Source organism: Rhodococcus sp. 5G237, assembly GCF_053764735.1.
On the sequence record NZ_JBSNCD010000001.1, the window covers coordinates 114794 to 230136 of the forward strand.

Consider the following 115343-nt stretch of genomic DNA (forward strand, 5'->3'; position numbering starts at 1 on the left):
CACGACGGGATGCCGTTCGTCTCCTCGGCCGCCTGCTTGCGGTACACGCTCGGGGGCACGCCGACGAGTTCCGTGAACCGGGTACTGAAGGTGCCGAGCGACGAACAGCCCACCTCGAAGCACACCTCGGTGACGGTGAGGTCGCCGCGTCGCAGCAACGTCATGGCCCGTTCGATGCGCCGGGTCATGAGATACGAGTAGGGCGACTCGCCGTACGCGAGCCGGAACTGGCGGCTGAGGTGGCCGGCCGACATGTTCACGCCGCGGGCGAGGGCCTCGACGTCGAGGGGCTGGGCGTACTCGCGGTCGATGCGGTCGCGGACGCGTCGCAGCAACGCGAGGTCGCGCAGGCGCTGATCGGTGACGGGTTTACCGGGCACGGGTCCGATCGTGCCACGATGCGCCGCCTCGATCCTGTCGTCGTGCGCTTCCACAGCACACCCGCCCCGCGAGGATCCCGGGACCACAAATCGGACCCGCCGGGACCGGAAAACTGACACTCTGTCGATACCTGCCCGCGTACGGACGAAAGGTCACCGATGGCTCGTGCGGTTCGCGTCGTCGTTCTCGGATCGGGATCGTGGGGAACCACGATCGCGTCGTTGGCCGCACGTAACACCCCGACGACGTTGTGGGCCCGCAACGACGACATCGCGCGCGAGATCGACACCGAGCACCGCAACCGTCGTTATCTCGGTGAACGTCCGCTACCGCAGGGTCTGCGCGCGACCTCCGATCTCGAGGAGGCCGCCCGTGAAGCCGACGTCCTGGTGGTCGGTGTGCCGTCGCACGCGGTCCGCAAGACACTCGAGCAGGTCGTCGACGAGATCCGCGCGTGGGTCCCGGTCGTCTCGCTCGTGAAGGGTCTCGAACCGGGCACCCGCCTCCGGCCCACCGAGGTGATCGCCGAATGCCTTCCGGGGCACCCCGTCGGGTTGCTCGCGGGGCCGAACATCGCCGGGGAGATCGCCGACGGCATGGCCGCCGCGTCGGTGGTCGCGATGCAGGACGAGGCGGTGAGTGCGGCGCTGCAACCACTGTTCGCCACGTCGCTGTTCCGCGTCTATCGCAACACCGACGTGCTCGGCTGCGAACTGGGCGGGATCCTCAAGAACATCGTGGCGATCGCGGCCGGCATGGCCGAGGGACTCAGCGTCGGCGACAACACCCGCGCGATGGTCCTCTCCCGCGGGCTGGCGGAGATGACGCGCCTCGGCGAGGCCATGGGCGCGGATCCGCGCACGTTCGCGGGGCTCACGGGGATGGGCGATCTCATCGCGACGTGCACGAGCCCGTCGTCGCGGAACCGCCGGGTCGGTGAGGCGCTGGCGCGCGGGCTCAGCATCGACGAGGCCGTCGAGGCACTGGGGCAGGTCGCCGAAGGGGTGAAGACCGCGCCGACGGTCATGGAACTCGCCCGCGAGTACGGGGTGGAGATGCCGATCGCCGCCGAGGTCGCGGCCGTGGTGACCGGGAAGAGCACCCCCACCGACGCCTATCGGGGACTGCGCCGCGTCACTCCCGGCGACGAGAAGGACATCGTCTGACCGTCTCTACAGCTTTCTCGGGAGATTGGTAGAAAGTCGAATATTGATCTGTCGTGTGCTCGCGACCGGCTGAACGAACGCTCGGTGAAGTGATGTGCCATCGTGGTGGCATGACTTCTGCCGCCGACACGCTGTCGTCCCTGCTCGACACCCGTTTCAGCTGCCGCGCGTTCCTGACCAAGCAGGTCCCGCGCGAGGACATCGAGCGCATGCTGCGGATGGGTCAGCGCACCGCGTCCTGGTGCAACTCGCAGCCCTGGCAGGTGCACATCGTCAGCGGCGACGCCATCGACCGCCTGCGCGACGCCGTCTACGCGCAGGCCACCTCGGGGAACATGGATCCCGACATCCCGGGACCGGCCGAATACCGCGGTGCCTACGCCGAACGTCGCCGCGGCGCCGGCTACGCCCTGTACAACGCGCTGAGCATCGCGCGCGACGACTACCAGCGCCGCACGGAGCAGATGCTCGAGAACTACCGCTTCTTCGGCGCACCGCACGTCGCGATCATCACCTCCGACAAGGCCCTCGGCGTGTACGGCGCCGTCGACTGCGGTGGTTACGTCTCGACGCTGCTGCTCGCCGCCGAGTCGCTCGGCATCGCCGCCGTCCCGCAGGCCGCCGTCGCGATGACGGCCACCGCGCTGCGACGCGAACTGAACATCGGCGACGACCGCGACATCGTCTGCGCCATCTCGTTCGGCTACGCCGACGAGGCGCACCCGGCCAATGCGTGTCGCACGGACCGCGCGTCGCTCGACGAGACCGTCGAGTGGGTCGACTGAACTTCCGGTTGCCCCGGCCGGGTCAGTCGTTCTGGGCGCGCAGATAGCGCCCGAAGTGCGGAACGGTGAACCCGATGAACCCGCGCTCGGCGGAGTAGATCAGGCCCTTCTTGATCAATCCGTCGCGCGCGGGTGACAGGGAAGCCGGTTTCCGTGCGAGTTCGACGGCGATCTTCGATGTCGCGACGGGCCCGTCGTCGCCCGACAGATCCGCCATGGCCCGCATGTATTCGCGTTCGGCGGGGGTCGCCCGTTCGTAGCGGGAGCCGAAGAAGCCGACGGCGAGTTCCTCTTCCGCCGTGGGTGCCGCGACCCGCACGTCGTCGGCGGTGATCGGCGAATCCGCCGCGACGTCCCAGGTCGCCTTGCCGTAGGCCTGCACGAAATACGGGTAGCCGTCGGCGGTTTCGTACAGCAGGTCGAGGGCGTCCTGCGTGAACTCGACGTCCTCTCGCGCCGCGGGCGCGATGAGAGCGAGATCCGCTGCCGCACGGTCGAGCCGGTCGATGCGGTGGTAGGTGAACAACCGCTCGGAGTAGGACTTCGACGCCGACAGCACGGCGGGCAGATGCGGCAGACCGGCCCCGACGACGATGAGCGGCGCGGCGTCCTGGCTCAGCTCGTGGCAGGCCCCGCAGATCGCCGAGACGTCGTCGGGTCCGAGATCCTGCATCTCGTCGATGAACAACGCGATGCCCACGCCGACGTCGCGTGCGAGTCCGGCTGCGTCGACGAGCAGTTCGACGAGGTCGATCTCGATGTCGCCCGAGTCGGCCCGCCCTTTCACGGCCGGGGCGTCGATGCCGGGTTGCCAGCGTTCGCGCATGCCCTTGTCGGCGGTGGCCCGCAGCGCGAACGACTTGAGTACGCCGAGGAAGTACTCCACCGATTCCGGATCCGGATGCGCGGCGGCGATCTCGCGGACCGCCATGTGCAGCGCCGACGACAGCGGGCGTCGCAGTCCTTGATCGGGACGGGCCTCGATCTTGCCGGTGCCCCAGCTCTTCGCGATGGCGGCGGAGCGCAGATGGTTGAGAAGGACGGTCTTGCCGACCCCGCGGAGGCCGGTGAGGACGACGCTGCGTTCGGGTCGTTCCCGGGCGATCCGTTCGAGGACCACCTCGAACGCGGTGAGTTGCTTCTCGCGGCCGGCGAGCTCGGGCGGGCGCTGTCCCGCGCCCGGGGCGTACGGGTTGCGGACAGGATCCATCCGTCGATGCTAACGGCGAGCTCATCGGATTCTGAGCTCATCTAGCGCGTGTCGTAGACGGCCGTATTCGCGTATATCCGAGCTCGAAACCGCAGTTGTTGTCGACATTTCGGCGAATTCTCGACAACAACTGCAACCTCGGCGGCCCGGAGCGGCATGCACGCATGCGCATTTCAGACTTTGACATTCATTTTCGTTTGGGGCTATTTCTTTCCCATGACAACGCTCTCCCGCTACGGCGGCGCCGTCCTCACCGTCATCGCTGCAACCTTCGCCGCCGCCTGCGGCGGCACCACCGAAGCCGAGACCACTGCGGCCGGCACCACCGAAACGACGACCACCGCCGCTGCTTCCGAGGTGGCGACGGCGCAGCCGCGCTTCGCCCTGACCTACGACGGCGGCGTCCTCGTCGTCGACGAAGAAGAACTCACCGTCGTCGACGACTTCGCACTCGACGGCTTCAACCGCCTCTCCCCCGCCGGAGACGGACGCCACGTGCTGATCTCCACCGAGGGCGGATTCCGCGTGCTCGACACCGGCAGCTGGACGGAAGCCCACGGCGACCACGGTCACCACTACGCCGGAGCACCCACCCTCACCGATCTGACGTTCGCCGCCGAGAAGCCCGGGCACGTCGTGCCGCACGCCGGGGTCACCGCACTGTTCGACGACGGCACCGGACGCATCGACGTGTTCGACCCCGCCGACCTCGCCTCGGCGACCGACCTGCCGCATCTCGACAGCCGCACACTCCCCGAGGCCCACCACGGCGTGGCCGTTCCGATGCCCGACGGCGGCATGCTCGTCACCCTCGGCGATTCCGAGAAGCGGACCGGTGTGGCGCTGCTCGACGAGAACGGCGCCGAGATCACGCGCACCGAACAGTGCCCGGGTGTGCACGGTGAGACGGTCGCTGCCGACGGGGTCGTCGCCTTCGGATGCGAGGACGGCATGGTGATCTTCCGCGACGGAACGTTCACGAAGGCGCCGGTGCCCGACCCCTACGGCCGGATCGGGAACCAGGCCGGCAGCGAGGACTCGCCCGTCGTCCTCGGCGACTACAAGACCGATCCCGACGCCGAACTCGAGCGCCCCGAGCGCGTCGCGCTCGTGGACACCCGCACCGCGTCGGTGCGCCTCGTCGACCTCGGTACGAGTTACACCTTCCGTTCCCTCGGTCGCGGACCGGCGGGTGAAGCACTCGTCCTCGGCACCGACGGCAACCTCCATGTGATCGATCCCGAGTCCGGCGAGATCGTCCGGCGGATCGAGGTGCTCGAGCCGTGGACCGAGCCCGACGAGTGGCAGGCACCTCGGCCCGCCCTCGAGGTGCGGGGCGATACGGCGTTCGTCACCGATCCCGCCACCGATTCCCTGCACGCGGTGGATGTGACCTCGGGTGAGATCCGTACGGCCGAACTGCCGCACACCCCGAACGAGATCAGCGGCGTCGCCTGACTCCGCTACCTAAGTATTCGGCTCTCTAGCGTCACTGCTAGAAAGCCGAATACTTTCCTCACCTCCGGCAGACCGAGACATTTGCGCAACGTGATCCGCCTCACTCCACAAGTGCGCGAAACGGAAACTTCCGTCAAAACGGTTGGGGAGACGATATTCTCGTCGCCTGATCCCGAAGACAACGATTGTGTAACGTGGCGACGCACCTGTTTCCTACCGGGAGGTACCGCCCGTGCTGTTGACCGAAGTCCGTACCCGACCTGTTCGATCCTTGCTGATCGCCATCGGTCTGACGGTCTCGGCCCTGGCAGTCGCGGGATATCTGCGCGACGCGGTGAACGAGTACCTCATGGATCTCGACGTCTTCCGCGACGCCGGCTGGGCCTTTCTGCACCACACCCCGCTGTACACGGAGGGGTTCTTCAGCCATTCCGGTTTCCGGTTCATCTACCCTCCCTTCGCGGCGTTCCTCTTCGCCCCGATGGCGCTGGTGGGCAGCACCGCCCTGCAGGTGTTGTGGACGATCGGACTCATTGCTCTCGTGTGGTGGGTGCTCAAGGTCGTCTATCAGCGACTCGACATGTCGCAGCCGAGTCTGATCGCGGCCGCGTCGCTCGGACCGGTGCTGTGGCTCGAGCCGTTCCGCTCCAACTTTACGTTCGGCCAGATCAACATCGTGCTCATGGCACTGGTGGTCGCCGACCTGCTCGGTGTGATCCCGAAGCGCTTCCGCGGTGTCGGCATCGCGCTGGCCGCCGCCATCAAGGTGACCCCGGCCGCCTTCGGCCTGATCTTCCTGCTGCGCCGCGACTGGCCGTCGGCTTTCCGCGCGCTGGGCGCCTTCGCCGCGACCGTCGCGTTCGGCTACTGGCTGCGCCCCGATTCGACCGTCTACTTCTGGACCACGGAGTTCTTCGCGACCGACCGCGCCGGCGACCCGTCGTTCTTCCGCAACCAGGCGCTCACCGGTCTCATCGCCCGCTTCGACTTCTCCGACGGCACCGCCAAGGCGCTGTGGCTGGCCGGTGCGCTGATCGTCGTGGCCGGTACCGCGTGGGCCGCCTACCGCTTCCTGCGTGCCGGCGAACCCGTGGTCGCGGTGGCCCTGGTGGGCCTGGCGTCGCTGCTCGCCGCCCCGATCGCCGTCACCCACCACTGGGTGTACGCGCTGTTCCTCGTGCCGCTGCTCGTCGCGCCCACCTACCGTCGCTGGTGGCCCGTGCTCGTGCCCGCGACCGTCGTCTTCCTCATCGGACCCAACCATCTGCTCCGTGAGGCGTCCTCCGGTGGCTGGGTCGAGCAGTTGCTCCTCGAGGTGCTCGGCACCTCGCAGTGCCTGGCCGCGATCGCGGTCTTCGTCGCCGCGATGATCGCCGCGCGCAGCCGTCGTCCCGGTGCCGAGGCCCCGGTGGAAGCCCGCCCGGTGGAGGCCCAGGAAGCCCCCGTGGAATCCGGCAAGAGCGCCACCGAGACCGTTCAGGTCCAGAACGCCGACGCGAACAGGTAGAGGCCCGTCCCGACGACGGTGCTCAGCGCGGCGTTGCGCCGCCACAGGTGCACGGCGATCGTGCCCGCGAGACCGACGGTCGCCGGGAGCCAGGTCGACTGCCCCACGTCGCGCAGCGTGTACATCACGAGGATCACCATGACCCCCGCGGGCATCGTGCAGCCGAGGAAGTCGACGAAGGCGGAGTTCTTCAGCGCCGACAACGCGAGGAACGGCGCCGCGCGCAGCGCGACCGTCACGACGAACATCACCGCCAGGGCACCGAGGACATATGCGGCGCCGGGCACCGACTCAGGCACGGGCCACCTTGTTCCGATAGACGAACCGCACGAACAGGCACACCACGAACAGACCGAGGCCGACGACGAGCATCTGCTCCTTCGCGACCAGCAATGCGACGAGACCGCAGACCAGCGCGATCACCGGCGCCGGCACGTCGCGGTTGGCGCGGAAGGCATCGATGGCGAGCACCGCGAACAACGCCGTGAGCGCGAACTCGAGCCCGGCGAGTCCCTCCGGGAGCACCGCCCCGATCAGCGCGCCGACCGTGCCCGACACCACCCACATCAGCTGGCACAGCACCTGGACCGTGAGGATGCGGGTGCCCGTCAGCTGCTCACGTGCCTTGGGCGCGACGATCGCGTACGACTCGTCGGTGAGCGCGTACACGCCGTAGAGACGCCCGAGCCTGCTGCGGATGCGGTGCAGCGGGAACGACAGCCCGTAGAAGACGTGCCGGAAGTTCACGAGCAACGTCGCCGCCGCGACCGACGCGAGCGGGGTGACCGCCGCGATGAGACCGATCGCGAGGAACTCCATCGACCCCGCGTAGATGACGGTGGAGAAGATCGGTGCCCACCACCAGTCGAACCCGCCCTGGGTGAGCACCACCCCGAACGCGAGGCCCAGCGGAATCAGTCCGAGACCGACGGCCCAGGAGTCCGCGACACCCGCGCGGATCTCGAGGGAGCGACGGTCGGGCATGCTCATCAGGCTATCGCCGGGGCAGTGGTCTCTACGCCCGGCCCTGCCGGGTTCGGGGCCACCCGTGTCCGGCCCGAAGGAAGGTGATCTGTGTCCACCTCGTTCACGGAGGTCGTGTCCTCCGCGTGGCAGGCCGTGTCGACCGTCGACGAGCCCGCACCGACGATGGTCGTCGTCGGCACGGCGATCGTCGCACTCGTGCTCGTGACCGTGCGTCCGCTGTGGTTGAAGACCCGCCACGTCATCACACAGGCGCACGAGGGATCGCACGCGCTGATCGCAGCGCTCGTGGGCCGCAAACTGTCGGGTATCCGCCTGCACAGCGACACCTCGGGGGTGATGGTGTCGTCCGGTAATCCGCGCGGTCCCGGCATGGTCGCGACGACCTTCGCGGGGTACACCGGCCCGGCCGTGCTCGGCTTCGCCGCGGCGACGCTGCTGACGCTCGATCGGCCCGCCGCGGTGCTGTGGTCGATCCTCGCCGCACTCGCCGTTCTGTTGCTGCTCATCCGCAATCTGTACGGCTTCGTCTCCGTGGTGATCGCGGGAGCGCTCGTCGGTGCGGCCGCCTATCTCGGTGATCCGGTCGTCCGGTACACCGCGGCGTACCTGATCACGTGGGTGCTGCTCCTCGGTGCGACCCGCCCGGTCCTCGAACTCGCCCGCACCCATTCGCGCGGTCGCGGCCGGGGTTCGGATGCCGATCAGTTGCGCTGGCTCACCCGGCTCCCGGCCGCGGTGTGGATCGCGCTGTTCGCGATCGTCACGGCGGGTACCGCCTTCTACGGCGTCACACGGATCGTGGTGACCCAGCTGTCCTGAACCGTCAGGGCGCCGGCGACACCTCGTCGTAGCGGGCGAGCAGGGCCCGGCGCAGGATCTTGCCGCTGGGCAGTCGCGGAACCTCGCCGAACTCCAGGGTGCGCGGCACCTTGAAGTGCGCGAGGTGCTCGCGGGTGTATTCGACGAGTCCGGCCGCGAGGGCGTCGTCCGCCCGCACTCCGTCCACGGGGGTGACGACGGCGTGGACGCGCTGCCCCATGTCCTCGTCGGGCAGGCCGACGACGGCGACGTCGAGGACGGCGGGGTGCATCGTCAGCACGTCCTCGACCTCGACCGGGTAGATGTTGACGCCGCCGGACAGGATCAGATCGGTGCGCCGCGCCGAGAGGTACAGGTAGCCGTCCTCGTCGACGTGCCCGAGATCGCCGAGGGTCGTCCAGCCCTTGTCGTTGTAGGCGGCGGCGGTCTTCGTCGGATCGCCGTGGTACTCGAAGTCCAGGCCGCCGCCGATCCACACCTGACCGATCTCGCCGGGGCCGAGTTCGCGGCCGGACTCGTCGCAGATGTGCACCTGCCCCAGGGTCGGTCGGCCGACGGAACCGCGATGTTCGAGCCATTCCGATGTGGTGATCATGAAGAATCCGTTGCCTTCGCTGCCCGCATAGAACTCGAGGATCTTCGGCCCGAACCACTCGATCATGCGTTCCTTGACCTCGACCGGGCACGGCGCCGCCGCGTGGACCACGACGCGCAGGCTCGACACGTCGTAGCGCGTGCGGGCCGATTCGGGGAGCTTGAGCATCCGCACGAACATCGTCGGGACGAACTGGGCATGGGTGACGCCGTACCGCTCGATGGCATCGAGTGTGCGTTCGGCGTCGAAGGTCTCCATCACCAGCGCCGTGCCCCCGTTGCGGACGGTTCCCATCGTCCAGCCGAGCGGTGCGGCGTGGTAGAGCGGTCCGGGGCTGAGATAGACGGAGTGCGGACCGAATCCGAAGGCGTCGCGCATCGTCGAATCGATGGCCAGACCCGTGCCGAACGGGGCTCCGGTGAGCGCGGGCAGGATCCCCTTCGGACGTCCGGTGGTGCCCGACGAGTACAGCATGTAGTACCCCTCGAGTTCGTCGTCGACGGGTGTACCGGGCAAGATAGCAACAGCGTCGGCGAGGATCTCGGCGCCGCTCGGCGAGCTGTCACCGGTGGTGAATCGTGCCTTGAGGACGGGGTTGCCGTCGGCGACGACCGCCCCGAGGCGATCGAGACGTTCCGAGTGCACGAGCACACGCGCTCCGCAGTTCTCGACCACGTAGGCGGCCTCGTCGTCGGACAGGTGCCAGTTGACGGGCGTGTAGAGCAGACCGGTGCGCTGTGCCGCCCACACCACGGGGAAGACGTCGAGGCAGTTCTCCATGAGGATCGCGATGTGATCGCCGGCCCGCAAGCCGCGCTGCCGGAACAGGTGGGCGATGCGGTTGGACGCGGATTCGAGTTCGCGGTAGATGAGCGTCGCGCCGTCCTCGACCATGACGATCGCGGGCTTGTCGCCGAAGGCGGCGGCGAGATCGGTCGGGTTCATCGACGGCATCGTCATCGGTCACTCCCTCGTGGACGTCGGCGACAAGTATTACCTGTATAACGATGTGAGGACCAGACTTCGTCGAAAACTCTTCCGATATCGCGAGCGGTTCCGAGGGGTCCACAAACGGCAGCACACATGGTTAACTACGTTGACGACCACATCGAAGGAGCGTCATGGACTTCGCGTTGAGCGACGAACAGGTGGCCCTCGGCGAGAGCGAGCGCGCGTGGCTCGCCAAGAACGACCCGATCGCTGCGCGCAGACCGGGCATCGACGACGGACCGGCACACCTCCCCAGCGACGGACTCCGCCACCTCGCGCACTCGGGCTCGATCGGACTGCTCACCACCGAGACGGGCGGCACCCACGTCGATCTGGCCGTACTCGTCGAGGAACACGGACGGACCGGCAGCGGGCTTCCCGTCGCCGAACTGGCAGTCGCGGCGAGTCTTCTCGAGACGATCGGTCATCCCGCGGCCGCAGCGGCGGAGAGTGGTGAGCGCGTCGTGCTGCCCGGCCTGCCGTCACCCGAGAAGTCCGGCCTACAGGCACGATTCGACGGGGACACACTGGTCCTGAGCGGTACGACGGCCCCGATCACCGGCCTGATCGATGCGCACGACCTCCTGCTGGTCGCGGTCACCGACACCGGCGCAGAGATCGCGGCGGTCGTGCCCGTGGAGACACTCACTGTGCGAGCGCTCGACACGCTCGACCTCACCCGTTCGTGGGCCGCCGCCGACCTCGACGCCACCCTTCCGCAGGATTCGTGGTTCTCCCTGCCGGCCGGCACCGTGGCCTTCACCCACGACCGTCTTGCGACCTTCCGCGCGGTCGATGCTCTCGGTGCCGCTGCGCGTCTCGTCGACCTGAGCGTCGACTATGCCAGCAGCAGAACACAGTTCGGCACGGTGATCGGCAGCTTCCAGGCCGTGAAACACCACTGCGCGAACATGGCGACGACGACCGAGGCCTCCCGCGCGACACTCTGGGCCGCCGCCGTCGCACTCGACGGGGACGATCCCGTAGCACGCGCCCGGGCGGTGTCGGCCGCGGTCGCGTTCGCATGCTCCGGAGCGTCCACCACCGCCCAGACGGCGCTGCAGGTCCACGGCGGGATCGGCTTCACGTGGGAGCACGACGTGCACCTGCTGCTCCGCCGCATCAAGGTCGACGAACTGCTCGACGGTTCGGTGTCGTACCACCGCCGCCGACTCGCCGTCGCCTGAGACACCGACAAAGGGGGCGGGATCCATCCGGATCCCGCCCCCTTTCCTGTGCGCTATCGGGCGCGGGACGATTCGATCTCGTCCACCATCTCCAGCAGCCGACGGCGATCGACCTTGAGCGACACGCTGCGGGGCAGGGCGTCGACCCTGTGGATCTCCACCGGGATCTCGTAGGCCGTCAACCGGGTACGCAGGAAGGTCTTCAGTTCGTCGACGTCGACATCCTCTGCACCCTCGACGGTTTCGATCACCGCGACCGGCACGTGTCCGAGACGCTCGTCGGGACGGCCGAAGACGGACGCGTCGAGCACCGACGGATGGGCCCGCAGTGCGTTGCAGACGGTTTCGGGCTGGATCTTGAAACCACCACGGACGATCGCGTCGTCGGCCCGGCCGTCGATGTAGAGGAAACCGTCCTCGTCGAGATGCGCGAGGTCGCTGGTGCGCACCCAGTCGCCGATACCCGTGCCGGTCTGGGGTGAACTCACTTCGAGGCGACCGGTGCTCCCCTCAGGCAGCACCGCGCCGTTCTCGTCGACCGTGCGCATCCGCACCCCCGGGAAGGGCCGGCCGACGCTGCCACGCTTGTGTTCCCACCACTGCTTGATGAGGGGCTTCGTCCACCCCGCGACGGCACCACCGAATTCCGTTGCCCCGTACATGATCATGATGGGAATGCCGTACCGGTCGGTGAACTCGTCGGCCAGTTCCGGGCTGACGAAGGTGGTGCCTGCGGTGATGGCCCGGAGGGTCGCGAGCTTCTCCTTCGGCACGTCGGCGTTGAGCACCGACCGCATGGCCGCCGGCGGGAGACCCGCGACGATCATCCGGTGCTCGTAGACCGCGTCGACCCAGCCCTCGACGGTGAAGCGGGGCATCAGCACGATCGGGCGTGCTTCCGACAGCGACTGGATCACGCCCCACAATCCGCCGATGTGCACCATCGACAAGGAGATCAACGCGACGGGGCCGGTGAAGGGTTCGTGATCGCCCCTCCCCTTGCCGGTGTGCCCGTGCACGGCCTCGAGGGCGGCCTCGAGTTGGCGCCAGGTCAGTGGAACCCGCTTCGGCGGGCCGGTTGTACCGGAGGTGAACATCTCGACGGCGACCGGGTCCTGCTCGTCCGGGCGGGGCGGGACGGGAGCGTCGCCGAACACGCGTGAGACGTCCGAACCGTCCACGGCGACACCGACGATGCCCGCTGCGGCGATGGGTGCGGCGAACTCCTCGTCGGCCCAGTACTCGCGCGGTGCGAGGATCACATCCGGGTGGGCCCCGACCGCGTCCTCGACGATCCGCCGCGACGGCTGGGCCGGGTTGAGGGTGAGCAGCACCCGGTCGTGTCGCAGAATCGCGATCAGGGACGCGATCGATTCGGTGCGGTTGATCAGCACGACGCCGATCCGGCTGCGTGGCCCGCACCCGAGTCGTTCGAGCTCCGCGTCGATTCGCTCGGCCGTGTCACGCACCTGCGCCCACGTGTGCCAGGTCTTGTCCTCCTGCACCATGTTCGCACTGTCGGGGGTCGACCACAGCAGGGTCAACGCCTCTCTGATGCCCGTCATCGCGGAGCCTCCTCTTCGGTCGACCCGAAGGTGTTCGTAGTGCCGGCCGGCGATCCGGCCGGGAGCGCGCCTCAGCGCGGAAGACCGAGCCCTCTCTCGGCGATCATGTTGCGCATGATCTCCGAGGTGCCGCCGGCGATGGTGTACGCGCGGGCGTACAGGAATTCGTCCTGCCACCGGCCCCCGTCGACGACCTGCGGGTCGCCCTCGACGAGGATGCCGTCCTCACCTGCGAGTTCCAGAGCGAATCGTGCGGTCTCGACGCCGATCTCGCTGAACATCAGCTTGGCCATGGCGGCGTCGTGGGGACGTTCGGTGCCCCGCGACCAGCGGCCGATGTTCGCGTACACCAGTGCCGACAATGCTTCGACGGACGCCTGGAGTTCGCCGATCCGTTCCTGCACCGCACCGTCCTCGATCGCGGGACGTCCGTACCGGATCGTCCTGCGTGCGAGTTCCTTCAGCGCGTCGACGTCCTGCTGCAGGCGCACTGCTGCCGACGCCACGGCGCTGCGTTCGTGGGCGAGACTCGAATTCGCGATCAGCCAGCCGTTGTCGAGGTCGCCGATGAGCGCGTCGGACCCGACGGGAACGTCGTCGAGGAAGATCTCGTTGAAATCCGAGGTTCCGGTCATCTCCCGCAGCGGCCGCACGTCGACGCCCGGCGACCGCATGTCGAGCAGGAACGCGCTGATACCACGGTGTTTCGGTGCGTCGGGATTCGTCCGGGCCAGGAGGTAACCGTAGTCGGCCCAGTGCCCGTTGGTCGTCCACACCTTCTGGCCGGTGACGGTGAACCCGCCGTCGGCCGGCACTGCCTTCGTGCGCAGGGACGCGAGGTCGCTGCCGGAACCCGGCTCGCTGAACAGCTGGCAGAAGACGAGTTCGCCCGATCGGATACCAGGCAGATACTTCTCCCGCTGTTCCTCCGTGCCGAAGTCGATCAGCGCATGTGCGACCAGCAGTCCGGCTCCTTGCACCGCGGCCGGAGCCCGGCCGCGTGCCAGCTCCTCCCCGACGACGACGTCCTTCTCCGGTGAGTGTGCTGCCCCGGCACCGCCGTAGCGCTCCGGCCAGTCGGCACCGATGTACCCGGCTTCGAAGAGTGTGCGGGTCCATTCCTTCAGCACCGCGAGTTCGTCGGCGTCGTCGGCGCTGCGCACACCCGCCTTCACCGGCACGTCGGGTTTGTGGGTCTCGACGAACTCGCGTACCTCTTTGCGGAACTGCTCGAGTTCGGGTGTCAGTCCGTAGTCCATGTCAGCGCACCTCGTAATCGCGCGTGGGGACCTGGGACCGATCGACCTGCGCCAGACCGATGGGATTGCCGAGATCGGTGTACATCATCCCGGCGGCGAGAGCGTGGGATCGTGTGCGGTCCTTGGACTCCCAGATCGCGCGAATGCTGCCCTGGATCGCGGCCGGCGGTTTGGCGGCGATCCGTTCGGCGAGCTGCTGCGCGCGATCCCACAGCGCGTCCCGGGCGACGATCTCGCTGACGAAGCCGATCTCGTAGGCCCTCTTCGCGGACATGCGTTCGTCGAGACCGAGCAGCACCATGCGCAGCACCTCACCGATGGGGATGCGGTGTGCGAGGCCGATCGGTTCGAGTGCGGCGACCATGCCGTAGGAGACGTGCGGATCGAAGAACTGGGCGTCCTCGCTCGCGACGATGATGTCGGCCTCGTTGAGCCAGTAGAGTGCCCCGCCGGCGACCATGCCGTGGACCGCGCACACGAGCGGTTTCCAGCAGTTGTTCTGTTTGGGCGACAGGTCGACACCGGGATCGCGGCGGCTGAAGACGTTGTCGGACAGGAAGGTCCCCTCGTGGACATCGACGCCGGTGCTGAACGCGCGTTCGCCGTTGGCCCGGAGGACGACGACGTGCACGTCGTCGGTCTCGGAGGCGTAGTGCCACAACTCCCGGAACTCGGCGCGCATCGTGTCGGTGAAGGAGTTGAGCTTGTCGGGGCGATCGAGCGTGATGGTCAGGACGTGGTCCTTCAGCTCGGCGATCACCGTGGTCGTACCGGTCAGATCCACAGGTCCTCCTCGAGCCGCTCGGTGCGCGTCGCCTCATCCTGCCCCGCTGCCGGCAGGGACGGGTGGCCTTTCACGACGCCGCCCCGTTTCCTGCCCGCCGCTCGCGGCGCAGCTCGGCGTCGCGTTCGAGCATCCGCGCTGCGAGCTGTTCGAACTCGGCGGGAGCGGCGGGCAGCGCGACCGCGCCGCCGACGCGCGACTGGAGTGCGATGGTGGCGGTGGCGGGGCAGGTGACCTCACCGCGCTGGCTGGTGCCACGCAACTCCACGTCGACGAGGTGACGCCCGCCCTCGGTGCGCTTGCCGACGACCTCACCGGTGAAGGTGTGGGTGTCGCCGAGGTAGTTGAACTTGCGCATCTGACTCGACATCGATTCGAGCCAGGCGTCGTCGCCCATCCAGTCGGTGAGATAGTGGCTCAGCCAGCAGTCGCGCATCATGCCGTAGTCGTAGGCGGCCGGCAGGCCGATGGAGCGGGCGTAGCCGCTGTCCCAGTGGATCCGCTGCGCGACGTCGGGCACGCCCTGCTCGTTCGGGATGTAGAACGGCGCGATGCGTTGGCGGTTCTTGTAGGCGAGGCGGCTCGCGCACGGGGTGTACGGGGCGAAACCGTATCCGCCGGAGTGGAAGACGACCATGTCGGTGGTGGTCAACGGCCCCTTGGCCATCGTGCCGAGACTCTCCCCGACCTCGACGTCCTCCCAGTAACGGGTGTTCGTGCCGCGCACCTGCTCCTGCGCGTAGATCTCGTCGATCCTCGCGATGTCGTCGGGGGTGTAGGAGGCCGGTTCGATCGAGTCGTACTTCTTGCGCTTCTTCGACTCGTGGCGCTCGGTGTGGATGGTGATGACCCGCTGGGTCTGGACCACCTCGGCGCGCTGGTTGAACTGCACCTGGAGGCCGGTGATGATGAGCGAACGCCCGGCGAACTCGGATTGCTTCTCCTCGACCTTCTCGGTGCCGTGGAAACCGTACAGGGTGTCGCCGTCGAGGACCGGCCGGTACCAGTGGGTCGTGGTGCCGGAGACGAACACGTGGATCCCTCGGAAGGAGGGTCGGCGCTGCTCTCGGGGCACGGGATCTGCCAGCAGTTCCTTGCGGACGGCGATGTTGACCATCGGGGGTGCGATCTGGCCTCCCCACCGGGTCGCGGCACCGTATTCCTCGTCGGTGAACAGCGGATTGTCGTCGCCGTAGCTACGCGCGAAGTTCCGCATGATGTCGGGTGAGGCGCGCGTGTACTGCTCCCGCTGCGTCATGGCGTGGTAGACGCCGACGAGATCTCTCGCCCGTGCAATGTCTTCATCGCGGAAGGTGTAGATCTCCGAAGGCTTCTCGGTCTTCTCCGACGTGGTCATCGACTACCTCCGTATAGGGGACGACGCTCGACGCGAGCGGCCCGTGTCACCCACAGTAGGGCAACCTAGTTATACATGTAAAGACCCGGCGAACCTCATGCCCGGCCGGACACTCCGTCGCCGGCCAGACGTTCGACGACATGCCGGCGCACCAGCTTTCCCGTCTCCGTGCGAGGCAGCTCGTCCCAATAGACGATGCGGTCGGGCGTCTTCGACCCGCGCAGCGTCTCGCGCACGAACGCGCGTAGCTCCTCCGCATCGACCGACTCGTCGGGGCGCAACACCACCACGGCCTCGATGCGTTGTCCCCATTCGTCGTCGGGTACCCCCACGACCGCGGTGTCGGTGACGGCGGGATGACGCAGGATCACGTCCTCGATCTCGGCCGGGGCGATGTTCTCGGCACCGCGGATGATGGTGTCGTCGCTGCGCCCACCGATGAACAGATAGCCGTCCTCGTCGACGAATCCGGTGTCGCGGGTGTCGAAGAATCCGCGGTCGTCGACGAGTTTGCCGATTCCCGCGTATTCGGCCGAGACCTGTTCTCCGCGAACCCAGATGCGTCCGGGCACACCGGCTTCGACGACGCGGTCGTCGGCGTCGCGGATCTCGAGGTCGATGCCGGGGACCGGCCGGCCCACCGATCCGAGCCGGGCACGGATCCGCTCGTCGGTGCCGGTCATCGCCGCCCGGTGGTCGTCGGGGCCGAGGACGGTGATCGTCGAGCTGGTCTCGGTGAGTCCGTAGGCGTTGACGAAGTCGACCTGCGGCCAGGTCTCGAGGGCTCGTTCGACCACTCGGCGGGGCATCGGCGCACCACCACTGGCCAGGGAGCGCAACGTCGGCACCGAGGTGTCGGCACCGGAATCGAGGATGCGCGCGAGCATCGTGGGGACGACGAGAGCATTGGTGATGCCCTCCCCACGAACGGTGTCGAGCCATTCGGCGGCGGTGAACTGCTCGAGCACCACCGTCCGGCGACCTGCGTAGAGATTCGTGAGGACGTTCGCCACCGCGGCAATGTGATAGGGCGGAACGCTCACCAGCGCGGCATCGGTGCCCTCGGCCGACGCGAACTCGACGGATCCGAGCACATACGACACGAGGTTGTGGTGATGCAGCAGAACACCTTTCGGCGCCGACGTGGTGCCGGAGGTGTAGATCACCACGGCGGGTGCGTCCGGGTCCGGATCCTCGGCTTCCAGGACCTCCGACCGTCCGAGCCGGTCGAGCCAGGTCGCGGGAGAGAGCACACCCGGTGCGTCGCCGGCGTCGTCCGCGATCACCAGGGCGTCGGGATGGTGGGACAGCAACGCCGCACCCTGCTCCGCGCCGAGCCGGTAGTTGATCGGTACGAGCGGGACGCCCGCGCGCGCCGCAGCGAACAGGGCCACAGGGAAGGCGGGGCCGTTGACCGCGCGGTAGACGAGGGCATCGGCGCCCGCCTCGCGGATCAGGGTGGCTCCGGCGACGGACAGATCGCGCAGGCGCCGGGCGGAGATGCCGCCGCCGCGGCGCCCCACCACGATGCGGTCCTCGAGCCCGTCCGCAGCCATATCGAGCAACATCGTGAGGTTCATGGAAGCCCCTGGTGCAGTTCTGATTCGGTGGTCGAGTCTCGGGTCAGTCGGAAGCCGGAAGCGGTTTCGCCGTCTTCAACGACAGCGAAACGCCGTCGACGGCGAGAGCGCCGGTGCCGGGTGTGGTGCACAGCAGTTCCACCGTGCCCTCGGCGTCGGTGTACCGCTTCCCCAGCGCGGTGGGGCCGTGATGCGCGTCGTCGATGGCCGCGCCGTCGCCGGTTCCCTTCTTTCCCGGCACCATCTCGGCGCCTCCGCAGGTGAGTGCGACCTCGTCGCCGGGCGCTCGGACGACGACCACCGCGGTGCCGTCGACGGTGCTGGCCCAGGATCGACCTACTTCGAGTTTCACGATTCCTCCGATCGAGCGGTACTGCGCTGTGACTTCCCAAAGTAGCGTGCGTCACATAGTTTAGATAGTGCTACAAGTGAACCGACCCGTGCACGGCCGAGGAGACCTCCCATGCCCCTTCCCCTGACCGACGATCACCGCGCCGTTGCAGAGGCCGTCCGATCGTTCCTCGGCGGCCACGACGCCGGCAGCCTCGCCCGGCAGGTCACCGACGACCCGACCGCCGATACCGGAAAGCTGTGGAAGCAACTCGCCGACCTCGGATGGCTCGGCCTGCACCTTCCCGGTGAATTCGGAGGATCGGACGCCGGCCTGCCCGAGGTGGCGGTGGTGGCCGAGGAACTCGGGCGGCTCGTCGTCCCCGTCCCCTACCTCGCGAGTGTCGCCGTCTCCGCCGCGCTCGCCGCGAAGGGCAACGACGAACTGCGCTCCACCTGGCTCCCGAAGTTCGCGGACGGCTCGGTGCTCCCCGGTCTCGGCCTGTCCGGATCCCTGACGAGCGGCGACACGATCAGCGGTGACGTCGACCTCGTCGTGGGTGGTGCGGGCGCCACGCTCCTCGCCCTCGTCGCAGGTGACGACCTCGTTCTCGTCGATCCCGGCCACGCCTCGGTGTCGGTGACGCCCACCGGCGACCTCGACCCCACCTCCAAGACGGCGAAGGTCGCCCTCCGCGAGACACCCGTCCTGGCCGTCGTCCCGGGCGCCGGTCCCCACGCGAACCACGTCGCCCGCACACTGGCCGCAGCGGAAGCATCCGGCGGCGCCCGCGCGACCCTCGAGGCCGCCCTGGCCTACGCGAAGGTGCGCGAACAGTTCGGCCGCCCGATCGGTTCGTTCCAGGCGATCAAGCACCATCTCGCCGACATGCTCGCAACGAGCGAACTCGCGACCGGCGTGGCCTGGGACGCAGCACGCGCCGGGGCCGACGGTGAGCAGGCGCGACTCGCACTCGACGTCGCACGGGTCATCGCGTTCGACTCGTACATCGCCAATGCCCAGAAGAGTATCCAGATCCACGGCGGTATCGGTTTCACGTGGGAGCACGACTGCCATCTGTTCCTGCGCCGTGCCCACGCTCTGCGGGTCCTGTTCGGCGAACCGACCGCCGCGCTCGACTCGCTCGCCGAATCGGGCACCTCCGGGCTGCGCCGTCACTATGCCGTCGACCTTCCTCCCGAGGCGGAGGACCACCGCGTCGCCGCCCGCGACTTCGTCGCGAAGTACACCGCGACCGCCGAATCCGAGCGACGTGCACTGCTCGTCGACTCCGGCTACCTCATGCCGCACTGGCCGCCGCCGTTCGGTCGTGGGGCATCCCCGGTGGAGCAGCTCGTGATCGACGAGGAGTTCACCGACGTCGAACCGCACGGTCTCGGTATCGGCGCGTGGATCCTGCTCACCCTCACCCAGCACGGCACGCCGGAGCAGATCGAACGGTGGATCCGTCCCGGTCTGCTCGGTGAGCAGGTCTGGTGCCAGTTGTTCTCCGAGCCCGGTGCCGGTTCCGACGCGGCTGCCGTGTCGACGCGCGGGGTGAAGGTCGACGGCGGGTGGCGCGTCACCGGCCAGAAGGTGTGGACGTCGAACGCGCAGAATTCGACGCGTGGTCTCGCGACCATCCGCACCAACCGCGACGTGCCGAAGCACAAGGGCATCACCACGATGGTCATCGACCTCACCGCGCCTGGCGTGACCGTCCGCCCGCTGCGCGAGATCAGCGGCGACTCCGCCTTCAACGAGGTGTTCTTCGAGGACGTCTTCGTCCCGGACGAGGACGTGGTGGGTGCCGTCGACAACGGCTGGACCGTGGCCCGCGCGACGCTCGGGAACGAACGCGTCTCGATCGGCGGTGGCAAGACCGACGAGACCTATTCGGCGTTCGCGCTGCTCGACCTCGCCGCGAAGCACGCGCCCGGCGACGTCTCGGTCACGCGCCGGATCGCGTCACTGATCGCCCGCGAACAGGCTTTCGCGGTCCTCAATCTGAGGCAGGTCGTGCGGGCCGTCGCCGGTGGCGATTTCGGTCCGGAGGGCAGCGTGACGAAGATGCTCATCGCCGAACACACCCAGCACGTGGGCGAACTCGCGATGCACATCGCCGGTCCCGCAGCGTTCCTCGGGGATGAACCGGTGTGGACCCACTACTACCTGCTGGGCCGTGCGATGACGATTGCCGGCGGCACGTCGGAGATCAACCGCAACGTCATCGCCGAGCGGTTGCTGGGCCTACCTCGCGAGCACATCGCCAACTAGATCGCCGAAAGCAGCGGACCCGGCATCCTGCACCGGGTCCGCTGCTTCGTCCGTCACCCCGTCGATCCGCCCGCTCGGCTCGACCGCGCCAGCACCTCTCCCACCGCGCGGTCCCGCAGCACCTCCGGGCGGGCGATACGCGCCTCGTCGGCGACCGCGCGACGGAGCAGCAAGTGGGCGGGATGTTCCCACGTGAAGCCGATTCCGCCGTGGATCTGGATGCAACCCTCGGCGTTGGATACAGCGGACCGCAGCGCCGCCGCGGTCGCCAGGTGCACCACCGCGGCCTCCTCGGGTTCCTGCGGTGAACGGTCGGCGGCCGCCAGCACCAGTCCCCGCGCGCCCTCGGCTGCGACGAGCATGTCGGCGCAGCGATGCGAGATCGCCTGATACGAACCGATGGGACGGCCGAACTGTTCACGTTGGCCCGCCCAGTCCACCGCCATCGCCAAAGCCCGGTTCGCGACACCCACCGCATCAGCAGCGACCAGCAGTTCCGCGACACGGAAGGACGATTCGAGTGCGGCATCGGCGTCCACCCCCGATACGAGCACGGTCGCCGCGGCGTCCTCGAAGGAGACGATCCCCACGGTCCCGGTCGGATCGAGCGACGTCTGCACGGTGACGGATGCATCGGCCCGGTCGAGGGTGAGCAGGACGTGTTCGCCCGTCGCATCGTCCGTCGCGAGGACGACGAGTACCTCGGCGACGGGTGCACCCGCGACCCGTTCCACGCGGCCGGTCAGCCTGCCGTCCCGGAGGACGGGGAGATCGGCGGTGTCCCACCCACGATCTCCGACGGGCACGACGAACGCTGCAGGTGAACCACCGATGATCCGTCGCGCGTCCTCCTCGGCGCCGGCCGCGACGAGGACCTCCAATGCGATCGCGGTGGGGACGAGGGCGACCGGTCCGAGATGGAAGGCCACCTCCTCGACCGCCGCACACAGCATCCGCAGCGACCTGCCGTCGCCACCGAGATGCTCGGGCGACGACAGACCCGGAAGACCGAATTCGACGAGCGTGGACCACAATCCGGCGTCGTGTTCACCCGCGGAGTCGACACCCTCGAGCAACGAGACGGTATCGACGCGGGCGGACAGGATGTCGCGCAGGGTCTCCCGAAGATTCGCCTCGTCCTCCGGCGGGGGTGTGAGGGGGCGCCCCGGCACCACGGCCGGTGCGCGGGTGCCCTCACCCCGGTGCGAGGGCAGACCGAGAACGTTCTCGGCAATCGTATTGCGTTGGATCTCGGAGGTTCCGGCACCGATGGTCGCGGCGCGGGACATGAGATATCCGTACGTCCAGCGCCCCTTCTCCACCACACCTTCCGAACGGGTGCCGAGAACGGCGGCCGACCCGGTCAATCGCAACGCGAGCCGGTGCATGTGCTGTTCGAACTCGGCCTTCACCAACCGGTTGACCGACGCCACCCCACCCGGATCACGTCCTGCGAGAACGGCATCCAGCGCGCGGGCACTGTTCGCGGCGATCTGACGCACACCGGTCTCGACGGTGGCGAGTTCCTGCCGGATCAGCGGATCGTGCGCGTGCCCCTGTCCGACGGCCAGGCGGAAGACCTTGTCGACGGTCGAGCGGTAACGGAACTCGTCGGCGAGGAAGGCGGTGGCACGTTCGTGTCCGAGCGAGGTCCGCATGATCGACCAGCCCTGCCCTTCCTCCCCCACCCGGTTCTCGACCGGCACCTCGACGTCGTCGAAGAAGACCTGGGCGAAGTGGTGTCCACCCGCGGCGTCGCGCAGGGGTCGTATCTCGATGCCGGGAGAATTCATCGGGATGAGCAGGTAGGTGATGCCCGACGTGCTCCGCCCGGGTGGGCCGGTGCGCACGAGGGTGAAGATCCAGTCGGCGTGGTCGGCCATCGTCGTCCAGATCTTGCTGCCCGACACCCGGTAGACGTCGCCGTCGCGGACGGCGCGCGTGGACAGCGACGCGAGATCGCTGCCGGCGCCGGGTTCGGAGAATCCTTGGCACCAGAACTCTTCCGCGCGCAGCAGCGGCTCGAGGAAGCGCTTCTTCTGGTCGGCGGTGCCGTGGACGATGATCGTCGGCGCGACGATGAACGACAAGGGGCACGGATGCTTGGGCGCACCGGCTTCGGTGATCGCACGGTAGTAGTCGAGCTGATCCTCGAGCGAGAGCGCCATACCGCCGACCTCTTCGGGCCAGCCCGGCGCAGCGAGGGAGTGGTCCACAAGCTCGGACTGCCACGCGATCGCGGCCTCGAACCGTGCGCGGGACGTCTCGGGACGGGGGCGCCCCCGGAAGTCGTCGAGCAGAGCGGACAGTCGGGGACGCCAGTCGCTGCGAGCGTCGGACTCGAGCGTCACCGTGGGCTTGCCTTCCTCCACGTCACCTCCCGGGGTGATGGTGCTGTAGGTGCCGGAACCCGACCGGTGCTCGGTCGGTGATCGGAAACCGACTGTTGCTCAGTCGGACTGCGCGCGGCGCTTCGCGTAGCGGGCACCGATGTCCGCGCCGTCCGCGCGGTAGGTAGCCGCCGCTTCGGATTCGAGGGCGAGGGCGTGCGCGAGCGATGTGCCGGCGCCCTCCTTGAGCAACCGGAGCATCCGCCGGATCGCACCGGGATGACCGCCGGCGATGCGTTGGGCGACGGCCACGCTGCGGTCCAGGAGTTCGTCGTGCGGGACGACCTCGTTCGCGAGGCCGATGCGCGCGGCGGTCGCGCCGTCGATCGGCTCCCCGGACAGGATGAACTGGATCGCGGCGGGCAGACCGATCATCCGCGGCAGTACGGCACTGCCGCCCCAGCCGTTGAGCAGACCGATCTGCGCGTGGGTGTCGGCGAACTCGGCGCGTTCGGACGCGATGATGAACGAACAGTTCACGGCGAGTTCGTAACCGCCCGTGTAGCAGGGGCCGTTGACCGCCGCGATGACGGGCTTCGAGATGCCGCGGAGCACGTGCGTGGGGGTGGGCCCTTCGGCGGCGGGAGGCGGACCCGACAACGCCTCGGGCAGATCCACACCCGCGCAGAAGGACGTGCCCGCGCCCGTGAGGACGACGACGTTCACCTCGTCGTCGGCATCGGCGCGCCACAGTTCCTTCTTCAGCGCCTTCCGCATGGCACGGTTGATCGCGTTGCGGCGGTCGGGACGGTTGAGGGTGAGGATCGTGACGGCACCGTCGCGCTCGATGAGCACCGGCGCGTCGTCCTCGCACACGTCCTCGACGGTGTCGGCCTGTCGTGTCATCGGTTTCTCCTCAGGGGACGGGAACGGAGTCGACGACGATGTCGGCGGTCAGGGAGCGCAGCTTCGCCTCGGCTTCGGCGGCGATCCGTTGCACGAGCTCACCGGCCGGTGGGATGTCGCGGATGAGGCCCTGCGACTGACCCACCGTCCAGATACCGGCCTCCGGGTTGCCGTCCTCGTAGACGGTGCGCCCCCGCGATCCGGCGACGAGATCCTTGACGTCCTTGAACCGCCCGCCCTTGCCGAGGATGTCCACGACCTCCTCGCTCACCGAGTTCCGCGCGGTCCGCATGGTGTTGCGCAGTTGCCGGAAGATGAGCTGGGTATCGAGTTCGCTCGCGTCGACGATCTGCTGCTTGATGCGTTCGTGGATGGGGCTCTCCTGCGTGCACATGAAGCGGGTGCCCATGTTGACGCCATCGGCACCGAGGGTGAGTGCAGCGGCGAGTCCGCGACCGTCGGCGAACCCGCCCGATGCGATGAACGGGATGTCGAGGGCGTCGGCGCACGCCGGGATCAGGACGAGCCCGGGGACGTCGTCCTCGCCGGGATGACCGGCCGCCTCGAAACCGTCGATGCTCACCGCGTCGGCACCGATCCGCTGGGCCTTGAGGGCGTGCCGCACGCTCGTGCACTTGTGAATGATCTTGATGCCGTGCTCTTTCAGATGCTCGACATGCTTGGTGGGGTCGGAGCCCGCGGTCTCGACGATCGTCACGCCGGAGTCGATGATCGCCTGCCGGTACTCGGCGTAGGGAGGCTGGTTGATCGACAGCGTGAGGGTGAGGTTGACGCCGAACGGCTTGTCGGTCAGCGCGCGGCACCGCTCGATCTCCGTGATCAGGTCCTCCGGGGTGGGCTGGGTCAGTGCGGTGATGATCCCGAGTCCGCCGCCTTCGGAGACGGCCGCGGCGAGTTCGGCGCGGCCGACCCACATCATGCCGCCCTGGACGATCGGGTGTTCGATTCCGAATTCCGCTGTGAACCGCGTGTTCAGCATGGATGCTCCTGTCCGAGGCCCGCCGGGCGATACATAGGTAACATAGTTCACTATGTAAGCATCAGCAATAGTCGTGGACTCGCCGCCTCGACCCACGGCGACCGGTTACCTGTGAGTACGATGAGGCCGGAACTTTCACCAAGTAGTCGAAGTGATCTCGGAGCAGGAGGCCGTTCCCGTGACCGACGAAGTGTTGGCGACCGGATTCGACGCGCGTTCGGGAGTCGGATTCGACACTCGCGCGGGCGGTGGCCGGGCCATTCGCACCCCCAAGACCGCAGAACTCGTCGCCCGGAAGCTCCGCCGCATGATCGTCGACGGTGAGCTGAAGGACGGCGACCACCTGCCCCACGAGGCGTCACTCATGGAGCACTTCTCGGTGAGCCGGCCGACGTTGCGCGAGGCGGTTCGCGTCCTCGAGGCCGAACGGCTCGTCGAGGTGCGACGCGGTTCGCGCTCGGGCGCACGGATCTGCGTGCCGGGCCCCGAGGTGGTAGCGCGACCGGCGTCCCTGCTGCTCGAACTCGCCGGCGCGACCGTCGCGGATGTCTACGTCGCACGTGAGGCCGTCGAGCCCGCCGCTGCGCGACTGCTCGCGGAGAACGGCAGCGAAGAGGCCTTCGACGAACTCGAACGTCTGGTGGACGAGACGATTCCGTCGTCCTTCGCCGACGGCACCTTCGGCCAGGCCGCGGCGATGTTCCATCTGCGGATGGTCCAGCTCGCCGGCAACTCGTCACTGTCGCTCATCGCGGGCATGCTGCACGAGATCTACGAGCGGCACACCATGAACGTCACGCGCGAGAGCATGCAGCGCGACGCGGAGAAGTACGAGGACCACTACAAGGTGTTCGTCCGCTCGCAGCGCAAGCTCATCCGGCTGCTGCGCGCCCGGGACGGCGAAGGCGCCTTCACGCACTGGCAGAAGCACATGGCCGCCGCGCGCGAACTCGTCGTCGGCGGACGCGAGGACGTCGAGGTGCGCGACATCCTCGACTGACCGGACCCGTTGCCGCCGTTCAGTTCTCGATCTGCATGGCGACGGCCCGCACCGGTGCGCCGTCGATGCCGGCGAACGGGATCGGCAACAGCGAGACGAGCGGATCCGGGAAGTCGACCGCTTCGAGGTTACGCAGGTTCTCGCAGATGATCGCGCCCGCGTCGGCGAGCACGTGGTGCGCCGCGAGCGTCTCGTCGGCCGTGGGATCCACGCTCGGCGCGTCGATTCCGATCGCGCGGACGCCGCGGTCGAGCAACCACCGGCAGGCCTCGACGCTCAGGGCCGGGTGCTCGAAATAGCGTTCGGTGCCGAAATACTGCGACCAGCCGGTGAGGACGAGCGCGATATCGCCGGAGCCGATCGCGGGCTCACCCCACATGTCGGGGGTGACGAGCGCACCGGCGTCGACGCGGGCGCGCACGTCGAGCACCACCCCGCGTCCGACGAAGTTCTCCGGTGGCACCGCATCGATCGCGGCGCCACCGCTGCGCACGTGTCGCGGCGCGTCGACGTGGGTGCCGGTCTGCGATCCCATGTCGATGCGCATCAGGTCGAAACCGTCGGCCTCGACGGTGGCGTGCGGCGTGAAGGTCGGTGCCGGATCTCCGGGATAGACCTGGATGTCCGGGGAGACGACGTGGGTCAGGTCGACGATCCGCCGTACACGCATGACATCACTCCTGTTCGGGTCAGCCGAAATCGACCTGCCGATGCGCATTCGCGAGCGCGGTGACCACACCGGTGCCGAACGCCCCGAGGCGGTCGAACAACACCGCCGTCCCGACCGCGATGCCCTCGCTGCTGATGTGGTTGTCGGCCTCGATACCGACCTCCGGCCCCTCCGGCAGGCGGGACAGCGCCAGGGTGACATCGGAATTGATGTAGCCGACACCCTTGTCCGACCAGTTGGTCACGAACGACGTGCCCTCACCGACGGTCGCGGTGTTGACGAACGGCGACAGTTCCTCACCGACGATGATCGGCAGCTGCCGCGACCACAGCCGCTTGCGATCGGAGTTCTGGTGCTCCGACCGCACCCGTGTCCATCCCGGACCGTCACTGCCGTACCAGGACGAGTACTCGAGCGGTCCGGGCTGCGTCTCCAGGGAACCGGGAGGGGGCGTCGGGGACTCGCCACGCAGCCATACCGATCCGGGCGGCGGGGCTGACTTGCGGAGGAAGGTGAGCGTCGCGCGCGCCGACACCTCGCCACCCTGCATCAGGTTCGCGTCGGCGACGCGGATGCGGTTGCCGTCGCGCACCCGGGTGGTGGTGAAGGTGATCGGCTCGTTGCGGACCGGCCTGAAGAGATCGAGCGTGAACCGGGACGGGACGAAACCCTCGACGGCATGGTGGATCTCGAGCTCGCGTGCGACCAGACCGCTCACACACGGCCCGTTGAGCATCGTGTCCGACCACGGGCTGGTCGCGTACTTCGTGGGCAGGTAGACACCGTCGTCCTCGGTGAAGTAACCGCGGTTCTTGCGCTCGTGCATTCGGGAATTCTCCCAGCACCGGCCGCGGCGCGCTCATCGGGATGCCCCAAGATGGGATCGTGCACGTACACGAACCCGATGTTCCGGCCGCCCGTACCCGCCTGATCGTCGACGTCGACACCGGCATCGACGACGCTCTCGCCCTGCTCTATCTCGTCGCGAGTCCGGAAGCCGAGATCGTCGCCGCCCTGTGCACGGCGGGGAACGTGCCGGTGGACCAGGTCACCGCCAACACGCTGTCGTGGCTCGAGGTGTGCGGCCGGTCCGATATCGAAGTGGCTGCCGGATCGCAGGTTCCGCTGGTCGCGCCGCTGATGACCACCGAGGACACCCACGGTCCACAGGGGATCGGGTACGCAGAGCTTCCCGCTGCGTCGCGATCGCGGTCGTCGCGATCGGCCGCGCAGGCGTGGGTCGATCTCACCCGCGAGCACCCGGGAGAGCTCACCGGGCTCGTCACCGGTCCGCTCACCAACCTCGCCCTCGCCCTGCGCATCGATCCGGAACTGCCGTCGCGGTTGCGTCGCCTCGTGATCATGGGTGGGTGTTTCCACCATCCCGGTAATACGACTCCGACCTCGGAATGGAACGTCGCGGTGGATCCGGAGGCCGCCAAGGTCGTGTTCGACGCGTTCTCGATCGCGCCTCCGGACCGGCGGCCGATCGTGTGCCCGCTCGATGTCACGGAGTCGATCGAGATGCATCCCGAGCATGTCGCGCGGATCGGGGACGTCGTCGGTGTGCCCCGCTCCGGGGAACTCTCCCCGGATGCTCCGCGCGGTACGCGGTCGACGGCCGATGTCCCTCTCGTCCGCCACATCTCCGATGCACTGCGGTTCTACATGGAATTTCATCGTGACCAGGGCCTGGGCTTCCTCGCGCACGTGCACGACCCGTTCGCCGCGGCGGTCACGCTGGGCACGGTTTCCTACACCTCCCGGCCCGCGACGGTCGACGTCGAGCTCGACGGACGGCTCACCCGGGGCACGACGGTCGCCGATCTGTCCGGTATGTGGCAAAGGACGCCGAACGCGGATATCGTGGCGGGCACCCGTCCGGCAGAGTTCTTCGATCATTTCGTCGAGCGGGTGGGATCGTACATTCGCGACTTGAACCTACCCCCGAGTAAGAACTAGCGTCGACAGCGCACAGTTCGGGGACAAGGAGATAAACGTGGCACAGAAAGTGCGCGTCCAATATTTCGACGATATCGACGGCCAACCGATCATGGACGGCCTGGCGCAGTCGTTCCGCATCACGGTCGACGACGACGAGTACGAAATCGACCTGCGGCCGGCGAACGCAGACAAGTTCCTGGCGGTACTCCGCCCGTGGCTGCACGAGAAGGCACCTGAGAAGCCCGCATCGAGCACCCGCACCATCACGCCGAAGCAGACGGTGACAAAGGCCCGCACACGGACGGCGGGGACCCACAAGGTGATTCCGCCCACCCGGTCGCCGGAGCAACTGGCCGCGATCCGACACTGGGCCCGTAACAAGGGCTACGACGTCAGCTCGCGCGGCCGGATCCCGCGGCACATCCTCGAGCGGTTCGAAGCCGCTCACTCCTGAGCATCACCCCGCCGCCTCCCGCGGCAGGCCATGAACGCCACCGACGACCGGTGCCGCCTCGTCACGCGACGAGATGGTGCCGGTCGTCGCGTCGGATGGTCACCGCAGCGACGATCACGCCCACGACCACGCCGATGACGGTGTCGGCGACCCGGTTGGCGGCGAGACCCGGACCCGCGTGCTGCCCGAGGCCGGTGAGCAGCAACGCCATCGTCGTCACCCCGACCGAGGCGAGCCCGTAGTTCCGGGTCACCGTGAGTTCGGTGAGCGTCTGGAACAGCACGGCGGCCGCGACCACCGGCCAGTAGCCCAGGTCGAGCGCGAGCAGCACGGCAGCGATCAGTGCGCCGCCGACATTGCCGATCAGACGCTGGATGCCGCGCTGAACGGTGTTGCGGTAGTTCAATCCCTGCAGCGCCGCCATGGCACCCATCGCAGCCCACAGCGGATGGTCGAGCCCGATCAGTGCTGCGAACGACGCGGCGAGCAACGACGCCACGAAGATCCGGGCCGCTCCGATCAGCACGAGACGGTCGAGCAGACGACTGCATCCTTCGCGGACGAAGCCGGGCGGCGTCGGCAGCACCGGCCGACCCTCGGCATCGACACGCGGAATCTCGATGTCGCGCCGCGCCTTCCGAAGTTCCTTCTCGAACCGGGCGAAGTCGTCGCGGCGTGCGCGGGAGGTGTCGTGCGACCCGCTGTCGAGAACCGTCTCGGCCGCGTCGAGCAGGGCGACCAGTTCGTGGACATGGGCGCCCGAACGTCGCGGGGTGTTCAGTGCGACGGTCTCGCGCGCCTTCCGGATGCTCTGTCTCGCGGCGGGAACGGCGTCCGCACCGCGGATTTCGACGGCGGAGACCGCCGCGAGGGCGCGCGCGACCGCGAGGCGAGCGGGCGTATGGGGATGGGAGAGCGCGGGCAGCATCGCGATGACATATCCGAGCAGCGCACCGATGGTCGCCGCGACGGTGACCAGGCCCGCGTCACCCCATCCGTCGGAGAAACCGGCGGCGCCGGCGGCGGCGAAGATGAGGATCACCGGGCCGGGGCCCATGAGCGAGAAGGCCGTGAACACCCAGTACGCGACGGCCGAGCCCACCGAGAGCGCGACGATCTGCACCCACAGTGGGGCGCCCATCGCGCCGAGTGCAGCCCCGAAGGCGGTGTAACCGGCGATGCCGAGACCTACCCACGGAAGGCGCACCGCGAGACGCGGATACGGCTCGTATCGCAGGAAGGCACTGGTGAGTGCGCCGAGAGCGGCGAAGCCGGCGACCTGTCCGTAACCGAGCAGACCGCCGCCGACGAGAGCGAGCATCGTCGCGAATCCCACGCGCAGCGCCACGGCCACGGTCGGGTCGCCACGCCGCACTTCGAGGGCGTCCTTCCACGCGCTCGCCGAGAGCGGATGCGCGAGCGCTCCCCGGGTGTGACGGAGCTGGGGACGGTCGTCGAGTCGGCGGTCGAGCATCCGTCCACCATATTACTTCACGAGTAAAATATCGATGAAATTGTTCGTCCGATGCCGTTAGACTTGCCACATGCCCTCCGAGACACCCCAGCCCGATTACGTCGATCGCGTACGTCTCGGATGGACCGCTCACTACCCCGACCTCGACCTCCGCCCCATCGACGTGATCGGCCGCATCACCCGTATCGGCTCGCTCGCGCTCACCTACTTCGATCGGGAACTCGAAGCGAGCGGCATCAGCCGCAGCGAATTCGAGGTCCTCAGCGCGCTCGCCCGCAGCGACCATCCGTTACGCGCCAGCGAGGTCACCTCGATCACGGGTATCTCCGGCGCGTCGACCACGAAGCACACCGAGCGACTCGCCAAACTCGGTCTCGTCGAACGCAAACGACTCGAACGCGACGGCCGCGTCGTGCTGCTCACCCTCACCGACGACGGGCGCGCACTCGTCGAGAAGGAATTCCCGCGACGCCTGGCACGCGAGCGGCAGATGCTCGACGGGCTCGACGACGACGAGGTGCAGGTCCTGTCCGACCTGTTGCGCAAGGTCGTCCGCAACGTCGAGAACCACTATCCGGCCTGACCCCCGGAACAGCTCAGGGCATCTCCTGCGTCTCGGCCCGTTCGATCTCGCTCACGGCGCGACGCAGATACGCTTCGGGAGCCACGCGGCGCGCAGCGACGAGATCGGCGACGACGAGCAGGCCCGCGGCCAGATACTGCTCGGGGCGGATCCTCGGGCGTTCGGCGTCGGGATCGGACACGCCGAGCGCACCCGTGAGCACGGCGACGACGGCCTCGGGTTCGAGCGACGGCAACCATCGCAGACCGGAGCGGACGGAGCGTTCGAGCACGGCCTGCACGTCCTCACCGGCGAGGCCGTCGGGATGCAGTTCCTCGAGCAACTCCCGGACCATGCCCGCGTGCACGGCCGTGACCTGCTCGTAGGGCAGGTCGACGAGCACCGCAACCGCCTCGTCGAAGGGCTCGGCCGACTCGCTGCGGGCAGCGGCGAGCGCATCGGCGGTGGCCGTCGCGATCTCCCGCGGCGTTCTCGGCCAGTGGTCGGGCCACACAGCGATCTCCTGTCCTTCCTCCGGACGCCCGGGTCACAGGCGTTCCTGCAACGCGAGCGCGTCGTGCGGTGCACAGCCTTTCATGTCGTTGTCGAAGTACACGTAGACGTCCCTGCCGTCGCCGAGCCACCGGCGGATCCGCTCGGCCCACACGTCGAGGACCTCGGGGGTGTACCCGCTCGCGTACAACTCCTTGTCGCCGTGCATCCGCACGTAGACGAAATCGCTCGTGACGTCGGTGAGGAACGGGAACCTGCCGGCCGTGTCGGCGACGACGAGCCCGATGTCGTGCGCGCGCAGCAACTCCACGGCCTCCGGGCTCGCGAGGTCGGGGTGCCGCACCTCGACGGCGTGCCGCAGCGGACGCTCGGCATCCACCTCCACCCACACCCGGTCGTCGGCGAGTTTGTCGGTGTGCCGGCGGGCGAGTTCGCCGGCGGCCGTCGTCGTGCGGGGCAACCGGTCGAAGAAGTCCGCGAACCTGTCCTCCTCGAAACCGAGGGTCGGCGGGAGCTGCCACAGCACCGGACCGAGTTTCGGGCCGAGCGCGAGTACGCCGGAGGCGAAGAAATTGGCGAGGGCGTCGTCGACACCCGCGAGCCGCTTCATGTGGGTGACGAACCGCCCGCCCTTGACGGCATAGACGAAGTCGTCGGGTGCGGCGTCCCGCCACGCGAGATAACTGCTCGGGCGCTGCAGCGAGTAGAACGAGCCGTTGATCTCGATCGACCCGAACCGCTGGGCGGCGTATTCGAGTTCCCGGCGCTGGACGAGTCCTTCCGGATAGAAGTCTCCGCGCCAGCCCGGATAGCGCCATCCCGATATCCCGATCCTCGCCCCGGCCACGTTTCCGAGCGTAACCTCGGCTTCGATTCGGCACGCGAAGCAGCACAACCGCGCTTATCCTCGGGGCTACAAGATCACATCACACGCCAGGAGCCGTCATGTCCACGAGCTCGGTTTCTTCCAACGATCCGTTCCGATCACTGCTGAAGCAGATCTGGTGGGTGGTGCTGCTGCGCGGCATCCTCGCGGTCCTCTTCGGTGTCGTCGCGCTCGTCTGGCCCGGCATCACCGTGTGGGCGCTGGTGGTCGTCTTCGCGGCCTACGCGATCATCGACGGCATCGTGCTGGTCGTTCAATCGATCCGCGACAAGCCCGAGGGCTGGGGTTGGTGGCTCGCCATGGGCGTCGTCTCCGTCCTCGCCGGTCTCGTCGCGCTGTTCTGGCCCGGCATCACCGCACTCGCACTGCTGTACGTGATCGCGTTCTACGCCATCCTGTTCGGCATCACCGGCATCGTCGGTGGTGTCCGCTTCCGGAAGGTCCCCGAGTCCGGATGGGTGTGGTCGGTGCTCGCGGGCGTCGTCGCCGTCCTGTTCGGCATCGTGCTGCTGATCTTCCCCGGCGAGGGCATCCTGAGCCTGATCGTCCTGCTCGGCATCTACGCGATCCTGTTCGGCGTGCTGCTCGTCATCCTGGCGTTCCAGGCACGCAGCGCGGCGAAGAAGGCCGGCGTCATCTGACAGCCGGCCTTCTCCCCGATCGATCTCAGGCGTTGCGCAGACGACCCCACGCGTGCCAGCGGTCGATCTCGATCCACGCGTTGACGCGCTTGCCGTCGCGCGCGTGGTACGGCTTGCCCGTGTAGTGGCGAGCGATCCGATCGATGTCCTCCAGGGACGGATCGTCGGCGAGTTCGACGACCCGCCCCTGGAGGCTCACGTGCGTGACCCAGTCCTGCGGATCCATCGCCGACAGGCTCACCCGCGGATCGTTCCGCAGGTATTCGAGGCGCTTGCGGGTCGAATCCATGTTGAGGAGGATGCGGCCGTCCTCGAAGACGTACCAGGTCGGAACGGACACCGGATGACCGTCCGGGCGCAGTGAGCTGATCGTGGCGTAATTGGGCTGGGCGAGGAATTCGGCGACGGCCTCGGGTACGGGTCGTTTCGGCACGGCACTCCCTTTCGATGCGGCGGACAGGGTCTCGATATCGAGCCTAGGCCGCGATTCCCGGCGAAACCGTCCCCGGTGACGCGGGATGGACCGACCATGGAGGTCGGGATCCTCGAAAGGAGACGATCATGCCGCGATATCTCTGGCAGGTGAACTACACCGCGGACGGCGCACGCGGGCTGCTCACGGACGGTGGTACGTCCCGACGCGACGCCATCGTCCGGATGGTCGAAAGTGTGGGCGGGACGGTCGATTCGGTGCATTTCGCGCTCGGTGGTCACGATCTGTACGTGCTCGGCGAGGTGCCCGACGAGATCGCGGCCGCGACACTCGAGCTCCGCACGATCGCCTCCGGTGCCGCGCGCTCCACGCCGATCGCCCTGCTCACCCCCGAACAGGTCGACGAGGCCGCGCGCCGCGACGCGAGTTACCGGACGCCGGGGAGCTCGGGCAACTGACCGCTCGCCTCCCGCGACGAGCTGCTGGGTATCGTCTGCTCATCCTGTTGCTTTCTCGAAGAAAGTGAATTCGTGATGAGTGTGCGCCCGGCCCAGCGCAGCGACCGCCGCCCGGCCCGGATCCACCCGGCATGGTGGGTCGCCGCGGTGGCCTTCCTCGCGTTGTTCGGCGCCGCAGGCTTCCGGGCGGCACCCGGCGCGCTCATGGTGCCGCTGCACGACGAGTTCGGCTGGTCGACGAGCGTCATGTCGCTCGCGGTGAGCATCAACCTCGTCCTGTTCGGACTCGTCGCACCGTTCGCCGCCGCCCTGATGGACCGGTTCGGCATGCGCCGGGTGATCTCGTCGGCGTTGTTCCTGGTGGCGCTCGGTGCTGCCGGCAGTGTCGCCATGACCGCCTCGTGGCAGTTGCTCGTGTTCTGGGGACTGCTCATCGGTACCGGCACGGGGTCGATGGCCCTGGTCCTGGCGGCGACCATCGCCGACCGATGGTTCGTCGAGCGTCGCGGGCTGGTGATGGGCATCCTCACTGCGGGTTCCGCGACCGGCCAACTGGTGATCCTGCCACCCGTCGCCGCGCTCGCAGAGAACGTCGGGTGGCGGCAGGCATCGCTCGTGATCGCCGCGGCGGCGATTGTCGTCGTCCCGCTGGTGTGGGCGGTGATCCGCGATCATCCCGACGAGCGCGGTGTCCTGCCCTACGGTGCCGACCCCGAGACCTACCTGGCGCCGACGCGAGCGACCGGCGGTGCCGTCACCCGCGCTCTCGAAGGGCTGGCCTTCGCGGTGCGTCACCGGGCGTTCTGGGCGCTGGCGATCGCCTTCGCCATCTGCGGGGCCACCACCAACGGACTCGTCGGCATCCACTTCATCCCGTCGGCCCACGACCACGGCATGCCCTCGACCACCGCAGCGAGCCTCATGGCCGCCGTGGGGATCTTCGACATCGTCGGCACCATCGCCTCCGGATGGCTGACCGACAAGTTCGACCCCCGCAAGCTGCTGGCCTTCTACTACACCTTCCGCGGCGTGGGTCTGCTCCTGCTGCCCTGGCTGTTGCAGGAGTCCGTGCACCCCAGCATGATCCTGTTCGTCGTGGTCTACGGTCTGGACTGGGTCGCCACCGTGCCGCCGACCGCGATGCTGTGCCGCCGGATCTTCGGCGACCGCGGAACCATCGTGTTCGGCTGGGTGTTCGCGTCCCACCAGATCGGTGCCGCGGCGGCCGCTTTCGGAGCCGGGGTCATCCGCGACAGCCTCGGAACCTACACCTACGCGTGGTGGGCCGGAGCGACCCTGTGCGCGGTCGCCGCCTCGCTGTCGATCCTCACCAGAGGCAGTGTCGCCGCGAAATGTCGCAATTGAACGAATCGGCTGTTTCCGCCTGCGCGGAGCTGTCACACTTTCGGCATGCTGATCGGACGAAAGGCTCCGGCGCTGATCTGTGCCGTCGGAATCCTGTGCGCCTGTTCGCCATCGGGTGACGATCCGACCGCCCAGGCACAGCCGACGAACAGCGCCGAGACCGATGCGATCGTGCAGATCGTCGACGAAGCCATGGCCGACCGGCACCTGCGCGCCGTCCTCGTGCGGGTCTCGCAAGGCGGCGAGGAGATCGTCACCCGTGCCTTCGGAGAGTCGATGACGGGTGTTCCGGCGACCACCGACATGCATTTCCGCAACGGTGCCGTCGCCATCTCGTACGTCGCGACCGTGCTGCTGCAACTCGTCGACGAGGGCGTGGTGGGTCTCGACGACAGGGTGTCGCAGTGGCTGCCCGATCTCGCGCACACCGACCGCGTCACCCTCGGTCAGCTGGCGCAGATGACGTCGGGTTATCCGGATTACGTGCTCGGCAACGACGAGTTCGCCGACGCGAGCTACGCGGATCCGTTCCGCGCGTGGACCCCGGACGAACTCCTCGCGTACGCGACGTCGAAACCGTTGCTCTACGAGCCCGGCACCAACTGGAACTACGCCCACACCAACTACGTGATCCTGGGCTTGACGCTCGAGGAGATCACCGGCCGGCCGATGGACGAACTCGTTCGGGAACGAGTGCTCGAACCCCTGGGGCTGGACGGCACCGCGGCCTCGCAGACGGCCGCGATGCCCGACCCGGTACTGCACGCCTTCTCCTCCGAACGGCGCGAGTTCCTGGGTGTTCCCGCGGGCACCCCCTTCTACGAAGAGAGCACCTTCTGGAACCCGTCGTGGACCATCACCTCCGGAGCCGTGCAGACCAGCACCATCTTCGACCTGCACGACACCGCCGTGGCGATCGGCACCGGTGAACTGCTGTCGGAAGAGTCGTATGCGGCCATGGTCTCGACCGATCTGCGCGGTCGCACCCATGCGCAGCCCGACTGTTCGACCTGCTTCGAGCAGTCGGAGGCGTACACCTACGGGCTCGGTGTGGTGATCACCGGGGACTGGCTGATGCAGAACCCGATGTTCGGTGGTTACTCCGCCGTCGAGGCGTATCTGCCCGAGCAGGAGGTGGCGATCGCACTCGCCGTGACCTACGAACCGGAGGCCTTCGACGACACCGGCGGATACGTGAACGAGGCAGACGCCCTGTTCCGCAGGATCGCGGCGGAGGTCGCCCCCGATCACGCACCGCCGACGCACGAGCGCCCGGCCGGCAACTGAGCCGGCCGGGCGCATCGGGGTGCGTCGCGGGGTTGGTCAGGTGTTTCGGAAGTCGCGTTCGGAACCCGCCCACTCGCCGGCCCACTCGCGCAGTTCCACGGCGCGGATCTTCGATCCGTTGCCACCGACAGTGGTGGGCATCCGTTCGATGACGTGGATCGCCGTGGGCACCTTGAAGGCCGCGAGGGTCTCGCGGCACCAGGCCCGAAGAGTCTCCGAGGTCGTGTCCGCGGGTGCGTCGTCGGTGGGGACGACGAAACCGATCGCCTCGGTGTAGCCGCCGTCGCCGGTGATACCGACGACCTTGGCCGTGGCCACGCCGGGATGCTCCGCCAGACGAGTCTCGATCTCGGCGGGGTCGACGAGGAAGCCGCGCAGGCGCAGGACGTCGCCCATCCGGCAGATGTAGCGGAAGCCTCCGTCGCCGAGGTCGACGGCGAGGTCGCCGCTGCGGAACCAGCCGTCGGCCGTGAACGCGCGCGCGGCGGCGTCGGGGTTCCCGAGATAAGCGTCGACGACGTTAGGGCCGCGGAACTGCAGTTCGCCCTGCTCACCGGCCGGGAGGGCCCGATCGTCGTAGGGGTCGGCGACCCGCAGTTCGATCGCCGTGTCGACCGCGCGGCCGCCACCGTTCCAACGCACCGATTCCGGATCGTCGGCATTCCACAGCATCGCGAGAGCGAACACCTCCGACGAACCGAACACACCGGAGGTGTGGGTGCCGAATTCGTCGCGCAGCCATCGGGCGATCTCGTGGGAGCGGCCGAGGAAGTCGGCGATACCGACCCAGCGCAGTGCCGACAGGTCGACGCGTTCGCCATCGTGCCAGGCGTCGTAGAGACGGCCGAACAGGTCGTCGGCGCCCACCGCGTGCGTGACCCCGACCTCCCGCATCCGGCGCAGGACCGCGCCCGGATCGAAGACCGTCTCCATGAGCAGCGCTCCCCCACCGGCGAGCGCGGCCATCGCGGTACTGAAACCGAAGACGCCCGAAACGGGGAGCACGCACAGCGCCACGTCGCCCTCGACGACCTTCATGATCGCGGCATCGGCGCGTCCGTGACGGACGACCGCGTTGCCGCGGTGCGCGGCGAGTTTGGGCACACCGGTGGAACCGGACGTCGTGAACGCCACTGCGATCCGGTCCTCGGGATCGTCGTCGATTCCCGCCGGGGTGAGTGTCGCGGTGTCGGGTGTCCCGGGTGCACTCGCGCCACGCGTGTCGCCGCTGCCGGCCGTCCACGCGCCGCCGCCGAGGTCGAAGTCGGCCGGGGACGCCGACGCGTTCGCCGGTCCGGGCACCACCGCGACCACCGGGGTGGCCACGTCGGGGACGGACGCCGCGGCCTCGGTGAGCCGGCCGAACAGGTCGAGTCCGTGGAAGGCGGCCGGCACGGCCACGACGGCAGGTCGCGCGGCGGTGAGGATGTGCGCGACCTCGCGGGTGTTGTAGCGGGTGTTGACACCGATGACGTGGGCGCCGAGCGCGGAGGCTGCGAACTGCCACACGAGTGCGTCGGACCAGTTCGGCAACATCACCGCGATGCACTGGCCGGCGCGCAGGCCGATTCCGTCGAGTTCACTGCGCACGGCCTCGACCCGGTCGCGGAACTCTCCGCGGCTGCGGGCCACCGCCACGTCGTCGACGATGTCGTAGGCGATCGGGGCGTCCGCATTCGCGGCGACGAGGCCGTCGAGCAGTGCGGGCAGGGTGTCGGTGCGGGTGGTGGTCACAGCGCTGCCTCCTCGGGAACAGCGACCCGGCGCAGCTCACCGATCCAGGTGTCGGCGAGCGCAGCGAAGTCGTCGATCTCCTCCATCGGATAGTGCCCGATGCCGGCCAATGCCGTGAAGCGGGCGCGTCCGGGAAGTGCGTCGTTGATGGTCTCTGCGGCCCGGGCCACGGCGTCGGGGTCGATCCACGGGTCGTCGACGCCGGCGACGAGGTGGATCGGTGCGGTCAGGCGGTCGAGGCGGTCGCGCACGTCGTGGGTTCCCCAGCCGATCAGGTCGGACGACGAGATCTCCGGGTCCTCCCGCTTGTGCATGAGCGCGATCGTGTGCGCCTTCGCCTCCGGAACCGAGCGCCCCACGGATGCAAGGGTTCCCAGATAGGTGCGCTCGGAGCGCGACGGTCCGGCGACGTCCTCGAGTTCACGGCGCAGACCGGCGACGTTGACGCGGCCCGGGCCGGGTTCGGCTTCCATCGCGACGGCCCCGGACAGCGGACGGTCCGGGCGGGTCGCGAGTTCGAGGGTGAGCTTGCCCCCGATCGAGCAGCCCATGACGAACGGCCGGTCGATCCCGAGCGCGTCGAGCACCTCGCACAACCAGTCGCCGTAGGTGATCAGGCTTGTGACGGGGCCCCCGGGTGCGGGTTCGGAACGTCCGTGGCCGGGCAGGTCGGGGACGATCACCCGGTAGCCGCGGTCGGCGAGATCACGGGCCACGTGGCGCCACTGCACGCCGCTCTGGCCGGCGGTGTGGATGCACAGGACGGTGGGCAGGTCGGTCGCGTCGAGCGCGTTGCCGGATCGTGCGTCGGGAGTGACGATCTCGACGAAGCCGAGCGCTCCGCCGATCTCCAGGTAGCGGGCCTCGATCATGAGCGGGCCTTTCGGGCGAGGGCACGGGCGTGCCCGATGATCGTGTTGAGCGGCTTGGTCAGGCGCAGGTACTCGTATCCGTCTCCGGTGGACGAGAATTCGCCGCGGATGGCGCGGCGCATGAAGTCGTTCTCCTCGGACAGGACGAGATCGGCCCAGGCGTGGTCGGGTGCGACGAAGGTGAACGTCGCGCCGTGCGGGGCGCGCCGGGTGACGTCGACGATGCGCCCCTTGTAGATGCGCAGGTGCAATTCGGTCTCGCCGCTGCGCAATCCGATGGTGCCGTCCCAGGTGGACAGCGACGAAGTGAATTCCCGGTCTTCCGAGAGGCTCTCGGCGAGCAACGCTCCCCAGGCCGGTGCGCAGAAGTCCAGTTCGGGAACCGTCGGCTGTTCGTCGTCGAAGGTCCATGTCTCGGTGCCGGATTCACGCACCGTGCCGGTCCCGTCCACGAGCCGGATGTAGCGGCGCGCGGTCCGTCCGGATACGCGGGTGATCACGGTGTCCGCCGACACGACGTCCGAGACGGAGACCGGATCGTGTGCGTTCCAGTCGAATCCGGTCGGGACGCCACCGGGAACGGGCGAGACGAGCGAGGCGACGGCCAGGGCACCGAGGACGGGTGAGTTCGGCGGTGCCACCGCACCGGAGCCGGTCAGGACATCGGCCACGGTGCGGGGTTCCGAGGAGGTGCGGTCCCCGACGGTGAGCGGGCGGGTGACGGTGTGTGCGCTCATGCCTGCTCGGGCCTTCCCAGGAGTTCGTCGGAGATGATGCGCATCTGGATCTCGCTGGTGCCTTCGAAGATCTTCGTCAGACGCGCGTCGCGCCAATGGCGTTCGACCTGGAAGTCGGTGGTGTAGCCGGCGCCGCCGTGGATCTGCACGGCCTCGCTGGTGACCTGCTCGGCCATCTCGGTGGCAACGAGCTTGCACATCGACGCCTCGAGCGAGCACCGCCGGCCGGTGTCGATGTCGGTGGCGACCGAGTACATCAGCTGACGTGCAGCCTCGATGTCGGCGGCCATCTTCGCGATCTTGAACCTCAGATGCTGGAAATCACCGATGGGACGGCCGAACTGACGGCGGGTGTGCACGTACTCGATCGAATCCTCGAGTGCGGCGCGGGCGAGACCGATGGCGCGGGCGGCGGTATGGGCGCGCCCCACCTCGAGACCGGAGACGGCGAGATAGAAGCCCTTGCCCTCCTCGCCGAGCATCTTGTCGGCCGGGATGCGGAAGTTGTCGAACGACAACTCCCAGGTGCTCCACCCGAAGTAGCCGATCTTGCGGACCTTGGTGCCCGAGATGCCCTTGGGGAAGACGCCGCGTTCCTTCTCGACGAGGAAGGCGCTGATCCCGCGGTGCGGCTTGGCCGGGTCCTTGTTCGGATCGGTGCGGGCGAAGAGCACGAGGTAATCGGCCTCGTCGGCATAGGTGCACCACATCTTGGTGCCGTTGACGACCCACTCGTCGCCGTCACGCACGGCACGGCACGAGATGTTCGCGACGTCGGATCCGGCCTCGGCCTCCGACAGGGCGTACGCGCCGAGGTATTCACCGCGGGCGACCTTGGGCAGCAGTGCCGCCTCCTGTTCGGGGGTGAAGCCGCCGCCCATGCCGTTGCCGCGGGCGAGCAGACCCGACACGCTCATCCATGCCCGCGACAGTTCCTCGGCCACGAGGCAGTACTCGAAGACGCCGAGCCCGAGGCCGCCGTGTTCCTCGGGGATCATGATCCCGAAGAAGCCGATCTCGGCCATCTCCTTCTTGAGGGAGTCGGGGATGGTGCCCTGGACCGGGTCGAGTTCGTTGGCGACGGGCAGCACCTTCGTCATCGCGAAGTCGCGGGCGAGGTCGCGGATCGCGAGGCGTTCCTCGGTGAGATAACGCGGGGAATCGGTGCGCGGCTGCGAGGGGCGGTGGGTCATGGGAGGTGCACTCCTTCGATGGACCGGAGTAGGTCATTAACGCTTGTTCACCCAGTACAGCACGGCACCCATGACCCGTCAACGGTTCAGCGCGAATATCCGACCAGATTGAGCGCGTATCCAGCGAAATCGTCGGCGACCTCCTGCGCCGAGAGGGGGCCGCTCTCCCGGAACCAGAGGGGGATGCCGGCGCACATCGTGAGCACCGCCGTGACCCCCTGATGCACCCGCTTGATCGTGAAAATCGCCTGCGCCACACCGTCTTCCGCGATGTCGACGAAGAGTTGCTCCTGCGCGTCGCGCGAGCCCACCACGCGCTTGCGGTCGAGCGGACCGAGATAACGCAGTTCAGAATTCGCCACCAGACACGCCCGCGGATTCCGCGCGGTGTACAGAGCGTGGGCTGCGACCGCCGCGCGCCACCGTTCGGCCGGATCGTCACCGACCTTGCGCAGGGCGTTGCGGGTCGCCGTGAACTGCTCGTCGCTCGCGCGGCGGAGAATTTCCACGAGCAGTTCCGACTTGTTCTCGAAGTGGTTGTAGACGTTGGCAGCGCTGCAACCTGCGGCGTTGGCGATATTGCGCATCGTCGCCCCGTGGAATCCGCACTCGTAGAACTCGTCGAGCGCGGTCTCGAGAATCCGTTCCCGAATGGACGAGGACGCACCGTTCGACCGGCTGTTCATCCCTGCACAGTAGGCACACATCGCACAGACCAGCAAGAACCCTCCCGTTGACGGCGATGCGCACCGTTGTTATGGTCCACATCACATGAACGGTTGTTAATAACCACGCACAACGGAGGATCTGCTGTGTCCAGTCCCCACCCCGAGTCGTCCCTGCTCGACCGCATCACCCGCCTCGAAGACCTCGAAGCGATCCGGAAGCTCGACGCGCAGTACTGCCGCCATCTCGACGACGGCAACTGGGACGCGCTCATGGAGCTGTTCACCGACGACGGCGAGTTCGACGGCCTGTCCCACCCGCGAGGAAAGGAGGAGATGCGCACCTTCTTCGCGGGACTCGCCGACGGCGGGCTGACCTCCTTCTGGCACTTCATCACGAACCTCGAGATCGACCTCGACGGTGACCGTGCCACGGTGCGCTCGTTCCTGTGGCAGCCGTGCGTCACCGACGGTGCACCCGCGATCGCCGCCGGTCGCTACAACGACCAGCTCGTCAAGATCGACGGCCGTTGGCTCTACAAGGTCAAGCAAGTGCGCTTCCACTTCTTCGGCCCGCTCGAGGCCGGCTGGGACGAGAACCTCTTCGCGCTCGACAGCGCCCGCGGTGCGGCGGTACGGGCATGACCGACACCGCGCACGGCACCGTTCCTGCATCCTCGACGGACGAATTCGTCTGGACGCGGATGCTCCACCTTCCCGAGATCGCGGAACTGCGTCGCCGACGCGGCCGGGTGACCAACACGCTCGGCGGCGTCACCGTCGTGCTGTTCACGTCCTTCCTCGTCGCCTTCATCGGGTTCCCCGACCGATTGGGAACCACCGTCGTCCTCGGCATCCCGCTGTCGCTGTGGGTGGTGTTCTCCCAGTTCGCCGGAACCTGGGTGCTGGTCTGGGCGTACTTCCGTCTCTCCCGCACCTACATCGGCCCCGCCGTCGACGACGCCGTCGCAGCCGTCGAACGGAACCGTCCCGCATCCGAGGAGGTCGCATCATGACCGGTGACGCCGATTATCTCGCCATCGCGATCTGCAGCGCCGTCATCTCACTGACCCTGTGGGTGACCTTCGCTGCGTCCCGCCGCGCGAAGAGCGCCGACGGATTCTTCGCCGCGGGCCGCTCGATCTCGAGCTGGCAGAACGGATTCGCCATCGCAGGTGAGTTCATCTCCGCCGGCAGCTTCCTCGGCACCACCGGCCTGATCTTCTCCAAGGGTGTCGACGGCACCGTCATCCTGTTCACCTCCGTCATCTCGTTCCTGCCGGTGCTGTTCCTCCTCGCGGAGAAGATGCGCAATCTCGGCAAGTACACCCTCGCCGACGTTCTCGTCTTCCGGACCGACTCGCGGAACGTGCGGGTCGCGGTCGCGCTGAGCACGATCGCCACCGGCACCTTCGTGTTGCTCGCCCAGCTCGTCGCCGCGGGTGTGCTCCTCGAATCCGTCTCGGGCATCCCGTTCTGGCTGTCGGTGGTGGTCGCCGGATCGCTCATGGGCATCTACGTCTTCGTGGGCGGCATGCTCGCCACCACCTGGGTGCAGGTCATCAAGTCGACGATCCTGTCGGTGCTCGCGATCATCGTGTGCTTCGGCATCCTGGCGCAGTTCGGGTTCGCATTCCCGAAGGTCCTCGACGCCGCGACCGACAACGCCGTCGCGGGCGACGCGATCCTGTCGCCCGGCCTGATCTTCGGCCAGACCAGCGCGATCAACCTCGTCTCCTACGCGCTCGCGTTCGCCCTGGGCACTGCCGGGATGGCACACATCCTCATCCGGTTCTTCACCGTCCCCGAGGCCACGACGGCCCGTCGCTCGCTCGGCTGGACCGTCGCGCTGTGCAGCCTGTTCTACCTGATCGTCATCGTGATGGGATTCGGCGCCGCGGCCGTGCTCGGACCGAACGGCACCGACCTCGTCGGGCCCGGTGGCAACCTCGCGGCACCCGTGCTCGTCACCGAGCTCGGTGGCGGCGCCGGCACGGTCGGTGGATCCATCGCGCTCGCACTCGTCGCCGCGGTCGCCTTCGCGTCCATCGTCGCAGTGGTCGCCGGTGTCGTGATCTCCGCCGCCGGTACCTTCGCCCGCGATGTGTGGCCGGCGGTCACGCGGAAGGAACCGATCGAGAATCTCGACGCGGACGAGCAGGCCCGGGAGGACCAGGCCCAGGCCCGCATCGCGCGGTACGGAGCCGTATCCTTCAGCGTCCTCGCCATCGGTCTGGCCATGCTCATCGGTGACGACACCAACATCACCTTCTTCATGGGCATGGCGTTCATGGTGGCCGGCAGCGCGCATCTGCCCGCCCTCGTGCTGAGCCTGAACTGGCGGCGCTTCAACGCCACCGGCGCGGTCTGGGGTGTGCTCACCGGTCTCGTCTCGACGGTCGTGAGCCTGATGTTCACCGAGGCCCTGTGGATGGGCAGCGGCCCCGCTCCCCTGACCATCCAGCTCCCGGTGATCGTCACCATGCCGCTCGGCATCGCGGCGTGCGTGCTCGGGTCGATCGTCGGCGAGAAGCGTCGGGGACGAGGCCGCCTCGAGGACGAGAAGTTCGCGGAGATGCTGGTGCGCGCGGAGACCGGCATCGGCGCGGAGGTCGCCGCCGCGCACTGATCCGTCAGCGATATTTCGGGTTCGCGACCTTCAGCCGGTTCGCGGCCAGCCCCCTGATCACCTCGGCGACCTGCGGGTCGTCGAGGTGATCTCGTCCTGCACGCACACCGAGGGCGAGTTCGGCTTCGGAGCGGTAGCCGAGCCCGGCGAGTCGCACCCGGGAGGTCTCCCGCACCCCAGGGGCGAGGGTGGCCTCCCGCGCGGCGATGCCGAGGACGTGCGCCGCCACCCGGCTGCGGTAACGGGTCTTCGCGTCGGCGCCCGCCCCGACTTCCAGGACGAACTCGCGGACCGCCTCGAGCAACTCCTCGACGGGCGGCGCCCCGAGGAACGGTGGAGTGGGGGGAGGAGTCTCCGTCTCCTCGTAGGGAGCGACGCCGAGCAGGTCCAGCAGGTCGTGTTCGCACTCGGCGACGCGCCGTCCGATGGCGAGCAGTTCGAGGGTGTTGTCTCCTCCCGTCGCCGCTGCGGCGGCCTGCATCCGGCAGATCACCGCCCACCGCAGCGAGCCGTAGACCTCCCACCAGTGGACGACCTCGGGGTCGGGACTCTCGCCCGATTCGTCGGCGTACCCGCGGAACAGGTCGTCGCGGGAGCCGAACCCGCCGACCGGGTGCGGCGAGCCGAAGCGCCACGTCCGGGTGCACAGCCACCCGAGGTCCTCCATCGGGTCCCCGACGTGCGCCAGTTCCCAGTCGAGCACCCCGCGCACGCCCTCTGCGTCGACGAGGAGGTTCCCGTTGCGGAAGTCGCCGTGTACGAACGCTTTCCCGGCCGCCGGTGGACGGTTGCGGCTGAGCCACGCGAACGCGGCCTCGAGCGCCGGCACGGGTTCGCCGTTGGTGAGGTACTCGTCGAAGAGGGAGGTCAACGGGTCGTGTTCCGGCAGGTTCGGTACGGCCTCGATGTCCATGCGGTGGATCCGGGCGAGGATACGTCCGAGTTCGTAGGGCAGTGCGGCGCGGACCTCGGCCAGATTCTCGTCGCGCAACAACTTCTGTGGGAGTGCTTCGCCGGGCACCTTCGGCATCACGAGGTAGGCGCCGATCCCGGGGTGCGGTTCGTCGCCGCTGCGGTCGATCACGTCGGGCACGGGCACGCCGACGCGGGCGGCCTCGTCGAAGGACGCCGCTTCCATGGCGATCCTGCGCGCGTCCTCGCGTCCCGGCGGGTCGCGGCGCAGGATCAACTCCCGGGTGTCGCCGGTGGCCGACACCGCGGTGATCGCCCACGTCTCGCGGCTCGCACCACCGGTGAGACGTTCGATGCGCCGCAGCGTCCAACTTCCGTCGAGTACCGACGAAAGACGCTTCGTCAGTTCGTTTTTCAATTCACCGCTGACGCCACCCACCGCGACCTCCCTGTTCGGTTTCCTGCGGTGGATACTCCCACGGTGATCGGCGGTGTGCGAGCACTTCCACCGCGACGTCGCGAAGTGTCAGGCCGCGAACCCCACCGCCCCGATGACCGGGATGATCGTCATGAAGACGATGGCGATGACGAAGAGCGTGATGGTGATCTTCTTGTCCCAGCGCGATCGCGTGCCCGTCGCGGCGAGCATGAAGAAGACGAACCCCACGCAGATCGATCCGATACCGATGACGACGGGTGTTTCCAACATGGCTCCATCATCGCCCATCACCGGTTTGCACCGCGGTATCGGCTGTGAGAACAGCCGTGTGGTCTCAGGTACCTTCGGGGACACACGAGAGGGCTCGAGCCACCGCCGGTGCTTGCATCATTTTGCGGATCGCGGCGGCGAAGTTGGGAGCCTGTGCGTCTTCGAGACGAGCCACCAGGTTGAACGGTCGACCGAGTCTGCGGTGATAGGCGATCTGTTCGAGCAGCGCTTCACGGACAGTGGAGATTGCGTCCCGGTGGACGAGCATCAGGAAGTCGTCCGGGGTATAGACCTCGTAGCCGAGAAATTCGTCATGAGCTACCGCAAAGTCGTGAAATCCATTGTCGCTGGTGATGACATATTGGACGTCACCATGTTCGGCAGCGGCATGCAAGTGCGCGTCGTACTCGTCTGTATATGCCAGACCCGGATCGATTTCGTATCCCTTGATTCGGCCGTGTACGGCCACTCTGACGATGTTGTCCCGCACTCCCCCGATCTGACGATCGGAGAAGTGCGGGTGCTTCTTGCGCAGGTGATATACCAACTCCGCAAGAATGTCCTCGGTCCAACGCAGGTGGAACAATGGCGGACCGGACCTGTTGGCCAGCAGACAGAGCCAGTCCCTCAAAGTCCGCGAATACAGTACGTTCGCGTCCGGCAGCACGTTCGGCACTCGTGAACTCACGCGTGTGACAATAGGCTTCCTACCGCCACATACACATACGAGCCTCCCGACTGTCAGTAATCCAGTCCCTCGGCTTCTTCGAAGTCGCGCAGATCCTGCAATGCGGCCCTTTGTTGCTCGCGCAGCCGATCCCTGTAGGCGAGGACGTCCGCAGTATGGAGTCGCGTGTGGGTCCCGACCTTGTGTCCTGGGATCTGCCCTTCGCGGATCAGTTTCATCAGCGTCGGGCGAGAGATGCCGAGTAGATCCGCCGCTGATGTAGTGGTCAGCTCATCCGGCATCGAACCGATGGTTACCGTGCCACCCGCAGCGACGATCTGCACAACTTCGGTGAGGATTGCGGCCAGCTCGGCGGGAACCACCGACAGCAGATCCGCAGGGTTGAACGCTCCGGCCTGCGACACCTGATCCGATGTCACCGTCAGTGTCGTCTTTCCCACGCCGCGATCGATCACTGCGTCCATCGCTCACACCTCCTGCATCCACTCCGACCGTAACCACTTTCACTTATAAGTGCAACATATTTGTAGGGGGTGATACTCGCCCACCCGGGACGCCCAAACGGAGAGAGGCTGTGAAGCTTCTCGACAGTCCGAGCCGCCACAGCCGAGAGATCAATGCCGGAGGCCGGACCCCGGCCGGAAGGCTCCGTGGAAGGTCATCGGCACGTGGTGCTGCAGGTTCACCGCCGCGACCGGCCCGTCGCCCGGTCGATCGGCGCGCAGGACGACGAGTCTGCTGGTCCTGCGCGCGGGCCGGTGCTCGAGTGTCAGCAACCAGCCGTCGCCCTCGGCGTCGCCGCCCGGCGCGAAGAGCGGTTCGCAGACGGTGTCGCCGGTGGCGGCCGTGTATCGGCTCACGGCTCCGGCGCGATGATCGATCGTGGTGACCGAGTCGGGATCGCCTCCCGGGACCGATGCCGACGCCGTGTAGCTGTAGCAATGCTCGGTGGTGGCGAACCGTTGGTCGAGCTGGGGGAACTCACATCCGAGATCGTCGAGTTCGATGGTGGTGACGCGGCGGGTCCGGCGGTCGACGGACAGCCGGGTGAGGGTGCCCCCGAAGGCCGGCCCGGCGGACTCGCGATAGTTGCGCAGGTGCCTGTTCCACCCTTCCCAGCCATCGGCGGGATCGTGTGCGACGAGTTCGACGACAGTGCGGTCCCCGTCTTCATGGGCATTGGTGACGTGGAAATGGAACAGCGCATCGTGTTCGACGGTGGTCGGCCTGCCGCCGTCGCGCGGGACCAGGACGATGGTGGTGCCGAGTTCCGGTCGATAGGACAACGCATCGTCGAAGGGACGCAGACCCAGGGCGACCGGGAGCGGATTCCGGACCACCAACGGCCCGAGCACGAACACCAGGTGCCGTTCGGTCAACGCGAAGTCGTGGACGAATCCGAGTTTCGGGATCGGGACCGTCGCGAGTCCGTGGAGGCGACGGCCGCGATCGAGTCGATAGCAGCGGATCATCGGTCGCGGGAAGAAGTCGAGCCCGAAGTTGAACACCTCGCCCGTCGCGGGATCGGTCTTCGGATGCGCGGAGAACGCTCCGAGCCGTTTCAACGCGCCACCGAAGGATTCGGGTCCGTAGGTCTGCAGGGTCTCGGCGTCGAGCCGGTGCGGTCGTCCCCCTTCCCAGAGGGCGTAGAGCACGTCGTCGTGCAACAACACACTCGTGTTCGCGAGATTCTCAGGGAACCTCAGCGCGTTGGCGAGCGACCCGCCGATCCTCTGTGTACTGAATCCTTTTGCCGGACGACGTGTCTCGTTCGTCCTCGCGAAGCTCTTCGTCCGCACGTACCGATTCCGGTAGTGGACCCCCTCCGGCCCGATGTCGATGCGGGAGACCATGCCGTCACCGTCGAAGATATGACTCAAGGGATGACCGTCGACGTCGAGACGGCCGGGCCCGATCCGGTAGAGCGCGCCCCGCAGGCCCTCGGGGATCGCGCCCTCGACGTCGTCCAGGTCGTAGTCGAACTCCCGGTGCTGGGAGTCCCACGGTGACGCCCCGAGTTCCTGCGCTTGTTGTTCCGACGCCCCCGTTGCAACGGTCATATACCGACGGTCGCACAGATGAGACACATTGGGAAGAACTGTCTCATTGCCGTCCGCAACATCGGCGGATCAGCGATTGAGCTGTGTGATCCGCCCGGTCAGCAGCGTGGCGAACGCCGTCCACGCCGAGTACGGAGCCAGCGCAGCCCCCGCAGTCGGATTCGCCTCGGCCGTCCGGCGCGTCAGATCCGCGGTACTCGCGGCGAGCAGTGCGGCCACCACGGTGGCCGGCATCAACCGATGCCACTTGAAGAACACCCACGACCACGACGCGTTGAGCACGAGATTCGTGGCCAGAGCCGCGATGTAGTTGCGACGACCCACATAGTCGTCGGCATCGGTGTACTCGTCGATCGCGACGGCCGAGGTGACAGCGATATCGGCATACAGCGCCGTCCAGACGATCGGGAACGCCGCGGCCGGAGGCTGGAAACCGGGCTTGCGCAACTTGCGGTACCACCGGGAGTTCGTGTCCTGGGAGGCGATCGACCCGACGATCGCGGTGGTCGTGGTGGCAGCGGCGGTCGCGAGGACGGTACTGAGTCTCATGTCTGTCGGCTCCTGTAGAAGACGGTTGATCGTCGGCTACCCGAGCCGAAGGCGCACGAAACGGACACCTCGGTAGGGTGGCGGGCCGGGAGGTCGACATGAGTGGATTGCAGCAGGTCGGCGACGGGGTCTGGGCGTTCGTGCGCACACCCGGCAGCTGGGGCGAGGCCAATACCGGGTTGGTCGTCACGCCGGGAACGGCGTCGCTGGTCGTCGACACCGCATGGGACGTCGCGTGGGCGCAGCGCATCGCCGAGGCGCAGGCACCGCTGGTCGCGGATGCTCCGATCACCGACGCGGTGAACACCCACAGCGACGGCGACCACTGGTGGGGCAACGACACGCTGCCGCCCGACGCGCGGATCACCACCAGCGCCGCCGCACTGGACGGGATGCGCGAGGATCTTCCACCGCGCGCCCTCACCGTGCTGGCCGCCACGGGCTCCCTGATCCGGCGCGTCCCCGGTCCCATCGGTGCGGCCGGTGCCTATATGGCGCGGGTGCGCGGCGGTGCCCGATTCCCGCGCCGCACCCCGCGGATGCCCGACACGACCTTCGCGACCGCCACCTCCCTGGACATCGGCGGTCGCACGATCGAACTCGAGCAACTCGGACCGTGCCACACGGCCGGCGACCTCGTCGTCCGCGTGGCCGACGCCGGGGTCGTCTTCACCGGCGACCTGCTGTTCATCGGGTCGACACCGATCCTGTGGCACGGCCCGCTCGACAACTGGCTATCGGCGCTCGACCGTCTGCTCGGATGGGACGCCGCGGTGTACGTACCCGGCCACGGACCGACCTGCGGCGCGACGGAGATCCGAGCACTGCGCGACTACTGGCTGTGGCTGGGCGACGCCGCCCGCGACCATCACCGGGCCGGACTCACCCCGCTCGAGACAGCACGGAAACTCGTGCGCACGAGAGACTTCGATGCGTGGCGCCAGTGGGAGTCGCCGGAACGCATCGCGCTGAGCCTGAGCACGCTGTTCGACCAGTGGAACGGCAACCCACCGGCACCACCCACCGTCACACGTCGCGCCGCAGCCTTCATCGCAGCCGAAACACTGCTGCGTGAAGGAGCATTCGAGACGTCCTGACCGTCGATCAGGACAGGTGCTTCGGCTCCGGGGTCGTCTTGTGCGACCAGTCCGACCCCACGGGCGCGGTTCCGAGCGCGTCCGGGCACTCGTCGCGTCCAGCGGGCGCCAGGGAGATCACGATCGACTTGTAGGTGGGGCAGTTGCTCTTCAGCGCAGTCGAATCGAGCGGGACGAGAGGGTTGGTCTCCGGGTAGTAGGCGGCAGCGCTGCCCCGTGGCAGGTCGTATTCGACGATCCGGAACCTCTTGGCGCAACGGTCACGGTCGTCGCCGTCCCATCGTGTGAACAGATCGACGAAGTCTCCGTCGTCGAAACCCAGTGCGGCGATGTCGTCCCGGTGCATGAACACCACACGACGGCCGCCCGCGATCCCGCGATAGCGGTCGCTGAGGCCGTAGATGGTGGTGTTGAACTGGTCGTGGCTGCGCATCGTCTGCAGCAGAAGATGACCCGGCGGTACCTGAACCACCTCCACCGGCGAAACCGCGAATTCCGCCTTGCCCGAATCGGTATCGAAGGACCTGGTATCTCGGGGAGGGTGCGGCAGGATGAATCCTCCCGGACGCCGGACGTTGACCTCGTACCCCTCACAACCCGGGACGACGCGGGAGATGCGCGATCGGATGTTCGCGTAGTCGTCGCGCATCGCCTTCCAGTCGATCCCGTAGCGGTCACCGATCGTGGCCTCGGCGATGCCCGTGATGATCGCGACCTCCGAACGCACCTGTTCGCTGGGCGGTTTCAACGGCCCTCGGGAGGCGTGGACCGCGCACGTCGTGTCCTCGACCGACACGAACTGCGGTCCGGATGCCTGGACGTCCTTGTCGGTGCGCCCGAGCGTCGGAAGAATCAATGCCGTTCTACCGCAGACCAGATGGGAACGGTTGGGTTTCGTCGAGATGTGCACCGTCATGTCGATTCCGGCTATCGCCTCGGCGGTGACGCCTGTGTCCGGCGCCGCCTGCACGAAGTTGCCACCGAGGCCGAGGAAGAACCGCACCTTGCCGTCGCGCATCGCCTTGATCGAATCGACGGTGTCGTAACCGTTCTCGCGAGGCGGATCGAAACCGAACTCCTCCTCGATCGCGTCGAGGAAGCTCTGCGGCGCGCGTTCCCAGATCCCCATCGTGCGGTCGCCCTGGACGTTCGAATGTCCGCGCACAGGCATGAGCCCGGCACCGCGCTTGCCGATGTTACCCTGCGCGAACGCGAGATTGCAGATCTCCTTGATGGTCGCGACGGCGTTGCGGTGCTGGGTGATACCCATGGCCCAGCAGAAGACCGTTGCCTGCGAGCGTCGCAGCATCTGAGCGGCTTCGGTGATCTGCTGTCGCGACAGGCCGGTCGCGGCGACCACCTCGTCCCAGTCGATGTCCCGGACATGTTCGACCCATTCTTCGAATCCCTGGGTGTACTGCTGCACGAAGTCGTGGTCGAGCGCGTCCCATTCGACGAGCAGCGACCCGAACGCCTGCAGCAGCGCGAGGTCCCCGTTGACCTTGATCGACAGATGCAGGTCGGACAGATCCGTTCCCCGCCCGAGCACGCCGCGCGGCGTCTGCGGGTTACGGAAGTTGACCAGGCCCGCCTCGCGCAGCGGGTTGATCGTCAGGATCTTCGCGCCGTTCTGCTTGGCCTCTTCCAGTGCGGTGAGCATGCGCGGATGGTTGGTGCCGGGGTTCTGCCCCTGCAGGATGATCAGCTCGACGTTGTGCACGTCGTCGAGCGTCACGCTGGCCTTGCCGATGCCGATCGATTCCTGCAGCGCGATGCTCGTGGACTCGTGGCACATGTTGGAGCAATCGGGCAGGTTGTTGGTCCCGAACGCCCGCGCGAACAGCTGGTACACGAAAGCGGCCTCGTTCGATGCACGCCCGGAGGTGTAGAAGGTGGCCTGATCGGGACTGTCCAGCGACTTCAGCTGCTCGCCGATGAGGGAGAAGGCCTCCTCCCATTCGATCGGGGTGTAGTGCGTGGCACCGGGCCTCTTGACCATCGGATGCGTGATGCGGCCCTGCTTGCCGAGCCACAGTTCACTGTGGGCAGCGAGCTCGGCGATGCTGTACCGCGCGAAGAACTCGGGATCGGCGCGTCGCTTGGTGCCCTCCTCGGCGACGGCCTTGGCACCGTTCTCGCAGAATTCAGCGATCTTGCGATGACCGGGATCCGGGTCGGGCCACGCACAGCTCGGGCAGTCGAACCCTTCGGCCTGGTTCAGCTCGAGCAGCGTCTCCGCTGAACGCACCAGCCCCATCTCCTCGAGGGATCGCTTCATCGCCACGGCGACGCCGGTGACGCCGGCGGCGGCCTTCTTGCGGTCTCCGACCTCGAGGTCGGCCTCGTCGTAGTCGGACTGCAGGTCGCTCTTCTGCATTCGCTCACCTCTCACCGAGCACAGTTCTGCGCGGCGGGTACCCGTGGTGTCCGCCCCTCGAAACCCCCGATCGGTTCCCGCTCCGAGGCCGCCGATGGGACGTACCCTCGGAGAATGGGTTGGTCGAAAACGCTCGGTATCCCGGCCGCTGCGGCGGCCGCCGTCGGTGCCTACGATCTTGTGCAGAAACGACATTCGCTGCTGCGGAACTTCCCAATTCTCGGGCATGCGCGTTACGTCCTGGAGTCGTTGGGCCCCGAACTGCGGCAGTACATCACGACGAACAACGACGAGGAACGTCCGTTCAATCGCGACCAGCGCAGATGGATCTACGCGTCGTCGAAGAACGTCACGAACACCTTCGGTTTCGGCAGCGACAACGACATCGAGTACACCGACGGGTACACGATCATCAAGCACCGCACCTTCTCGGACCTGCCGCCGTCGGCCGCTCCTCACGGTGGTGAGAAGGTCTCCATTCCGTCCGCGAAGGTCCTCGGCGCCGCGCGCGGGCGTGCCCGTGCCTTCCGTCCCGGATCGTTCGTCAACATCTCCGCGATGAGCTTCGGCTCGCTGTCCGGTGCCGCCGTGGAGGCACTCAACCGAGGTGCCGGCGCGGCCGGGTGCCTGCAGAACACCGGCGAAGGTGGTTTGACGAACTACCACCGCAACGGCGGAGAGTTGATCTTCCAGATCGGCACCGGCTACTTCGGGTGCCGCGACGAGGACGGCCACTTCGACCTCGCACGGCTGAAGCGGGTCGTCGAATCGGCACCCATCCGTGCTCTGGAGATCAAACTCAGCCAGGGCGCCAAGCCCGGACTGGGCGGACTACTCCCCGGAGCCAAGGTCACGCCGGAGATCGCCGAGGTCCGCGGAATCCCCGTCGGCAAGGATTGTGTGAGCCCCTCCCGGCACACGGAGTTCCACGACATCGACAGTCTGCTCGACTGGGTCGAACTACTCGCCGCCGAGACGGGCCTTCCCGTCGGGATCAAGTCCGCCGTCGGCGACACGACCTTCTGGGACGAACTCACTCGGCGGATGAGCGAGACCGATCGCGGCGTCGACTTCGTCACCATCGACGGCGGCGAAGGCGGAACCGGCGCAGCACCATTGGTGTTCGCCGACGCGGTCTCCCTGCCGTTCCGCAGCGGCTTCGCGCGGGTCTACGCGACGTTCGCCGAAGCCGGTCTGACCGACGACGTCACCTTCATCGGCGCCGGCAAACTCGGTCTACCCGACAACGCGGTGGTCGCGATGGCACTCGGCTGCGACATGGTCAACGTCGCACGCGAACCGATGTTCTCGATCGGATGCATCCAGGCACAGAAATGCCACACCGACCGCTGCCCCACCGGGGTCGCCACCCAGAACCGCTGGCTCACCCGAGGACTCGACGTCCCGTCGAAGGCCGACCGCGTCGCCGACTACATCGAAGCCCTACGGCGCGATGTGTTCAAGATCGCGCAGGCGACCGGGGTCGTACATCCCGGCCTGATCACCGTCGACGACATCGAGATCGCCGACGGCAACCGGCACGCGGTCACCCTGCGCGAGATGTACGGCTATCGAGACGGATGGGGACTGCCGTCGCAGGCGGACCGGGAGGAGATCACGCGGCTGATGACCGCGGAAGCGGTGACGACGCCGGGTGGGACGGAGGCGTCGACGGCGACATCGTAATCACTTGTGGATCAAGCAATCGAAAGCACCCCGACGGATAAGATCTCGTTATATCAACTAGCAACTTCAAGCACGCGTATATCGACTTCTCAACAACCAATATGATGGACAATCGCGGTTATCCATGATTATCGCAATGGCGGAACTGCGCGAAGATGACCGTGTTCATCAGCGCCATCCTGTGACTTGAAGGACTCCACGTCGAGAGGCCGTCAAGCCCGCTGGGCACGTGCGAGTTGCTACCCCGCAGGAATCCTCTGGGGTCGGAGAACCCGGGTTCTGGACCACTGTGCGTGATGGTGTGACACTGCGACTCAGTGTAGGGATCCCGGCAATTCCGCCTGGCAGACTTCGACCATGGACCGGAACCGAGGCACCGGAATTCTGCACCCAACAAGGTATTTCGTCGTTGGTCAGTGGTGATGCGGAGGCCGATGTGTACGCCCCGTGAAGGTTGCCGACCCGGGCGCTGCTCTATACCGATCGGTTCGTCGACCTGAGCGCCGCCGGCTTCAGTCCCGCCACCGCGGCCGAGCACACCCTGGCCGTGCAGGTCCCGGCCGACCCGACGCTGTGGCGCACCGGCGGCGCCGACGCCGCCGAAGCGGCCGAAGCGGCCGATCATGTGCTCGCCGTGGCCCAACAGAAGGCCGCCCCATGAGTGATGTGACCGAGGTGGAGATCCTCGCCGCGGCCGATGCCACCTTCCACACCGCGCTGCTCGCCCGTGGCTATCGGTTGGTGACCGGCAACCACTACGAGGCGCCCTCCGGGGACGACACTCCCCTGTCGGTGGATCTCCTGGTTCCCGGCACCGGCGGTGGCCGACTCGAACGCATCAAGTACGCCGGGCGCGGCTTCGATGTCATCCCCGGTTGACTCTCGCGCTCGCCTCCGATCCGATGCAGGTGCGGGTGCGGGCACGCCTGACGACCGGCGAGACCGTGCGTTTCGGATCTCCCCCCCGAGCAGGGGTTGACCACCATGCAGGTCCTCGAACTCGCCCGCATCCCGAGACTCGATGCACCCCGTGCACCTTTCTTCGGGAGCCAGTCGATCTTCTCGACATCGTGCGTGCTGTGCGTGCTGTGCGTGCACGCACAGCACGCAGGGGGATGACTCGGTTCAGCATCCCGGAATCCGAATGATTTCTGCAGGTCACCCTGCTCCGTCCGCCACCGCTCGACCCCGGGAATACCTCGTCTTCGGGTCGTGGTGTGCTGAGCGGATCGGGGGCGTCTTCGTGTCCCCCGGGCTCAACCCAGTTGCCTTCACGGATTTCCGTTCGGCTGGAACCGTGCTGCACCTTTCGCCGAGAGGCGACCGAACCCACCCGATCCTTCTTCGTTTCCACCCGGCATCGACATCCCTGCGGCGGTACAGACCGCGGGCTTGCCACCCGACTGATGTCCCCGGATCGGGACGCAAGAGACGATCGCGATTCCGCACGCCGAGGGCGTGCGTGATCGTTCCTGGGATCCTTGTGCCCGGAGCCAAAGGATCCGGGCACAAGGAGGGTGCCGCTCCGAGGGGTGAGCTGAACACCCTGAAACCTGCCACCTTCACCAGATGACAAGTCCGGTGCTGTAGCCCGAGGGGGAGTGAGCTACAGCGCGACCACACCTTGCGAGGGGATGAAAGTGTGGTCGTTTACCGAGCGTACAAAACCGGCAAATCCACCTGGTTCTTCACCCGAAGCCTTCACCCCGAAATTCCCTCCTCCGAATGTCACCGGGCCAAGAGCACGGTCGACAACATCGGTTGCCGCAGCGAACCGGTGTCGGAGCCGGCCGACACATCGGCGTGACGGGCGATCCGGGCGTACTCGACCGAACGTGCCGTGCGGGACAACCAGTCCTGATGGGCTACCGACCACGTCTGGACTGTGGCCGGGTCGGTGCGGGAAGCGGCTGACGGGACAACACTCCTCAGACCCGATACGGATCCCCACGGAGGGGAACCCCGATGTCTGAAGTCAAACCGTGTACTCGCCGGTCGTGAGGGAAGTGGTGATCGTTGATGGGGTGACGTACCCCGCTGCCGGCCGGCAGCGGCACACGGTCTCGATTCGGCGCAGCGCTTCGGCCAGAACATCGTAGGAGGCCGCGAAGGACAGTCGAACGCGGCCCTCACCTCCCGGACCGAAGACCTCCCCCGGCGTTACAGCGACCTGAGCCTCCTCCAGCAGCCAGGAAGCCGTGTCGACACCGGTTCCCACGCCGAGTTCTTCGACGGAAGGAAATGCGTAGAATGCCCCTTCCGGCAGGGCGCATCGAATTCCGGGAATCCTGTTGAGACCGTGCACTACAAGGTTGCGGCGCCGTTCGTATTCACGAGTCATGTCAGTGACGGCTTCTTCTGTTTCGGTGAGGGCAGCCAGCCCTCCACGCTGAACGAAGGAACTTGCACACGACACGGTGTGTTGGTGAACTTTCAGCAGTTGCTGTATGGCGAAAGAGGGTCCGGCGACATACCCGAGTCTCCACCCGGTCATGGCGTACCCCTTGGAGAATCCGTTCACAGTGAATGTGCGGGCTCCCGCCTTCGGATGCGCTGCGAGACTGCGGTGACGGTAGCCGGAGTAGATGACTTTCTCGTAGATCTCGTCGGAGATGATGAAGAGGTCGTGTCTTTCGGCGAATTCGGCGATCGTCTCGACTTCTCGGACAGTCAACACGTTCCCGGTCGGGTTGTTCGGCGTGTTCACCAGGATCGCCCGAGTTCGGGAGTTGACCGCCGCCTCCAGCGCTCCCTGGGTCACGCGGAAGGCACCGTCGCGCGCTTCCAACGGGACCTTCGCAATCGAGCCGCCGGCCAAGGACACCATGGACTCGTAGCTCACCCACCCCGGTGTCATGATCATCAGTTCGTCTCCAGGATCGAGAACGGTCATGATCGCAGCGAACAGAGCGTGTTTCGCCGAGGGGGTCACACAGATTCCGAACTCGGGATCGACGATCACCCCGTTGTCGGTGCGCAGTTTGTCGGCGATCGCGGCCCTGAGTTCGGGTACACCGCTGCTCGACGTGTAGTGGGTGAATCCGTCGTGCAGAGCTCGGACAGCTTCATCGACCACCGCCGCGGGAGTGTCGAAATCGGGCTCTCCCCCAGTGAGATCGATGATGTCGGTGCCGGACGCACGCATAGTGCGGATCCTGTCTGCCAACTCGACGGTCGATGACGACGCCAGTGCAGCAACCCTGTGCGCAACACGCATTTCAGATCCGTTCCCTTCCCTCGGACGTCACGACTTCGCTCTCAGGAACCCCAACGTCTCGATGCTGCCGCGGCACTTCGGCCGGCAAGAAATCCGAAGGTCATTGCTACAGCGATCGGAGAACCACCGGACGGGTAGAGGTGTCCGAAGACACCGGCTGCCACGGTTCCTGCAGCGAACAGTCCCGGAATCGGGACACCCTCGTGTCGAAGTACTTCGCCACACGAGTTGATTCGAGGACCACCGGTGGTGGTGAGTGTTCCTGGATGAAGGCGGAGCGCGTAGTAGGGCGCCGTCTCGACCGGGGCCAGGGCGCGCCGGCCGAACGTCGGGTCCGTCCCCTGCTTCGCGAAGTCGTTGTACTCCGCGACCGTTGCCGTCAAGGCTGTGGCGTCGACGCCGATCCGCTGCGCGAGTGCGTCGAGATCGCTCGAAGGGTGCAGCCAGTCCGGGTCGGGCCCACCGGGGGCAGCGGACAGCACCGCGATCCGGGAACGGGCAGTGGAATCGAAGATCAGCCACGAGGCACCGAGATTGGGGAGCCCGGGCCCTCGCGTGTCGTGATTGCCGAAGACCTTCGGAAAGTCGTTGTAGCGGGTGTGTTCGTTCACGAACCGCTCACCGTGAGCATCGACGATCAGCGAGGCCGCATGGGTGCGGATCGGCAGGCCCGCCTGGGCAACCGGTTCGCCCGCCTCGGTCAGCGCCGGGTCGTATGCGACGACCGTGCCGAAATACGACCGCATGTTCGCCACCGACGCGCCGGCCTCGAGCACCATTTTCAGTCCGTCGCCGGTGTTGGTGGATGCACTGACGGGCACGACGTCGTATCCGATGAAGCCGCGCACCGATTCGGAATCCCACTCGAAACCGCCGCTGGCCAGGACGACAGCCTGCCGCGCACCGAGGTCGACGCCGCAGGATCGCACGCCGACCACGTCGTCCCCCGCGATGATCAGTCCGTCGACAGGGCTGGAGGCGCGGACGACCACCCCGCGATCCAGAAGTCCCCGCAGCAGTCGTGCCACCAGTGCGACGCCCTTGACGCGCACGTCGGCGGCCGTGCGCCGCGCGATCTCCGCCGCCAGTTCGTCGGGGTCCTGCCGAGTGCGTTCCTCGGCGTGAGTCGTTCTCTCCCCCAAGATGTTCAGGGTGGACCGCACCGGTAGAGCATCGGCATGGTCGGGCAGCTCGTCCCGAACGGGAAACGGCAGTGCCTCGACCGCGCGGCCACCCGACGTTCGTCCCGGTATCTCCTCGAGGTGCAGGTAGTAGTCGGGGAAGCCCGGGATCGCCGCCATCTTCAGTGGCGTGTGCTGTTCCAGATAGTCCAGCATCTGCGGCGCCGTATCGACGAAGACGTCGATCAGTTCCGGGTCCGGCACGTCGTCACCGGCCAGGGCCTTGATGTAGGCGAGGGCATCGGCCCGGGAGTCGGTACCGCCCAATTCGCCGACGTGACCGTTGGCCGGGATCCACGCCGCTCCTCCCGACAGCGCGGTGGTTCCCCCCAATCGGGCGCTCTTCTCGAGCAGCAGCACGGAGGCGCCTCCGTCGGCGGCCATGGTGGCCGCGACCAGACCCGCCGCACCACTTCCTACGACGACGACGTCGAACACTTCCTGCCACGGATGGGTCGCGGCATCGTCGATCAGTCGGTTGCGCACGAGACGGTCTCCTTCGCCGAAATCCGTGGTTGCGCAAGGGCGACGGATGCCCCGGCGCGTCGTCCGAAGAAAGTGCAGTCGCCCAGCGATGCACCACTGACATATCCGGTGGCCGGGATACCCGACGTGATGCGACCGGCCGCGTAGAGCCCGGGCACGGGCGCACCGTCGTGGTCGAGCACCGTCCCGTCCGGGGTGGTCTTCAATCCGCCGAGCGTGAAGGTGCGGAATCGTCCGCTCGCGTCGATCGCCGCGAACGGTGATCGCAGGGGCGCGAGCCAACGCGGCGACTTTCCGAAGCGTTCGTCGTGCCCGGTTTCGGCGGCGCGGTTGTAGGCGGCCACGGTGTCGGCGAGGGCGCCGGCCGGCAGACCTGTTTCCTCGGCGAGTTCCTCGATGGTTTCGGCGACGAATCCGGGTTGGACAGGACCGCGGAATTCCTCTGCGGCGTCGAAGATCTCCTCGTCGAGGATCAACCACACCCGTCCGTCCTGACGGAACAGTCCGTGCTGTCCGACGCGGCCGAGATAGGCGTCCTCGTTGATGAAGCGCTGCCCCGAAGCGTTGACGAGTACGCCCGGTTTGACCAGAGCCGGCGGTACCGAGAACGCGGCTTCACCGGCGTCCATGCGCACCGTCGCCGCGCCCACTGCCATGGCCGCGCGGAGAACCGATCCGTCGTTGTCCTCCACGCCCAGCTTGTCGGTGCCGACCAGCGCGGGCGCGTGATCGGCGAGCAACCGTTCGTCGTAGATGAACCCACCGGCGGTGAGAACGACCCCGCGACGGGCCGCCAGCAACAGGTCCTTACCGAACCGGCGGGCGAGGACCCCCACCACCGCTCCGTCGTCGTCGACGACGAGCCGTCGCACCCGGGTGTTGTTGCTCTGCTCGACACCGAGTTCGGTGGCGCGACGCGCGAGCACCTCCATCAACAGGAAGCCTCCGGCGCTGCCGTGCCGCGACGCCGACGGCGCAGCAGGGCAGTGACCGCGAGGTGCCGGTTTCGCGAGGCCGGCGAAGGGCGCGGCGTCCTCGCCTCCGGAGAACATCAGGCCGTCGTCGTTCCACGGTTCGGCAGTGGGAGCCGACCAGAAGGACGGCTTGAACGGCACACCGCAGTCGACGAGCCAGTCGTAGTGCGCCACACTGCCTTCGCAGTAGATCCGCACCTTCTCCTCGTCGGCGTGCGGCCCGCAGGCCGCCATGAGGAAACGGGCCATCTCCTCGGGCGAGTCCTCGAATCCGCAGGCCTGTTGCAGGGCTGTGCCACCGCCGAGATAGATCAGGCCGCCGGACATCGCCGAGGTGCCGCCGGGTTCACCGGCGGCTTCCAGGGCGAGAACCTCGGCCCCCGAGACGCGGGCCTCGATCGCAGCCGAGACACCGGCGGCACCGCATCCGACGACGATGACGTCGACCTGCCGGTCCCACTCGGTGATCTCGGATGCCTTCAGAGCTGCGAAGTCGTTCACCGGACTCCTCGTGGTCGGGTCAGTCGGACGAAGGCAGCGGCTGCGGGGGACGTTCGGGCAGAACCCGATCCCCGAGACTCAGAGAGCCCGGTCCCGCCGAGGTGCACACGACCTCCAGGCCGGTCTCCTCGTCCCAGTACCGCTTCCCGATGATCGTGCCCTGGTCGTAGCCTGCGGCGGGGCCCGGACGCGAGTCCACGTCGGTGCCGGCGGCCACCATCGCGGTGCCACCGCATTTCAGGTCGATATCGGAGGACGGTCCCTTGACCACCACGATCGACGTTGCACATACCGCGCTGACGTAGCGCTGGCCGGATCGAACTTGCATCATCTACCTCCGTTTCACGCCACGGACGTGGCGACTGGGCGGGTCAGGAACTCCATGACCACGCGCTCGAACTGCTCGCGCTTCTCCGTCATCGCCCAGTGACCGCAGCCCGAGAAGACGTGCAGTTCCACTTCGCGCATCTGACGCAACGGAAGCCACGCCATCTCGAGCGGGGTCACGCGGTCGTCGCGGCCCCAGGTGATCAGCGTCGGCGCAGCGATCTTCGGCACCTGCGCCCACAACGGGATCTCTTCGGTGGGGCGCTTGCTCTTGCCGCCGACGTGCGAGAAGAACAGGCGCAGCCATTCGATGGCGCCGGGTTCGGTGGCGTTGCGCCAGCGTTCCTCGATCAGTTCCTCGGTGATGAACGCCTTGTCGCTGACCATCGTCTTCATCCACGCCACCAACTTCTCGCGGGTGGGGTCCTGGGCGAATTCGACGAGGCGGCCGAGCCCCTCCGGCGGGGACGGCGACAGGATCGCCGCGCCGACGCCGCCCGGTCCCATCAGAACGAGCTTGCCGAGACGGTCGGGATGGTCGAGAGCGAAACGTGCTGCGACGCTGCCGCCCATCGAGTTACCGAGGACGTGCGCCTTCTCGATTCCCAGTTCGTCGAGCAGGGCCGCGATAGCATCCGACGAAATCCGATGGTAGGGGCGGTCCATCTCGGGACGAGGGCTCGCGCCGAAGCCGGGCTGGTCGGGAATGATCGTCCGGAAGTGTTGCGAGAACAAGGGCAGGTTCGCACCGAAGTTGCCCCACCCCGAGACACCGGGGCCCGAGCCGTGCAGCATGACGAAGGCTTCACCCTCGCCGGCGATGTGGTAGCTCAGCGGGGTGGGGCCGTCGAAGGTGCGCCGGGTTCCCTCGCGGGTGATGTCTACCGTGTCCAGCATCTGGTCTCCTATCGAGGTGGGCGGGAAGTTCAGGAAGCAGTAGGGGCTGCGTCGACGATGGGAAGCAGCACCGCCGAGGCCGCAACTCCCCCGCACCGAACGGTCTGGGTGCGCACGGCGCCGTCGATCCCCCCGACGATGGGGTGACGTGGCGAGGAGCTACCGGCGATGTGCACCCGGATGCGGTGCCCGGCCCGGAACCGCTGGGCGGTCGCGCCGAGGCTGATCCGTATCGGAGCCTCTGCCGTGGCTGCACCTGCCCGAACGTGCAGGTAGCCGTCGCAGACGTTGTAACTGCGACCGTCCGGGTGGACGTCGCTGACGGTGATCGAGTAGTCGGCATCGACCGCGCTGCCGTCCACCCACAGTTCGGCGTCGACCCAGCCGATGACGTCGAGGTCCTCGGTCAGTTCGGGGCCGGTGAAGACGAGCACGTCGTCCCTCTGCTGCACCTCGGTCTGTTCGATCGGTCCGGCCGGGCAGACCGCCTCCGGGGTCATGTGGGCGCCACCGGAGGTGGGCACGGGGTCGGTGGGATCGTGCTGCCAGCTGTCGGCGACTTCCCGCTCGGGTGCATCCCACGACAGCGTCCCGTCCTGTCGGGCGGCGGTACCGTTGCCGACGAGATGCAGGCGACGCGTCTGCGCCTCTGCCGGGGGCCACTGCGAGTAGTTGCGCCAAGCGTTCTCACCCATCATGAACAACCGGACCCGCTCGGGGTACGGCCATGTCGCGGGTTCGCCTGCCAGAGCGCTGCGGAAGAATCCGATCTGGAGGTTGTCCATGTCGAACATCGCGCTCGTCCCGAAGTAGAGATCGCCGATTTTCAACTGGCCGAGCGTACTTCCTCGGGGAACGCGGTGCGCCCACGGGCCCATCAGCAGGAACTGCTGGTCGCGTACGGATTCGGGGGCTCGGCTCGTCATTCCCTCGAAGTTGCGGAGCGTCCCCACGTGCGCCTGGTCGTACCAGGAGCTCAGGTGAAGGACCGGTACGGAGACGTTCGGGTACGACGATTCCACCGAGAGCGAGGTCCAGACCTCGGAGGTGGGATCGTCGGCGGCGGCCCAGTCGAAGAAGAACGGCGCGATGTCTCCCAGGACCGTCTCGCGCAACTTCTCGATCGGTGCGGTCCTGGCCCAGGGTGCCAGGTCGTTGACCGCTTCGCGGGCCTCCCGCGCTGCGGACGGGCGCAGCTCGCCACGCTTGATCATCCGGTGAGCGATTCCTCCGCCCAGCGCGTTGAGCGAAACACCCAGCAGCGCGCCGAGTTCGAAGGCGCCGCCGCGGTAGCTGCGTCCCTCGAAGTAGTCGCTGCTGGCCTGGAAGGGTGCCAGTGCCATCAGTCCTTCGGGGGATCGCTTGGCAGCCTGCCAGGCGGCCGCGGCCATGTACGAACTGCCGTACATGCCGATGGCACCGTTGCACCAGGGTTGCGCTCGCACCCACGCCACCGCGTCTTCACCGTCCTGGGCTTCGGCGGTGAAGGGGTAGAAGTCGCCGTCGGAGCGCCCGCGTCCCCGGACGTCCTGCACCACGACTGCGAAACCGGCGGAAGCGGCTTTGATCGGGTCGAGCACGACCCACAGGCCGGGGTTGAAGTCCTTGCTGTACGGCGTGCGCTGCAGCAGCGTCGGGAAGGGTCCTTCGCCGGCGGGTCGATAGAGATCGGCTCGCAGGATCGTGCCGTCTCGCATCGGCACTTCGACGTTCCGCTGAACGATCAATTCCGCAGTGTGCGTTCCCATGTGAGGAAACATAAAAGTCGAAAGGCCGTGCCGACAGAGGTCTGTGCCGGGGGATGGGACCGGATTCTGCTACCGACCGCATCCCCCGGGCACCGTGTCCTTCGGTCAGACGTAGCCGCCGTCGAGACGCATCACTGCTCCCGTGGCGAAGCTCGATGCGTCGCTGGCGTAATACAGTGCTGCGCCGATGATCTCCTCCGGCCGGCCGCCGCGTTGCAGTGCCATGGTCCGCTGTGCGCGTTCTTCGAATTCCTCCATGTCCCATGCCTCGGATACCTCGGTCAGGAACGGGCCGCACAGGATCGCGTTGACCCGAACCTCCGGGCCGAAGGCATGGGCGAGGCCTTCGGTGATCGCGTTCAGTCCTGCCTTCGCAGCCGCATACGGAAGAGCGTGCGGACGCGGCTTGATCGACTGGGTGGAGGTGATGTTGATGATCGAACCACCGCGGCCTTCGGCCATCCTGGTCCCGGCCAGCACCGAGAGCCGGAACGGGCCTCGCAGGTTGACGCCGATCACCTTGTCGAACAGCGCCGCCTCGACCTTGTCGAGGCTCGGATACAACGGCGAGAGCCCGGCATTGTTGACCAGCACATCGAGTTGGCCGTACCGCTCGTGCACCGCGTCCATCAGGTCGTCGCATTGCGACCAGTCGCTCACGTTGCAGGCATAGGCACCGGCGTCGACGCCGTAGGTGTTGCGCAGTTCCGCCGCGGTTTCCTCACAGGCCTCGATCTTGCGGCTGGCCACGATCACGTTCGCGCCCCGTGCCGCGAAGGCGTGTGCCATCTGCAGGCCCAGGCCGCGGCTGCCCCCGGTGATCAGCACCGCCTTGTCGCGAACGTCGAACAACGGGTCGGTCTGTACGGGTGAGGAGGTCGTGGTCACGAGACGATTCTTTCTGCGCGGCGGAACAGGGCTTGGCTCATCCGGTGGAGTCGGGCGCCAACGGCCGGGTCGGCCAGTCCCGCGCACGAACGAGCGTGGGTTCCTTCGAGGATGACGCCGATCTTGAAGCAGGCGAGCACGATGTACCAGTCCACCGCGCTCACGTCGAGAGTGCTGGTGGCCCGGTACCTGTTCACGAGTTCGTCGGCGAGGGGCAGACCTTCGGTCCGGTAGATGGGGCCGGCGGTCCCGATGGGTTCCTCGGCCGACGGCCAGGTCGCGAGGAATCGGCCCAGGTCGAGTAGCGGATCGCCGATGGTTGCCATCTCCCAGTCCACCACGGCCAGGACACGTGCATCGTCCTCGGAGAAGATGAGATTGGCGAGGTGGTAGTCACCGTGCATGATGCCGGGTCGGAAGAATGCGGGCCGGTTCTCCCCGAGCCAGGTCACGATGCGGTCGAGTCCCGGGAGTTCGACGCCCTCGTAACCGTCCAGTGCGCTGAACGACTCGAGTTCCCGCAACCATCGAGGCACCTGGCGTTCCAGAAATCCTTCCGGTTTACCGAACTCTTCGAGGCCCACACTCCGGTGGTCCAGATTGCCCATCGTCGCGAGCACGTCCATCGCATGGAAGGCGAGATCGCGCCTGAGGTCACGGGAATCGGCGAAACGTGGAGGAACGACGACGGCCGGATTGAACCCGTCGACCATGTCCATGACGTAGAAGACCCATCCGGTGACATTGTCGTCGGTACATGCGGCGACCAGGCCGGCATGGGGAACGTCGGTGCCATTCAGCGCCCGGAGGATCTCGATCTCTCGCAGCAGCACCGAATTGCTGCTCTTGCGCAGATGCAGCGGTGGGCGACGAAGGACGAGGTCGCGACCCGCATGGGAGTAACGGATGAGGATGTTCTGGGTGCCACCGGCGAGTACTTCGACGCGACTGTCCTCGTCCGGTCCGATACCACGCTCGCGGAGCCAGTCGGCGAGCCGATCCCAGTCGGCCAGACGCGGATCCTGGTCTTCACTCGAGAATCCCGCGGTGTCGGGCGACGGCAGTCCGGTCCGGCTCATGCCGCCATCCTGTTCACCATGTGTCGGGCCGCGAGATAGCCGAAGACCATGGACGAACCGATCGGGGCGCCGGGACCCGGATAGCAGGAACCCGTCCACGACGCCATGATATTTCCGGCGGCGTACAGACCCGTGATCGGCTCGCCCGATTCGTCGAGTACGCGAGCATGCGGGTCGGCGCGTAGCCCGCCTTTGGTACCCAGATCGCTGAGCACCATCGGCAAGGCGTAGAACGGCCCCTTTTCCAGTGGGGAGAGTGCAGGGTTCGGGTACACGTCGGGATCGCCGAAGAACGCATCGAACGCATTGTTGCCGCGACCGAACTCCTCGTCGATACCGGTTTCGGCGAATTTGTTGAACCGCTCCACGGTCTCGACGAAATTGTCCGCGGGTATCCCCAAGGAACTTGCGAGCTTTTCGAGCGTGTCTTCGCGATACGCGAAGCCACCCGCAAGCCACTCTTCCGGAACCGGCGCACGGGGCGGCACACCATTGAGACCGTAACGGTCCACGTACGACTGATCGACAATGAACCAGGCGGGCAATGTCAAGGTGCCGTCGAGCACGCCGGCGCGAAACGCCCGCCCGATCCGGTCGTAGGGTAGCGATTCATTGCAGAAGCGACGTCCGTCCTGATTGACGACGATCGAGCCAGGGTGTCCACGTTCCCGGACACGGAAGGACGGACCGAGCGGAGTGTGAAAGGCCGGTGTCCACCAGGCTTCGTGCAGCAACTCGGCCCCGGCACCGATACGTCGGGCCTCGGCGAGAACTTCACCGGTACTGCCCGGAGCGCCCATCTGCCATCCCGGCTCGACCGGATGCCCCTCGCGCTTACGCATCTCGATGTCATGGTCGAAACCGCCCGCTGCCAACAGAACCCCGGCACGCGCACGTACGCGCATGTCACCGTCGCGTCCGCCCAGGCGTGCACCGACGACCGTGCCCTCCCGGGTTTCGAGCTCGAGCAAGGGCGACTCGAGTTCGATCCGAACACCGGCACGCATACAAGCCTGGATGAGGCGGCCCAGCAGGACACGTCCCCCTTCGACCGTCTTGCCGATCTTGTGGCCACCGCGGATCAGCGGAAGTTCCGGTCGGATCATCCGCATCACACCACTCAACGCGAAGGCAGGTAGCGGCTTCGGGAAGATTGCGCGTCCTTGCGGCTTGTACCCCGGGGCGTCGGGGTAATAGTCGGGGAAGGCTCGCCAGTAGAAATCCAGAGAGCGATCCTGCAGGAGGAAGTCGATCATCTCCGGCGCGGCATCGAGATACGCTTCGCGCAGGTCGGCGAAACCGGTGTCATCGGTTGTCGCGGCGACATACGCATCGACTTCCTCCCGGCTATCTGCGAAGGCCGCGGCGGAAACCTTGTTCAGTGGTAACCACAATCCGGCTCCGGCGTAAGCGGCTGTACCGCCGAGGTACTCGGTCTTCTCCGCGAGAATCACGTCGAGTCCGAGGGTCGCGGCGGTGAGAGCGCCTGTGAGTGCGCCCGCACCGCCGCCGACCACGAGGACATCGCACTCGAGCGACGATGTCATGCACTTACCTTTCTGTGCCCCCAGTAGCTGGTGGCAGTGGTTTCGTAGGTCGGTGTCCCGGGTTCGATCAGGCGCCCTTCGCATCCGACCTCGACGGTGAAACCATCGGGGGTCGTCGAATAGAACGAGACCATCCCGTCGTTGCTGTGCCGGCCCAACGAAAGGCGCTGCGGGATACCGGAGTCGAGTGCGCGGTCGTACGCACGGCCGACGTCGTCGATCGAACCGACCTCCACCATGAAGTGGATCAACTGCGCGGGCGCCGGCCGTTTCATCAGCGCCACCGTGTGATGGCGACGGTTGCAGCCGAGGAAGGTGATCCGCTCGTCACCCCGTCTACCATCCGGCCCCATCGCACGCATGGTGTTGCGGTCGACGAAGCCGAGAACGTCCCGGTAGAACGTCAAGGCGTCATCGGCCTCGGGGCCGCCGAAGACGACGTGGCCCATTCCGAGATCACCGGTGACGAACTCGCGCACATGACGGGTTTCGAGCGGATCGTGCACCAGCGAGGGCCCACTGTACAGCTCGAGCGGCATTCCGAACGGGTCCTTCACCAGCCGCACATCACGCACTCTGCGGGCGTCGCATTCCGCGGAGGTCCCGCTCCGGACCTCGAATCCGCGGCTCGTCAGATCGGCGGCGAGAAGGTCGAGCACCCCGCGGTTTTCCACTTCGAAACCGATACCGGCGACAGCGCTCGCATCTCCGGGAACGATCTCCAGGCGAGCAGCGTGCTCGTCCATCCGGAAGGCGACCCCGCCCTGGGGAGACCGTTGCGCGGTCATCCCCAGGACGTCGGTCCCGAAGCGAGTCCACGCGTCGACGTCGACCGAAGTGAGACGGAGATAGCCGAGCGAGTGGATCGTCATCGATATTTCCTTGTCACCGCGCGAGGGTCTGCATGGCGTCCTGGAACCACTCGCAGTCACGCGGGTAGTCCTCGGAGGCCAGCGGAACCCTCAGTTCCTCGACACTGGGACCGACCCGCTCGGCGATCTTGTCGAGCGCAGCGAGATCGAACCCGTAGAGGTTGGCGCAGGTCTCGCCGAGCAGACGGCGGGCGTCTGCCTCTTCCACGTCGGCCAGCGCGACACGGAGGTGCTCGCGGGTGTAAGGCGCGGTGCCCTCACGGTGCGGGTAGTCGCTGCCCCACATCACGTTTCCGGGACCGAGGCCGAGGGCCGGCTGAACCTCGCCGGGTCGGATGGTGCTGGCACCGACGAAGCAGTTGCGGGCGAAGTACTCGCTCGGGCGCAGCGTCAGCTTGTCGAACGCCTGCTTGACGAACATCTCCAACCACGGCCGATCGGAGACTGCGGAGAACTGCACCTCGAGCTTGTGCAGCGTCTCGAGGACCCACTTGACGCCTTGCTCGGTCATCGAGAACTTCAGGTTCGGGAACTTCTCGAAGACACCGCCGATGAGCATGTGCGAGAGGGTGCGGTTGGTGAACAGACCGAACTCGTAGAGCATGACGGCCGACGTGGCCGGGTCCTCCGGGTACTCGGGCTCACCGGAACCGGAGTGGGTGCCGACGACGAGACCGGTCTCCTCGACTGCGCGCCAGACCGGGTCGTAGTGACCGGTGTAGTGCGGAAGGACGGTCGGGTGGTTCGGCGGGCTGGCGGGGATGACCACGCCACCGATGACGCCGGTCTCGGCCGCCCAGTAGATCTCCTTGACCGCGTCCTCGACCTGGTGCGGGAACACCTGGATCATGCCGCGACGCTGGACCGGGAGCTCCTTGCAGAAGTCGACGAGCCAGCGGTTGTGCGCCTGGATGCCGGCCCAGCGGCGGTCGTACTGCTCCTGCGTGGTGGGCAGCGGCACCACGTTGACGATCGACGGGAAGAAGGGCGGGATGGTGTTCGGGAAGATCACCTCGCCGACGACGCCGTCCTCTTCCATCTGCTTGCGGCGAAGTTCACTGTCCCAGTTGCGGGCGGCGGTGTCGTTGACCAGGTCGTCCCAGGGGCTCGAGTATGCCTTGGCCCACTCGTCGAACTCTTCGTGCCAGCTCGAGGCGAGGTACTGCTTGTATTCCCACAGATCTGCGCCGGCATGGGTGTCGGCCGAAACGATGGTGTAGTTCTTCTTGGTGCTCATGACTTGTCCTTCTTGCTCAGACGATCGATTCGCTCGGGCCCAGCCCCATGGCGTTGTGCGCCCAGCTGTGCAGGGTTCGTTCGTTCGTATTGATGGTGTGATGCTTGGCCGTGTGCGCGTCCCGCCAGAAACGGGCCATAGGGTGGTCTTCGCGGATCACCGCGGCACCCTGGCGGTCGTAGATGTCGTCGATGGCGGCAACACACCGAACGGTGCCGAGCACTTGATCCCGGCGTGCCGTGGAACGCTGGTCGGTTGTAGGGGTTCCACCCGCCATCAACGTGTCGTAGATGCCACCGATGTTGCCGAGCAACTGCCGCCGGCACGCATCGACGATGCTCGCGGCTCCGCCGAGAGCGGCCACCGAGTAAGGGTCGGCGTCGAGCATCTTGCCGTGTGCCCGGCTGACACGAGTGCCCTGGTACTCCAGCGCGAGGTCGATGAGGCCCTTCGCCATACCGATGACGGGGCTGGTGATTGCACTGGGAAACAGTGTCGTGAACGGCATGCCGAACAGCGGTGAGGTGTTGAGCGCGCGTCCCGGTGCGTCGTTGGTGTAGACCTGCGTCTTGGTCAGTGCCCGGTGATCCGGGACGAAGGCACCGTCGATGACGATGTCGTTACTGCCGGTGCCACGCAGACCCACTGTGTGCCAGACATCCTCGACGACGTAGTCGGTTCGCGGCACGACCACGTTGTAGGTGGTCGGCGGGCCGTCCTCCTGCATCTCGAGAGCTCCGAGGATGGCCCATCGGCAATGGTCGCTACCCGAGGAGAAGCTCCATCGACCTGTGAGCTCGAATCCGCCGGTCACTCGCGTCAATTTGCCGCCGGGCATGTAGGACGAACTGGTCCAGGTGTCCTGGTTCTCTCCCCAGATTTCCTGCTGGAGCTTCTCGTCGTAAAGGCCGAGCTGCCAGTTGTGTACACCGACAACGCCGGTCACCCATGCGGTGGAACCGCAACGCTCGGCAATCGCAAGCACTGCTTCGTAGAACGCTACCGGGCTTGCTTCGTATCCACCGAATGCCTTGGGCTGCAGCAGACGCATCACACCGCTGTTCGCGATCTCCTTCACCGTGGCGTCCGGGAGACGACGCTCGGCATCGGCCTGAGCGGTACGCTCGCCGATCCCGGGAAGCATGTCTTCTACGGCCTCCAGCACGGTGGTTACCGCAGCCTCGTGACCGACTCCTGAACCTGGATGCGGGTCGCCTCGTCTTGGCATCTTTCCTCCTCTGTTCCGGGCTGCGCGATAGTTGGACCCTAGGCGCAGGAGGGAAGGTTGCAGGAGGGGAAAGTGCCATTGGATGAGATCCGGTTCACAGGAGTTCCGAGATCTTCCCGGTCACCGAATTCGGTTATGCAGCAATGGAAGGTCGCGGGTCAGACCCATTCGATGACGGAGTCGAGAGCCATCGCGTAGTGCGTCTCGACGTACTCGGCGAGATCGGCCATGTGCTTGACCATCAGTTCCTCGGCACGCGTTCCGTCGCCGGCGGCCACGGCCTCCGCGATGGCCCGATGCTCGGCGAGGATCTCGGGACGATCCGCCGGTTCCGTACTGGGGCCTTCCGCGCGGATGAATTCCCGATAGATCTGGCAGACAGCGCGTGCGAACAGGCTCAGCACCGGGTTCGCCACCGAGTAACTGGCGATCAGGTCGTGGAATTCGTGTGCTTGCGCACGAAAGATGGCCCCGGGTTCCGGGTTTCGGCTCGTGATGTCGAGCAGAGCCCGGCGGACTTCCGGGGCGCTGTCGGTTGCCAGCTCGCGCACCAGTATCGGCTCGAGTGCCTGCCGCGCGCCGATGATGTGGCGGTAGGTGACGCCCATGATCTGGCAGTAGAGGCGGATGACCGAGCTGAACTCCGCGCCGTCGCGATCGTTGACGACCGGTCCACCGTTGGGTCCGGGCCGGACCTTGATCAATCCGATCGATTCGAGCATGCGCAGAGCTTCGCGGACCGAGGCGTATCCCACCCCGTAGTGCTCGGCCATGGAAGCCACCGCGGGAAGCCGGTCGCCGGCGCCGAGACCCGACTCCACGATGTCGGCCACCACCTGACGCGCGGTGTACTCCGACATCTTCTGCGGGCGGCGCAGGGAGGGTACGGGACTCGATTCGCTGCGTACCGGCTTCCGCGTGGTGGGCTTGTTCGCCTCTTCGGCAGGCATCTCTCTCCTCTGATCGCATGCGCGACCAGGGTGGGAGTCAGGCCTGCAGAGAGTCGAGTACCTCTGCGGTGTGCTGTCCGAGGGTGGGTCCGGGGCCGGTCTTCCGACCGGGCGTCTCGGACAACCTCACGGTCAAGCCCACTTCCCTGATGTAACCCCAGTCCGCGTGCTCTAGGTGTTCGAAGACGTGACCCGATTCCACCGCCCATTCCTGCCAGAAGAATTCCGGCATATAGGGTGTGTCCCGCGCCACTTCGTTGGCAATACTATGCGAGTCGAGCCATTCGGTCGCGGAGGTCGTGTCCAAACCGGACAGGTGGGTCTCCAGGGCCGCACCGAGTGCTTCTTCGCCGTTCGGGCCGCCGGTATCGGCGCCCACCGAGTGCAGTGCGTCGCGCAGGCGATCCTGCGCGCGCTGCCCGACCGCTGCGACGCAGACCCAGCCGTCGCTCGTCTCGAAGAGCCGGTAGGTCGGCGAGAGCCCCAGCTGGTGTGCGTCGAGACGAGCCGTATCCAGCGGCTTGTGATCGCCGTCGGTCATGTGCTCGCTGACCGCGAAGAGGCTGGCGTGCAACTGCGGGGCCAGGATGAACTGGCCTTCTCCGGTGCGGGCGCGGTGTTCGAGCGCCATCAGGATGCCGGTGGCTCCCAGGAATCCGCCGTAGTAGTCCTCGCTCGCTCGCGCCCGGCGCACGGGCTTGTTGCCGGCTCCGGAGGCAACGTACATGAGTCCGGTCAGTGCCGAGAGCAGCGGGGCGAAGCTCTTTTCCATCGCCCACGGTCCGTCGGCGCCCCAGCCGGGCTGGTAGCAGTAGATGAGGTCGGGCTTGATCTTGCGCAGTGTCTCGTAATCGACGCCGAGCTTCTCGGCCTTGCCGGGACGCTGGTTGTGGACGACGACGTCGGCGGTGTCTAGCAGACGCAGGAAGTGACTCTTGCCTTCCTCGGTCGTGAGATCGAGGACGATGGCGCGCTTGCCTCGCTGGCAGGCCTCGAACGGGTCGGGCAGCGAGCGCATCGTATCGCCGATGGGCGGTTCGATCTTGATGACGTCCGCGCCCAGATCCGACAGATACTTCGCGCCGTAGGCAGCAGCCATGAACTGGCTGAGATCGAGGATGCGCAGGCCCGTCAGCGGATGATCGAGGTCTCGGCCCGACTCGGCCGCCTTCGGTTCGAGACCGAGCAGCTCGGACAATTTCTCCTGGTGCTGCCCGACCGCCGGGGCGGGTTCGGGAAGTTCGGGGGCGGCGGTCGAGAACTTGATCACCGGCGCGACCTGCCGCAGTGTTCCGTGTTCGTCGTCGGGCATGTCCATGACGAGGCCGGCGTGCCGCACCTGCTCGTGTTCGAGGATCTCGCCGGGACGCAGCACGGGGACGACCGCCACGTCACGAGCGCGCAGCAACTCGAGCCATTCGTCGCGAGGACGTGTCTTCCAGATCTGCGGCACCTCCTGCCGGGCGATCCGGAACTCCTCTTCGTTCAGCGGCACCGCCATCTCGACCTTGCCGGTCACCGTCTGGAAGTGCTCACCCACCCCCAGTACCTCCATGGCGGCCTTGAAGGCTCCGTTGCCGCCGGTGTGGATCATGAGGTACTCGCCGTCACCGCACTCGAACAGGTCGATGAGCACGCGGCGATGACCGAAGTGGCCTTTTTCCTCGGTGTCGAGGTAGGACTCGTCCTTCGAGGTGAACCACCAGTTCATCGGTGCCTGCCCGAGCACACCGTCGAGGATGGAGACGTCGACGCGTTGTCCTCGTCCGGTCACGCGACGGGCGCGCAGGCCGGCGAGAATGCCGATCGCTCCGAGGAATCCGGTGGTGTACCCGATGCTGGGGTGCCCCAAGAAGATCGGACCCTTCCGGTGCCCGGGCTGCTCGGCCATGAATCCCATCCGGGCGGCGACCAGCGCTTCGTAACCGGGCCGGTCCTGCCACGGCCCGGACCGGCCGTATGCCGTGGTGGACAGGTGGAGCAACCTCGGGTTGAGGACACGAAGGTCCTCGTAGTCGAGGCCGAGCTCCTTGCTCCGTGCGACACCGTAGGACTCGATGAAGACATCGGCGCGACGCAGCAGTTGCCGCAGAGTCTCGGCGTCGTCGGAATTTTCGGGATCGAGCACGATGCTCCACTTGCCGCGATCCCACATCTTGCGTTCCGGGGCGGTGGCGTCGATACCACCGCCCGGCCGCTCGACCTTCACGACATGCGCGCCATAGTCAGCCAACAGCAGCGAGGTTATGGAGGAGGGCATCCCCCATGAAGCATCGATGACGAGCAGTCCGTCGAGCGGCCCGGGCATGTGAGTACTCCCCTCTTACTTCGAAACCAAGGTCGGAATATGGGCTTCGCGAGCCCATTCCGGGATTTCCGGGACCTTCCAGTTGAACATCTTCTCGGCGTTCTTGTAGAGGATCATCTCCGCTTCGTCGTCGGGGATGTCCGCGAAGAGTTCCTCCACCTTCGGCTGAGTTTCGTCCCAGATGCAGTTGGCGTGCGGGTAGTCGCACTCCCAGAAGATCTTGTCGAGACCGATCTCGTGGCGGTTGGCCAGGCCGTACGGCTCGTCGATCATGCAGAACCACATGTTGCGCTTGCAGATCTGCGACGGCGTCAGGCTCTGGTCCAGGTCGCCCCAGTACTTGTGAAGACCGTACTGGCGATCGGCACGCTCGAGAGTGACCGGCACCCAGCCGATTCCACCCTCGGAGTACACGAGCTTGATCTTCGGGTACTTACGAGCCACCGGGCCGTACATCATGCCGACAGCGTGGGTGATGGTCTGCGTCATGCTCAGTGCGATCTCGAGCGCCGCCGAGGACTCCGGCGGGCGGTACGCCTTCCAGCCACTGGACGCGATGTGCATGCAGACGGGAATGCCTTCGGATTCGCAGATTTCCCAGATCGGGTTCCAGTAGTCCGAGTAGTAGGACGGCAGGCCGAGGTTGCTGGTCTCCTCGGGGATGGTGATCGCCCGGAAGCCGCGCTCGAGGTTGCGCTTGATCTCCTTGACGGCAGCTTCGATGTCCCAGAGCTGGATGATCGCCATCGGCACATACATCTCGGGTGCGACGAGGTGCCAGTCGTACATGAAGTCGTTCCAGGCCTTCACGCAGTAGTCTGCGAGTTCCTTGTCCTGGAAGTTGATGAACAGGGCACCACCGAAGCGCGGAAGGGTCGGGAAGCTCAGGCTCGACATGATGCCGGCCCGCTCGAAGTCCGTCTTACGAGCAGCCGCGTCGTAGCAACCCGGGATCATGTCCTCGAATCGCATCGGCTCCCGGCCCCACTCCTCCTGCGGCTTGCCCGCAACGGCGTTGAGACCCAGGTAGGTGTGGCGAGTGTCCTCGTACATCCAGTACTCGGCACCGTTCTCGTCCTCGAGAACACGTGGGGCGCGGTCCTTGAACCGCGCGGGTACCCGCGAAGTCCAGGTGTCGCGCGGTTCGACGATATGATCGTCGACGCTGAACAATTTGCGCATTGACCTTCCTTCTTCCTTCATTGATTGCGGAACCGATTGGCTCGTCAGCTATGTGAGGCCGCGAGTTCCGTTGCCAGGTCGTGTAGTCCGAGGTCGATGAGGACATCGACGGTGTCGGCTCCGAGTTCCGGAGCCGCAGTGAGGCCCGCTCCGCGCTGTCGACGGCGAACGGCCATCTCCTCGCTTCCGGGATGATCGCCGTCCACGGGAACGACCGCCACCGGAGTCAACGGAACGGTGTACGTCGCGTCGGGCAGCGACACCGGAACGCTCACTCCGAGATGATGAGCATGATCGGTGGCGACCGCTTCGCGGACGGTGCGGACCATCGCGGCGGGAACTCCCGCCTCGGTGAACATCTTCTCCCAGACGTGCGCGGAGCGGGCACCCAGAGCAGCTGCGATCACGGCTGTTTCGTCGTCGCGACCGGCACCGTAGTCGGCTCCGCGTTCCCACGAACCGACGGTCCGGTAGGACTCGGGCAGGCCCACGATGTCGACGAAGCGTTCCCAGTACTTGCGTTCGATGGGGCAGATGAGCAGGACCCGTCCGTCGCCACAGGGGTACATCCGGTAGCGCGAACCCATCGCCTGGAAGGAGGGGCGCGACGGCAGGTCGTTCAGGCCGGCCTGCGCCTCGCGCCACATCCAGGACAGCGCCGCCTCCCAGATGGAAACGGTGACGACCTGACCGGATGCGCCACGTAGGCGCCGGAGCAGGGCTGCCTGGATGCCCAGGGCCGCCCAGATGCCTGCGAGAGCGGTGCCGTGTGCCTGGTACGACGCGGGCACACGGGGCATTCCGTCGTGCCATTCGACCTCGACCAGTCCGGCCATGACGTCGGGCTGGAGGCCGTGGGCCGGCATCGCGGCCCAGGGACCGTCGTCGCCGTATCCCGTCACAGAGCAGTACACGAGGTCGGGATTGGCAGCCAGCAGCGTCTCGGCGTCCACGCCCCGCTTGCGGGCATCTTCGGGTCGGGCACCGACGATCACCACGTCGGCCCACCGGGCCAGGGCCGCCACGGCGGTCGGCCAGGTAGCGGAGCGCCGGTCGAGTGCGATGCTGCGCGTGCCGGCGTTGAGTGCGTGATGCACGTCGGATGTTCCCGCGAAGGGATTGCCGACCTGCCGGTTGCCGTCGCCGCCCCGCGGATTTTCGACCTTGACCACGTCGGCGCCGAAGTGGACCAGTGCCCGGCTCGCCATCGGACCACTGAAGTGGGTGGAGAAGTCGACGACGCGCGGCCAGCCGCGGCCCGAGGGGTTCGAGTGTGTCACGGATGAATCGAGTTGTCCCACCATGAATCTCGTCCCCCTTTCTCGGTTCGTGGAGATGGTGTGTATCGGTATGCATGAGTTGTATCAGCGGCGACGGTGCGGTTTCACTAGCTCCGTCCCATCTCGTGAAATCGAAGTTCGGGGATTTCGACGGAACGAGGCAGTCCCGGCCACGAAAGTGACCGGGACTGCCTCGTCGCCAGGTTCGGGGCCCTCTCGGGCGGGGTTCAGTTCTTCAGGAACGCCTTGTCGAACAACATGATCGAGTCGTTCAACGGGGTGACGCCGTACACGTTCGGTGTCCAGGCCACGAAGTTGATGCCCGCGCCCCACAGCGGCATCGGCTGGTCGACGTTCATGAGCTCCTGGACCTTACCGATGGCAGTGCGCTTGGTTTCCTCGTCGGGAGCCGACAGCACCTCGTTGAGCAGTTCGTCCATCTGCGGGCTGTTGTACGCGAGGATGTTGTTGGTCGATTCGCTGTGGAGCGCACCGTAGAGCCGGATCTCCGGGTCCACGTCCGACATGCTGAAGCCACCGAAGCTCAGATCGAAGTCCTTGTCCACGAAACGGCGCTTGACCAGGTCGGTCGAGCTGCTGGCGTACTCGACCGCGGTATCGAAGCCGACAGCATTGAGCTGGGCCTGCACCGCCAGCGCCAGCTCCTGGGAGTCGGGATTGTTGACGCTGAGGAACGTGATCTTGCCGTCGTAGCCGTCGGCCTTCGCCTCGTTCAACAGTTCGGTGGCCCGCTCGGGAGAGGGGGTGATGCCGTCGACGTCGCCGTGCCATGTGGACCACGGCTGGAACATGTCGGTTCCGGGCATGCCCTTGCCTTCGCGGACTCGTTGGTCGATCACCTCGGGATCGACGGCGAAGGCGATGGCCTGACGGACGCGCGGGTCCTCACCCGGACGTCCCGGAGCGGCATTGATCTGGCCGAGAAGCTTGAGGTTGACCGGCTCGGCATATCCCGGGAACTCCGCCATCGCTGCTTCGACGGCCTCTGCGTTGCCCAGGTAGGCCATGTTGATGCCGTTGGTCCGGAGCGCTTCGATCTTGGGCTGGTCGCCGGCGATGGCGACGAACTTCAGGCCGTCGAGGTTCGGCTCTCCGCCCCAGTAGTCGGGTCGTGCCTTCAGTTGCAGTTCCTGCTGTGGTTGCAGGCCGACCACCGTGAACGGCCCGGCACCGATGGGGGTGAACGTGTCGCCCTGCTGGGACGACGGCGCGACGACCATCCCGTGGCCGTACGACAGCAGGGCCGGGAAGGTGGACCATGGGCGGTTCAGGCTGAACACCACGGTCGACGGATCCGCAGCGGTCGTACTCGTCACGATCTCCTGGTAGAGCTGTGAGTGCGCACCGCGCCGGGTGTTGTAGCGGTCGATGCTGGCGACGACCGCGGCGGCATCGAGCGGGGTTCCGTCGCTGAACGTGACGCCTTCACGCAGCGTCATCGTCCATGTCAGTCGATCGTCGCTTTCTTCCATCGACTCGGCGAGGTGCGGCTCGAACTGTTCCGATTCGATGTCGTACCGCATCAGGACGTCGTAGACGGCGGCCATCTCGGTTCCGCCGGTCGGGCCGGTGGCCTGGGTCAGCGTCGGATCGAGGTTGGTCACCGGCGCGAGCGACGCGAAGGTGAGTGTTCCGCCCTTCACCGGCGGCCCGCCGTCACCCTGGTCGCCGATGACGCCGTGGACCACCTCCCTTTCCGATGAGGAACTTGCCGACGCTTCGTCCGATCCGCCGTTGCTCGCGCACCCGGTGAGCGCCACGGCACCGACCGCAACCGTCGCCAGTATTCGACCGAACCTTCTCGAGAACCTGCTCATGAACAACCTCCTAGAGAGAGGATCGGTCCCCACACCGACGGCGTCGCCCGACCCGCTGCGTTGCGGACTGTATGCTGCATCTCAGCTGTGCCACAAGATCTTTCGATAAAAAAGCGTTTTTCCGATGTACGGAATGCCGTTGACGGACCGCACATTACGGCCGAGGTTGCAACGTGCGTCTCCCTACCGACCGTAGGGGGACGGCCCGTATGTTTCGGCCACGCGTGTGGTTACGCCCGTGATCTCGCCAATCCGTACCGCAGCATCGCCCCCTCGGACAAGACCCGATATCCCGGTTCGGGGACCTCCGGGAGCCCCTGCGGCAGAGCCGTCGGAGAGACCCGGAACAGCTCCGGTGCCCGGCGCGACATCCACACCCGTAGCCTCGCCCCTCGGTGCCGCGCTATCGGACGCGCGCGCTCGGCGAGCCCGAGGCCGGCCGGGACACCGGACGGCGCAGCTCCCGAACACTGCCCTGCCGGTGTGCCGAATGGCCGATGATCGAGCCTTTGATCAGCGGTTTCACCGTTCGGCGGTTCGCGCTTGGGCCATTCGTTCGAGAATCGGCCATACCCGTCGACACCAGGCCCTCGGGTCCGGCGGCAGGGAGGTCGCCTCGCGATTCGGCCGGCGCGGAGCCGCGAGGAGCTCGCTTCTCTACGCCGCAGATACAGACCGACGGGTCCATTCCCGCCATCGGCAGGCGGTCTCACGACGCCGTTCTGTCACACCGGCAACTCGATGCCATTCAATGGGACCAGCGCTCACGGCTTCGGATGTGGCGGAGGCTACATTCGAGTCGCACCCGGTCGGGTGGTGGCCGGCAATCGGTTCGCGAGCCGCTCTCCCTCGATCCCGCATCGATGCGCATCCCAGGAGGGTGAGTATGTGATCCGCCGAAGATGCTCTTCATCACCCCGGCAGGACACGGTCCGGTGCAGTTCGCTTCCGTCATCGTCTTCCGGCACAGGTCCGGCCACGTCGGAGATCGATCGTTCACGAAAATAGGAAGGAGGCGGTGACGCGGTGGCACGAACAGTGATCGACAAGGTGATCGAACTGGTCGTCGTGCTCTTCATCGTCAGTCTCGGCACGTTCGCCCTCGTCTCGCTCATCCCCGGCGACCCATCGGTTGCTGTTCTCGGCGAAGGGCGTGCCCCGGAGGAGTACGCCCGGGTTCGCGCGGAGATGGGTCTCGACGACCCCTTCCTGACGAGGTACTGGGGCTGGCTGTCCGGGGCGCTGCAGGGCGACCTGGGGCAGTCGATGGTCCCGCCTCAGGGTGAGGTCACCGAGAGCATCGGCCTGGCACTGCCGGTCAGCTTCCAGCTGGCTCTGATGGGCCTCGTCATCGCCATCGCGGTGTCGATTCCGCTCGCGATGTACTCTGCCCGGCACCAGGGCGGCTGGATCGACCGCATGATCAGCGCCGGCACGTTCGGCATCCTGTCGGTCCCCAGCTTTCTCGCGGGGCTCCTGCTCATCATGGTGATGGTCAACTATCTGGGCTGGTTCCCACGTTCGCAGTGGGTGCGCATCTCCGAGGACCTCGGCCAGAATCTGTACCACGCCTTCCTGCCGGCCCTGACCATCAGCCTGCTCGAACTGGCGATGTTCACCCGTATCCTCCGCAGCGACCTCGTGACCACGCTCAAGGAGAACTTCATCCTCGTGGCGAAGGCGAAGGGGATGTCGAACGCCCGGCTGCTCTTCAGCGATGCTCTGCGGCCGTCGTCCTTCTCCCTCATCACCATGATCGGCGTCGTGATCGGCTCGATGATCGGCAGCACCGTGATCGTCGAGACCCTGTTCTCCCTGCCGGGGATGGGCTCGCTCATCGTCCGGGCGGCGCAGCAGGGTGACATTCCGATGGTGCAGGGAGCCGTCCTCGTGATCGCGGCGATCTACGTCATCGCGAACGCGGTCATCGACCTCTCCTACGGATACCTCGACCCAAGGAGTCGGCGTGCCCATGTCTGAGACGACCATCATCGAGAACCCGACGGACACCGGTCCCCTCGCCGAGGAGACGACGCCGGAGACCGCAGTGAACCCGACCGACCGAGAGGAACTGCGCCGGCTCTATCGTGTCGGCGCGGTCCTGACGGTCGTGGGCGCGCTCGCTGCGGGCCTCGCCGCGGCGCCGTTGCTCATCGTCCCGGTTCGCGTGCTGATCTTCCTGGCCGCCCTCGTGTTGCTGTACACGGGCGTGCGACGGCTGGGACTGGCACGCTTCGGCCCCGACTTCGATCTCACCTTCATCCTGTCCTGCACCTGGCTGGCCGTGTTGGCCGCAGCCGCGCTGCTGGCCCCGCTCCTGCCCCTGGCCGAACACGAGGACACCGCCAAGACGCTGACCTCGCCGAGCTACGCGCAGCCGAGCCTGTTCTCCGACCACCCGCTGGGCACCAACAATTTCGGTCTCGACCTGTTGGCCCGATCGGTCTACGGGGCCCGGTACTCGCTGGTGGTCGCCATCTCCGCGGTGCTGATCGGCATGATCGTCGGCGGCGCGATCGGTGTGCTCGCCGGGTACTTCGGTGGGTGGATCGATCGGATCGTCGGTGTGCTCACCAACTCGCTCCTCGCGGTTCCCTCGTTGATCCTGCTCATCGCCCTCGCGTCGGTCCTCGAGACGAACCTGCGCAACATCTCGTTCGCGCTCGCCATCCTCGCGATTCCCAGCATGGCCCGCATTGCACGAGCCAATACGCTGGTGTTCTCGCAACGAGAGTTCGTTCTGGCAGCACGCGCGATGGGTGCCACCCGGTTGCGGGTGATGGTCCGAGAGATCGCCCCCAACGTCGTCCTTCCGCTGGCTTCGATGGGCATGGTCCTGATCTCCGCGATGATCGTCGCGGAAGCCTCGCTGAGCTTCCTCGGCCTGGGCATCCAGCCCCCCACCCCCACCTGGGGAAACATGATCGCCGAAGGTCAGGGCACCGTATTCGAGCAGTATCCGCACATCGTCTGGGTGCCCGGATTGTTCCTGTTCCTGACCGTGTTCTCGTTCAACCTCGTCGGTGAGAAGGCGCAGAAGCGCACCGGCGGTACTCGGGAGGTGAAACTGTGACCCGCAACGAACCACTGTTGACGGTGAGCGAGGTATCCACACGGTTCCGTACCAAGCGAGGCCGGCTCAGAGCCGTCGAGAACGTGTCGCTCAGTCTGGAACCGGGTGAGACCTTGGGGTTGGTCGGTGAATCGGGCTCCGGAAAATCCGTTCTGGGCCAGACGATCATGGGGCTCGTCTCGCACGGCGGGAAGACCACCGTGACCGGCACCGTGCTCTTCGAGGGCCGGGACATGCAGAAGCTGACCCGCAAGGAACAGCAGCAGGTGTGGGGCAAGGACGTCGCGATGGTCTTCCAGGACCCGATGTCCGCCCTCAACCCGTTCAAGAAGATCGGCACGCACATCACCGAATCCCTGCGCGCCCACCTGGGGCTGGACAAGGCCCAGGCGCGTGAACGGGCCATCGAGATGCTGCGCAAGGTCCGCATTCCCGAGCCGACCCGGCGCATCGACCAATACCCCCACGAACTGTCCGGTGGTATGCGTCAGCGTGTCGTGATCGCGATGGCCCTGGCCTGCGATCCCAAGTTGGTCATCGCCGACGAACCCACCACCGCACTCGACGTGACGGTCCAGAAACAGATCCTCGAGCTGCTCGATGCACTCCGCACCGAGACCGGTATGGCGGGGATCCTCATCAGCCACGACCTCGGAGTCGTGGCAGGGCAGACCGATCGGGTTGCGGTGATGTACGCGGGCCGGATCGTCGAGACCGCGCCCACGCGGCAGTTGTTCACCTCGCCCCGGCACCCGTACACCGAGGCACTGCTCGCCGCGGTCCCCCGCATCGAGCAGGACCCGCATACCCGGCTCGAATCGATCGAGGGCGGACTGCCCGACATGACCGCCCCGCCCCAGGGTTGTGCGTTCGCGTCGCGGTGCAAGTACAGCCGGCAACAGTGCCGGGAGACGGTCCCCCATCTCGTTCCGTCCTCGGATACCGTCGGAGCCCCCCATCCCCACGAGGTGGCCTGTCATTTTCCTTTGGACGGTCGACCTGCAACCGATCTCGGTATGCCCCGCCTGGAAACACTCGATGATCGCGTGCTGGAAATGGAGGCAATCTGATGGCAGGTAGTGGAGTCGCGCACCTGCGCACGAACGACGAGCCCGTCCTCTCCGTCGAGAATCTGGTCGTCGAATTCCCGGCCGGCCGTCATCAGACGGTCTACGCGGTCTCGGACATCAGCTTCGATCTCCTGCCGGGGGAAACCCTCGGGATCGTCGGCGAATCCGGGTGCGGGAAGTCGACGGCAGGTCGGGCCGTGATGCAGCTACCGGCTCCGAAGTCCGGCAATGTCCGGATCGATGGGACGGAGTTGTCTTCGCTCAGTGCCTCTGCGCTGCGCCGGATCCGCGCGAAGATGCAGATGATCATGCAGGATCCCATTTCGTCGCTGAATCCGCGCCGCAAGGTCAAGCATCTGGTGACCGAGGGGCCTCGCATGTGGGGCCGGCAGGACAAGGAAGCACTCGAGAAGCGTGGTCGGGAGCTGCTCTGGGCGGTCGGTCTCGATCCGGACATGGTGTGGGAGCGACTGCCCGGAGAGTTGTCGGGTGGTCAGTGCCAGCGGGTGTGTATCGCGCGAGCGATGATGCTCGAGCCGAAGTTGCTCATCTGCGACGAGCCGGTGTCGAGTCTCGATGTCTCGGTGCAGGCGCAGATCCTCAATCTGCTCGAGCAGACGAAGGCCGAGTTCGACCTGACGATGATCTTCATCGCCCACAACATGGCCGTGGTCAAGAACATCAGCGACCGGGTCATGGTGATGTATCTGGGCAAGGTGTGCGAGATCGCACCCAGCCGGAACATGGAACATCAAGCGCGGCATCCATATACGCGTCTGCTGCTGGCTTCCATTCCGGATCCGGATATCCATCGTGAGGAGACCGAGGCCACGCCGGTGATCGAAGGTGACCTTCCGTCGCCGCTGGATCCGCCGTCCGGCTGCCGCTTCCGCACGCGTTGTCCGCTGGCGACCGAGCGCTGTGCCGCGGAGGAGCCGCTCCTCCGCGAGGTGAACGAGGGGCACTACGTAGCGTGCCATCACGTCTGATCGATTCTCCCCGGGTGGCCGGATCACCTGCCACCCGGGGGAACAGTCAGTCGCCTATGCTCACCGAATCGGCTACGGACGAGCGAACGTCGAAACGGTCCTCGAGCATCTGCAGGATCTCCCGTCGGCCGGCAAGGATCTCGCGCCGGACCACCGCGACCTGATTGTCGCGGTCGGTCGTTACCGACCATTTGTCCCACCATGTCTCCAGCGAAGGTTCGGGAGCACGTACGGCAACCGAGAACTTCAACCGGACGGCATGATCGGAGCCTTCCACCGGCCGAGTTCGCACGACGAAGTCGGACTCGGGGAACAGGACCCACATCTGATCTTCGTTGATCTCGATACGGCAGTCTTCGAGCAGGTGAGGGTGCCCGCTGAAAGCCGCGGCCAGCTGGGGGTCCAGGCCGGTGCGGACAGGTTGGGAAGGACAGGCCATGGTGGCAACCTCCGATCGAGGGGGAGAAACAGTTGTCGAACTTGTCGGGAGCGTCATTCGACGACGAACCCGGTGGTCGTGAGACAACGATTTCCGATGTCTCCGAGAGACGGGCTCACAACGCACGCATGTAATCGGCCAACTTCGCATGAGTCTGCTCGTGCAGATCTCCTGCTCGGCGGACGCCGCCGCGCCCCTTCGGGGCAGCAGGAACCAAGCGTGTGGCGATGGCTTCTGCCGTCTGCTTGACCACGCGTGCATGTGCTTGGAGTGTCGCGCGATTGGTGGTGGCCGGCCCGGTGATCGACACGGCACCGACGACGCCCGACGAGGAGAGGATCGGCGCGGCGACACACGACAGTCCGCTGATGGAATCACCGAAGTCGGTTGCGATGCCGGTGCGCCGCGCGGTCTCCAGGATCGATGTCAGGCTCGGCGCACCGGGGCGGGTGGGAATGGTCGCGATATCGACGAGGATTCGCTTCCAGGCGCTTTCCGGCTGTGCCGAGAGGAGGGCGCGCCCGATGGCCGTGCGGTGGGCGGGCAACCGGCCGCCGATGCGGGTCGGAACCTCGCTCCGAGCGGGGCCCACCTTGTCGATGTAGACGACCTCGTCGCCGTCCAGGATGCCCAGATGCACGGTTTGCGCACACTGCTGCTGTGCCTGGAAGAGCCAGGTTCCGGCCTGGGCGCGCAGTCGGGAGGCATCGGCGGCCAGACCGCCGACCTCGAAGAGGCGCAATCCGATTCGATATCCGGCGGCTACTCGCTCGATCCATCCGACCTCGCGCAGTTGCTCGGCGAGTCGATAGACGGTGGAGCGCGGCAGGCCGGTGCGCACGGTCAGGTCGTCGAGGGAGAGCGCGCGGCCGTCGTCGAATGCATCGATCACCACCGCCGCGCGTCCGAGCACCGAGCGGTGCCCGCTCCCGCGGCGTGGAGCGGTCTCGATCTCGAAGTCTTCGGGGGTGTTCTGCAGGACGGTCATGGCCACTCCTAGACAAACATCATCATTGCTTTGATCTATGCATAGAATATTCGGAATGTGATCTGCGTCAAGTCGATTTCGGATGAAAAACGTTGACTACCAGGACTTTCGGAGATCACGCAGGGTCGGGGCGCCGCCTCCGACGTCACCCGGTCTCTTATGCGGCCGATTCGACCGCAGCGCACGATATGGGCTATCCACCTCGCGTCATCGCGTCGGACCATTCGACGAGTTCGTCGGCGAAGCGCTGGAACAACATCGCGAAGTCGAGAACCTCCTGATCGAGGAAGTCCCCCAGCCGAGCAGTGATCAAGCCGTGAAACTGTTGTTCGATCCGGCGCGCGGCCTGTTTACCCGAAGGGGTGGCCGCCAGAATCGTCACGCGGCGATCGTCGGCCGGGACGGTGCGTTCGACCAGCCCGTCACGAACGAGGCCCTCGACGAGCCGACTGGCGTGCGAGACACCGAGATTGCTGGCCAGGGCCAGATCTCCGAGGCGACGCGGTCCGTGCTGGTCCAGCTCTCGGAGCATGGTGTAGGCAGGGCGCTCGAGACGAACGCCCGGAATCCCCGTATCCACGGGATACACGCCGGCAGCCGCGAAGGCGCGAGCGGCGCGCACCCATGCATCGAGCACTCCTGCTACTGCTGCCTCGCGGGCACGAATCTCGCGGGTTGTGACTGAGGTCATATGAGAAGCACACCACAATTCATTCTCATTGACAACTATTGCGGCCGGAAACTTTTGTCGTCCGGAAAATTTGTCATGATTCCAGCGACGCATGGGTGCCGAAAACCCGACGGTGATAGACCAACGGGGACCCCTCGCAGGTCTGGACCGACACCACTCGCCCGAGAGCGATGATGTGGTCGCCACCTTCCACCAGATCGACGACATCGCAGGCCAGCCACCCGACCGAGCCCTCGAGCCGAGGAAGACCGGAGTCCGCCTGCCAGCCGATGCCGTCGAACTTTCCGACACCACGACTGGATGCGAACCGCAGAGCGGTCGGGGCCTGGGCGGCCGAGAGAATGTTGACACCGAACCGGTTCGCGGACCGGATCGCGGTGAGCAGGGTCGAGCGGTGGTCGAGGGAGACCAGGACCATGGGAGGGTCCATCGAGAGCGACGAGAACGCACTCACGGTCGCTCCGTAGTGCTCGTCCTCCCATGTGGTGGTCACCACCGACACCGGTGTTGCCACCGAGGCCATCGCCTCGCGGAAACCCCGCTGAATTCCGGTTTCGAGTTGCGCAGTCATAGCGTGCCTTCCGTGTGGTCCTCGTCGCGGCACGACGGCACCGTGCCGCATTTCCGGGAGGCCGTACAGACGTTCTCCGAACGGCCCTGTCGCTCAAAACCTTTCTTCTCGTCGAGGCGCCGCGAATCGCCGGTCCTGCGGTGCCGGATCGAACTGTCAGGACACCGTGGCCCGCGGCCTGTAGAACACGGCCATCAGTCCCGCTGCCGCGAGCACCCCCACCGCAACCGAGAGACCGGCCCAACCGAGTCCGAAGAACTCGAATCCGATCGCGTGATCGAGCGACCAACGACCCGGACCGACGAGCGCCGGCACGACGGCCACCATGCCCACCAGCAGGGTGTACTCCCAGCCGCCCTTGAAGACGAAATAACCCTTGCCACGATGGTCGGTGAGCGCCGCGACCAGCATCAGGCCGATGAATGCGGCCGACGCGACCGGTGTGAGGAGTCCGAGCAGAAGCAGTGCGCCCGCGCCGATCTCGGTGTAGGCGGCGAGCGCGGCGTGCAGGCGACCCGGACGCAGGCCGAGGGATTCGAACCATCCCGCCGTGCCGGTCAGCCCTCCGCTACCGAAGATCTTGTTGGCGCCGTGCACGATGAGCATGCCGCCCAACGCGATCCGCAGCACCAGCATCGCCAGGTCGAGTTCCGTATCCACTCCAGTCCTTTCACCTCGCTGCCCGCCGCAACGGTGCGGTCAGCGCCATTCGATGACCCGGTCGAGGAGTTCGGGGATCCGCTCCTCGCAGTAGTCGTTGATGTCCTGTTGGTGCTCGTGCGACAACCGATGAGCGTCCTCGGGACGGCCCTCGATGATCGCCGCCGCGATCTGACGGTGCGCATCGAAGAAGTCGTCGTGTTTCGGAGACAGGTCGATCGCCGCGAGCACCTGTTCCCGGAAGATCGCCGACATGGCACTTGCCGACGTGCTGAGCACGAGGTTGCCGCTCAGCGCGTAGACCGTCTCGTGGAACTGAGGTGTGGCGCGCCAGATTCCGCGGGGCCGAACGGCGTCGTCGATCTCGGCCTCACCCTCACCGAAGGTGGCGAAGAGCTGGTTTCGCGCCTGCTCGGGATCGGAGCGTCGGGCGGCGAGGTCGGCGAGCCACGGTTCCAGGGCGACCTTCGACTCGGCGAGTTCGCGGTAGGTCGCCCCGGCAAGCCGGTAATACAGTGCCGACGTGCGGCCCAGGTCCGAGGCGTCTACCGCGGCCATCACCGGCCCGCCGCCCCGGCCCTGCTTCACGACCACGAGTCCCTGCGCCTCGAGCAGCCTCAGCGCTTCGCGCAGGGTGGTCCGGGCGACGCCGTAGTTCGCCATCATCGTGACCTCGGAGGGCAGCACATCTCCCGGCTCGACGCCGTCCTCGATCATCGCCTCGACGATCTCGCGGGCGAGCACCTCGGCGAGTTTGAGCGGACGCATGCGAGGCGGCAGCGGCTTGAGCAACGTCCGGTTGCCCCGCTGCACGCGCTCACCTTCGACTCCGGTCGCGTGTTTCATGGGTCCACTCCTCGCCTCGAATTTCCTGGGTGCCCACCCAACGTCTCACGCGTTGAGCGCGACCTGTTCCAGGAGGTCCGTGAAATTCTTCTCGGCGTCGGCACGGCGGGTGGGCACGTGCTCGCTGGGAACCTCGCGCGGCTCGTACTCGCGCATCAGCAGCCGGGCCACGGTGACCTTGTGCACCTCGTCCGGGCCGTCGTACAGGCGGGCTGCGCGGGCGCGGCGGTACATGTATTCGAGGGGCAGGTCGGACGAGTAGCCCAGAGCGCCGTGGATCTGGATCGCCCGGTCGAGGACGTCGTAGAGCACCCGGCCGCCCCAGAACTTGATCAATCCGATGTCGAGGCGGGCATCGCTGTAGGGCCGGCCCTCGTCGTGGAGGCGATCCATCCGCCAGGCCGCCTGCAGGGTGAGCAGACGCGCCGCCTGCATCGCCGCATACGATTCTGCGACCCAGTCCTGGATCATCTGTTTGTCGCCGAGCAGCGAGCCGTGGGCCGTGCGGCTCACCGCACGCTCGCACAGCATGTCGAAGGCCCGCTGGCTCTGGCCCAGCCAGCGCATCGCGTGGTGGATCCGGCCGGGTCCGAGGCGGCCCTGGGCCAGGGCGAATCCGCCACCGCGTTCACCGATCAGGTTTTCGCGGGGCACTCGGACGTCGCGGTAGATCACCTCGGCGTGTCCGCCGTAGTCGTCGTCGCGGACGTCCGGCTCGGCCATGGTCGGGATGTTGCGGACGACGTCCACGCCTGCCGTGCCCGCGGGCACCAGGATCATCGAGAATGCCTTGTGCGGACGGATGTCCTCGCCGAACTCGGTCCGGACCATCACGATGTGGAAGTCCGCCAGCGCCGCATTGGTGATGAACCACTTGTGGCCGTTGATCACCCACTCGTCGCCGTCGAGGTGGGCGGTGGCCGCCATCAGTTTGGGGTCGGCGCCGGCTCCGGGTTCGGTCATCGAGTAGCAGGAGGTCAGCTCGCCGGCCAGCAGGGGCTCGAGGTAGTCCTTGCGCTGCTGTTCGGTGGCTCCGAGGGCCAGCAGTTCCGTGTTTCCGGAGTCGGGGGCGTTGTTGCCGAAGATGTGCGGAGCGAGGTGGGACCGGCCGAGGATCTCGTGCATGAGGCCGAGTTTGACCTGGCCGAAGCCGGCACCGCCCAGCGACGGCGGCAGGTGGGCGGCGAACAGGCCCTGATCCTTGACCTGCTGCTTGAGCGGCTGGATCAGGCGGAGGTAGTCGGCTCGCCCTTCGCGGCCGCGGAAACGCTCACCGAGCGTCTCGAGGGGAAGGATTTCCTTGTCGACGAACTCTCGCATCCAAGCGAGCTTCTCTTCGAAATCCGGATCGGTCGAGAAATCCCAGGCCATAGCGCGCGGTCCTCATCGGTACGGGTGGCTGAGCGCCACAAGCAAATTCATGCCGTCCCGCTCGACGGCTGAAACAAACGTACACAAAACCTCCAAACATGTCTATGTTTAGATAGAACCTCTTCTCCATGCGCCTTACCCGACCCATCCGGAGGCCCGAGCATGAATCTGACGACGATCCTGGACATGGCCAACGCCAGCCATCCCGACCGCAACGCCCTCGGCTCGTGGTACGGCGGTACCACCTACCTCGAACTGGGCGAGAAAGCCGCGCACGGCAGCCGCGTGCTCACCGACCTCGATGCAGGCACCGTGGTCTTCCTCGGGATCAACGGGCCGATCCTGCCTGTCCTGACCTTCTCCGCCGCCTGGGCGGGAATACCGATCGCCCCCCTCAACTACCGGCTCCCCGGCGACCAGCTCCTCGCCCTGGTCGGACGCCTCGAACGCCCCGTGGTCGTCGCCGACAACGACTATCTGCCCACCTTCGCCGGGAGCGGCATCACCGCGATGTCCGTCGACGAGTTCGAATCCCGGCTCGCCGCCACCGAACCTTCGGCCGCCCCCGCGGAGGTCGACGAGGATGCCGTCGCCGTCGTCCTCTTCACCAGCGGAACCACCTCGGCCCCCAAGGGCGTGCTGCTCAAGCACTCCAACCTGGTCTCCTACGTGCTGCAGACCGTCGATCTCGGCAGCGCCGAGGCGACCGACGCCGCCCTCGTGAGCACTCCCCCGTACCACATCGCCGGTATGGGAACGATCCTCACGAACGTCTATGCGGGCCGGCGCATGGTCTACCTGGCCGACTTCTCCCCCGCCGGATGGCTCGACCTGGTCCGCACCGAACGGATCACCAGCGCCATGGTCGTCCCGACCATGCTCGCGCGCATCGTCGAACACCTCGACGGAGCCCCCGCCGACACCCCCGACCTTCGTTCCGTCGCCTACGGCGGGGCCCGGATGCCGTTGCCCGTCCTCGAGCGCGCATTGACCGCCTTCCCCGACACCGGTTTCGTCAACGCCTACGGCCTGACCGAAACCAGTTCGACGATCGCGCTTCTCGGACCCGACGATCACCGCGCCGCGATGGCCGACGACGACCCGTCCGCCCGGGCACGGCTGACCTCGGTCGGACGTCCCGTGCCCGGAATCGAAGTCCTGATCCGGGACGAGAACGGAAACGCCACCGCCCCCGGCGACACCGGTCTGCTCTGGGTCCGCGGTGCCCAGGTGTCCGGTCACTACCTGGAACAGGGCTCCGTGCTCGACGACGAAGGCTGGTTCCCCACCAACGACCGGGCTCGCCTCGACGAGGCCGGGTACCTGTTCATCGAAGGACGAGCCGACGACACGATCATCCGCGGGGGCGAGAACATCGCACCCGCAGAAGTCGAGGATGCCGTCCTCACGCACCCGGAGGTCTCCGAGGTCGCCGTGGTGGGCCTGCCCGACGACGAGTGGGGCGAACGCATCGTCGCCGCGGTGATCCGCACCCCCGGCAGCGACCTCGGCGCCGACGAGGTGCGCAGCTGGGCGCGCAAGCAGGTGCGCGGATCCCGCACCCCGGACGACGTCGTCTTCGTCGACGACCTGCCGCGGACCCCGACCGGCAAGGTCGTCCGGCGACAGTTGATTGCCGAACTGACCGAGATGTCCACCGCCACGGCAGGAGCACTGTGATGGCCGGTCCGCTCAGCGGCGTGCGGGTCGTCGAACTCGCCGGTCTCGGACCCGCCCCGTTCGCAGCGATGATGCTCGCCGATCTCGGGGCCGAGGTCGTCCGCGTGGACCGGCCCGGCCGGCAACCGCACCGCCCGCACACCGACGTGCTCAACCGCAACCGCAGCCACATCGTGCTGGACCTGAAGAAACCGGAGGGCGTGACCGCCCTGCTCGACCTCGTCGATCGGGCCGATGTCCTGCTCGAAGGCTACCGGCCGGGAGTGGCCGAACGACTGGGCTTCGGGCCGGACGTCTGCCTCGACCGCAACCCCCGGCTGATCTTCGGCCGGATGACCGGGTGGGGACAGAGCGGACCGCTGGCCCACACCGCCGGACACGACATCGACTACATCGCACGCACCGGGGCACTGCACGCCGTCGGCCGAGCAGATGGACCACCACAGATCCCGCTCAACAGCATCGGCGACTTCGGCGGCGGCGGAATGCTGCTGGCGTACGGCGTCGTTACCGCCCTGTTCGAGCGAACGAACTCCGGCCTCGGACAGGTGGTCGACGCCGCGATCGTCGACGGAGTCGCAGCGCTGATGGCGATGCAGTACGGCTTCATCGCCGACGACTACTGGCGCGACGAGCGAGGCGTGAACACTCTCGACTCCGGCGCTCCCTACTACGACGTCTACGAAACCTCCGACGGACGCTGGTTCGCGGTCGGCGCCGTCGAAGCCCAGTTCTACGCGCAGCTTCTCGACGCTCTCGAACTCACCGGGCTACCCGACCGCACCGACCGTGCGAACTGGCCGGTAATCCGCGAAGCCTTCGCGAAGCGCTTCGCCGAACGCACCCGCGACGAATGGACGAAGGTCTTCGAGAGCGTCGACGCATGCGGTGCACCGGTGTTGTCCCTGCTCGAAGCACCCCACGACCCGCACAACATCGCACGGGAGGTGTACCTGGACATCGACGGCGTCGTGCAAGGTGCACCGGCACCGCGGTTCTCCCGCACCCGCCCGTCCGCGGTCCGTCCGGCGGGCTCACCGGGGCGGGACACCCGGGCAGTCCTCGAAGCCTGGGGCGTAACGGATCCGGAGAAACTGATCGCGTCCGGAGCGGCGGTCGACGACTCGGCGTGACGGTTTGCGGTGCACATCACACCGCGATCCCATTGGACGGCATTTCGCCATTCCCCCTCGAACACCTCGCTGAATAGATTGCAGATCAACAGATCAGGCGACGCCGAAGCGAGGTGCTCGAGGCGATGGACACGACAACGTCCGCAGATTCGGCCGTGGTGGAGATACGCACTCTCCGAAAGAGTTTCCAGCGCAGGGACGGTGCCACGATCACGCCGGTCGACGACATCTCACTCGAGGTTCGTGCCGGTGAGTTCGTGGTGCTGCTCGGCCCGAGCGGGTGCGGCAAGACCACCCTGTTGCGCTGTGTTGCGGGGCTCGAACAACCCGACAGCGGCGAGGTCGAGATCGGCGGGAAAACGGTATTCTCCTCCGCCCGCGGCATTCTCACCCCGCCCGAGCGACGCTCGGTCAGCGTCGTCTTCCAGAGCTACGCGCTGTGGCCCCACCTGACGGTGTTCAAGAACGTCGCCTATCCCCTGCGTCGGCGTCGTCTCGGCACCGCAGCCGTCGCCGAGCGTGTCGCGCAGATGCTCGAACTGGTCGGCGTCGGACATCTGGCGCAGCAGTATCCGGGTCAGCTCAGCGGCGGTCAGCAACAGCGGGTCGCACTGGCCCGGGCGCTGGTGGCCGGCAACGACCTCGTCCTCTTCGACGAACCCCTGTCGAACGTCGATGCCAAGGTGCGCGACCAGCTTCGCGGCGACCTGCTGGAGATGCAGCAGGAACTCGGCTTCGCCGCCCTGTACGTCACCCACGATCAGACCGAGGCGATGGAACTCGGGCATCGCATCGCCACGCTCCGGGACGGCGTGGTCGAGCAGCTCGCGCCACCGCGCGAGGTCTACCTGCGACCGGCCAACCGTTACGTCGCCAACTTCGTCGGCCGGACCAACGAGTTCGACGGGCCCGTCACGCAGGTCTCCGGCGAGACCATCGAGTTCAAGTCCGCGATCGGACCGATGGTCGGCATGTCGAGCCGCGAATTCCCCGTCGGCGCACACGTGCTCGGGGTCGTTCGGCCCGAGGCGATCCGGATCACGGACACCGCCCCGGCCGCCGGGACCAACGTCCATTCCGGCACTGTGCGTTCCGTCGTCTTCGGCGGCGCTCAGGTGCGGATCCAGATCGACCTGGACGGCGCCTCGATCGAGGTGTGGCGTCCGAGTGACACCCCCGCCCCCGAACTCGGTTCCACCGTGTGGATCGACTTCGACGCCGGAAATTGCTGGCTCATGGACGGCACCGAACTGAGTCCGGCTGTCGGACAGGACGACCGGTGAGCGCCCCGTCGCCGGTCGCAGATCGTCCCGCTCCCCTATCCGGGACGGAACCCGAGACGACCGCACCGCAGCGGTATGCACGCTGGGCACAGCAGGTTCGGCACCGGCCATTGCACGCGATCACCGCCGCGGTCACTCTCGTGCTGTGCGCCCTGTTGCTGTATCCGCTGGTCATCATGATCTGGCGGACCTTCGTACTCGACGGCGACGTGATCGGTTTCGACGAGTTCGAACGCGTCTTCACCGACCCCCGGACGCGATCGGCGATCGTCAACACCGCGATCATTCTGTTCACCGCGGGCCCGCTGGCCCTGGTCGTCGGTGGAATGCTCGCATGGTTGAACGAACGCACCGATGCGCGATTCGGTATCGTCGGCGAACTCCTACCCATCGCCTCGCTGCTGGTGCCGCCGATCGCCGGATCGATCGCGTGGACCTTTCTGCTGTCGCCGAACAGCGGGTTCGCCAACGTACTCATCCGCGACGGTCTGTCCGTTCTCGGTATCCAACTCGAGGACGGTCCGTTCGACGTCTTCAGCTGGTACGGAGTGATTCTCGCGTACACGGCCTACATGGTTCCGTACGCCTACCTGCCGCTGGCGGCGTCGCTTCGTTCCCTCGACCCGGCGCTGGAAGAGGCCGCCCGCATGGCGGGTTCGTCTCCGCTCCGGACCTTCGTCACGGTGACGCTGCCCGCCGTCAAACCGGCCGCGCTGTCCGCGGTCTTCCTCGTGACGGTCGTCGGTCTCGGAATCTATTCGGTTCCGAGCATCCTCGGCACCAGATCCGGTATCGACGTGGTGTCCACCCGCATCGTGCAGGCGATGAAGTTCTCCTATCCACCCGACACGCGCACTGCCCTGCTGCTCGGCCTCGCGATGCTCGTGGTGATCGGTGTCGTCTGGATTCTCCAGTCCCGCAGTGCCCGCAGCAGCAACTTCGCGCGGATCTCGTCGCGTGGACAGTCCGATGCTGTCGTGGCACTCGGCCGGTGGCGTCCGGTCGCTCGCATCGGCATGCTCGGCTACCTGCTGATGATGTCGGTGGTGCCGTTGTCTGCGATCCTGTTCGTCTCGTTGCAGCGTTACTGGACCCCGGACGTGAAGTGGGACGAACTCGGCCTGCACAACTATCGCGCTCTCCTCGCGAGCAGCGGGCCCGCCGGCGAAGCGCTGCGCAACAGCCTGTGGCTCGGCGTGGTGGGCAGCGTCATCGGTGTTCTCGCAGCTGTTTTCGCTGCGCTGTACCTGCACCGCAGTACGGCGTGGCAGGCGCGGGTGGCCGACGGCGTCCTCAAACTGCCCGGCAACATGTCGCACATCGTTCTGGCCGTCGCATTCGTCCTCGCCTTCGCCGGTGACCCCTTCCGGCTCGGGAACACTCGCTGGCTGCTGCTGATCGCTTTCATCGCGGTGTACCTCTACCAGGCCGTGCTGCAATCGTCCGACGCGTTGTCCCGCGTCGGCAACGACCTGATGGATGCCTCGTACACCTCCGGCCACGGGGAAGGCCGCACTCTGCGTTGGGTGACACTGCCGCTGATGGCGCCCGGGCTCGTTTCCGCCGGGATCCTGTTCTTCGTACACATCATCGGGGATGTCAACGCTGCCGCGATCCTGGCCGGGTCCCGTAATCCCGTCGTCGGTTCGACGCTCGTCGACCTCTACGAAGGCGGCGATCACGCTCAACTCGCAGCGCTCGCAGGCATTCTCAGCCTGATCTCGGTGCTGTTCGTGCTCACCGCCCTGTCGCTCGCCCGGTTCCTCGGCCGCCGCCGATAACTCCACGCGGCCCACATCTCAGAGAGGTACAGTCCCATGCCTTCACCGATCCGACGCCGACTCCACCTCGTCGGCGCCCTCAGCACCATCGCCCTGCTTCTCGCTGCCTGCGGTGAGAGCACAGGGGAGGGCCCCACCGAAGCGATGGACTCCTTCGACGCGATCGTCGAGGCAGCGCAGGAGGAAGGCAGCGTGGTCGTCTACAGCGCCTACAACGCCGAGCTCACCCAGAGCCTGGCCGACGCGTTCGAAGACGAGTACTCCATCACCGTGCAGGTCGTCCGCCAAGCGAGCGCCGACCTCAACGCCCGGTTCGCCGCCGAATCCGAAGCCGGATCGCTCGGCGCCGACGTTCTGTGGCAACCGGACCCGGTGTTCGCCGGAGACGTCGCAGAGAAGGGGTGGCTGGCACCGCTGGATCCCGCGCAGATCCCCAATCTGGAACGGGTCGATGCGGCCGAGCAGACCGAGTACACCGTGCCGGTGCTGGAGCAGCCGTGGGGCATCGCCTACAACACCGACCTGGTCACAGGGACCCCTCCGACTTCGTGGGAGGACCTGATCACCGGTGATGCCATCGCACGCGGATTGCTGGTCGCTGCACCGCAGAACAGCGTCGCCACCGCCGGTGTCTACAACTTCTGGCTCGACACCTTCGGCGAGGAGTTCTTCACCGAACTCCAGCAGACCCAGAACTACTCCATGGGTGATTCGGTCAGCAACGCCATTCAGCAGGTCGCGGCAGGCGAGGTGGGCGCATTCGTGCCTGCTCCGCTGAGCACGGTGTCGACGGTGCAGAAGGCGGGGGCGCCCGTCGAGGTCGTCGTCCCGGACAACACCACCGGCTTCGCGATGCTTGCCTCCATCAGCAGCACCGCCCCCAATCCGAACGCGGCCCGGTTGTTCGTCGAGTTCCTCCTCTCCGACTCCGGACAGGCGATCGCGGTGGGTGATCTCGCGGTGCCGGTCGTCGAATCGGTGACCACCGGAGTGTCGCGTCCGGCCGAGTACGTTCCCACCGACAACGTGGCGACCAGTTCCCGCCTGGACGAGATCGTCGAGCTGGTCACGCCGTGACGGCGGGATCGATCACCTTCGGGGTGAAGCTTCCCAATCTCAGCCCACTCGCGTCGCGCGACGCGATCCTGACGACGGGAACGACCGCCGAGCGACTCGGATTCGAGGCGGTGTGGGCCAGCGACCACGTCGTCTTCACCCCGACCACCGAACACGATCACCCGGATCGGCGTTTCCCCGTCGGGTTCGACACGCCGGCCGTGGATCCGCTGATCGCGCTGTCGCTGGTGGCCGGCGCCACCGAGCGGGTCGAACTCGGCACGTCCGTCCTGGTGCTGGCCAACCGTAATCCGGTGGTGGTGGCCAAGTCCTGGGCGTCGCTCGATCTACTCGCTCCGGGACGTGTGGTGGCCGGTATCGGTACCGGCTGGCAGGAGAACGAGTTCCAGGCTCTCGGTGCGGGTGAGAGGTTCCGTCGGCGTGGCTCGGCAACCGCGGAGTTCATCGACATTCTGCGGACCTGCTGGAGCGACCCTTCGGACGGATTCAGCGGTGAGTTCTACTCGTTCGGTCCACTGTTCTTCGAACCACGTCCCACGAAGGAGATCCCTATCCTGCTGGCAGGTCGCACCTCGCGCGGGTTGCGCCGCGTCGCGAGCCACGGCGACGGCTTCCACGGCACGAACCTGAGCCCGGAGGCAGCGCGGGAAGCGATCACGCGCATCGAGGAATACGCGGTGGAATATGGGCGCGAACATCTCTCGCGCCGGTATACCACGCTGTGCGAACTCGACCTTCGCGACCGCCCGGTCCGTCCGGACGAGGATTACGACGGCATCCACCTGGTGGGTACACCCGAGCAGGTCGCCGAACGCGTCCGGGCGTTCGCCGCCGCAGGCATCGCACACCTGGCCCTACGGGTGCGGGCGCTGTCCGGCAGTACCCGCAAGGAGGTTTCGAACGAGCTGTCGGTCTCCGCCGGAACGGAGCAGCTCGAACGGTTCGAGGCCGAGGTCACGCCGCTCCTCGCGTGAGCTTCCGGCTTCGGCCGAGTCATCGGATCCCGATACGCACCGAGAGTGATCGCTACTGGCGACCCGTCTGCCACTTCATTCCCATCGCGGTATCGGTGCCCAGTGTGCAGCGGTGCGCCATCCGGTACCGAGCTACGGGCGACAGTTCGAACCGTTCGGAAGCGAGGTGGTGAAGAGCAGTCGTGCTGCGCGGGTGATCGTATGGCGGATGTCGGTGATGTTGGCAGGATCGGTCGTCAGGTCGAGCAAGCAGGTGGTCAGGACGTGGCCGAGGACCAAGGCTCGATCGTGGTCGTCGGTCCAGTCGGGGTCGGCGAGGGCGGCGCGGACCAATTCGGTGAACAGGGGTATTGGGCAGCGTCGCCGCGGCCTCGGCTGGATTGCGGATGAAAGGTCAGGAACGGATCCACTTCGAGTCCGAACGGGATTCGCGGCGGCGTACGATCTGCTCGGCAGTGGTGACCTTGGATGGGAGGTGCGCGTCCATGAGTTCGTCCGACGACTGGAATGCGCAGGTAATCGCCGAGTTCCGGGCCAACGGAGGCCGGGTCGGCGGCAATTTCGAGGGTGCCCCGATGGTGCTCCTGCACCATCGGGGTCGCAAGAGCGGTCGCGAGACGGTGACTCCGACGCTGTATCTGCCGGACGCGGAGGACGCCGCGACCGTGTACGTCTTCGCGAGCAAAGGGGGTGCACCTTCCCACCCGGCCTGGTACTACAACCTCACCACCGCCGGTCGAGCGGAGGTCGAGATCGGCACCGAGACCTTCGAGGTCACGGTAGAAGAGATCACCGGCGCCGAACGCGACCGTATCTATGCCGAACAGGCTCGCCGCTACCCCGGCTTCGCCGAGTACGAGGAGAAGACCCGCGGGGTGCGCACCATTCCGGTCCTCGCTCTCCACCGAAACTGACATTCCGGTTCGGCAATCGACATCCCGCCCGAGAGAACCGGACGCACCCACCTCGGTGTCTTCGACCCCGCTGAGCGGGGTCGGAACCACCGAGATCCCGCCGGCACGCGCCGACGGGATCTCCTGTGACCGGCCACCCGGGCCGGGACGACTTCTGGGGTAGGCCTACTTACGCCCCGCCTGCCACTGCATGCCCCACCCGAACGCGCGGTCGAGGTCGGACTGGCTGCCGTCGATGTACTGCACGAGACGCTCGACGGTGATGCCCTGCCCGGTGTTCTGCAGCATCGCGATCGCGCAGATCCGCGCGCCGTTGTTCGGCGAGTCCAGACGCACCTCGATCTGCGGCCCCGACGGCGGGGTCAGGGTGACGACGCCGTCCACGGCAGCCCAGTTCGGCGCGCCCTCGTAGATCATCGCGAAGATCAGCACACGCTTGAACAGTTCGGGACGTTCGAGGTTGACGGACATGTTCTCGCCGCCGGTGTTCGAGCCGGTGCGGTCGTCACCGTCGAGGTGGATGTACGGCGGGGTGTTCAGCGCGCCGAAGCTGTTGCCGAGCGCCTGGATGACACCTTTCGATCCGTCGGCGAGTTCGAAGAGGCAACCGAGGTCGAGGTCCACACCACCGCTCGCGCCGGTGAGCTTGGCGAGGAAGCCCTTCTTCTGCTCACCGCGCGACCAGTTGAGGTTCACCCGCGTGACGCCCTGCCCGGACCCGGCCTTCGACAGGCTCACGGTGGGCGATTCCTTGGTGAGGTTGATCTTGCTCAGGTTGACGCCGCCGGCGTTCTGCTCGGGCTTCTTGTTGTAGTCGATGGCCATGTCGAGCCTTTCGTCGGAGTTGCTGCGCGCGGTTGCGCACGGGATGGGAAAGCGATGGGAGCCCCCGATCCGAGGTGTCGGATCGAGGGCTCCCATCGGCATGTAGTTCGAACTGTCGAGGATCAGGGGATGCTGGTCTTCACAGCATCTTCGCCTTCCCTCGCCGCGATCTTGCGGTTGCGGTAGATGCTCGAGGCGAATGCCGCACCGATCAGGGCGACACCGACGAGGCCGGTGATGACCTCGGGGACGTGGGTGCCGATCGAGTACAGCAGGATCAGTGCCAGCGCACCGATGGCCCAGTGAGCACCGTGCTCGAGGTACACGTAGTCGGACAGCGTGCCCTTGCGCACCAGGAAGATGGTGATCGAGCGGACGAACATCGCGCCGATGAAGCCGAGGCCCAGGGCGATGATGATCGGGTCGGACGTGATGGCGAAGGCGCCGATGACACCGTCGAACGAGAACGACGCGTCGAGCACCTCGAGGTAGAGGAACAGGAAGAAGCCGGCCTTACCGGTGGCCTTCGCGAGGCCGCTCGGTCCGCCGCTGGGCTCTTCGCCTTCCTCGGGGATGTGGAACATCTCGCCGAGCCCGTTGACCGCGATGTAGGTGATCATGCCGAGCGCGCCGGCGATCATGACGGTCGAGACCTTGTCCTCGGGTGCGATGACGGTGGCCGTGATGAGCAGCAGCGCGGTGGCGACGACGACCTCGAGCTGTTCGAGCTTGCCGGCCTTGGCGAGGGGACGTTCGAGCCATTCCAGCCACTTGATCTCGCGCTCTTCGAGGATGAAGTGCAGGAAGAGCATCAGCAGGAACATGCCGCCGAACGCCGCGATCTGCGGATGCGCGTCGGTGATGAGGGTCTCGTAGCTGGGGCTGCCGTCCGGGAAGTAGGCAGCTCCGTCGGCCGGCGGATTGAGCGCCAGATTCAACGCCTCGATCGGTCCGAGTCCGGACGCCACCCACACGATCGCGAGGGGGAACACCAGACGCATACCGAAGACGGCGATGAGGATGCCGATGGTGAGGAAGATCTTCTGCCAGAACTCGCTCATCCGCCGCAGCACGGTCGCGTTGATGACCGCGTTGTCGAACGACAGCGAGACTTCGAGGATGCCGAGGATCACGCAGAGGAACAGAGCTTGCGGGCCGCCGTAGAGGAAGGCGACCACGAGGGAGACGACGGTGACCGCGAAGGATGCACCGAATATTCGCAGAACCACGAAGCGTGGCCTTTCTAATCGGAATCAGGGCGTTGCAGGGTGGTTACTGCACGTCGGTTCCGGCTTCGGTACTGCGACCGAAGCCGGAACCCGGAAGAAACGAACTAGACGTTGACGCCGTAGTCGCGGGCGATACCCGCGAGACCGGACGCGTAGCCCTGGCCGATGGCACGGAACTTCCACTCCGCACCGTTGCGGTACAGCTCGCCGAAGACCATGGCGGTCTCGGTCGAGGCGTCCTCGGACAGGTCGTAACGAGCGAGTTCGTTGCCGTTCGCGCGGTCGACGACGCGGATGTACGCGTTGCGGACCTGGCCGAACGACTGGCTGCGGGAATCGGCATCGTAGATCGAGACCGGGAAGAAGATGCTCTCGATGTTCGCCGGGGTGGCGGCGAGGTCGACGTTGATGACCTCGTCGTCGCCTTCGCCTTCACCCGTGCGGTTGTCGCCGATGTGCTCGATGGCACCGTCGGGCGACTTGAGGTTGTTGAAGAAGACGAAGTGCTGGTCGGAGACGACCTTCTTGTCGGCCCCGGTGGCGATGGCGCTGGCATCGAGGTCGAAGTCGGTGCCGGTGGTGGTGCGAACGTCCCAGCCCAGGCCGACGGACACTGCCGTCAGGTTCGGAGCTTCCTTGGTGAGGGAGACGTTTCCGCCCTTGGTCAAGCTGACGCCCATGCGGGGTCCTTTCGATCGTTCCAACGGTCGACGTACCGGTATAGGGCACGCCCGGTGTGCGTTTCTCCCCACACTAGTTGTTGCCGTGGGGTACGCCCATATCCACTATGCCCGGTCCCGCGCCTCACTTCCGTGACCCGCACGAACCACGGTTCCGACCGGCGGAAAGGTGACGGATCGGCCCGGTGGACGTGCGCCCAGTACCATTCGGTTCTGTGGCGACCCGATGGACGCGCCGCCTGTTCGGCGGGGGAAACACGGAAGATCCCGCGGCTCGTCGTGCACACGATGCGATGGTCGCGGCGTTCCTCGACATGGACAAGCGCCAGTCCGTCATCGAGGCCGGTGTAGCCGCGTCGTACGAGCTCGAACCCGAACGGCACCTGCTCCGTCAGTGGGATCCCATCCGTCAGGCGTGTTATCGCGCCGGTGAGACGTATCTCCAACTGGCAGTGACGGATCCGGAACAACCGCTCGCACCTGCTCCGGCCTACGAGCAGGCACTGCGGCAGATAACCGAAGCAACACGAACACTTGATGAATTCTTCGGAAACAACCGGGGGCACCTCGAGCACATGACGGCCGTGGCGAACACGGTGCCCGAGCTGGCGCACCGGATGCGTACCGAAGCGCGCAACACTCTCGCCGCGACACAGACCCCGGATTTTGTTGCCTTTGCGAACTATCCGTCGGTTCGGTCCGCCACCGAAGCGCTCGAGAAGGCCCTGAACAGCCTCGATGCGGCGCACGGCGTAGGCGCGACCCGCACGGCGGCCCTCCGAGTCGAAGAGGCGACCACCGCTCTGCTCGACGCCCTCGCCGCAGCACCGGGGCGCCGCGACGAGGCCGCTCGCACCCTCGCTTCGGTGACCACCAGGATCGGAGCGGTCCGGACCCGCACGGAAGGTCTCGCCCCGGCCTTCTCCGCGCTGCTGCGCGAGTTCAATGCGGCCAGCTCCGCCGACCTGTCCGGGAACGAGAAACAGGCCGCCGAACTGCTCGCTCGCGCCGAGGACCAGCTCGGACGCGCACGGGCGGCGGCGAAGGACGGCCGACCCGAGGAAGCCCTCGAGCTGGTCGCGGCGATCCGCGCCGAACTGTCGCGCGCCGAAGAACTCGTCGACGCCGTGACCGCACGACTCGCTACGCTGCGTTCCGTCCGGCAGAATCCGGGGGCCAAGGTCGACGAGGTGCGGTTCCGCCTCCGTGACGCACAACACCTGGCCGTGCAACGCGGTCTCACCGCAGAATGGGGTTCCGTTCTCGACTCGCAGTTGAGCCGGATCGACAGGGCCGTCGACGCACTCACCGGTGTGCACCCCGACTACTGGGCCTACGTCAGAGATTTGGATGCGGTGTCTACCTTCATCGCAGGAGTGGTCGATCGGATGAGAGGACGGACCGAGAACGCATGAGGGGGGCCACGCTTACCGAAGTGCGCGCCATGCAGCACTTTCGGCATCTCGACGGCGCGACGATGGAGGAGTTGTTCCTGCACCGTCCCGAGCCGTTCGGGCACAGCGACGATCGCGACCGCCTGGCGACCGCTCTCGGCGCCACGCTCTACGTACCCGCGACGCGCGGCGATCTCGTCGCGACCATCTCGAAGCGTGCGACCGAGGGTGTGACGTCGATGGTCCTCGACCTCGAGGACGCCGTCGCCGACGACGAGGTCGAGCAGGGCCTGCAGAACGCCGTCGCGACGCTCGATGCGCTCGCCGAACGCGGACCGTCGCCGATGATGTTGTTCGTCCGTGTCCGCACGGCCGACGGCGTCGGACGGATCGCGTCGATGCTCGGCGCCGGCAAGGCCGTGCTGACCGGATTCGTGGTGCCCAAGTTCACCGCACGCACCGGGCCCGCCTTCCTCGAGGCGGTGGCCGCGGCGTCGGATCTGCTCGGCCGTCACCTCTACGCGATGCCCGTCATCGAGTCGGCCGAGGTCGTCCACCGCGAGACCCGCGACGGCGAATTGCGTGCGATCTCCGGCATCCTCGCCGAGCACCGTCACCGCGTTCTCGCCGTCCGGATCGGCGCGACCGACATGTGCGCGACCTTCGGTATCCGGCGCGACCGCGACCTGACGATCTACGACGTGCGCGTCGTCGTCGACGTGATCGCCGACATCGTCAATCACCTCGGACGTACCGACGGAACGGGTTTCGTCATCACCGGGCCCGTCTGGGAGTACTTCGCCGATCACGAACGCATGTTCCGCCCGATGCTGCGTTCGACGCCCTTCGAGGAGCAGGACGCCGTGCTGTTCCGTCAGCAGCTCGTCAGCCGCGATCTCGACGGTCTGTTGCGCGAGATCGCCCTCGACCGCGCCAACGGTATCCAGGGCAAGACCGTCATCCATCCGTCGCATGTCACTGCGGTGCATGCCTTGTCGGCCGTGACCCACGAGGAGTTCCACGATGCGACCGACATCCTCGATCGCGACACCGGTGGCGTGCAGGCCTCGGGATACGGCAACAAGATGAACGAACGGCGACCCCACCGCACGTGGGCCGAGCAGACCCTGTTGCGCGCGTCGGTGTTCGGTGTCACCCGTAAGGGGATCACCTTCGTCGACCTGCTGACGGCGCTGGTGGACCGATGACCGATATTCTCGACATTCCTTGGGCCACCGCAGAACTCGGCTTCGCTCTCGAACATGTGGAGTCGCCGTGCGGTTACACCGTTCCCGAACTCGTCCGACCTGGGCTGCGACGCAATCCACGACGCGCGCACCTGCTCGTCTCCACGGTTCTCGGTAAGCACATCCCCACCGAGCCGGCCGCGGTGCGCGGTGCCGGTCACCGGCTCGGCCGGCTCGTCGCCGATCTCCTCGGCGATGCAGCATCCGACGCTGTCGTCATGGGATTCGCCGAAACCGCAACGGGTCTCGGTCACTGCGTGGCCGACGCCCTCGACGCCGCATGCTACCTGCACTCGACGCGACGCCAGGTTCCCGGAGCAGAGGTGCTCACCGGATTCGAGGAGGGGCACTCGCACGCGACCTTCCACCTGCTCCAGCCGACCTCCGGCGCACTGTTCGCCAACGCCGCGCCGCTCGTCCTCGTCGACGACGAGATCTCCACGGGTGCAACGGCCCTCGACGCCATCCGCGCGCTGCACCGCGATCATCCGCGTGATCGTTACGTGCTCGCCTCCCTCGTCGACATGCGGTCGGAACAGGATCGCCGCCGCACTACGGAGGTCGCGGCGGAACTCGGCACGACCATCGAGCACGTGAGCCTGGCCGCCGGACGATCCGTCGTCCCCGACGATCTCGTCGCGCGGGTCGCGGCGTTGCCCGGCCCTCTCCTCAATCCGGTGGGCGATCGACGCGGCGACGTCCGGTTCCTCCACGCGGCGTGGCCGTCCCACGTGCCCGACGGTGGGCGGCACGGGATGCTGCGAGCCGACGCGGCGGCCTTCGACGCGGCGCTGTCGACACTCGCCGACGCGATCGCGGACGTGCGCGATGCCCGGCGTCCCGCCGTCGTGGTCGGACACGAGGAACTGATGTACCTGCCGCTGCGACTCGCCGAGGCGCTCGTCGAACGCGGCACCCCCGCCCGGTTCCAGACCACGACCCGCTCCCCCGTCCACGTGATGGACGTCGACGGATATCCGTTGCGCCGCGGATTCCGTTTCACCGCCCCCGAACACATCGACAGCGAGTTCGAGAACGAGGTGCCGCGCTTCCTCTACAACGCGCAGTGGCCCACGCCGACCGAGGTCCGCGCCGAGCTGATCCTCGTCATCGATTCGCCCGCCGACACCGACCGTCTGCGCGCACCGGGAGGCGTTCTCGACGTGCTCACAGCTGCCGGCGAGGACGTCCTCGTCATGATCGTGCCCGCCACCGATCCGACGGTGCTGCGCACCCACAGGGAGACCGTATGACCGTGCCACTGACCGGACCCGAGTTCGGCTCCTACGCGCCCGACGAGGTGACGTGGCTGCTCAAGGACCTCTCCCACGCCGACCTCGAGGGCGACATCGCCGAACGTGAGGCACGGATCCAGGCCGGTCTCGCGCACTACGCGGAGTCCCTGCCGATCGAGTACCAGCCCGACGCCGCCTACCGCGAACTGTTCGACAAGGCACTGGCCGGCACAGCGGGCCGGTTGGCGCACGCGGTGGGCACGGTCACCGAACTGCTTCTCTCCGAACGCGGAACCGACCTGACCCTCGTGTCGCTCGCGCGGGCGGGCACCCCGATCGGCATCCTGATCCGCCGGTGGGCGCTGCACCACCACGGGTTGACGCTGCCGCACTACGCCGTGTCGATCGTCCGGGGCCGCGGAATCGACTCCGCCGCCCTCGATCACATCACCGCGCGGCACGATCCCGCGTCGATCGTCTTCGTCGACGGCTGGACGGGCAAGGGTGCGATCGCGCGTGAACTGTCCGCTGCGCTCGCCGAATACACCGCGCGAGGCGGTCCCGTCCTGTCCGACGATCTCGCGGTACTCGCCGACCCCGGCCACTGCGTCCGCACCTACGGCACGCGCGACGACTTCCTCATCGCCTCGGCCTGCCTGAACTCCACCGTCTCCGGACTGGTCTCGCGGACGGTCCTCAACGACAGCCTGATCGGACCCGGGGAGTTCCACGGCGCCAAGTTCTACGCCGAGCTGGCCGCGGACGACGTGTCGAACCATCTGCTGGACGCCGTCACCGCAGAGTTCGACACGTGCGGCGACGTCGCATCGGCCGCGCAGGCAGTGCTCGAATCCGACCGCACCCCCACCTGGGCCGGCTGGGAGTCCGTCGAACGGGTGCGGGCGCAGTACGGCATCTCGAGCGTCAACTTCGTCAAACCCGGTGTCGGAGAGACCACCCGCGTGTTGCTGCGCCGCGTCCCCTGGAAGGTTCTGGTACGCGACATCACCGCCGACGAGCACGCCCACATCCGGATGCTCGCGGCCGCCCGCGACGTTCCCGTCGAGGAGGTTCCCGACCTGGCCTACTCCTGCATGGGACTGATCAAGGACCTGCCGTGACCAGCACTGCGCCCGCCCTGGTCGCCACCGATCTCGACCGCACCCTCATCTATTCGCGCGCCGCGATGACCGGCGACCAGTTCGACACGCAGGATCTGCTGTGCGTCGAGTACTACGAGGGCGCACCGCTGTCGTACGTCACCGACACTGCTGCACAACAGCTTCGGACGCTCGCCGACGAGGTCGCGATGGTGCCGACGACCACGCGCACACCCGAACAGTTCCGCCGCATCGACCTCCCCGGCGGTCCGTGGCGGTATGCCATCGCGAGCAACGGTGGGTCGATCATCGAGGACGGGCATCTCGACCCGCACTGGCGCAGGACCGTGGAAGCAGCGGTACGCGATGGGGGCGCGAGCCTCGACGAGGTGACGACCGAACTGCGTCGCCGCATCTCCGAGGACTGGGTGTCGAAGTTCCGCATCGCCGACGAGTTGTTCTGCTATCTCGTCGTCGACGTCGCAGCGCAACCGGCGGGATTCCTCGACGACTGGCACGAGTGGTGTTCGACGCGCGGCTGGAACGCGTCGCAGCAGGGCCGGAAGATCTACACGATGCCGAACAGCGTGTGCAAGAGCCGCGCGGTGGCCGAGGTGCACCGGCGGCTCCGCGACCGCGGGGTGCTCGCCGAGGATGCCCCCGTCTTCGCCGCTGGGGACGGTGCGCTCGATGCGGAGATGCTGAAGGCCGCCGACGCCGCGATCCGGCCTCGTCACGGCGAACTCGAACTGATGGACTGGCGCCACCCGACCGTCTCGGTGACCGCCGCCGCGGGCGTCACCGCCGGGGAGGAGATTCTCACCTGGTTCGCCCGATCCGCTCGTCTTCCGGTCTCTTCGTAGAGTAGAAGGTGCCCGGTCACCGAACACAGTGAGGACACATCTCTTGCCGACTCCGCTCTCCAAGGGTCAGAACGGACCGCTCACCGCGTCCGACGTCGTCGTCTCGCTCGAGCTGACCACGCCCGCCGATCTGTCCGCACTGCTCGTCAAGGCCGACGGCAAGGTGCGCTCCGACGCCGACTTCGTGTTCTTCAACCAGCCCACCGGGCCGGGTGTGCGTCTCGTATCCGGCGCGCCCGGACAGGCAGCATCGCTCGCCGTGTCGCTCGCGCAGGTTCCCGCCGACATCGATCAGGTACGCGCTGTGATCACCCTCGACGACGCGTCGAGCAACTTCGGCCGGTTCGCACCGCCCACCGCGCGCGTGTCCGACAGTGCGGGAACGGTGTTGTACGAGTACCGGATCGACGGACTGAGCACCGAATCCATCGTGATCGCGCTGGAGTTGTACCGGCGCCAGGGCGCGTGGAAGGTCCGCGCCGTGGGCCAGGGATATGCGGGCGGATTCGCGGCGCTGGTGACCGATCACGGCGTCAGCGTCGACGACGCACCGGCCCAACCTGCTGCCGCACCGCAGCCCGTCGCTCCCACGCCCGCTCAGGCTCCGCCAGTTCAGCAGACTCCGCCTCCGCCGGTGCAGCAGACCCCACCTCCGGCATATCCGGCGCAGCCGGCACCTCCGGCACCTCCGGCACAACCGACGGCTCCGGCACAGCCTGCGGAGGTCAGCCTCACGAAGAACCGCCCGGTGAGCCTGGTGAAGGGCCAGAAGGTCACCCTCCGCAAGGACGGCGGCGTCGCGTTGACCTTCCTGCGCATGGGGCTCGGCTGGGATCCGGTGGAGAAGCGCGGCCTGTTCGGCAACCGCTCCGCCGACATCGACCTCGACGCCTCTGCCGTGATGTTCGCCGACAACCAGATCGCCGACGTCGTGTACTACGGCCAGCTGCAGTCGAAGGACGGTTCGGTCCAGCACCAGGGCGACAACCTCACCGGTGCCGGTGAGGGCGACGACGAGGTGATGCTCGTCGACCTCACGCGGGTCCCCGCCCATGTCACGACGGTGATGTTCATCGTCACCTCCTACAAGGGCCACACCTTCGAGCAAGTGAAGAATGCGTTCTGCCGTCTCATCGACGGCACGATCGACACCGAGCTGGCCCGCTACACGCTGCAGGGTGGCATGCCGTTCACGGGCATGGTCATGGCGAAGGTCTACCGCCAGGGCAGCGAATGGAAGCTGCAGGCCATCGGCGAGGGCATGCAGGCGAAGCATCCCGGTGAGGCTGCGCCGCAATTGGGCCGGTTCCTGGCCGTCTGACCGGTGGGCGAGCTCTTCACAGCGGGGCGCAACGCCCCGCTGCCGACCCGCACGGCCCGTTTCACGGCGACCGCATCCGTCCCGCTCGACGTGTGCGCGTTCGTCGTGGACGACGACCTGCAGGTGGCGTCCTCCGACGACATCGTGTTCTACAACCAGCCCGGCACGCCCGGCGTTCGACTCCAGGGCGAGGTGATCGTCGTCGACGTCGACTCGGTCCGTCCCGGTGCGCGCGTGCTGTGCGCGGTCGGCTGCGAGCGACCCGCAGCGGTGTCGACCTCGCTGTCCGACGCGGCGGGCACCGTCCTCGCGTCGTTTCACGTGGAACCGGCGGTCGGTACCGAGACGGCGCTGCTGTGCTGGGAGATCTACCGTCGTCACGACGAATGGAAGATCCGCGCCCTCGGCCAGGGATACGCCGGTGGACTCGCCGAGATGTTCACCGCGCACGGAGTGGATGTCGAGTCACCCTCCGATGCGGAGAAGGTGGCCGCTCCCGGGGCCGATCCCGTCATCGGCCTCTCACCCCTCGAGGTGTTGTGGCGGATCTTCGAGGACGCCGCCCGGTCGGCCGCCGCGTACACGTCGAGTGTGGAGTTCGCCCAGCACCGCTTCGACGACGAACTCTCGGCAGCCGTGGCCGATCCCGCCCGGCGCATGGAGCCCGAGGCCGACCGTGCCCGGGCACGTGCGCAGCAGCGCTACGACGAGCTCGTCGGTGTCGCCGAGGCCCGCTACCGCGACGACAGTGCGGTGCTCGCCGCCGAGCTGCTCACCGTCGACGCGACGTTGCCGCCCGCACTCGCATCGTGGATCTCCCCGGCCTGGATGCACCTGCACCTGCCGAGCGACGGCGTGCGGGTGGGTGAGGTGACGGCGCCCGATCTGGGTCCGCTGCGCATCCCCCTGTGTCTGCCGGCGCCGCTCACGCGACCGTTGTGGATCGACGGTGATCCGGCCGAACTCGGCCCCGTCGTGTCGTCCGTGGTCGTGCGGCTGCTCACGGCCCGGCCCGACACCCTGTTGCACCTCGTCGATCCAGGGCGGACGCTGCCCGCACTCGAACCCCTCACCGCAGCCCGACTTGCCGGACCACCCGTCCACGACCGGTCACAGGTCCCCGCCAGACTCCGAGGGCTGGCCGACGCGGCGGACCTCGACGCGCTCGCCCGGCAGGTCGACGCGGAGACCGCCTCACCCGTGTTGCTGGTCCTCGCCGGGTTCCCCTACGGCTACGACCACGACGACCTGATCGAGATCGTCCGGATCGCGCGTACCGGCAGTGCCGGTCGGGTCTCGGTCGTCCTCGCGGGCGATCCATCGGACGATCGGGTCGCGGAGATGCTGTGGGACGAGGCGCAGAAGCTCCCCGTCGACGGGGAGCTGGCCGATCCGTGGACGGGAGGCCGGTGGACGTTCGTTCCCGACAGCCTGCCCACCGAGACCGAGCATCTGCGCGGCGCGCTGGGGGGGAGCTCGCTCCCGGAGTGATCCAATCCTGGGACGACGGGGTCAGCGTCGGTCGACGAGCGCCGTGACATCGGGCGCGTACACGGTCATCCAATGCGGATCCAGGCGGTAGTAGACCACCTCCTCGTCCCAGTCGAACGCGTCCCCGCCGTAGAACGACTGAAGGTAGGCGAGCAGTTCGGGCCAGTCGTCGGCCGGCTCACCGCCGCACGGGTTGAGAATCTCCACGTGACCGTGCGTGAACACGCCGAGGTCCTCCCCGCGCATGTGCGCCGCGCTGACCGCGGGACGTGCGGCGAGATGCCGGGCCTTGGCGGCGTTGGGGGCCGTGCCGAAGTACCACTTGCCGTGCAGGAAGTGTCCGTCCACACCGCTGATGCGCGGTTCACCGCCGGCGGTGACCGTCGCCAGCGAGAGGACGCACATGCCCGTGAGCACCTCGACGAGCTGCTCGGCCGTGAGGGTCCGCGACGCGTCGACGATCGACCTCAGATGGGATGTGGACCGGGACAGCGACGTGTCGAGGAGCACCTGGAGTTCGGCGAGTTCGGTGGGGGTTTCGTGCATGACTCCATGCTCACATCACCGAGGCACACGGGACCCGACAGTTCTTGCTCTGTTCCACCTCGCCGCTCCATGCGCTCGGGGAGACCACCGAGCGCCGGGTCACCCGCATGGAGGACCCGTGATCCCCCGGTCGGCCGACGCGCACCGCACCCTCCGCGTCGCATGGTGAGAACCATGACGGTCACCGATCCGACGACGCGACAGCGACGCATCCTCGCCCTCGACGTGGCCCGGGGAATCGCCATCCTCGGCACCTTCGCCGCCAATGTCTGGATCTTCACCGACCCCGCCGGCATCGTCGGCTATCTCGCCTCGGTCGGCACCGATCCGTGGCCGCAACGCATCCTCATGCAGCTCACACAGGGGAAGTTCCTCGGGCTACTCACGCTGATGTTCGGGATCGGCCTGGCCGTGCAGGCGGCCTCCGCACAGCGAGCGGGGCGGCCGTGGCCCGGCGGCTACCGGGTACGCGCCGCTCTGCTCCTCGTCGACGGGCTCGTGCACTACCTGCTCGTCGCCGAGTTCGACATCCTCATGGGATATGCACTGACGTCCATGCTCGTGTGCGGGCTCGTGATCTCCTCCGGTCGTGTGCGGTTGTGGGTCGCGGGTGCGGCCGTCGCTGTGCACGCGCTGGCCGTGACCGCGCTCGTCGTGGCGCTCGCCGGTTCACCGCCGAATCCGGAGACCCCCGAGTTGACCACCGCCACCTGGTGGGACATGGTCGTCTTCCGCGTGGACAACGCCGCTGCGTTCCGCGCCGAGGTGATCTTCGTGATCCCGATGACGGTCGCGCTGTTCCTGACCGGTGCCGCACTGTATTCGGCCGGTCTGTTCGACAGCAGAGGTGCGGTGCTGCGCCGACGGCTGATGGTGGTCGGCGCGATCGCGGCGCCTCTCGATCTCGCCGCAGGTCTGTTCGGTGGTGCCGCAGGTGTATTCGCAGCGCGCTACGGCATCGCACCGTTCGTCGCGCTCGGCCTGCTGGCGTGGATCGCCCATTTCTACGTCGGCAGGTCCACGACCGGCACGGTCGGTACCGCCTGTGAACGCATCGGGCGGACCGCGCTGAGTTGCTACATCCTGCAGAACATCGTCGCGTCGGTGCTCTGTTACGACTGGGGATTCGGCCTGGCGAAGGCCGTGGACGCCGACATGCGGGTCCCGTTCACGATTGCGGTGTACGTTGCGGTGGGAGCGGTGATGGTGGTCGGATCCCGGTGGTGGCTCGGACGATTCCGTCAGGGTCCGGTCGAATGGGCGTGGCGGGCGTCCTACGAGCGGCTGTCGGAACGTCGTTGACGTGTCGTCCGCTCCTGTTTCGAAGCGCGGCCGAACTCGATTCCGTACTCGCGGATCTTGCGGTAGATCGTCGCGCGCGACATCCCCAGAGCATGTGCCGCGGCGGCCTTGTCGCCGTTGTGGAGCGCGAGGGCGTCGACCACCGCGTCGCGTTCGAGCGATTCGATTCTCGTCAGGCGCCGGCGGGTGGCCGACCTGCACTCCGCGGGCAGATCGTCGAGCTCGATCGTGCCGGACCGCCGGCGCCTGAAGATGTCCTCGAGCACCGTTCGAAGATGTGTCACGTTGCCCTGCCACGACAGTCGCGCGAGCTGGTTCGCCGCGGCGCGGGACAACGTCAGGTTCTCGGCACCCATCGAATCGAGCAGGAAGCGGGACAGTTCGGGCAGATCGTCGACGTGGTGACGCAACGGGGGCACCGGCACGGTCTTGGGGAACAACCGCAACAGCGGATGCGTATCGGGCAGGCCGTCGGTCGAATCCATCGTGACCGTCACCCAGGAATCGTCCGCGAGGGAGTTCGACGCCGCATCGAGCAGGAGATCGCTCACCGCATCGAGGGTGTCGCCGTCGAGTCCGTCGACGCGGCGGATCAGCAGATCCGCTCCCTCGTCCACCGCCGCCGCGATCCGCTCGAGGAGCTCGTCGACGCTCACCGTCGACGCATCCGCCGAGACGAGAAGGCGCCCGCTCCTGGCGTATTCGTGCACCGCACGGACCAGGGCCGACCTTCCGGAGCCCGGCTCGCCGTCGACGACGATCCACTCGGTCCGCGCACAGGCGTCGAACACCTCCTCGACGGCGCGCGTCCACGTGGCGCTCGTACCGACGACGGATCGCAGAACCGGAGCGCCACCGCGACCGGCCGTCCGTGCCCGCCCGCGGCTCACCTGTTCCTTGATGTGCACGATCCCGCCTGCGAGCCTGTCGTCGACGAAGGTGGGCCGGTAGGACAACCGTGCGGTGACGCCGCTCGGCAGGTCGGCGAGGAGCGTGAACGGTTCGGACCTGCCCCGCGAGTCGCGGGTGCGGTCGATGATGGCCGCCTGGTCGCGCGAATCGAACACGCGCTGCGTGAGGTCGTTCATCATGAGCACTTCGTCGCCGATCGCGATGACCGGCCGGCCCGAATGCTGGCAGGCGAGGTGGTAGTCGCGCAGCAGCGCCCGGTCGAGCTCGCCGGCTTCCTCGAGGATCTGTTCCCGGATCCGCTGCGCGACCATCTTCGCGAACGACAGCAGCAGCGCATTGGTGTTCTCCGCCAGGGTGGTCAGGTCCACGGCGCCGAGCACCGCCCCGGTCACCGGATGGGTCACCGGAGCGCCCGCACACGAGAAGCGGCGTAGCCGCCCGTTGTAGTGCTCGTCGCCGCGGATGAGCAGGGGTGCGCCCACCTCGAGGGAGGTGCCGATGCCGTTCGTGCCGACGCTCGTCTCGGCGTACCGGAACCCGGGGGCGAGATGGACGCTGTCGAGCGCAGCGGCGAGACCGGTATCTCCGAGGTGCCGGCGCAGCACGGTTCCGGAGGCGTCGGTGAGGATGAGCGAGACGGGTTCGCTGTCGATCTCCTGGGCCATCGCATCCAGCACCGGCGCCGCAGCGCGGGTGAGCACGGTGTCCACCGTGTCCGGGTCGACGTAGTCGGCGCCCGGCTGGTCGGTGTCGACGTTCGCCTGCGCCGATCGCAACCACGACACGCGCAGCCAGTGCCTCATCCGACCGATATCGCCTGGTGCGATCGCACTACCTCCGGCTTCGTCTCGGGATGCTGCGCGTTTCGACGCAGCACCCGGTCTGTCTGCACTCACCGTCGATCTCCCGATTGTCGGTCGCGCGGGTCGCTCTTCGGAAGGTTTCGAACGCAACTTTAACGCTTCAAACTGTGATCCGCGTCTCAGAATGAGACAGATTGTGTGTTCCTTCCGGGGTTGTATCGACATCACCCCCGATCTCCCGACGGCCGGCGCCAGCCGGCTCCCGATCCAGGAGGCACACATTGAGCAGGCAGAGCCTCACCAAGGCGCATGCGAAGATCACCGAACTGTCGTGGGAACCCACCTTCGCGACACCCGCGACCCGCTTCGGCACCGACTACACCTTCGAGAAGGCCCCGAAGAAGGATCCGCTCAAGCAGATCATGCGGTCGTACTTCCCGATGGAGGAGGAGAAGGACAACCGCGTCTACGGCGCCATGGACGGCGCCATCCGCGGCAACATGTTCCGCCAGGTCCAGCAACGCTGGCTCGAATGGCAGAAGTTGTTCCTGTCGATCATCCCGTTCCCCGAGATTTCCGCGGCCCGCGCGATGCCCATGGCCATCGACGCCGTGCCCAATCCCGAGATCCACAACGGGCTCGCGGTGCAGATGATCGACGAGGTTCGTCACTCGACGATTCAAATGAACCTCAAGAAGCTGTACATGAACAACTACATCGACCCGGCCGGCTTCGACATCACGGAGAAGGCGTTCGCGAACAACTACGCGGGCACCATCGGCCGGCAGTTCGGTGAAGGATTCATCACCGGCGACGCCATCACCGCCGCGAACATCTACCTGACGGTGGTCGCCGAGACCGCCTTCACCAACACGCTTTTCGTCGCGATGCCCGACGAGGCCGCCGCCAACGGCGACTACCTGCTGCCCACGGTCTTCCACTCCGTGCAGTCGGACGAGTCCCGGCACATCTCCAACGGTTACTCGATCCTGCTGATGGCCCTCGCCGACGAACGCAACCGTCCGCTCCTCGAACGCGACCTGCGGTACGCGTGGTGGAACAACCACTGCGTCGTCGACGCCGCGATCGGCACCTTCATCGAGTACGGCACGAAGGACCGCCGGAAGGACCGCGAATCCTACGCCGAGATGTGGCGGCGGTGGATCTACGACGACTACTACCGCAGCTACCTGCTCCCGCTCGAGAAGTACGGGCTCACCATCCCGCACGATCTCGTCGAGGAGGCGTGGAAGCGCATCACCGAGAAGAGTTACGTGCACGAGGTGGCACGCTTCTTCGCGACCGGCTGGCCGGTGAACTACTGGCGGATCGACGCGATGACCGACGCCGACTTCGAATGGTTCGAGGAGAAGTATCCCGGCTGGTACTCGAAGTTCGGCAAGTGGTGGGAGAACTACAACCGTCTCGCCCATCCCGGACGCAACAAGCCGATCGCCTTCGAGGATGTGGGATACCAGTACCCCCACCGGTGCTGGACGTGCATGGTGCCGTGCCTCGTCCGCGAGGACATGGTGGTCGAGAAGGTCGACGACCAGTGGCGCACCTACTGCTCGGAGCCGTGCTACTGGACCGACGCGGTCGCCTTCCGCGGCGAGTACGAGGGCCGCGAGACCCCGAACATGGGTCGTCTCACCGGTTTCCGTGAATGGGAGACGCTGCACCACGACAAGGATCTCGCCGACATCGTCCAGGACCTCGGTTACGTCCGCGACGACGGGAAGACCCTCATCGGCCAGCCGCACCTCGATCTCGACCCGAAGAAGATGTGGACCCTGGACGACGTGCGGGGCAACACCTTCCAGAGCCCGAACGTGCTGCTGAACCAGATGTCGGACGCGGAACGGGAAGCGCACGTCGCGGAGTACCGCGCCGGTGCCACTCCGCTCTGACACACCCCGGTCCGGCCGGCGCGGTCACACCCCCTGCATCCGCGCCGGCCGGGTCCCCCTACCGAAGTACAGGAGGTTCCAGTGGCCGACACCCACCGCATCCACTTCGAACCCGTCGACATCGAGATGGACGTCGCCGAGGACGAGAAGATCCTCGACGCGGCCTTCCGGCAGGGCATCCACCTGATGCACGGATGTCGTGAGGGGCAATGCTCGGCCTGCAAGTCCTACGTCCTCGACGGCGACATCCAGATGGACCGCTACTCCACCTTCGCGTGCAACGACGCCGAGGTCGAGGAGGGATACGTCCTGCTCTGCCGCTCGCATTCGTTCAGCGACTGCACCATCGAACTGCTCAACTTCGACGAGGACGAATTGCTCGGCGGCGTGCCGATCCAGAACGTCCGGACCGAGGTGGTCTCGATCGAACCGGTTACCCGGGACATCGTCGCGCTCGGGGTCCGGCCGATCGAACCGGAGGTCTTCGAGTTCAAGGCCGGCCAGTACGCCGACATCACCATCCCCGGAACCGAGGATCACCGGTCGTTCTCCATGGCCACCACCCCGGCGACCACCGATCGGGTGCAGTTCCTCATCAAGAAGTATCCCGGCGGTGTCTTCTCGGGCCTGCTCGACGACGGTCTGCACGTGGGAGACGAACTGGCACTGACGGGTCCGTACGGATCGTCGACGCTCAAGGACGGTCACGTGCTGCCCATCGTCTGTATCGGTGGCGGGGCCGGGATGGCGCCCATCCTGTCGCTGTTGCGGCACATGAGCGAGACCTCCGATCCGCGCCCGGTGCGCTTCTACTACGGCGCCCGCACCGCCGCCGACCTGTTCTACCTCGACGAGATACGAGAATTCTCGAAAAGCTTACGGGACTTCGTCTTCGTGCCATGCTTGTCGGAGAGCGCGGACTGCCTTCCCGACGATCTCACCGGGGTGGAGACGGGCATGGTTCCGGACGTGGTCGGTGCGCACGAGACCGAACTCCACCGGTGCGAGACGTATCTGTGCGGCCCGCCCCCGATGGTGGACGCCACCCTCGAGCTTCTCGAGAGCAGGAACGTCCCGAAGGACCAGATCTTCTACGACAAGTTCACCAGCCCGACCTTCGAGTGATCGAAGCTCCC

Annotated in this window: 104 protein-coding genes (1 of these 104 cut by a window edge); 43 read left to right on the forward strand and 61 right to left on the reverse strand. The window is 66.9% G+C overall.

What is annotated here, in order from left to right:
- On the reverse strand, window positions 1–380 hold the 5' portion of the coding sequence (locus ACWPOC_RS00535; protein ID WP_026061046.1) for a helix-turn-helix transcriptional regulator. The gene continues 70 nt to the left of window position 1, outside the view; only the first 380 of its 450 coding nucleotides appear in the window; it begins with the start codon at window positions 378–380; its stop codon lies off the left edge, out of view.
- A gap of 159 nt (window positions 381–539) precedes the next feature.
- On the opposite strand from ACWPOC_RS00535, the gene ACWPOC_RS00540 reads away from it, so the two are divergent.
- Both ACWPOC_RS00540 and ACWPOC_RS00545 read left to right on the forward strand, forming a co-directional pair.
- Window positions 540–1547, forward strand: coding sequence for an NAD(P)H-dependent glycerol-3-phosphate dehydrogenase (locus tag ACWPOC_RS00540; protein WP_060652622.1), 1008 nt, complete (start codon window positions 540–542; stop codon window positions 1545–1547).
- Between the two features lie 110 nt (window positions 1548–1657).
- Window positions 1658–2332, forward strand: coding sequence for a nitroreductase (locus ACWPOC_RS00545; RefSeq protein ID WP_120280753.1), 675 nt, complete (start codon window positions 1658–1660; stop codon window positions 2330–2332).
- A 22-nt stretch (window positions 2333–2354) separates the two neighbouring features.
- Here the strand turns inward: ACWPOC_RS00545 and ACWPOC_RS00550 are convergent, their stop codons facing one another.
- The gene (locus ACWPOC_RS00550) at window positions 2355–3542 is read right to left on the reverse strand and encodes an AAA family ATPase (RefSeq protein WP_120280754.1); all 1188 of its coding nucleotides are present in this window, start codon (window positions 3540–3542) and stop codon (window positions 2355–2357) included.
- A 216-nt stretch (window positions 3543–3758) separates the two neighbouring features.
- On the opposite strand from ACWPOC_RS00550, the gene aztD reads away from it, so the two are divergent.
- A complete protein-coding gene (gene aztD, locus ACWPOC_RS00555; RefSeq protein WP_455407827.1) occupies window positions 3759–5000 on the forward strand; it encodes a zinc metallochaperone AztD in 1242 nt (413 codons plus the stop codon).
- A 232-nt stretch (window positions 5001–5232) separates the two neighbouring features.
- Entirely contained in the window at window positions 5233–6507 is a 1275-nt protein-coding gene (locus tag ACWPOC_RS00560; RefSeq protein ID WP_455407828.1) for a glycosyltransferase 87 family protein, read from the forward strand.
- Here the strand turns inward: ACWPOC_RS00560 and ACWPOC_RS00565 are convergent.
- Together ACWPOC_RS00565 and ACWPOC_RS00570 are read right to left on the reverse strand one after the other, a co-directional pair.
- Window positions 6477–6806 (reverse strand): branched-chain amino acid transporter permease, encoded by a 330-nt coding sequence (locus tag ACWPOC_RS00565; RefSeq protein WP_455407829.1) that lies wholly within the window; start codon window positions 6804–6806, stop codon window positions 6477–6479. The genes ACWPOC_RS00560 and ACWPOC_RS00565 overlap by 31 nt on opposite strands.
- A complete protein-coding gene (locus ACWPOC_RS00570; protein ID WP_145707613.1) occupies window positions 6799–7497 on the reverse strand; it encodes an AzlC family ABC transporter permease in 699 nt (232 codons plus the stop codon). Before ACWPOC_RS00570 ends, ACWPOC_RS00565 begins: the two co-directional genes overlap by 8 nt.
- Before the next feature lie 84 nt (window positions 7498–7581).
- Between ACWPOC_RS00570 and ACWPOC_RS00575 the strand changes: the two genes are divergently transcribed.
- Window positions 7582–8313, forward strand: a complete 732-nt coding sequence (locus ACWPOC_RS00575) for a M50 family metallopeptidase (RefSeq protein ID WP_145707615.1) — start codon at window positions 7582–7584, stop codon at window positions 8311–8313.
- Between the two features lie 4 nt (window positions 8314–8317).
- On the opposite strand, the gene ACWPOC_RS00580 is transcribed toward ACWPOC_RS00575, so the two are convergent.
- Window positions 8318–9868 (reverse strand): acyl-CoA synthetase, encoded by a 1551-nt coding sequence (locus ACWPOC_RS00580; protein ID WP_455407830.1) that lies wholly within the window; start codon window positions 9866–9868, stop codon window positions 8318–8320.
- Between the two features lie 161 nt (window positions 9869–10029).
- On the opposite strand from ACWPOC_RS00580, the gene ACWPOC_RS00585 reads away from it, so the two are divergent.
- Entirely contained in the window at window positions 10030–11085 is a 1056-nt protein-coding gene (locus ACWPOC_RS00585; RefSeq protein WP_145707620.1) for an acyl-CoA dehydrogenase family protein, read from the forward strand.
- Between the two features lie 53 nt (window positions 11086–11138).
- Here the strand turns inward: ACWPOC_RS00585 and ACWPOC_RS00590 are convergent, their stop codons facing one another.
- The 6 genes from ACWPOC_RS00590 to ACWPOC_RS00615 form a co-directional block, all read right to left on the reverse strand.
- Window positions 11139–12650, reverse strand: coding sequence for a class I adenylate-forming enzyme family protein (locus tag ACWPOC_RS00590; RefSeq protein ID WP_455407831.1), 1512 nt, complete (start codon window positions 12648–12650; stop codon window positions 11139–11141).
- Window positions 12651–12721: 71 nt separating this feature from the next.
- The gene (locus ACWPOC_RS00595) at window positions 12722–13909 is read right to left on the reverse strand and encodes an acyl-CoA dehydrogenase family protein (protein ID WP_016695641.1); all 1188 of its coding nucleotides are present in this window, start codon (window positions 13907–13909) and stop codon (window positions 12722–12724) included.
- A gap of 1 nt (window position 13910) precedes the next feature.
- Complete coding sequence (locus tag ACWPOC_RS00600) at window positions 13911–14693, reverse strand: enoyl-CoA hydratase/isomerase family protein (protein WP_085469976.1); 783 nt, start codon at window positions 14691–14693, stop codon at window positions 13911–13913.
- 70 nt (window positions 14694–14763) lie between these two features.
- Entirely contained in the window at window positions 14764–16050 is a 1287-nt protein-coding gene (locus ACWPOC_RS00605) for an FAS1-like dehydratase domain-containing protein (RefSeq protein WP_455407832.1), read from the reverse strand.
- A gap of 95 nt (window positions 16051–16145) precedes the next feature.
- The gene (locus ACWPOC_RS00610; protein WP_455407833.1) at window positions 16146–17630 is read right to left on the reverse strand and encodes a class I adenylate-forming enzyme family protein; all 1485 of its coding nucleotides are present in this window, start codon (window positions 17628–17630) and stop codon (window positions 16146–16148) included.
- A 43-nt stretch (window positions 17631–17673) separates the two neighbouring features.
- Window positions 17674–17982, reverse strand: a complete 309-nt coding sequence (locus tag ACWPOC_RS00615) for a hypothetical protein (protein ID WP_120280762.1) — start codon at window positions 17980–17982, stop codon at window positions 17674–17676.
- Window positions 17983–18093: 111 nt separating this feature from the next.
- Here ACWPOC_RS00615 and ACWPOC_RS00620 point away from each other — a divergent pair, with 111 nt between their 5' ends.
- Window positions 18094–20238, forward strand: coding sequence for an acyl-CoA dehydrogenase (locus tag ACWPOC_RS00620; protein WP_120280763.1), 2145 nt, complete (start codon window positions 18094–18096; stop codon window positions 20236–20238).
- A 53-nt stretch (window positions 20239–20291) separates the two neighbouring features.
- Here ACWPOC_RS00620 and ACWPOC_RS00625 read toward each other — a convergent pair whose 3' ends face one another.
- The 3 genes from ACWPOC_RS00625 to ACWPOC_RS00635 form a co-directional block, all read right to left on the reverse strand.
- A complete protein-coding gene (locus tag ACWPOC_RS00625; protein ID WP_455407834.1) occupies window positions 20292–22610 on the reverse strand; it encodes an acyl-CoA dehydrogenase family protein in 2319 nt (772 codons plus the stop codon).
- A 78-nt stretch (window positions 22611–22688) separates the two neighbouring features.
- Entirely contained in the window at window positions 22689–23474 is a 786-nt protein-coding gene (locus ACWPOC_RS00630; RefSeq protein WP_455407835.1) for an enoyl-CoA hydratase-related protein, read from the reverse strand.
- A gap of 10 nt (window positions 23475–23484) precedes the next feature.
- A complete protein-coding gene (locus ACWPOC_RS00635) occupies window positions 23485–24474 on the reverse strand; it encodes an NAD(P)H-dependent flavin oxidoreductase (RefSeq protein WP_455407836.1) in 990 nt (329 codons plus the stop codon).
- A gap of 178 nt (window positions 24475–24652) precedes the next feature.
- Between ACWPOC_RS00635 and ACWPOC_RS00640 the strand changes: the two genes are divergently transcribed.
- Complete coding sequence (locus ACWPOC_RS00640; protein ID WP_100226116.1) at window positions 24653–25474, forward strand: FadR/GntR family transcriptional regulator; 822 nt, start codon at window positions 24653–24655, stop codon at window positions 25472–25474.
- Window positions 25475–25493: 19 nt separating this feature from the next.
- Here the strand turns inward: ACWPOC_RS00640 and ACWPOC_RS00645 are convergent, their stop codons facing one another.
- Together ACWPOC_RS00645 and ACWPOC_RS00650 are read right to left on the reverse strand one after the other, a co-directional pair.
- Entirely contained in the window at window positions 25494–26144 is a 651-nt protein-coding gene (locus tag ACWPOC_RS00645; protein ID WP_120280766.1) for a cyclase family protein, read from the reverse strand.
- Window positions 26145–26163: 19 nt separating this feature from the next.
- Entirely contained in the window at window positions 26164–26970 is an 807-nt protein-coding gene (locus ACWPOC_RS00650) for an acyl-CoA thioesterase domain-containing protein (protein ID WP_271036113.1), read from the reverse strand.
- A gap of 41 nt (window positions 26971–27011) precedes the next feature.
- Between ACWPOC_RS00650 and ACWPOC_RS00655 the strand changes: the two genes are divergently transcribed.
- Window positions 27012–28106 (forward strand): nucleoside hydrolase, encoded by a 1095-nt coding sequence (locus ACWPOC_RS00655; RefSeq protein ID WP_455407837.1) that lies wholly within the window; start codon window positions 27012–27014, stop codon window positions 28104–28106.
- A gap of 37 nt (window positions 28107–28143) precedes the next feature.
- Window positions 28144–28542, forward strand: coding sequence for a histone-like nucleoid-structuring protein Lsr2 (locus tag ACWPOC_RS00660; RefSeq protein ID WP_016692602.1), 399 nt, complete (start codon window positions 28144–28146; stop codon window positions 28540–28542).
- Window positions 28543–28603: 61 nt separating this feature from the next.
- Here the strand turns inward: ACWPOC_RS00660 and ACWPOC_RS00665 are convergent, their stop codons facing one another.
- A complete protein-coding gene (locus ACWPOC_RS00665) occupies window positions 28604–30016 on the reverse strand; it encodes an FUSC family protein (RefSeq protein WP_455407838.1) in 1413 nt (470 codons plus the stop codon).
- Window positions 30017–30086: 70 nt separating this feature from the next.
- Between ACWPOC_RS00665 and ACWPOC_RS00670 the strand changes: the two genes are divergently transcribed.
- A complete protein-coding gene (locus ACWPOC_RS00670) occupies window positions 30087–30599 on the forward strand; it encodes a MarR family winged helix-turn-helix transcriptional regulator (protein ID WP_016692600.1) in 513 nt (170 codons plus the stop codon).
- Window positions 30600–30612: 13 nt separating this feature from the next.
- Here ACWPOC_RS00670 and ACWPOC_RS00675 read toward each other — a convergent pair whose 3' ends face one another.
- On the reverse strand, window positions 30613–31092 hold the full coding sequence (locus ACWPOC_RS00675; protein WP_016692599.1) for a hypothetical protein: 480 nt from the start codon (window positions 31090–31092) through the stop codon (window positions 30613–30615).
- A gap of 33 nt (window positions 31093–31125) precedes the next feature.
- Complete coding sequence (locus ACWPOC_RS00680) at window positions 31126–31938, reverse strand: DUF72 domain-containing protein (protein ID WP_120280769.1); 813 nt, start codon at window positions 31936–31938, stop codon at window positions 31126–31128.
- 98 nt (window positions 31939–32036) lie between these two features.
- On the opposite strand from ACWPOC_RS00680, the gene ACWPOC_RS00685 reads away from it, so the two are divergent.
- Window positions 32037–32618 (forward strand): HdeD family acid-resistance protein, encoded by a 582-nt coding sequence (locus tag ACWPOC_RS00685; protein ID WP_016692597.1) that lies wholly within the window; start codon window positions 32037–32039, stop codon window positions 32616–32618.
- Between the two features lie 25 nt (window positions 32619–32643).
- Here the strand turns inward: ACWPOC_RS00685 and ACWPOC_RS00690 are convergent, their stop codons facing one another.
- A complete protein-coding gene (locus ACWPOC_RS00690) occupies window positions 32644–33051 on the reverse strand; it encodes a TIGR03618 family F420-dependent PPOX class oxidoreductase (RefSeq protein WP_455407839.1) in 408 nt (135 codons plus the stop codon).
- Between the two features lie 128 nt (window positions 33052–33179).
- Between ACWPOC_RS00690 and ACWPOC_RS00695 the strand changes: the two genes are divergently transcribed.
- The 3 genes from ACWPOC_RS00695 (at window position 33180) to ACWPOC_RS00705 (ending at window position 36161) form a co-directional block, all read left to right on the forward strand.
- Window positions 33180–33509, forward strand: coding sequence for a GYD domain-containing protein (locus ACWPOC_RS00695; RefSeq protein ID WP_120280770.1), 330 nt, complete (start codon window positions 33180–33182; stop codon window positions 33507–33509).
- A gap of 75 nt (window positions 33510–33584) precedes the next feature.
- Window positions 33585–34874 carry an MFS transporter gene (locus tag ACWPOC_RS00700; protein WP_455407840.1) on the forward strand — a complete coding sequence of 430 codons (1290 nt, stop codon included), beginning with the start codon at window positions 33585–33587 and terminating at the stop codon, window positions 34872–34874.
- 45 nt (window positions 34875–34919) lie between these two features.
- Complete coding sequence (locus tag ACWPOC_RS00705) at window positions 34920–36161, forward strand: serine hydrolase domain-containing protein (RefSeq protein WP_268654836.1); 1242 nt, start codon at window positions 34920–34922, stop codon at window positions 36159–36161.
- A 36-nt stretch (window positions 36162–36197) separates the two neighbouring features.
- Here the strand turns inward: ACWPOC_RS00705 and ACWPOC_RS00710 are convergent, their stop codons facing one another.
- From ACWPOC_RS00710 to ACWPOC_RS00730, 5 genes are all read right to left on the reverse strand, one after another.
- A complete protein-coding gene (locus tag ACWPOC_RS00710) occupies window positions 36198–37895 on the reverse strand; it encodes an AMP-binding protein (protein ID WP_455407841.1) in 1698 nt (565 codons plus the stop codon).
- Window positions 37892–38767 (reverse strand): alpha/beta fold hydrolase, encoded by an 876-nt coding sequence (locus ACWPOC_RS00715; RefSeq protein ID WP_159417247.1) that lies wholly within the window; start codon window positions 38765–38767, stop codon window positions 37892–37894. The genes ACWPOC_RS00710 and ACWPOC_RS00715 overlap by 4 nt, the downstream gene beginning before the upstream one ends.
- Window positions 38764–39504 (reverse strand): hotdog fold domain-containing protein, encoded by a 741-nt coding sequence (locus ACWPOC_RS00720; protein ID WP_120280774.1) that lies wholly within the window; start codon window positions 39502–39504, stop codon window positions 38764–38766. Before ACWPOC_RS00720 ends, ACWPOC_RS00715 begins: the two co-directional genes overlap by 4 nt.
- The gene (locus ACWPOC_RS00725) at window positions 39501–40697 is read right to left on the reverse strand and encodes an acyl-CoA dehydrogenase family protein (protein WP_120280775.1); all 1197 of its coding nucleotides are present in this window, start codon (window positions 40695–40697) and stop codon (window positions 39501–39503) included. Before ACWPOC_RS00725 ends, ACWPOC_RS00720 begins: the two co-directional genes overlap by 4 nt.
- A gap of 86 nt (window positions 40698–40783) precedes the next feature.
- Window positions 40784–41383: a TetR family transcriptional regulator gene (locus ACWPOC_RS00730; protein ID WP_016692588.1), complete on the reverse strand. Its 600-nt coding sequence runs from the start codon at window positions 41381–41383 to the stop codon at window positions 40784–40786.
- 126 nt (window positions 41384–41509) lie between these two features.
- Between ACWPOC_RS00730 and ACWPOC_RS00735 the strand changes: the two genes are divergently transcribed.
- Genes ACWPOC_RS00735 through ACWPOC_RS00745 form a run of 3 tightly spaced genes read left to right on the forward strand, consistent with a single transcriptional unit; the run spans window position 41510 to window position 43991 of the window.
- Window positions 41510–42007 (forward strand): nuclear transport factor 2 family protein, encoded by a 498-nt coding sequence (locus ACWPOC_RS00735; RefSeq protein WP_016692586.1) that lies wholly within the window; start codon window positions 41510–41512, stop codon window positions 42005–42007.
- The gene (locus ACWPOC_RS00740; RefSeq protein WP_120280776.1) at window positions 42004–42378 is read left to right on the forward strand and encodes a DUF485 domain-containing protein; all 375 of its coding nucleotides are present in this window, start codon (window positions 42004–42006) and stop codon (window positions 42376–42378) included. Before ACWPOC_RS00735 ends, ACWPOC_RS00740 begins: the two co-directional genes overlap by 4 nt.
- Window positions 42375–43991, forward strand: a complete 1617-nt coding sequence (locus tag ACWPOC_RS00745) for a solute symporter family protein (RefSeq protein ID WP_455407842.1) — start codon at window positions 42375–42377, stop codon at window positions 43989–43991. Before ACWPOC_RS00740 ends, ACWPOC_RS00745 begins: the two co-directional genes overlap by 4 nt.
- Before the next feature lie 4 nt (window positions 43992–43995).
- Here the strand turns inward: ACWPOC_RS00745 and ACWPOC_RS00750 are convergent, their stop codons facing one another.
- From ACWPOC_RS00750 to ACWPOC_RS00775, 6 genes are all read right to left on the reverse strand, one after another.
- Window positions 43996–45342, reverse strand: coding sequence for a phosphotransferase family protein (locus ACWPOC_RS00750; protein WP_455407843.1), 1347 nt, complete (start codon window positions 45340–45342; stop codon window positions 43996–43998).
- A gap of 87 nt (window positions 45343–45429) precedes the next feature.
- Complete coding sequence (locus tag ACWPOC_RS00755) at window positions 45430–45612, reverse strand: hypothetical protein (RefSeq protein WP_120280779.1); 183 nt, start codon at window positions 45610–45612, stop codon at window positions 45430–45432.
- Window positions 45613–45676: 64 nt separating this feature from the next.
- Entirely contained in the window at window positions 45677–46279 is a 603-nt protein-coding gene (locus ACWPOC_RS00760; RefSeq protein ID WP_120283772.1) for a PIN domain-containing protein, read from the reverse strand.
- Window positions 46280–46353: 74 nt separating this feature from the next.
- A complete protein-coding gene (locus ACWPOC_RS00765) occupies window positions 46354–46764 on the reverse strand; it encodes a helix-turn-helix domain-containing protein (RefSeq protein WP_016692580.1) in 411 nt (136 codons plus the stop codon).
- A gap of 150 nt (window positions 46765–46914) precedes the next feature.
- Complete coding sequence (locus ACWPOC_RS00770) at window positions 46915–48360, reverse strand: carotenoid oxygenase family protein (RefSeq protein WP_455407844.1); 1446 nt, start codon at window positions 48358–48360, stop codon at window positions 46915–46917.
- 69 nt (window positions 48361–48429) lie between these two features.
- Window positions 48430–48909, reverse strand: coding sequence for a TspO/MBR family protein (locus ACWPOC_RS00775; protein WP_120280781.1), 480 nt, complete (start codon window positions 48907–48909; stop codon window positions 48430–48432).
- 98 nt (window positions 48910–49007) lie between these two features.
- On the opposite strand from ACWPOC_RS00775, the gene ACWPOC_RS00780 reads away from it, so the two are divergent.
- On the forward strand, window positions 49008–50006 hold the full coding sequence (locus tag ACWPOC_RS00780; protein ID WP_455407845.1) for an MBL fold metallo-hydrolase: 999 nt from the start codon (window positions 49008–49010) through the stop codon (window positions 50004–50006).
- Between the two features lie 7 nt (window positions 50007–50013).
- Here ACWPOC_RS00780 and ACWPOC_RS00785 read toward each other — a convergent pair whose 3' ends face one another.
- Window positions 50014–52383, reverse strand: a complete 2370-nt coding sequence (locus tag ACWPOC_RS00785; RefSeq protein ID WP_455407846.1) for an FdhF/YdeP family oxidoreductase — start codon at window positions 52381–52383, stop codon at window positions 50014–50016.
- A 114-nt stretch (window positions 52384–52497) separates the two neighbouring features.
- Between ACWPOC_RS00785 and ACWPOC_RS00790 the strand changes: the two genes are divergently transcribed.
- The 3 genes from ACWPOC_RS00790 to ACWPOC_RS00800 all read left to right on the forward strand — a co-directional run bounded on the left by ACWPOC_RS00790 (window position 52498) and on the right by ACWPOC_RS00800 (window position 54948).
- Window positions 52498–54069 (forward strand): FMN-binding glutamate synthase family protein, encoded by a 1572-nt coding sequence (locus ACWPOC_RS00790; RefSeq protein ID WP_120280783.1) that lies wholly within the window; start codon window positions 52498–52500, stop codon window positions 54067–54069.
- 454 nt (window positions 54070–54523) lie between these two features.
- Window positions 54524–54730 carry a hypothetical protein gene (locus tag ACWPOC_RS00795; RefSeq protein WP_120280784.1) on the forward strand — a complete coding sequence of 69 codons (207 nt, stop codon included), beginning with the start codon at window positions 54524–54526 and terminating at the stop codon, window positions 54728–54730.
- Window positions 54727–54948, forward strand: a complete 222-nt coding sequence (locus ACWPOC_RS00800) for a hypothetical protein (protein ID WP_147414371.1) — start codon at window positions 54727–54729, stop codon at window positions 54946–54948. The genes ACWPOC_RS00795 and ACWPOC_RS00800 overlap by 4 nt, the downstream gene beginning before the upstream one ends.
- Window positions 54949–56044: 1096 nt before the next feature.
- On the opposite strand, the gene ACWPOC_RS00805 is transcribed toward ACWPOC_RS00800, so the two are convergent.
- The 17 genes from ACWPOC_RS00805 to ACWPOC_RS00885 all read right to left on the reverse strand — a co-directional run bounded on the left by ACWPOC_RS00805 (window position 56045) and on the right by ACWPOC_RS00885 (window position 77809).
- Window positions 56045–57286 carry a pyridoxal phosphate-dependent aminotransferase gene (locus ACWPOC_RS00805; RefSeq protein ID WP_120280786.1) on the reverse strand — a complete coding sequence of 414 codons (1242 nt, stop codon included), beginning with the start codon at window positions 57284–57286 and terminating at the stop codon, window positions 56045–56047.
- Between the two features lie 41 nt (window positions 57287–57327).
- Window positions 57328–58953, reverse strand: coding sequence for an FAD-dependent oxidoreductase (locus tag ACWPOC_RS00810; RefSeq protein WP_183070607.1), 1626 nt, complete (start codon window positions 58951–58953; stop codon window positions 57328–57330).
- A complete protein-coding gene (locus ACWPOC_RS00815; protein ID WP_120280788.1) occupies window positions 58938–60428 on the reverse strand; it encodes an FAD-dependent oxidoreductase in 1491 nt (496 codons plus the stop codon). The genes ACWPOC_RS00810 and ACWPOC_RS00815 overlap by 16 nt, the downstream gene beginning before the upstream one ends.
- 19 nt (window positions 60429–60447) lie before the next feature.
- Window positions 60448–60759, reverse strand: a complete 312-nt coding sequence (locus tag ACWPOC_RS00820) for a hypothetical protein (RefSeq protein WP_120280789.1) — start codon at window positions 60757–60759, stop codon at window positions 60448–60450.
- Between the two features lie 11 nt (window positions 60760–60770).
- Window positions 60771–61652: an alpha/beta fold hydrolase gene (locus ACWPOC_RS00825; RefSeq protein WP_183070608.1), complete on the reverse strand. Its 882-nt coding sequence runs from the start codon at window positions 61650–61652 to the stop codon at window positions 60771–60773.
- A gap of 29 nt (window positions 61653–61681) precedes the next feature.
- Complete coding sequence (locus ACWPOC_RS00830; protein ID WP_120280790.1) at window positions 61682–63400, reverse strand: CocE/NonD family hydrolase; 1719 nt, start codon at window positions 63398–63400, stop codon at window positions 61682–61684.
- A 105-nt stretch (window positions 63401–63505) separates the two neighbouring features.
- Window positions 63506–64288, reverse strand: a complete 783-nt coding sequence (locus tag ACWPOC_RS00835) for an SDR family NAD(P)-dependent oxidoreductase (protein ID WP_225623672.1) — start codon at window positions 64286–64288, stop codon at window positions 63506–63508.
- Complete coding sequence (locus ACWPOC_RS00840) at window positions 64285–65367, reverse strand: phosphotransferase family protein (RefSeq protein ID WP_230791854.1); 1083 nt, start codon at window positions 65365–65367, stop codon at window positions 64285–64287. The genes ACWPOC_RS00835 and ACWPOC_RS00840 overlap by 4 nt, the downstream gene beginning before the upstream one ends.
- Complete coding sequence (locus ACWPOC_RS00845) at window positions 65364–66914, reverse strand: FAD-dependent oxidoreductase (protein WP_455407847.1); 1551 nt, start codon at window positions 66912–66914, stop codon at window positions 65364–65366. Before ACWPOC_RS00845 ends, ACWPOC_RS00840 begins: the two co-directional genes overlap by 4 nt.
- Window positions 66911–67786, reverse strand: coding sequence for a VOC family protein (locus ACWPOC_RS00850; RefSeq protein WP_120280793.1), 876 nt, complete (start codon window positions 67784–67786; stop codon window positions 66911–66913). The genes ACWPOC_RS00845 and ACWPOC_RS00850 overlap by 4 nt, the downstream gene beginning before the upstream one ends.
- Window positions 67787–67799: 13 nt before the next feature.
- The gene (locus ACWPOC_RS00855) at window positions 67800–69023 is read right to left on the reverse strand and encodes an amidohydrolase family protein (RefSeq protein ID WP_120280794.1); all 1224 of its coding nucleotides are present in this window, start codon (window positions 69021–69023) and stop codon (window positions 67800–67802) included.
- 16 nt (window positions 69024–69039) lie between these two features.
- Window positions 69040–70188, reverse strand: a complete 1149-nt coding sequence (gene hsaA / locus ACWPOC_RS00860; RefSeq protein ID WP_455407848.1) for a 3-hydroxy-9,10-secoandrosta-1,3,5(10)-triene-9,17-dione monooxygenase oxygenase subunit — start codon at window positions 70186–70188, stop codon at window positions 69040–69042.
- Between the two features lie 221 nt (window positions 70189–70409).
- The gene (locus ACWPOC_RS00865; protein ID WP_120280796.1) at window positions 70410–71201 is read right to left on the reverse strand and encodes a FadR/GntR family transcriptional regulator; all 792 of its coding nucleotides are present in this window, start codon (window positions 71199–71201) and stop codon (window positions 70410–70412) included.
- 37 nt (window positions 71202–71238) lie between these two features.
- Entirely contained in the window at window positions 71239–73509 is a 2271-nt protein-coding gene (locus ACWPOC_RS00870) for a CaiB/BaiF CoA transferase family protein (protein WP_455407849.1), read from the reverse strand.
- A 15-nt stretch (window positions 73510–73524) separates the two neighbouring features.
- Window positions 73525–74691, reverse strand: coding sequence for an amidohydrolase family protein (locus ACWPOC_RS00875; RefSeq protein ID WP_120280798.1), 1167 nt, complete (start codon window positions 74689–74691; stop codon window positions 73525–73527).
- 44 nt (window positions 74692–74735) lie between these two features.
- Window positions 74736–75971 (reverse strand): CaiB/BaiF CoA transferase family protein, encoded by a 1236-nt coding sequence (locus tag ACWPOC_RS00880; protein ID WP_455407850.1) that lies wholly within the window; start codon window positions 75969–75971, stop codon window positions 74736–74738.
- Window positions 75972–76198: 227 nt separating this feature from the next.
- The gene (locus tag ACWPOC_RS00885; RefSeq protein ID WP_455407851.1) at window positions 76199–77809 is read right to left on the reverse strand and encodes an ABC transporter substrate-binding protein; all 1611 of its coding nucleotides are present in this window, start codon (window positions 77807–77809) and stop codon (window positions 76199–76201) included.
- 1026 nt (window positions 77810–78835) lie between these two features.
- Here ACWPOC_RS00885 and ACWPOC_RS00890 point away from each other — a divergent pair.
- Genes ACWPOC_RS00890 through ACWPOC_RS00905 form a run of 4 tightly spaced genes read left to right on the forward strand, consistent with a single transcriptional unit; the run spans window position 78836 to window position 82941 of the window.
- The gene (locus tag ACWPOC_RS00890) at window positions 78836–79789 is read left to right on the forward strand and encodes an ABC transporter permease (RefSeq protein ID WP_120280801.1); all 954 of its coding nucleotides are present in this window, start codon (window positions 78836–78838) and stop codon (window positions 79787–79789) included.
- Window positions 79782–80882, forward strand: coding sequence for an ABC transporter permease (locus ACWPOC_RS00895; protein ID WP_455407852.1), 1101 nt, complete (start codon window positions 79782–79784; stop codon window positions 80880–80882). Before ACWPOC_RS00890 ends, ACWPOC_RS00895 begins: the two co-directional genes overlap by 8 nt.
- Entirely contained in the window at window positions 80879–81952 is a 1074-nt protein-coding gene (locus tag ACWPOC_RS00900) for an ABC transporter ATP-binding protein (RefSeq protein ID WP_120280803.1), read from the forward strand. Before ACWPOC_RS00895 ends, ACWPOC_RS00900 begins: the two co-directional genes overlap by 4 nt.
- Window positions 81952–82941 (forward strand): ABC transporter ATP-binding protein, encoded by a 990-nt coding sequence (locus tag ACWPOC_RS00905; RefSeq protein ID WP_120280804.1) that lies wholly within the window; start codon window positions 81952–81954, stop codon window positions 82939–82941. The genes ACWPOC_RS00900 and ACWPOC_RS00905 overlap by 1 nt, the downstream gene beginning before the upstream one ends.
- 46 nt (window positions 82942–82987) lie before the next feature.
- On the opposite strand, the gene ACWPOC_RS00910 is transcribed toward ACWPOC_RS00905, so the two are convergent.
- The 7 genes from ACWPOC_RS00910 to ACWPOC_RS00940 form a co-directional block, all read right to left on the reverse strand.
- A complete protein-coding gene (locus ACWPOC_RS00910) occupies window positions 82988–83437 on the reverse strand; it encodes a hypothetical protein (protein WP_159417229.1) in 450 nt (149 codons plus the stop codon).
- Between the two features lie 58 nt (window positions 83438–83495).
- Window positions 83496–84368, reverse strand: a complete 873-nt coding sequence (locus ACWPOC_RS00915) for an IclR family transcriptional regulator (protein WP_120280806.1) — start codon at window positions 84366–84368, stop codon at window positions 83496–83498.
- Window positions 84369–84561: 193 nt separating this feature from the next.
- Window positions 84562–85059, reverse strand: coding sequence for a MarR family transcriptional regulator (locus tag ACWPOC_RS00920; protein ID WP_183070612.1), 498 nt, complete (start codon window positions 85057–85059; stop codon window positions 84562–84564).
- Between the two features lie 73 nt (window positions 85060–85132).
- Window positions 85133–85630, reverse strand: coding sequence for a flavin reductase family protein (locus ACWPOC_RS00925; protein WP_120280808.1), 498 nt, complete (start codon window positions 85628–85630; stop codon window positions 85133–85135).
- Window positions 85631–85786: 156 nt separating this feature from the next.
- Window positions 85787–86290 (reverse strand): DoxX family protein, encoded by a 504-nt coding sequence (locus ACWPOC_RS00930; protein ID WP_225623674.1) that lies wholly within the window; start codon window positions 86288–86290, stop codon window positions 85787–85789.
- A 39-nt stretch (window positions 86291–86329) separates the two neighbouring features.
- Complete coding sequence (locus ACWPOC_RS00935) at window positions 86330–87136, reverse strand: FadR/GntR family transcriptional regulator (RefSeq protein WP_455407853.1); 807 nt, start codon at window positions 87134–87136, stop codon at window positions 86330–86332.
- Window positions 87137–87181: 45 nt separating this feature from the next.
- Window positions 87182–88507: an acyl-CoA dehydrogenase family protein gene (locus ACWPOC_RS00940; protein WP_120280810.1), complete on the reverse strand. Its 1326-nt coding sequence runs from the start codon at window positions 88505–88507 to the stop codon at window positions 87182–87184.
- Between the two features lie 162 nt (window positions 88508–88669).
- Between ACWPOC_RS00940 and ACWPOC_RS00945 the strand changes: the two genes are divergently transcribed.
- The 7 genes from ACWPOC_RS00945 (at window position 88670) to ACWPOC_RS00975 (ending at window position 97349) form a co-directional block, all read left to right on the forward strand.
- On the forward strand, window positions 88670–90187 hold the full coding sequence (locus tag ACWPOC_RS00945; RefSeq protein WP_120280811.1) for an ANL family adenylate-forming protein: 1518 nt from the start codon (window positions 88670–88672) through the stop codon (window positions 90185–90187).
- Window positions 90187–91320 carry a CaiB/BaiF CoA transferase family protein gene (locus tag ACWPOC_RS00950; RefSeq protein ID WP_120280812.1) on the forward strand — a complete coding sequence of 378 codons (1134 nt, stop codon included), beginning with the start codon at window positions 90187–90189 and terminating at the stop codon, window positions 91318–91320. The genes ACWPOC_RS00945 and ACWPOC_RS00950 overlap by 1 nt, the downstream gene beginning before the upstream one ends.
- A 125-nt stretch (window positions 91321–91445) precedes the next feature.
- Window positions 91446–92603, forward strand: a complete 1158-nt coding sequence (locus ACWPOC_RS00955) for an ABC transporter ATP-binding protein (RefSeq protein WP_147414372.1) — start codon at window positions 91446–91448, stop codon at window positions 92601–92603.
- On the forward strand, window positions 92600–94384 hold the full coding sequence (locus ACWPOC_RS00960; protein ID WP_147414373.1) for an ABC transporter permease: 1785 nt from the start codon (window positions 92600–92602) through the stop codon (window positions 94382–94384). Before ACWPOC_RS00955 ends, ACWPOC_RS00960 begins: the two co-directional genes overlap by 4 nt.
- A gap of 36 nt (window positions 94385–94420) precedes the next feature.
- Window positions 94421–95461, forward strand: a complete 1041-nt coding sequence (locus ACWPOC_RS00965) for an ABC transporter substrate-binding protein (RefSeq protein ID WP_268654845.1) — start codon at window positions 94421–94423, stop codon at window positions 95459–95461.
- A complete protein-coding gene (locus ACWPOC_RS00970; protein WP_183070613.1) occupies window positions 95458–96435 on the forward strand; it encodes a TIGR03619 family F420-dependent LLM class oxidoreductase in 978 nt (325 codons plus the stop codon). Before ACWPOC_RS00965 ends, ACWPOC_RS00970 begins: the two co-directional genes overlap by 4 nt.
- Window positions 96436–96920: 485 nt before the next feature.
- Entirely contained in the window at window positions 96921–97349 is a 429-nt protein-coding gene (locus ACWPOC_RS00975) for a nitroreductase/quinone reductase family protein (protein WP_120280818.1), read from the forward strand.
- A gap of 165 nt (window positions 97350–97514) precedes the next feature.
- On the opposite strand, the gene ACWPOC_RS00980 is transcribed toward ACWPOC_RS00975, so the two are convergent.
- From ACWPOC_RS00980 to ACWPOC_RS00990, 3 genes are all read right to left on the reverse strand, one after another.
- On the reverse strand, window positions 97515–98174 hold the full coding sequence (locus ACWPOC_RS00980; RefSeq protein ID WP_120283782.1) for a TerD family protein: 660 nt from the start codon (window positions 98172–98174) through the stop codon (window positions 97515–97517).
- A gap of 122 nt (window positions 98175–98296) precedes the next feature.
- Entirely contained in the window at window positions 98297–99403 is a 1107-nt protein-coding gene (locus ACWPOC_RS00985; protein ID WP_120280819.1) for a DUF475 domain-containing protein, read from the reverse strand.
- Between the two features lie 104 nt (window positions 99404–99507).
- Window positions 99508–100083 (reverse strand): TerD family protein, encoded by a 576-nt coding sequence (locus ACWPOC_RS00990; protein ID WP_120280820.1) that lies wholly within the window; start codon window positions 100081–100083, stop codon window positions 99508–99510.
- Window positions 100084–100376: 293 nt separating this feature from the next.
- On the opposite strand from ACWPOC_RS00990, the gene ACWPOC_RS00995 reads away from it, so the two are divergent.
- The 7 genes from ACWPOC_RS00995 (at window position 100377) to ACWPOC_RS01025 (ending at window position 108734) form a co-directional block, all read left to right on the forward strand.
- Complete coding sequence (locus tag ACWPOC_RS00995) at window positions 100377–101498, forward strand: hypothetical protein (protein WP_230791892.1); 1122 nt, start codon at window positions 100377–100379, stop codon at window positions 101496–101498.
- Between the two features lie 29 nt (window positions 101499–101527).
- Window positions 101528–102685, forward strand: a complete 1158-nt coding sequence (locus ACWPOC_RS01000; protein ID WP_455408005.1) for an HpcH/HpaI aldolase/citrate lyase family protein — start codon at window positions 101528–101530, stop codon at window positions 102683–102685.
- Complete coding sequence (locus ACWPOC_RS01005; protein WP_455407854.1) at window positions 102682–103977, forward strand: phosphoribosyltransferase family protein; 1296 nt, start codon at window positions 102682–102684, stop codon at window positions 103975–103977. The genes ACWPOC_RS01000 and ACWPOC_RS01005 overlap by 4 nt, the downstream gene beginning before the upstream one ends.
- Window positions 103974–105080: a cysteine protease StiP family protein gene (locus ACWPOC_RS01010; protein WP_120280824.1), complete on the forward strand. Its 1107-nt coding sequence runs from the start codon at window positions 103974–103976 to the stop codon at window positions 105078–105080. Before ACWPOC_RS01005 ends, ACWPOC_RS01010 begins: the two co-directional genes overlap by 4 nt.
- 65 nt (window positions 105081–105145) lie before the next feature.
- Window positions 105146–105922 carry an HAD family hydrolase gene (locus tag ACWPOC_RS01015; protein WP_455408006.1) on the forward strand — a complete coding sequence of 259 codons (777 nt, stop codon included), beginning with the start codon at window positions 105146–105148 and terminating at the stop codon, window positions 105920–105922.
- A gap of 43 nt (window positions 105923–105965) precedes the next feature.
- Window positions 105966–107243 (forward strand): TerD family protein, encoded by a 1278-nt coding sequence (locus ACWPOC_RS01020; RefSeq protein ID WP_120280826.1) that lies wholly within the window; start codon window positions 105966–105968, stop codon window positions 107241–107243.
- A gap of 3 nt (window positions 107244–107246) precedes the next feature.
- On the forward strand, window positions 107247–108734 hold the full coding sequence (locus tag ACWPOC_RS01025) for a TerD family protein (RefSeq protein WP_455407855.1): 1488 nt from the start codon (window positions 107247–107249) through the stop codon (window positions 108732–108734).
- A gap of 21 nt (window positions 108735–108755) precedes the next feature.
- Here the strand turns inward: ACWPOC_RS01025 and ACWPOC_RS01030 are convergent, their stop codons facing one another.
- Window positions 108756–109280 carry a pyridoxamine 5'-phosphate oxidase family protein gene (locus ACWPOC_RS01030; protein WP_455407856.1) on the reverse strand — a complete coding sequence of 175 codons (525 nt, stop codon included), beginning with the start codon at window positions 109278–109280 and terminating at the stop codon, window positions 108756–108758.
- A gap of 174 nt (window positions 109281–109454) precedes the next feature.
- Here ACWPOC_RS01030 and ACWPOC_RS01035 point away from each other — a divergent pair, with 174 nt between their 5' ends.
- The gene (locus tag ACWPOC_RS01035; protein ID WP_455407857.1) at window positions 109455–110582 is read left to right on the forward strand and encodes a DUF418 domain-containing protein; all 1128 of its coding nucleotides are present in this window, start codon (window positions 109455–109457) and stop codon (window positions 110580–110582) included.
- Here the strand turns inward: ACWPOC_RS01035 and ACWPOC_RS01040 are convergent.
- Entirely contained in the window at window positions 110555–112297 is a 1743-nt protein-coding gene (locus tag ACWPOC_RS01040; RefSeq protein WP_455407858.1) for a sigma-54-dependent Fis family transcriptional regulator, read from the reverse strand. The genes ACWPOC_RS01035 and ACWPOC_RS01040 overlap by 28 nt on opposite strands.
- A gap of 281 nt (window positions 112298–112578) precedes the next feature.
- On the opposite strand from ACWPOC_RS01040, the gene ACWPOC_RS01045 reads away from it, so the two are divergent.
- Complete coding sequence (locus ACWPOC_RS01045; RefSeq protein ID WP_120280831.1) at window positions 112579–114207, forward strand: ferritin family protein; 1629 nt, start codon at window positions 112579–112581, stop codon at window positions 114205–114207.
- A gap of 81 nt (window positions 114208–114288) precedes the next feature.
- Window positions 114289–115332 (forward strand): 2Fe-2S iron-sulfur cluster-binding protein, encoded by a 1044-nt coding sequence (locus ACWPOC_RS01050; protein ID WP_455407859.1) that lies wholly within the window; start codon window positions 114289–114291, stop codon window positions 115330–115332.
- Window positions 115333–115343: the final 11 nt, after the last annotated feature.

What these genes read in the sequence shown, in the direction of transcription:
- ACWPOC_RS01010 (WP_120280824.1), top strand. Translation starts at nt 103,974, where the DNA reads ATGACCGTGCCACTGACCGGACCCGAGTTCGGCTCCTACGCGCCCGAC.
- ACWPOC_RS00590 (WP_455407831.1), bottom strand. Translation starts at nt 12,650, where the DNA reads ATGACGGGCATCAGAGAGGCGTTGACCCTGCTGTGGTCGACCCCCGAC.
- ACWPOC_RS01015 (WP_455408006.1), top strand. Translation starts at nt 105,146, where the DNA reads ATGACCGGCGACCAGTTCGACACGCAGGATCTGCTGTGCGTCGAGTAC.
- aztD (WP_455407827.1), top strand. Translation starts at nt 3,759, where the DNA reads ATGACAACGCTCTCCCGCTACGGCGGCGCCGTCCTCACCGTCATCGCT.
- ACWPOC_RS00570 (WP_145707613.1), bottom strand. Translation starts at nt 7,497, where the DNA reads ATGAGCATGCCCGACCGTCGCTCCCTCGAGATCCGCGCGGGTGTCGCG.
- ACWPOC_RS00975 (WP_120280818.1), top strand. Translation starts at nt 96,921, where the DNA reads ATGAGTTCGTCCGACGACTGGAATGCGCAGGTAATCGCCGAGTTCCGG.
- ACWPOC_RS00945 (WP_120280811.1), top strand. Translation starts at nt 88,670, where the DNA reads ATGAATCTGACGACGATCCTGGACATGGCCAACGCCAGCCATCCCGAC.
- ACWPOC_RS00895 (WP_455407852.1), top strand. Translation starts at nt 79,782, where the DNA reads ATGTCTGAGACGACCATCATCGAGAACCCGACGGACACCGGTCCCCTC.
- ACWPOC_RS00910 (WP_159417229.1), bottom strand. Translation starts at nt 83,437, where the DNA reads ATGACGCTCCCGACAAGTTCGACAACTGTTTCTCCCCCTCGATCGGAG.
- ACWPOC_RS00765 (WP_016692580.1), bottom strand. Translation starts at nt 46,764, where the DNA reads ATGGACGCAGTGATCGATCGCGGCGTGGGAAAGACGACACTGACGGTG.
- ACWPOC_RS00650 (WP_271036113.1), bottom strand. Translation starts at nt 26,970, where the DNA reads ATGCACGAGCGCAAGAACCGCGGTTACTTCACCGAGGACGACGGTGTC.
- ACWPOC_RS00865 (WP_120280796.1), bottom strand. Translation starts at nt 71,201, where the DNA reads ATGCCTGCCGAAGAGGCGAACAAGCCCACCACGCGGAAGCCGGTACGC.
- ACWPOC_RS00905 (WP_120280804.1), top strand. Translation starts at nt 81,952, where the DNA reads ATGGCAGGTAGTGGAGTCGCGCACCTGCGCACGAACGACGAGCCCGTC.
- ACWPOC_RS00610 (WP_455407833.1), bottom strand. Translation starts at nt 17,630, where the DNA reads ATGAACCTCACGATGTTGCTCGATATGGCTGCGGACGGGCTCGAGGAC.
- ACWPOC_RS00990 (WP_120280820.1), bottom strand. Translation starts at nt 100,083, where the DNA reads ATGGGCGTCAGCTTGACCAAGGGCGGAAACGTCTCCCTCACCAAGGAA.
- ACWPOC_RS00745 (WP_455407842.1), top strand. Translation starts at nt 42,375, where the DNA reads ATGACCGGTGACGCCGATTATCTCGCCATCGCGATCTGCAGCGCCGTC.
- ACWPOC_RS00695 (WP_120280770.1), top strand. Translation starts at nt 33,180, where the DNA reads ATGCCGCGATATCTCTGGCAGGTGAACTACACCGCGGACGGCGCACGC.
- ACWPOC_RS00805 (WP_120280786.1), bottom strand. Translation starts at nt 57,286, where the DNA reads ATGCGTGTTGCGCACAGGGTTGCTGCACTGGCGTCGTCATCGACCGTC.
- ACWPOC_RS00585 (WP_145707620.1), top strand. Translation starts at nt 10,030, where the DNA reads ATGGACTTCGCGTTGAGCGACGAACAGGTGGCCCTCGGCGAGAGCGAG.
- ACWPOC_RS00700 (WP_455407840.1), top strand. Translation starts at nt 33,585, where the DNA reads ATGAGTGTGCGCCCGGCCCAGCGCAGCGACCGCCGCCCGGCCCGGATC.
- ACWPOC_RS00725 (WP_120280775.1), bottom strand. Translation starts at nt 40,697, where the DNA reads ATGACCCACCGCCCCTCGCAGCCGCGCACCGATTCCCCGCGTTATCTC.
- ACWPOC_RS00950 (WP_120280812.1), top strand. Translation starts at nt 90,187, where the DNA reads ATGGCCGGTCCGCTCAGCGGCGTGCGGGTCGTCGAACTCGCCGGTCTC.
- ACWPOC_RS00830 (WP_120280790.1), bottom strand. Translation starts at nt 63,400, where the DNA reads ATGGGAACGCACACTGCGGAATTGATCGTTCAGCGGAACGTCGAAGTG.
- ACWPOC_RS00665 (WP_455407838.1), bottom strand. Translation starts at nt 30,016, where the DNA reads ATGCTCGACCGCCGACTCGACGACCGTCCCCAGCTCCGTCACACCCGG.
- ACWPOC_RS00580 (WP_455407830.1), bottom strand. Translation starts at nt 9,868, where the DNA reads ATGACGATGCCGTCGATGAACCCGACCGATCTCGCCGCCGCCTTCGGC.
- ACWPOC_RS00940 (WP_120280810.1), bottom strand. Translation starts at nt 88,507, where the DNA reads ATGGCCTGGGATTTCTCGACCGATCCGGATTTCGAAGAGAAGCTCGCT.
- ACWPOC_RS00935 (WP_455407853.1), bottom strand. Translation starts at nt 87,136, where the DNA reads ATGAAACACGCGACCGGAGTCGAAGGTGAGCGCGTGCAGCGGGGCAAC.
- ACWPOC_RS00875 (WP_120280798.1), bottom strand. Translation starts at nt 74,691, where the DNA reads ATGCGCAAATTGTTCAGCGTCGACGATCATATCGTCGAACCGCGCGAC.
- ACWPOC_RS01005 (WP_455407854.1), top strand. Translation starts at nt 102,682, where the DNA reads ATGACCGATATTCTCGACATTCCTTGGGCCACCGCAGAACTCGGCTTC.
- ACWPOC_RS00775 (WP_120280781.1), bottom strand. Translation starts at nt 48,909, where the DNA reads ATGAGACTCAGTACCGTCCTCGCGACCGCCGCTGCCACCACGACCACC.
- ACWPOC_RS00845 (WP_455407847.1), bottom strand. Translation starts at nt 66,914, where the DNA reads ATGACATCGTCGCTCGAGTGCGATGTCCTCGTGGTCGGCGGCGGTGCG.
- ACWPOC_RS00685 (WP_016692597.1), top strand. Translation starts at nt 32,037, where the DNA reads ATGTCCACGAGCTCGGTTTCTTCCAACGATCCGTTCCGATCACTGCTG.
- ACWPOC_RS00840 (WP_230791854.1), bottom strand. Translation starts at nt 65,367, where the DNA reads ATGAGCCGGACCGGACTGCCGTCGCCCGACACCGCGGGATTCTCGAGT.
- ACWPOC_RS01040 (WP_455407858.1), bottom strand. Translation starts at nt 112,297, where the DNA reads ATGAGGCACTGGCTGCGCGTGTCGTGGTTGCGATCGGCGCAGGCGAAC.
- ACWPOC_RS00645 (WP_120280766.1), bottom strand. Translation starts at nt 26,144, where the DNA reads ATGCGTGTACGGCGGATCGTCGACCTGACCCACGTCGTCTCCCCGGAC.
- ACWPOC_RS00730 (WP_016692588.1), bottom strand. Translation starts at nt 41,383, where the DNA reads ATGAACAGCCGGTCGAACGGTGCGTCCTCGTCCATTCGGGAACGGATT.
- ACWPOC_RS00925 (WP_120280808.1), bottom strand. Translation starts at nt 85,630, where the DNA reads ATGACTGCGCAACTCGAAACCGGAATTCAGCGGGGTTTCCGCGAGGCG.
- ACWPOC_RS00825 (WP_183070608.1), bottom strand. Translation starts at nt 61,652, where the DNA reads ATGCTGGACACGGTAGACATCACCCGCGAGGGAACCCGGCGCACCTTC.
- ACWPOC_RS00630 (WP_455407835.1), bottom strand. Translation starts at nt 23,474, where the DNA reads ATGACACGACAGGCCGACACCGTCGAGGACGTGTGCGAGGACGACGCG.
- ACWPOC_RS00885 (WP_455407851.1), bottom strand. Translation starts at nt 77,809, where the DNA reads ATGAGCAGGTTCTCGAGAAGGTTCGGTCGAATACTGGCGACGGTTGCG.
- ACWPOC_RS00620 (WP_120280763.1), top strand. Translation starts at nt 18,094, where the DNA reads ATGCCCCTTCCCCTGACCGACGATCACCGCGCCGTTGCAGAGGCCGTC.
- ACWPOC_RS00820 (WP_120280789.1), bottom strand. Translation starts at nt 60,759, where the DNA reads ATGATGCAAGTTCGATCCGGCCAGCGCTACGTCAGCGCGGTATGTGCA.
- ACWPOC_RS01035 (WP_455407857.1), top strand. Translation starts at nt 109,455, where the DNA reads ATGACGGTCACCGATCCGACGACGCGACAGCGACGCATCCTCGCCCTC.
- ACWPOC_RS00850 (WP_120280793.1), bottom strand. Translation starts at nt 67,786, where the DNA reads ATGACGATCCACTCGCTCGGCTATCTCCGTCTCACTTCGGTCGACGTC.
- ACWPOC_RS00965 (WP_268654845.1), top strand. Translation starts at nt 94,421, where the DNA reads ATGCCTTCACCGATCCGACGCCGACTCCACCTCGTCGGCGCCCTCAGC.
- ACWPOC_RS00920 (WP_183070612.1), bottom strand. Translation starts at nt 85,059, where the DNA reads ATGACCTCAGTCACAACCCGCGAGATTCGTGCCCGCGAGGCAGCAGTA.
- ACWPOC_RS00635 (WP_455407836.1), bottom strand. Translation starts at nt 24,474, where the DNA reads ATGCTGAACACGCGGTTCACAGCGGAATTCGGAATCGAACACCCGATC.
- ACWPOC_RS00545 (WP_120280753.1), top strand. Translation starts at nt 1,658, where the DNA reads ATGACTTCTGCCGCCGACACGCTGTCGTCCCTGCTCGACACCCGTTTC.
- ACWPOC_RS00785 (WP_455407846.1), bottom strand. Translation starts at nt 52,383, where the DNA reads ATGCAGAAGAGCGACCTGCAGTCCGACTACGACGAGGCCGACCTCGAG.
- ACWPOC_RS00715 (WP_159417247.1), bottom strand. Translation starts at nt 38,767, where the DNA reads ATGATCGAGGCCCGCTACCTGGAGATCGGCGGAGCGCTCGGCTTCGTC.
- ACWPOC_RS01000 (WP_455408005.1), top strand. Translation starts at nt 101,528, where the DNA reads ATGCAGCACTTTCGGCATCTCGACGGCGCGACGATGGAGGAGTTGTTC.
- ACWPOC_RS00770 (WP_455407844.1), bottom strand. Translation starts at nt 48,360, where the DNA reads ATGACCGTTGCAACGGGGGCGTCGGAACAACAAGCGCAGGAACTCGGG.
- ACWPOC_RS00740 (WP_120280776.1), top strand. Translation starts at nt 42,004, where the DNA reads ATGACCGACACCGCGCACGGCACCGTTCCTGCATCCTCGACGGACGAA.
- ACWPOC_RS00670 (WP_016692600.1), top strand. Translation starts at nt 30,087, where the DNA reads ATGCCCTCCGAGACACCCCAGCCCGATTACGTCGATCGCGTACGTCTC.
- ACWPOC_RS00870 (WP_455407849.1), bottom strand. Translation starts at nt 73,509, where the DNA reads ATGCCCGGGCCGCTCGACGGACTGCTCGTCATCGATGCTTCATGGGGG.
- ACWPOC_RS00980 (WP_120283782.1), bottom strand. Translation starts at nt 98,174, where the DNA reads ATGGCCATCGACTACAACAAGAAGCCCGAGCAGAACGCCGGCGGCGTC.
- ACWPOC_RS00915 (WP_120280806.1), bottom strand. Translation starts at nt 84,368, where the DNA reads ATGACCGTCCTGCAGAACACCCCCGAAGACTTCGAGATCGAGACCGCT.
- ACWPOC_RS00995 (WP_230791892.1), top strand. Translation starts at nt 100,377, where the DNA reads ATGGTCGCGGCGTTCCTCGACATGGACAAGCGCCAGTCCGTCATCGAG.
- ACWPOC_RS00540 (WP_060652622.1), top strand. Translation starts at nt 540, where the DNA reads ATGGCTCGTGCGGTTCGCGTCGTCGTTCTCGGATCGGGATCGTGGGGA.
- ACWPOC_RS00705 (WP_268654836.1), top strand. Translation starts at nt 34,920, where the DNA reads ATGCTGATCGGACGAAAGGCTCCGGCGCTGATCTGTGCCGTCGGAATC.
- ACWPOC_RS00655 (WP_455407837.1), top strand. Translation starts at nt 27,012, where the DNA reads ATGCCCCAAGATGGGATCGTGCACGTACACGAACCCGATGTTCCGGCC.
- ACWPOC_RS00595 (WP_016695641.1), bottom strand. Translation starts at nt 13,909, where the DNA reads ATGGACTACGGACTGACACCCGAACTCGAGCAGTTCCGCAAAGAGGTA.
- ACWPOC_RS00550 (WP_120280754.1), bottom strand. Translation starts at nt 3,542, where the DNA reads ATGGATCCTGTCCGCAACCCGTACGCCCCGGGCGCGGGACAGCGCCCG.
- ACWPOC_RS00780 (WP_455407845.1), top strand. Translation starts at nt 49,008, where the DNA reads ATGAGTGGATTGCAGCAGGTCGGCGACGGGGTCTGGGCGTTCGTGCGC.
- ACWPOC_RS00755 (WP_120280779.1), bottom strand. Translation starts at nt 45,612, where the DNA reads ATGTTGGAAACACCCGTCGTCATCGGTATCGGATCGATCTGCGTGGGG.
- ACWPOC_RS00605 (WP_455407832.1), bottom strand. Translation starts at nt 16,050, where the DNA reads ATGACCACGTCGGAGAAGACCGAGAAGCCTTCGGAGATCTACACCTTC.
- ACWPOC_RS00855 (WP_120280794.1), bottom strand. Translation starts at nt 69,023, where the DNA reads ATGAGCACCAAGAAGAACTACACCATCGTTTCGGCCGACACCCATGCC.
- ACWPOC_RS00955 (WP_147414372.1), top strand. Translation starts at nt 91,446, where the DNA reads ATGGACACGACAACGTCCGCAGATTCGGCCGTGGTGGAGATACGCACT.
- ACWPOC_RS00790 (WP_120280783.1), top strand. Translation starts at nt 52,498, where the DNA reads ATGGGTTGGTCGAAAACGCTCGGTATCCCGGCCGCTGCGGCGGCCGCC.
- ACWPOC_RS01030 (WP_455407856.1), bottom strand. Translation starts at nt 109,280, where the DNA reads ATGCACGAAACCCCCACCGAACTCGCCGAACTCCAGGTGCTCCTCGAC.
- ACWPOC_RS00800 (WP_147414371.1), top strand. Translation starts at nt 54,727, where the DNA reads ATGAGTGATGTGACCGAGGTGGAGATCCTCGCCGCGGCCGATGCCACC.
- ACWPOC_RS00720 (WP_120280774.1), bottom strand. Translation starts at nt 39,504, where the DNA reads ATGAGCGCACACACCGTCACCCGCCCGCTCACCGTCGGGGACCGCACC.